Origin of the sequence: Streptococcus sp. 2018WUSS126 (genome assembly GCF_044427425.1) — a bacterium.
In the GTDB taxonomy this organism is placed as follows: Bacteria; Bacillota; Bacilli; order Lactobacillales; family Streptococcaceae; genus Streptococcus; species Streptococcus hashimotonensis.
The window spans coordinates 1-115,343 of sequence record NZ_JAOTGB010000002.1 but is presented as its reverse complement, the minus strand read 5'-3'; the positions used below and the strand labels follow the sequence as shown (position 1 = coordinate 115,343).

The 115,343-nt window shown below is 42.7% G+C and carries 112 protein-coding genes, 2 tRNA genes and 2 pseudogenes (1 of these 116 running past the window's edge); 21 read left to right on the top strand and 95 right to left on the bottom strand.

Annotated elements, in window-relative coordinates:
* From ODU34_RS01685 to dhaS, 3 genes are all read right to left on the bottom strand, one after another.
* Positions 1-57 carry the start of a PolC-type DNA polymerase III gene (locus tag ODU34_RS01685; RefSeq protein WP_105179170.1) on the bottom strand. The gene continues 4,335 nt to the left of window position 1, outside the view, so the window shows 57 of its 4,392 coding nt (coding positions 1-57); its start codon is at positions 55-57; its stop codon lies beyond the left edge, outside the window.
* Between the two features lie 124 nt (positions 58-181).
* A complete protein-coding gene (gene dhaQ / locus ODU34_RS01680) occupies positions 182-1,171 on the bottom strand; it encodes a DhaKLM operon coactivator DhaQ (RefSeq protein ID WP_044758337.1) in 990 nt (329 codons plus the stop codon).
* Positions 1,172-1,181: 10 nt separating this feature from the next.
* Positions 1,182-1,727 (bottom strand): dihydroxyacetone kinase transcriptional activator DhaS, encoded by a 546-nt coding sequence (gene dhaS, locus ODU34_RS01675; protein WP_105179169.1) that lies wholly within the window; start codon positions 1,725-1,727, stop codon positions 1,182-1,184.
* Between the two features lie 145 nt (positions 1,728-1,872).
* On the opposite strand from dhaS, the gene dhaK reads away from it, so the two are divergent.
* Genes dhaK through ODU34_RS01655 form a run of 4 tightly spaced genes read left to right on the top strand, consistent with a single transcriptional unit; the run spans position 1,873 to position 4,539 of the window.
* Positions 1,873-2,862, top strand: coding sequence for a dihydroxyacetone kinase subunit DhaK (gene dhaK, locus ODU34_RS01670; protein WP_205014607.1), 990 nt, complete (start codon positions 1,873-1,875; stop codon positions 2,860-2,862).
* A 10-nt stretch (positions 2,863-2,872) separates the two neighbouring features.
* The gene (gene dhaL / locus ODU34_RS01665) at positions 2,873-3,448 is read left to right on the top strand and encodes a dihydroxyacetone kinase subunit DhaL (protein WP_105179167.1); all 576 of its coding nucleotides are present in this window, start codon (positions 2,873-2,875) and stop codon (positions 3,446-3,448) included.
* Positions 3,445-3,819, top strand: coding sequence for a dihydroxyacetone kinase phosphoryl donor subunit DhaM (gene dhaM / locus ODU34_RS01660; protein ID WP_002938758.1), 375 nt, complete (start codon positions 3,445-3,447; stop codon positions 3,817-3,819). Before dhaL ends, dhaM begins: the two co-directional genes overlap by 4 nt.
* A 9-nt stretch (positions 3,820-3,828) precedes the next feature.
* Positions 3,829-4,539 (top strand): MIP/aquaporin family protein, encoded by a 711-nt coding sequence (locus tag ODU34_RS01655; RefSeq protein WP_105179166.1) that lies wholly within the window; start codon positions 3,829-3,831, stop codon positions 4,537-4,539.
* A gap of 80 nt (positions 4,540-4,619) precedes the next feature.
* On the opposite strand, the gene ODU34_RS01650 is transcribed toward ODU34_RS01655, so the two are convergent.
* The 7 genes from ODU34_RS01650 to ODU34_RS01620 form a co-directional block, all read right to left on the bottom strand.
* Positions 4,620-6,482 (bottom strand): proline--tRNA ligase, encoded by a 1,863-nt coding sequence (locus ODU34_RS01650; RefSeq protein ID WP_105179165.1) that lies wholly within the window; start codon positions 6,480-6,482, stop codon positions 4,620-4,622.
* A gap of 418 nt (positions 6,483-6,900) precedes the next feature.
* Positions 6,901-8,160 (bottom strand): RIP metalloprotease RseP, encoded by a 1,260-nt coding sequence (rseP, locus tag ODU34_RS01645; protein WP_029186785.1) that lies wholly within the window; start codon positions 8,158-8,160, stop codon positions 6,901-6,903.
* A 9-nt stretch (positions 8,161-8,169) separates the two neighbouring features.
* Positions 8,170-8,976 (bottom strand): phosphatidate cytidylyltransferase, encoded by an 807-nt coding sequence (locus ODU34_RS01640; RefSeq protein WP_105179164.1) that lies wholly within the window; start codon positions 8,974-8,976, stop codon positions 8,170-8,172.
* Positions 8,977-8,985: 9 nt separating this feature from the next.
* Positions 8,986-9,741, bottom strand: coding sequence for an isoprenyl transferase (locus ODU34_RS01635; RefSeq protein ID WP_013730586.1), 756 nt, complete (start codon positions 9,739-9,741; stop codon positions 8,986-8,988).
* 113 nt (positions 9,742-9,854) lie between these two features.
* A complete protein-coding gene (gene yajC, locus ODU34_RS01630; protein ID WP_014638693.1) occupies positions 9,855-10,178 on the bottom strand; it encodes a preprotein translocase subunit YajC in 324 nt (107 codons plus the stop codon).
* Positions 10,179-10,315: 137 nt separating this feature from the next.
* Entirely contained in the window at positions 10,316-11,593 is a 1,278-nt protein-coding gene (ltrA, locus tag ODU34_RS01625; protein ID WP_105106194.1) for a group II intron reverse transcriptase/maturase, read from the bottom strand.
* 662 nt (positions 11,594-12,255) lie between these two features.
* Positions 12,256-13,548: an adenylosuccinate synthase gene (locus tag ODU34_RS01620; protein WP_398578331.1), complete on the bottom strand. Its 1,293-nt coding sequence runs from the start codon at positions 13,546-13,548 to the stop codon at positions 12,256-12,258.
* A 363-nt stretch (positions 13,549-13,911) separates the two neighbouring features.
* Here ODU34_RS01620 and gshAB point away from each other — a divergent pair, with 363 nt between their 5' ends.
* The 4 genes from gshAB (at position 13,912) to dusB (ending at position 21,763) form a co-directional block, all read left to right on the top strand.
* Entirely contained in the window at positions 13,912-16,143 is a 2,232-nt protein-coding gene (gene gshAB / locus ODU34_RS01615) for a bifunctional glutamate--cysteine ligase GshA/glutathione synthetase GshB (RefSeq protein WP_398578330.1), read from the top strand.
* 557 nt (positions 16,144-16,700) lie between these two features.
* Positions 16,701-19,820 (top strand): DUF6359 domain-containing protein, encoded by a 3,120-nt coding sequence (locus tag ODU34_RS01610; RefSeq protein ID WP_398578329.1) that lies wholly within the window; start codon positions 16,701-16,703, stop codon positions 19,818-19,820.
* Positions 19,821-19,899: 79 nt separating this feature from the next.
* A complete protein-coding gene (hslO, locus tag ODU34_RS01605; protein WP_105179159.1) occupies positions 19,900-20,766 on the top strand; it encodes an Hsp33 family molecular chaperone HslO in 867 nt (288 codons plus the stop codon).
* Positions 20,759-21,763: a tRNA dihydrouridine synthase DusB gene (gene dusB / locus ODU34_RS01600; protein ID WP_024402097.1), complete on the top strand. Its 1,005-nt coding sequence runs from the start codon at positions 20,759-20,761 to the stop codon at positions 21,761-21,763. The genes hslO and dusB overlap by 8 nt, the downstream gene beginning before the upstream one ends.
* A gap of 103 nt (positions 21,764-21,866) precedes the next feature.
* Here the strand turns inward: dusB and ODU34_RS01595 are convergent, their stop codons facing one another.
* The 3 genes from ODU34_RS01595 to ODU34_RS01585 form a co-directional block, all read right to left on the bottom strand.
* Entirely contained in the window at positions 21,867-22,355 is a 489-nt protein-coding gene (locus tag ODU34_RS01595; protein WP_105179158.1) for an adenylyltransferase/cytidyltransferase family protein, read from the bottom strand.
* Positions 22,356-22,477: 122 nt separating this feature from the next.
* Entirely contained in the window at positions 22,478-24,931 is a 2,454-nt protein-coding gene (locus tag ODU34_RS01590; protein WP_205014608.1) for an ATP-dependent Clp protease ATP-binding subunit, read from the bottom strand.
* Between the two features lie 3 nt (positions 24,932-24,934).
* Positions 24,935-25,393, bottom strand: coding sequence for a CtsR family transcriptional regulator (locus ODU34_RS01585; protein ID WP_136647325.1), 459 nt, complete (start codon positions 25,391-25,393; stop codon positions 24,935-24,937).
* 269 nt (positions 25,394-25,662) lie between these two features.
* On the opposite strand from ODU34_RS01585, the gene ODU34_RS01580 reads away from it, so the two are divergent.
* Entirely contained in the window at positions 25,663-26,001 is a 339-nt protein-coding gene (locus ODU34_RS01580) for a thioredoxin domain-containing protein (protein WP_136647326.1), read from the top strand.
* 247 nt (positions 26,002-26,248) lie between these two features.
* On the opposite strand, the gene ODU34_RS01575 is transcribed toward ODU34_RS01580, so the two are convergent.
* The 7 genes from ODU34_RS01575 to rpsB form a co-directional block, all read right to left on the bottom strand.
* Positions 26,249-26,869 (bottom strand): Spy0128 family protein, encoded by a 621-nt coding sequence (locus tag ODU34_RS01575; RefSeq protein WP_161499143.1) that lies wholly within the window; start codon positions 26,867-26,869, stop codon positions 26,249-26,251.
* Between the two features lie 36 nt (positions 26,870-26,905).
* Positions 26,906-27,613, bottom strand: coding sequence for a class B sortase (srtB, locus tag ODU34_RS01570; RefSeq protein WP_029752678.1), 708 nt, complete (start codon positions 27,611-27,613; stop codon positions 26,906-26,908).
* A gap of 16 nt (positions 27,614-27,629) precedes the next feature.
* Complete coding sequence (locus ODU34_RS01565; RefSeq protein ID WP_205014609.1) at positions 27,630-28,658, bottom strand: QVPTGV class sortase B protein-sorting domain-containing protein; 1,029 nt, start codon at positions 28,656-28,658, stop codon at positions 27,630-27,632.
* Between the two features lie 20 nt (positions 28,659-28,678).
* On the bottom strand, positions 28,679-29,221 hold the full coding sequence (gene lepB / locus ODU34_RS01560; RefSeq protein ID WP_105159766.1) for a signal peptidase I: 543 nt from the start codon (positions 29,219-29,221) through the stop codon (positions 28,679-28,681).
* Between the two features lie 6 nt (positions 29,222-29,227).
* The gene (locus tag ODU34_RS01555) at positions 29,228-30,754 is read right to left on the bottom strand and encodes a Cys-Gln thioester bond-forming surface protein (RefSeq protein ID WP_105159765.1); all 1,527 of its coding nucleotides are present in this window, start codon (positions 30,752-30,754) and stop codon (positions 29,228-29,230) included.
* A 109-nt stretch (positions 30,755-30,863) separates the two neighbouring features.
* Positions 30,864-31,904, bottom strand: coding sequence for a translation elongation factor Ts (tsf, locus tag ODU34_RS01550; RefSeq protein ID WP_002937816.1), 1,041 nt, complete (start codon positions 31,902-31,904; stop codon positions 30,864-30,866).
* Between the two features lie 267 nt (positions 31,905-32,171).
* Complete coding sequence (gene rpsB, locus ODU34_RS01545) at positions 32,172-32,948, bottom strand: 30S ribosomal protein S2 (protein WP_012775356.1); 777 nt, start codon at positions 32,946-32,948, stop codon at positions 32,172-32,174.
* Between the two features lie 290 nt (positions 32,949-33,238).
* Here rpsB and ODU34_RS01540 point away from each other — a divergent pair.
* Positions 33,239-33,309: transfer RNA gene (locus ODU34_RS01540), tRNA-Cys, on the top strand.
* A 42-nt stretch (positions 33,310-33,351) separates the two neighbouring features.
* Here the strand turns inward: ODU34_RS01540 and ODU34_RS01535 are convergent.
* The 5 genes from ODU34_RS01535 to pbp2a all read right to left on the bottom strand — a co-directional run bounded on the left by ODU34_RS01535 (position 33,352) and on the right by pbp2a (position 41,813).
* On the bottom strand, positions 33,352-38,436 hold the full coding sequence (locus ODU34_RS01535) for a S8 family serine peptidase (RefSeq protein ID WP_398578328.1): 5,085 nt from the start codon (positions 38,434-38,436) through the stop codon (positions 33,352-33,354).
* 142 nt (positions 38,437-38,578) lie between these two features.
* Positions 38,579-39,118 carry a transcription termination/antitermination protein NusG gene (gene nusG, locus ODU34_RS01530; protein ID WP_002940254.1) on the bottom strand — a complete coding sequence of 180 codons (540 nt, stop codon included), beginning with the start codon at positions 39,116-39,118 and terminating at the stop codon, positions 38,579-38,581.
* Positions 39,119-39,227: 109 nt separating this feature from the next.
* The gene (gene secE, locus ODU34_RS01525) at positions 39,228-39,404 is read right to left on the bottom strand and encodes a preprotein translocase subunit SecE (protein WP_002940255.1); all 177 of its coding nucleotides are present in this window, start codon (positions 39,402-39,404) and stop codon (positions 39,228-39,230) included.
* Positions 39,405-39,413: 9 nt separating this feature from the next.
* A complete protein-coding gene (gene rpmG, locus ODU34_RS01520; protein WP_002940258.1) occupies positions 39,414-39,566 on the bottom strand; it encodes a 50S ribosomal protein L33 in 153 nt (50 codons plus the stop codon).
* A gap of 33 nt (positions 39,567-39,599) precedes the next feature.
* Positions 39,600-41,813, bottom strand: coding sequence for a penicillin-binding protein PBP2A (pbp2a, locus tag ODU34_RS01515; protein ID WP_136647137.1), 2,214 nt, complete (start codon positions 41,811-41,813; stop codon positions 39,600-39,602).
* A 152-nt stretch (positions 41,814-41,965) separates the two neighbouring features.
* Here pbp2a and ODU34_RS01510 point away from each other — a divergent pair, with 152 nt between their 5' ends.
* Positions 41,966-42,934, top strand: coding sequence for an NAD(P)/FAD-dependent oxidoreductase (locus ODU34_RS01510; protein ID WP_136647136.1), 969 nt, complete (start codon positions 41,966-41,968; stop codon positions 42,932-42,934).
* Position 42,935: 1 nt separating this feature from the next.
* Positions 42,936-43,805 carry an RluA family pseudouridine synthase gene (locus tag ODU34_RS01505; RefSeq protein ID WP_105178683.1) on the top strand — a complete coding sequence of 290 codons (870 nt, stop codon included), beginning with the start codon at positions 42,936-42,938 and terminating at the stop codon, positions 43,803-43,805.
* A 115-nt stretch (positions 43,806-43,920) separates the two neighbouring features.
* On the opposite strand, the gene ODU34_RS01500 is transcribed toward ODU34_RS01505, so the two are convergent.
* The 23 genes from ODU34_RS01500 to rsgA all read right to left on the bottom strand — a co-directional run bounded on the left by ODU34_RS01500 (position 43,921) and on the right by rsgA (position 66,468).
* On the bottom strand, positions 43,921-44,565 hold the full coding sequence (locus ODU34_RS01500) for an Imm59 family immunity protein (RefSeq protein ID WP_105178682.1): 645 nt from the start codon (positions 44,563-44,565) through the stop codon (positions 43,921-43,923).
* Positions 44,565-45,473: a TNT domain-containing protein gene (locus ODU34_RS01495; protein WP_222350771.1), complete on the bottom strand. Its 909-nt coding sequence runs from the start codon at positions 45,471-45,473 to the stop codon at positions 44,565-44,567. The genes ODU34_RS01500 and ODU34_RS01495 overlap by 1 nt, the downstream gene beginning before the upstream one ends.
* Positions 45,474-45,699: 226 nt before the next feature.
* Entirely contained in the window at positions 45,700-45,939 is a 240-nt protein-coding gene (locus ODU34_RS01490) for a DUF6572 domain-containing protein (RefSeq protein WP_105178681.1), read from the bottom strand.
* Between the two features lie 73 nt (positions 45,940-46,012).
* Positions 46,013-46,468, bottom strand: coding sequence for a hypothetical protein (locus tag ODU34_RS01485; RefSeq protein ID WP_105178680.1), 456 nt, complete (start codon positions 46,466-46,468; stop codon positions 46,013-46,015).
* Positions 46,469-46,617: 149 nt separating this feature from the next.
* The gene (locus ODU34_RS01480; protein ID WP_074414265.1) at positions 46,618-47,478 is read right to left on the bottom strand and encodes a hypothetical protein; all 861 of its coding nucleotides are present in this window, start codon (positions 47,476-47,478) and stop codon (positions 46,618-46,620) included.
* 9 nt (positions 47,479-47,487) lie between these two features.
* Positions 47,488-48,801, bottom strand: coding sequence for a hypothetical protein (locus ODU34_RS01475; RefSeq protein WP_105178679.1), 1,314 nt, complete (start codon positions 48,799-48,801; stop codon positions 47,488-47,490).
* A 13-nt stretch (positions 48,802-48,814) separates the two neighbouring features.
* Positions 48,815-49,114: a peptidase gene (locus ODU34_RS01470; RefSeq protein WP_105178678.1), complete on the bottom strand. Its 300-nt coding sequence runs from the start codon at positions 49,112-49,114 to the stop codon at positions 48,815-48,817.
* 10 nt (positions 49,115-49,124) lie between these two features.
* The gene (locus ODU34_RS01465) at positions 49,125-49,406 is read right to left on the bottom strand and encodes a hypothetical protein (protein WP_024400082.1); all 282 of its coding nucleotides are present in this window, start codon (positions 49,404-49,406) and stop codon (positions 49,125-49,127) included.
* Positions 49,407-49,417: 11 nt separating this feature from the next.
* A complete protein-coding gene (locus ODU34_RS01460) occupies positions 49,418-49,801 on the bottom strand; it encodes a hypothetical protein (RefSeq protein ID WP_105178677.1) in 384 nt (127 codons plus the stop codon).
* 8 nt (positions 49,802-49,809) lie between these two features.
* The gene (locus ODU34_RS01455; protein ID WP_024400084.1) at positions 49,810-50,112 is read right to left on the bottom strand and encodes a DUF4176 domain-containing protein; all 303 of its coding nucleotides are present in this window, start codon (positions 50,110-50,112) and stop codon (positions 49,810-49,812) included.
* 10 nt (positions 50,113-50,122) lie between these two features.
* On the bottom strand, positions 50,123-54,544 hold the full coding sequence (essC, locus tag ODU34_RS01450; RefSeq protein WP_205014611.1) for a type VII secretion protein EssC: 4,422 nt from the start codon (positions 54,542-54,544) through the stop codon (positions 50,123-50,125).
* Between the two features lie 3 nt (positions 54,545-54,547).
* Positions 54,548-55,810, bottom strand: coding sequence for a type VII secretion protein EssB (gene essB / locus ODU34_RS01445; RefSeq protein WP_024414605.1), 1,263 nt, complete (start codon positions 55,808-55,810; stop codon positions 54,548-54,550).
* 1 nt (position 55,811) lies between these two features.
* Positions 55,812-56,051: an EsaB/YukD family protein gene (locus ODU34_RS01440; RefSeq protein WP_024413501.1), complete on the bottom strand. Its 240-nt coding sequence runs from the start codon at positions 56,049-56,051 to the stop codon at positions 55,812-55,814.
* 29 nt (positions 56,052-56,080) lie between these two features.
* Positions 56,081-56,545, bottom strand: a complete 465-nt coding sequence (gene essA / locus ODU34_RS01435) for a type VII secretion protein EssA (RefSeq protein WP_013730613.1) — start codon at positions 56,543-56,545, stop codon at positions 56,081-56,083.
* Positions 56,546-59,695: a type VII secretion protein EsaA gene (esaA, locus tag ODU34_RS01430; RefSeq protein WP_205014612.1), complete on the bottom strand. Its 3,150-nt coding sequence runs from the start codon at positions 59,693-59,695 to the stop codon at positions 56,546-56,548.
* Positions 59,696-59,768: 73 nt separating this feature from the next.
* Positions 59,769-60,059 carry a WXG100 family type VII secretion target gene (locus ODU34_RS01425; RefSeq protein ID WP_013730614.1) on the bottom strand — a complete coding sequence of 97 codons (291 nt, stop codon included), beginning with the start codon at positions 60,057-60,059 and terminating at the stop codon, positions 59,769-59,771.
* Between the two features lie 284 nt (positions 60,060-60,343).
* Positions 60,344-61,156 carry a pur operon repressor gene (gene purR, locus ODU34_RS01420; RefSeq protein ID WP_002938438.1) on the bottom strand — a complete coding sequence of 271 codons (813 nt, stop codon included), beginning with the start codon at positions 61,154-61,156 and terminating at the stop codon, positions 60,344-60,346.
* 101 nt (positions 61,157-61,257) lie between these two features.
* Positions 61,258-62,124, bottom strand: coding sequence for an aminoglycoside phosphotransferase family protein (locus ODU34_RS01415; RefSeq protein ID WP_105178674.1), 867 nt, complete (start codon positions 62,122-62,124; stop codon positions 61,258-61,260).
* Positions 62,124-63,065, bottom strand: a complete 942-nt coding sequence (locus ODU34_RS01410) for a 3'-5' exoribonuclease YhaM family protein (RefSeq protein ID WP_024414601.1) — start codon at positions 63,063-63,065, stop codon at positions 62,124-62,126. Before ODU34_RS01410 ends, ODU34_RS01415 begins: the two co-directional genes overlap by 1 nt.
* Positions 63,055-64,293, bottom strand: coding sequence for a DNA recombination protein RmuC (locus ODU34_RS01405; RefSeq protein ID WP_024407307.1), 1,239 nt, complete (start codon positions 64,291-64,293; stop codon positions 63,055-63,057). Before ODU34_RS01405 ends, ODU34_RS01410 begins: the two co-directional genes overlap by 11 nt.
* Positions 64,294-64,926 (bottom strand): thiamine diphosphokinase, encoded by a 633-nt coding sequence (locus ODU34_RS01400; RefSeq protein ID WP_105178673.1) that lies wholly within the window; start codon positions 64,924-64,926, stop codon positions 64,294-64,296.
* Positions 64,919-65,578 (bottom strand): ribulose-phosphate 3-epimerase, encoded by a 660-nt coding sequence (gene rpe / locus ODU34_RS01395; RefSeq protein WP_105178672.1) that lies wholly within the window; start codon positions 65,576-65,578, stop codon positions 64,919-64,921. Before rpe ends, ODU34_RS01400 begins: the two co-directional genes overlap by 8 nt.
* Before the next feature lie 14 nt (positions 65,579-65,592).
* Positions 65,593-66,468, bottom strand: coding sequence for a ribosome small subunit-dependent GTPase A (gene rsgA, locus ODU34_RS01390; RefSeq protein WP_105178671.1), 876 nt, complete (start codon positions 66,466-66,468; stop codon positions 65,593-65,595).
* Between the two features lie 124 nt (positions 66,469-66,592).
* Between rsgA and ODU34_RS01385 the strand changes: the two genes are divergently transcribed.
* Positions 66,593-66,674, top strand: a tRNA-Leu gene (locus ODU34_RS01385).
* 273 nt (positions 66,675-66,947) lie between these two features.
* Here ODU34_RS01385 and ODU34_RS01380 read toward each other — a convergent pair.
* The 6 genes from ODU34_RS01380 to ODU34_RS01355 form a co-directional block, all read right to left on the bottom strand.
* Positions 66,948-68,525: an ATP-binding cassette domain-containing protein gene (locus ODU34_RS01380; protein ID WP_398578327.1), complete on the bottom strand. Its 1,578-nt coding sequence runs from the start codon at positions 68,523-68,525 to the stop codon at positions 66,948-66,950.
* Positions 68,526-68,667: 142 nt separating this feature from the next.
* A complete protein-coding gene (locus ODU34_RS01375) occupies positions 68,668-71,112 on the bottom strand; it encodes an LTA synthase family protein (RefSeq protein WP_105178669.1) in 2,445 nt (814 codons plus the stop codon).
* Positions 71,113-71,124: 12 nt separating this feature from the next.
* The gene (locus ODU34_RS01370; RefSeq protein WP_105178668.1) at positions 71,125-72,855 is read right to left on the bottom strand and encodes a hypothetical protein; all 1,731 of its coding nucleotides are present in this window, start codon (positions 72,853-72,855) and stop codon (positions 71,125-71,127) included.
* A 362-nt stretch (positions 72,856-73,217) separates the two neighbouring features.
* Entirely contained in the window at positions 73,218-74,090 is an 873-nt protein-coding gene (gene rsmA / locus ODU34_RS01365; protein ID WP_105178667.1) for a 16S rRNA (adenine(1518)-N(6)/adenine(1519)-N(6))-dimethyltransferase RsmA, read from the bottom strand.
* A gap of 114 nt (positions 74,091-74,204) precedes the next feature.
* Positions 74,205-74,462 (bottom strand): Txe/YoeB family addiction module toxin, encoded by a 258-nt coding sequence (locus tag ODU34_RS01360; protein ID WP_027974104.1) that lies wholly within the window; start codon positions 74,460-74,462, stop codon positions 74,205-74,207.
* Between the two features lies 1 nt (position 74,463).
* Entirely contained in the window at positions 74,464-74,724 is a 261-nt protein-coding gene (locus ODU34_RS01355) for a type II toxin-antitoxin system Phd/YefM family antitoxin (RefSeq protein ID WP_044763722.1), read from the bottom strand.
* Positions 74,725-74,970: 246 nt separating this feature from the next.
* Here ODU34_RS01355 and ODU34_RS01350 point away from each other — a divergent pair, with 246 nt between their 5' ends.
* Positions 74,971-75,054 carry a putative holin-like toxin gene (locus tag ODU34_RS01350; RefSeq protein WP_222350770.1) on the top strand — a complete coding sequence of 28 codons (84 nt, stop codon included), beginning with the start codon at positions 74,971-74,973 and terminating at the stop codon, positions 75,052-75,054.
* Between the two features lie 184 nt (positions 75,055-75,238).
* Here ODU34_RS01350 and ODU34_RS01345 read toward each other — a convergent pair whose 3' ends face one another.
* The 13 genes from ODU34_RS01345 to ODU34_RS01285 all read right to left on the bottom strand — a co-directional run bounded on the left by ODU34_RS01345 (position 75,239) and on the right by ODU34_RS01285 (position 85,149).
* A complete protein-coding gene (locus ODU34_RS01345) occupies positions 75,239-75,694 on the bottom strand; it encodes an 8-oxo-dGTP diphosphatase (protein WP_105178666.1) in 456 nt (151 codons plus the stop codon).
* Positions 75,695-75,713: 19 nt separating this feature from the next.
* A complete protein-coding gene (locus ODU34_RS01340; protein WP_136647131.1) occupies positions 75,714-76,232 on the bottom strand; it encodes a DUF3916 domain-containing protein in 519 nt (172 codons plus the stop codon).
* A complete protein-coding gene (rnmV, locus tag ODU34_RS01335) occupies positions 76,229-76,810 on the bottom strand; it encodes a ribonuclease M5 (protein ID WP_105178755.1) in 582 nt (193 codons plus the stop codon). The genes ODU34_RS01340 and rnmV overlap by 4 nt, the downstream gene beginning before the upstream one ends.
* Positions 76,794-77,576: a TatD family hydrolase gene (locus ODU34_RS01330; protein WP_105178756.1), complete on the bottom strand. Its 783-nt coding sequence runs from the start codon at positions 77,574-77,576 to the stop codon at positions 76,794-76,796. The genes rnmV and ODU34_RS01330 overlap by 17 nt, the downstream gene beginning before the upstream one ends.
* Before the next feature lie 106 nt (positions 77,577-77,682).
* Entirely contained in the window at positions 77,683-77,820 is a 138-nt protein-coding gene (gene rpmH / locus ODU34_RS01325) for a 50S ribosomal protein L34 (RefSeq protein WP_002939016.1), read from the bottom strand.
* A gap of 167 nt (positions 77,821-77,987) precedes the next feature.
* Positions 77,988-78,983: an RNA-binding cell elongation regulator Jag/EloR gene (jag, locus tag ODU34_RS01320; RefSeq protein ID WP_013730624.1), complete on the bottom strand. Its 996-nt coding sequence runs from the start codon at positions 78,981-78,983 to the stop codon at positions 77,988-77,990.
* Positions 78,984-79,002: 19 nt separating this feature from the next.
* The gene (locus ODU34_RS01315; RefSeq protein ID WP_105095027.1) at positions 79,003-79,815 is read right to left on the bottom strand and encodes a YidC/Oxa1 family membrane protein insertase; all 813 of its coding nucleotides are present in this window, start codon (positions 79,813-79,815) and stop codon (positions 79,003-79,005) included.
* Positions 79,799-80,158: a ribonuclease P protein component gene (rnpA, locus tag ODU34_RS01310; RefSeq protein WP_004194560.1), complete on the bottom strand. Its 360-nt coding sequence runs from the start codon at positions 80,156-80,158 to the stop codon at positions 79,799-79,801. Before rnpA ends, ODU34_RS01315 begins: the two co-directional genes overlap by 17 nt.
* Positions 80,159-80,228: 70 nt before the next feature.
* Positions 80,229-81,623 carry an argininosuccinate lyase gene (argH, locus tag ODU34_RS01305; RefSeq protein WP_105178757.1) on the bottom strand — a complete coding sequence of 465 codons (1,395 nt, stop codon included), beginning with the start codon at positions 81,621-81,623 and terminating at the stop codon, positions 80,229-80,231.
* 13 nt (positions 81,624-81,636) lie between these two features.
* Positions 81,637-82,830, bottom strand: coding sequence for an argininosuccinate synthase (locus ODU34_RS01300; RefSeq protein ID WP_105178758.1), 1,194 nt, complete (start codon positions 82,828-82,830; stop codon positions 81,637-81,639).
* A 192-nt stretch (positions 82,831-83,022) separates the two neighbouring features.
* Positions 83,023-83,571 carry a hypothetical protein gene (locus ODU34_RS01295; RefSeq protein ID WP_044669548.1) on the bottom strand — a complete coding sequence of 183 codons (549 nt, stop codon included), beginning with the start codon at positions 83,569-83,571 and terminating at the stop codon, positions 83,023-83,025.
* Positions 83,572-83,643: 72 nt separating this feature from the next.
* Complete coding sequence (locus ODU34_RS01290; protein ID WP_044678061.1) at positions 83,644-84,168, bottom strand: transcription repressor NadR; 525 nt, start codon at positions 84,166-84,168, stop codon at positions 83,644-83,646.
* 105 nt (positions 84,169-84,273) lie between these two features.
* The gene (locus tag ODU34_RS01285; RefSeq protein ID WP_105178759.1) at positions 84,274-85,149 is read right to left on the bottom strand and encodes a VOC family protein; all 876 of its coding nucleotides are present in this window, start codon (positions 85,147-85,149) and stop codon (positions 84,274-84,276) included.
* A gap of 120 nt (positions 85,150-85,269) precedes the next feature.
* Here ODU34_RS01285 and ODU34_RS01280 point away from each other — a divergent pair, with 120 nt between their 5' ends.
* Positions 85,270-85,812 carry an NUDIX domain-containing protein gene (locus ODU34_RS01280; protein ID WP_105178760.1) on the top strand — a complete coding sequence of 181 codons (543 nt, stop codon included), beginning with the start codon at positions 85,270-85,272 and terminating at the stop codon, positions 85,810-85,812.
* Here the strand turns inward: ODU34_RS01280 and ODU34_RS01275 are convergent.
* Entirely contained in the window at positions 85,759-86,049 is a 291-nt protein-coding gene (locus ODU34_RS01275) for a hypothetical protein (protein ID WP_136647129.1), read from the bottom strand. The genes ODU34_RS01280 and ODU34_RS01275 overlap by 54 nt on opposite strands.
* Positions 86,050-86,109: 60 nt before the next feature.
* Here ODU34_RS01275 and ODU34_RS01270 point away from each other — a divergent pair, with 60 nt between their 5' ends.
* Positions 86,110-86,463 (top strand): MerR family transcriptional regulator, encoded by a 354-nt coding sequence (locus ODU34_RS01270; RefSeq protein ID WP_105178761.1) that lies wholly within the window; start codon positions 86,110-86,112, stop codon positions 86,461-86,463.
* A gap of 57 nt (positions 86,464-86,520) precedes the next feature.
* On the opposite strand, the gene gltX is transcribed toward ODU34_RS01270, so the two are convergent.
* From gltX to ODU34_RS01180, 18 genes and pseudogenes are all read right to left on the bottom strand, one after another.
* Entirely contained in the window at positions 86,521-87,975 is a 1,455-nt protein-coding gene (gene gltX, locus ODU34_RS01265) for a glutamate--tRNA ligase (protein ID WP_105139661.1), read from the bottom strand.
* 376 nt (positions 87,976-88,351) lie between these two features.
* Positions 88,352-88,708 (bottom strand): hypothetical protein, encoded by a 357-nt coding sequence (locus ODU34_RS01260; protein ID WP_398582916.1) that lies wholly within the window; start codon positions 88,706-88,708, stop codon positions 88,352-88,354.
* Positions 88,709-88,795: 87 nt separating this feature from the next.
* Complete coding sequence (locus tag ODU34_RS01255; protein WP_105178763.1) at positions 88,796-89,524, bottom strand: hypothetical protein; 729 nt, start codon at positions 89,522-89,524, stop codon at positions 88,796-88,798.
* Entirely contained in the window at positions 89,517-89,807 is a 291-nt protein-coding gene (locus ODU34_RS01250) for a hypothetical protein (protein ID WP_024411138.1), read from the bottom strand. Before ODU34_RS01250 ends, ODU34_RS01255 begins: the two co-directional genes overlap by 8 nt.
* Entirely contained in the window at positions 89,807-90,217 is a 411-nt protein-coding gene (locus ODU34_RS01245; RefSeq protein WP_105178764.1) for a hypothetical protein, read from the bottom strand. Before ODU34_RS01245 ends, ODU34_RS01250 begins: the two co-directional genes overlap by 1 nt.
* Before the next feature lie 8 nt (positions 90,218-90,225).
* Positions 90,226-91,290, bottom strand: coding sequence for an SPFH domain-containing protein (locus tag ODU34_RS01240; RefSeq protein ID WP_105178765.1), 1,065 nt, complete (start codon positions 91,288-91,290; stop codon positions 90,226-90,228).
* 110 nt (positions 91,291-91,400) lie between these two features.
* Positions 91,401-92,069, bottom strand: a complete 669-nt coding sequence (locus ODU34_RS01235; RefSeq protein ID WP_238145901.1) for an MFS transporter — start codon at positions 92,067-92,069, stop codon at positions 91,401-91,403.
* Positions 92,070-92,072: 3 nt separating this feature from the next.
* Positions 92,073-92,621, bottom strand: coding sequence for a hypothetical protein (locus tag ODU34_RS01230; RefSeq protein WP_398578332.1), 549 nt, complete (start codon positions 92,619-92,621; stop codon positions 92,073-92,075).
* 141 nt (positions 92,622-92,762) lie between these two features.
* The gene (locus ODU34_RS01225) at positions 92,763-93,422 is read right to left on the bottom strand and encodes a LiaF transmembrane domain-containing protein (protein ID WP_105178766.1); all 660 of its coding nucleotides are present in this window, start codon (positions 93,420-93,422) and stop codon (positions 92,763-92,765) included.
* Between the two features lie 4 nt (positions 93,423-93,426).
* Positions 93,427-93,873 (bottom strand): LytTR family DNA-binding domain-containing protein, encoded by a 447-nt coding sequence (locus ODU34_RS01220; RefSeq protein WP_105178767.1) that lies wholly within the window; start codon positions 93,871-93,873, stop codon positions 93,427-93,429.
* 176 nt (positions 93,874-94,049) lie between these two features.
* Positions 94,050-94,808 carry a TIGR00266 family protein gene (locus tag ODU34_RS01215; RefSeq protein ID WP_013730631.1) on the bottom strand — a complete coding sequence of 253 codons (759 nt, stop codon included), beginning with the start codon at positions 94,806-94,808 and terminating at the stop codon, positions 94,050-94,052.
* Positions 94,809-95,015: 207 nt separating this feature from the next.
* Positions 95,016-95,510, bottom strand: a complete 495-nt coding sequence (locus ODU34_RS01210; protein ID WP_205014615.1) for a carbonic anhydrase — start codon at positions 95,508-95,510, stop codon at positions 95,016-95,018.
* Between the two features lie 122 nt (positions 95,511-95,632).
* Complete coding sequence (gene radA, locus ODU34_RS01205) at positions 95,633-96,994, bottom strand: DNA repair protein RadA (RefSeq protein ID WP_398578326.1); 1,362 nt, start codon at positions 96,992-96,994, stop codon at positions 95,633-95,635.
* Between the two features lies 1 nt (position 96,995).
* A complete protein-coding gene (locus tag ODU34_RS01200) occupies positions 96,996-97,475 on the bottom strand; it encodes a hypothetical protein (protein ID WP_044761680.1) in 480 nt (159 codons plus the stop codon).
* Positions 97,476-97,477: 2 nt separating this feature from the next.
* Complete coding sequence (locus ODU34_RS01195) at positions 97,478-97,921, bottom strand: dUTP diphosphatase (RefSeq protein WP_105178770.1); 444 nt, start codon at positions 97,919-97,921, stop codon at positions 97,478-97,480.
* Positions 97,922-97,939: 18 nt separating this feature from the next.
* Positions 97,940-98,371 (bottom strand): annotated as a pseudogene (gene rhuM, locus ODU34_RS01190) (RhuM family protein); the annotation flags it as partial.
* Positions 98,372-98,534: 163 nt separating this feature from the next.
* Positions 98,535-99,089, bottom strand: a pseudogene (locus tag ODU34_RS01185) (virulence RhuM family protein); the annotation flags it as partial.
* 282 nt (positions 99,090-99,371) lie between these two features.
* A complete protein-coding gene (locus ODU34_RS01180) occupies positions 99,372-100,241 on the bottom strand; it encodes a helix-turn-helix domain-containing protein (RefSeq protein ID WP_238145903.1) in 870 nt (289 codons plus the stop codon).
* Positions 100,242-100,577: 336 nt separating this feature from the next.
* Here ODU34_RS01180 and ODU34_RS01175 point away from each other — a divergent pair, with 336 nt between their 5' ends.
* The 3 genes from ODU34_RS01175 to ODU34_RS01165 all read left to right on the top strand — a co-directional run bounded on the left by ODU34_RS01175 (position 100,578) and on the right by ODU34_RS01165 (position 103,802).
* Entirely contained in the window at positions 100,578-100,862 is a 285-nt protein-coding gene (locus ODU34_RS01175; protein ID WP_024384175.1) for a lactococcin 972 family bacteriocin, read from the top strand.
* Positions 100,863-101,067: 205 nt separating this feature from the next.
* Positions 101,068-103,176, top strand: a complete 2,109-nt coding sequence (locus ODU34_RS01170; RefSeq protein ID WP_014638746.1) for an amino acid ABC transporter permease — start codon at positions 101,068-101,070, stop codon at positions 103,174-103,176.
* On the top strand, positions 103,173-103,802 hold the full coding sequence (locus ODU34_RS01165; RefSeq protein WP_105178772.1) for an ABC transporter ATP-binding protein: 630 nt from the start codon (positions 103,173-103,175) through the stop codon (positions 103,800-103,802). The genes ODU34_RS01170 and ODU34_RS01165 overlap by 4 nt, the downstream gene beginning before the upstream one ends.
* Before the next feature lie 215 nt (positions 103,803-104,017).
* Here the strand turns inward: ODU34_RS01165 and ODU34_RS01160 are convergent, their stop codons facing one another.
* Genes ODU34_RS01160 through ODU34_RS01150 form a run of 3 tightly spaced genes read right to left on the bottom strand, consistent with a single transcriptional unit; the run spans position 104,018 to position 107,951 of the window.
* A complete protein-coding gene (locus ODU34_RS01160) occupies positions 104,018-105,802 on the bottom strand; it encodes an ABC transporter ATP-binding protein (protein WP_105178773.1) in 1,785 nt (594 codons plus the stop codon).
* Positions 105,803-107,509, bottom strand: coding sequence for an ABC transporter ATP-binding protein (locus ODU34_RS01155; protein ID WP_105178774.1), 1,707 nt, complete (start codon positions 107,507-107,509; stop codon positions 105,803-105,805).
* A complete protein-coding gene (locus ODU34_RS01150) occupies positions 107,502-107,951 on the bottom strand; it encodes a MarR family winged helix-turn-helix transcriptional regulator (RefSeq protein WP_029752443.1) in 450 nt (149 codons plus the stop codon). Before ODU34_RS01150 ends, ODU34_RS01155 begins: the two co-directional genes overlap by 8 nt.
* Positions 107,952-108,172: 221 nt before the next feature.
* Between ODU34_RS01150 and ODU34_RS01145 the strand changes: the two genes are divergently transcribed.
* A complete protein-coding gene (locus tag ODU34_RS01145) occupies positions 108,173-109,189 on the top strand; it encodes an NAD(P)H-dependent glycerol-3-phosphate dehydrogenase (protein ID WP_014638751.1) in 1,017 nt (338 codons plus the stop codon).
* A 45-nt stretch (positions 109,190-109,234) separates the two neighbouring features.
* Complete coding sequence (gene galU, locus ODU34_RS01140; RefSeq protein WP_105178775.1) at positions 109,235-110,134, top strand: UTP--glucose-1-phosphate uridylyltransferase GalU; 900 nt, start codon at positions 109,235-109,237, stop codon at positions 110,132-110,134.
* 19 nt (positions 110,135-110,153) lie between these two features.
* On the opposite strand, the gene ODU34_RS01135 is transcribed toward galU, so the two are convergent.
* The 6 genes from ODU34_RS01135 to ODU34_RS01110 all read right to left on the bottom strand — a co-directional run bounded on the left by ODU34_RS01135 (position 110,154) and on the right by ODU34_RS01110 (position 114,974).
* Positions 110,154-110,831 (bottom strand): rhomboid family intramembrane serine protease, encoded by a 678-nt coding sequence (locus ODU34_RS01135; protein ID WP_105178776.1) that lies wholly within the window; start codon positions 110,829-110,831, stop codon positions 110,154-110,156.
* Complete coding sequence (locus tag ODU34_RS01130; protein ID WP_105138836.1) at positions 110,815-111,357, bottom strand: 5-formyltetrahydrofolate cyclo-ligase; 543 nt, start codon at positions 111,355-111,357, stop codon at positions 110,815-110,817. Before ODU34_RS01130 ends, ODU34_RS01135 begins: the two co-directional genes overlap by 17 nt.
* Positions 111,358-111,398: 41 nt before the next feature.
* Positions 111,399-112,526 (bottom strand): N-acetyldiaminopimelate deacetylase, encoded by a 1,128-nt coding sequence (locus tag ODU34_RS01125; protein ID WP_136671654.1) that lies wholly within the window; start codon positions 112,524-112,526, stop codon positions 111,399-111,401.
* 9 nt (positions 112,527-112,535) lie between these two features.
* Positions 112,536-113,234 carry a 2,3,4,5-tetrahydropyridine-2,6-dicarboxylate N-acetyltransferase gene (dapD, locus tag ODU34_RS01120; protein WP_105178778.1) on the bottom strand — a complete coding sequence of 233 codons (699 nt, stop codon included), beginning with the start codon at positions 113,232-113,234 and terminating at the stop codon, positions 112,536-112,538.
* Positions 113,235-113,391: 157 nt separating this feature from the next.
* Complete coding sequence (locus ODU34_RS01115; RefSeq protein WP_105178779.1) at positions 113,392-113,931, bottom strand: hypothetical protein; 540 nt, start codon at positions 113,929-113,931, stop codon at positions 113,392-113,394.
* Positions 113,932-114,245: 314 nt separating this feature from the next.
* Positions 114,246-114,974 (bottom strand): metallophosphoesterase family protein, encoded by a 729-nt coding sequence (locus ODU34_RS01110; RefSeq protein ID WP_105178780.1) that lies wholly within the window; start codon positions 114,972-114,974, stop codon positions 114,246-114,248.
* Positions 114,975-115,343: the final 369 nt, after the last annotated feature.

Here is a 115,343-nt window from a genome sequence, read left to right as displayed (position 1 = left end):
TCGTGCATCAAGAGGCATTTCGATTTGTTGTAGCAAGAGTTGAAACTTATCTGACATACTTATTTCCTTTGTAGTTCGTTAGAAACATTTTACCATAAATGAGGTATTTTTTCCTGAGTCAGGAAGAAAAAACTCTCAGGTTCATTTCCTGAGAGATCTGATTTCTATAGAAATTGGTAGCCTACCAAGCCGCAGCTTCTGTCGGTGCTTCTAAAAAGTCCAGCCATTTTTGATCCTTGACACGACAGAGGGTGACAGAAATTCCTCCCATATCTAGACTAGTCATAAACTTACCTGTTTTTATATAGGAAAGCTTCAGACCTTCTAGTTCTAGAAATTGGCAAATGTCGTTCAAAAAGATTCCTTGCTCAACCTCGGACAGAGATCCAAGATTATTGACCAGGAGGATGTAGTCTTCCCCCTCTTTCCAGCGGAATTTTAATTTTAATTTGTTCACAATTTCGTTGGCTAACTGCTCAGAGGATTCAAAACGAACGGTCCGATAGCCTTCTTCTCCATGGATACCGATGCCGTAAGATATTTGTCCCTCCTCCAAATCAAACAAAGGCAGGGCAGCATTGGGCAAATAGGCCGACTTGGTTGCAAAACCGATGGTCGCAATTTCTGTTGCCAGAGACAGTCCCAGCTGTTCCAATTCATCCAGGCTATAGCCAGTAAGGGCAGCAGCTCCTAATATCTTATGAAGTAGAATGGTCCCTGCAAGCCCCCTATGCCGCATACGGAAATTATTCTTAGTATCGACCGAAATATCGTCATGGGATACGATGTACTTGACTGCAATTCCCTCCTGCCGAGCCAATTTGATGGCTTTTCTAAAAGAGACAAGGTCTGCCTCAAAGTTTTTTACAATCAGAAAAACTCCCTTGCCCTTATCTACTGCACGAATGGCTGCCAAGACTTCTTCAGCAGTTGGTGGAGTAAAAATCTCTCCATAGACTGCTGCAGTCAGCATTCCTTTACCGACGAAGCCAACATGGGCTGGCTCATGACCAGAACCACCGCCAGAAACAATCGGAATCAGTTCTCCATTTTGTCTTCTTTGCAGAACAATCGGAAGCCCCTTCACTTTCTTCACTTTAGGATTGGTTCGACAGAAACCATCCAAATAATCTTCAATAATTGTTGCCTGTCTATTTCTAATAAACACCATATATTAACTCCTACAAAATCAAAAACGACTCGCAAACAAGAGCCACCATTTGCTTCCAATAACTGTGAATCTGACAAGGCGACTGCGTCAGTCCTTCCTTTATCAGTCCAATCCAAGCATTAGCATGATAGAGAATCAAAAAATGCTTATCCTGTTGGGAAATCATTTTACCCTCCTGAAGCTGGTATTCGTTGATAATTTTCTCCATCAAAACCATAAAGTAGCCTTCTAAATAGCTGACAAAATCATTTTGCCCCTTAACCTCAAAGAGTTGTCTATAGAAAGATTGGTTACTCTCGATGTAGTACAAGAGCTCATCCAGAAGCTTGATTCCACTAATATAGGTCAGATTGTCAGTTACCTGCTCCTGCAATTCTGTTTCAAATATCCAGTCCAGTAACTCATACTTGTCTAAAAAATGGTTGTAAAAGGTTTGACGACGAATCCCTGCTTCCTGCATGATGTCGACAACTGAGATTTTATCAAAGGATTTTTGGGATAGCTGTTTTTTAAAAGCCTTTGCAATCCTTTTCTTTGTAATCAACGAGGTTGGCATATGTCACTTCCTTTCGCTTCCTCTTTATTATACCCTATCATGCTTTTCTTTGGAACAAAAGGGACACATTGGACAATCTGTCCCTTCCTTTTTTCTTTCGGACAATGTAAAATGAAAGCGCAAACAAAAACAAAGGAGTTTTCTCATGAAAAAAATTATCAATCAACCCGAACATGTCGTTGATGAAATGTTAAAAGGACTTGTCTTTATGCACCAAGACGTCGTTGATCGTATCGATGGATTTGATGTGATTATCCGCAAGGCTGAAAAAACTGGTAAAGTCGGCATCATCTCAGGAGGTGGCTCTGGTCATGAACCTTCTCATGCAGGCTTTGTTGGCAAGGGCATGTTGTCCGCCGCTGTATGTGGCGCAGTATTTACCTCACCAACCCCAGACCAAATCTTGGAAGCCATCAAGGCTGCTGACGAGGGAGCTGGCGTCTTTATGGTCATCAAAAACTACTCTGGCGACATCATGAACTTTGAGATGGCGCAAGAATTGGCGGAAATGGAGGGCATCGAAGTAGCCAGTGTCGTTGTGGACGATGACATCGCTGTGGAAAATAGCCTCTATACCCAAGGCCGTCGTGGGGTAGCAGGTACCATCCTTGTTCACAAGATTCTCGGTCATGCAGCAGAAACGGGCAAATCCCTAGCAGAAATCAAGGAACTGGCTGACCGTCTCGTCCCACAAATCAAGACTATCGGCTTAGCCCTATCAGGTGCTACTGTACCAGAAGTGGGCAAACCAGGCTTCGTCCTTGAAGAAGATGAATTTGAATACGGTGTCGGTATCCACGGCGAACCTGGCTATAAGAAAGAAAAACTCCAACCATCTGCTAAATTGGCAGAAGAATTAGTTGACAAATTGGCAGAAGGCTTCGATATTCAAGATGGCGAGCACTATGGTGTCCTTATCAACGGTCTCGGCGCTACCCCTCTCATGGAGCAATATGTCTTTGCCAACGACGTTGCTCAATTGCTGGCTAAAAAAGGCGTGGTCGTTGACTACAAGAAAATCGGTAACTACATGACATCGATTGATATGGCTGGACTGTCATTGACCTTAATCAAATTAGAAGACCCAAGCTGGATTGACGCTTTGCAGGCACCTGTTGAAGTGGTAGCTTGGTAGGAGAAAGACTATGGATGCAAAACAAGCACTGCTCTGGATGGAGACATTCAACAAGAAGATTCAAGAAAACAAAGATTATTTGAGTGAGCTTGACTCTCCTATCGGAGATGGAGATCACGGGGGCAACATGGCGCGAGGAATGGCTGCCGTCATGCAGGAGCTATCTGAAAAAGACTATGAGAGTGCCGACCAAGTCTTTAAGGTGGTTGCTATGCAACTTCTCAGCAAGGTTGGCGGTGCTTCCGGCCCTCTCTACGGCTCTGCCTTTATGGGGATTACTAAAGCCAGTCAAGCCGGCTCGGATTTAGCTGATATGCTTCAAGCAGGTTTGGACATGATCCAAAAACGTGGCAAGGCTGAATTGGGCGAGAAAACCATGGTAGACGTTTGGATTCCTGTTATTTCTGCCCTAAGAGAAAGCCAGCTGACAACGGAAATTATCCATAAAGCCGTTCAAGGAACAAAGAATATTGCTGCAACCAAGGGACGCGCGTCCTATGTTGGAGAAAGGTCTATTGGACACATTGATCCAGGCTCTTTCTCATCTGGACTTCTCTTTGAAGCTATGTTGGAGGCAGGACTATGACAAAGGTTGGTATCTTACTCGTATCCCATTCAAAAAATTTGGCCCAGGGAATCATCGACCTAGTATCTGAAGTCGCCAAAGATATTCCCATTACCTACTGTGGCGGATTAGAAGATGGTAGCATCGGTACTAGCTTTGAAATCGTACAAGAGCGAGTTGAAGCAAACCCTGCTGATACCCTCCTTGCCTTTTTTGACCTAGGTAGCGCCCGAATGAACATGGAGCTTGCTGCCGATTTTACAGACAAACAAATTCTTATCCAAACCGTACCAGTTGTCGAAGGTTGCTATACTGCCGCAGCTCTCTTACAGGCTGGAGCTGACTTGGAGACTATTCTTGAACAATTAAAAGAACTGACAATCAATAAATAGGAGGTCATTATGAATCTGATTGGAGAATTACTTGGAACTTTCATACTAGTATTACTTGGAAACGGTGTGGTTGCATCCTGCATCCTCTCTAAAACCAAGGCTGAAAATAGCGGCTGGCTGACCATCGTACTAGGATGGGGCATCGCTGTAACAATTGCCGTCTACGTATCAGGAATTTTTGGACCTGCCCACCTGAATCCAGCTGTCACTATCGCAATGGCATCTATCGGCTCCCTACCATGGGCTCAAGTCCCAGGCTTCCTACTTGCCCAATTTGCTGGAGCAATGTTGGCATCCATCGTCCTCTATCTCCATTTCTATCCACATTGGCAGGAAACAAAAGATAGCGGAACAATCCTTGCTACCTTCTCTACTGGACCAGCTCTTCGTCACACAGCTTCAAACTTGCTCGGCGAGGCTCTTGGCACAGCTGTCTTAGTCATGGGAATCCTTGCAATTGGCCCTAACAATGTCAGCGCTGGCCTCGGCCCAATCATCGTGGGACTTATCGTATTTGCAATCGGCTTCTCACTAGGATCTACAACAGGCTACGCAGTCAATCCTGCTCGTGACCTTGCTCCTCGTATCATGCATGCCATCCTTCCAATTCCTAACAAGGGAGATTCTGACTGGTCTTATAGCTGGATCCCAGTTGCTGGCCCAATTCTTGGAGGAGTCGCAGGAGCTATCCTCTATAACCTCCTACTAAATATGTTATAAAAAAAAATAGGCTTGGGTGACTAGAACCAAGCCTATTTTATCAACAAAGACTTGGCTATCATCAACCAAGTCTTTTTCTGTTATTCATTTTCTTTTGTAAGGATTTGAAGGGTTTCAAGGAGTTGGTCCACATGGACTTCCACAGTATCACCTGTGCCCTTGATCTTCACTTCGACGATGCCATCAGCTGCTTTCTTACCAACTGTCACACGGATTGGCAAGCCAATCAAGTCACTGTCAGAGAACTTAACGCCGACACGCTCGTTACGGTCGTCAGTTAATACTTCATAGCCTGCACCAACCAAACTTGCTTCGATATTCTGAGTCAAGGCCATTGCCGCTTCATCTTTGATATTGACTGGAATCAAATGCACATCAAACGGTGCCAATTCTTTAGGGAAGTTGATTCCCCAAGCGTAACGGTATTCGCCTTTTGGTGTCTTGTTAACAAAGAGGCGAGCGTGTTGCTCAAGAACGGCTGACAAGAGGCGGCTAACACCGATTCCGTAGCATCCCATGATAATCGGCATAGAACGACCATTCTCATCCAAGATGTTGGCATTCATGCTGTCAGAATAGCGTGTACCGAGTTTGAAGATGTGACCAATCTCGATACCACGGGCAAAGTTGAGAACCCCGTGTCCATCTGGAGAAGGTTCGCCTTCCTTGACTTCACGAATATCCACATACTCAGTCACTTGGAAATCACGTCCCGCATTGGCACCTGTGTAGTGGAAACCGTCTTCGTTGGCACCGACAACAGCATTTTTCACATCTTGCACCTTGCGGTCTGCAATAATCTTGATGTTTTCTGGCAAGCCGACTGGTCCAAGGGAACCAAAACCTGCACCGAAGATTTTTTCAGCATCCGTTTGGCCTGCTACATCAAAGAAATCTGCTCCGAGGTGGTTTTTCAATTTGACATCGTTGACCTGGTCATTGCCAACAAGCAGGGCAACAACTGGCTCACCGTCTGCCATAAAGAGCATGGTTTTGATGGTTTGCTCTTCCGCAACATTCAAGAAGGCAGCAACTTCGTCGATGGTTTTGGCATCTGGCGTCGCTACTTTAACCAAGTCTTCTTCGACGACAACTGCTGTACTTGGTTTGTATTCGCTAGTCGCCATTTCTAGGTTGGCAGCGTAGCCTGATTCGCTAGAGTAGGCGATGGTATCTTCACCAGACACAGACCATGCCAAGAGTTCTTCCTTGATCGCTTCAAGAACATCCTCTGGGATTTCCTCAAAAGAAGCAACCGACTTGTCCAAGACAACCCAACGGTCCAGGTCAGTACGGTCTGGAGTAATAGCCATAAACTCCTGGCTATCCTTACCACCCATGGCACCACCGTCACCGATGATAGCTTTGAACTCCAAGCCTGCACGAGTGAAGATTGCCTCGTAAGCCGCCTTGTAGTCATCATAGGTCTGGTCCAAGCTCTCATAACTAGCATGGAAGCTGTAACCGTCTTTCATGATGAACTCACGACCACGGAGAAGACCGTTACGAGGGCGTTTTTCATCACGATACTTAGATTGGATTTGGTAGATGTTGAGCGGCAACTGTTTGTAAGACTGGACCGCATCACGCGCCAAAAGAGTCACGGTTTCTTCGTGGGTTGGACCCAAGATAAAGTCAGAACCTTCGCGGTTTTTGAGCTTGTAAAGGTCGTCGCCATATGTTTCGTAACGACCTGACTCACGCCAAATGTCCGCCGACAAGAGAGCTGGTGCCAAAAATTCAATAGCATCAATCTTATCAAACTCCTCACGCATGATGTTTTTTGCTTTTTCAATCACACGGTTAGCCAATGGCAAGTAGCTGTAAATACCAGCAGAAATCTGACGGACATAACCCGCACGTAACATCAAAGCGTGGCTAATCACCGACGCATCCGAAGGCATCTCCCGCAAAGTAGGGATAATCATTTTAGACTGTTTCATAATTTAAGATACAAAAGCGTCAAGAAAACCGTATAAAAATAGGCAATCAACGCAGTGCCTATCGGCACAAGGCGATTGGTCTTTTTTACTAGGTTTTTAGCTTTTGTTCAATTCCTTTCGTAGTTTACTTGATTAGGAATCACAGAAGTCATTTATCTGAACCCTCGCTGACGCTCGAGTTCAAATATGAAAACTCTCTGTTCCTTTCTTTTTCGTAGTTTTCAGAACATCCTGCGTTTAGCACGCATTCAGTTCCTTTCGTAGTTTACTTGATTAGGAATCACAGAAGTCACTTATCTGACCCCTCGCTGACGCTCGAGTTCAAATATGAAAACTCTCTGTTCCTTTCTTTTTCGTAGTTTTCAGAACATCCTGCATTTAGCACGCATTCAGTTCCTTTCATAAATTTCAAATTATCTTAGAAGAAGACTCTTATAATATCATTCCAAGTGACTACTATCATAAGAACCACCATAACGGCTACACCTGCTAGAGTGATATAAGATTCCGTCTCTGGTTTGAGTGGTTTTCTGCGAATGGCTTCCAGAATATTCATAACAATCTTACCACCATCCAAGGCTGGAATTGGAATCAAATTGAAGATTCCAAGGTTAATGGAGAGCGCAGCCATTAGCCCCAATACAGAAACCAAACCAAATTCAGCCGCTTGAGAACTTACTTTGTAAATAGCAACCGGTCCCCCCAACTGCTTAACATCAAAGTTTGCAATTAGATTCTTCAAAGCTGTTACAACCCTAAGAGCTGTCGCTCCCGCTTCTTGGAAACCACCGACAATTTTATCAACGAAACCAGTTTTCAAAATCGGTGAAATACCAATTCGATAGGCCCCATCTACTTGTTCAGCAGTAACGGAGACATGACGGTTTTTCCCATCATGCTCAACAACCAAATCAAAGCTTGGGGCTGTTGTTGCATCTGTCGCTACTTTGCTAATAATCGTTGCAACTTCTGTGTAGCTGTCTGTCGCGTTCCCATTGACCGAAAGAATCTTGTCCCCTGTGACAACACCTGCAGCCTGCAAAGCACCACCTTCAGTAATACTTACTGCATTGCTTGATGGGTTGGCAACCCCGCCTTGCATGAAGAACAAAATAATAAATACTAGAATCCCTAAAATAAAGTTATTCATGGGACCCGCAAAGTTGGTCATCAACCGACCCCAGACTGTCGCATTTTGATACTGAACATCAAGTGGAGCAATCCGAACTTCTGTTCCATCCTCCTCTACAATCGTGGCATCATGATCAACCTTATAGGTCTTGCTTTCTTCCAAGACCAAGCCTGTGATTTCTAATTTTTCTTCAAAGTCAAAACTGGTTACATTCATTGGCAAACTGAGACTATCCAGTTGCTTACCAGACAAATTAATCCGCGTCACAACACCAGCTTCATTCAAGCTGAGGCTGGCAGGACTACCTGTCTTAATCTCTGTCTTATCTTCACCCCATCCAGCCATTCGAACATAGCCACCTAGAGGAAGGATACGGATGGTGTAAAGTGTCCCGTCCTTACCCGTATGAGCGAAAATTTTGGGACCCATCCCAATCGCAAATTCCCTCACAAGGATACCAGCTTTCTTGGCGAAGTAGAAATGACCAAATTCATGGACAACCACAATCACACCAAATATAAATATAAATGCTAAAATTCCCTTCATAGTACCTCCTTAAAATAATCCAAAGAAGTGCATAATTGGAAAGACAAAAATCATACCGTCAAAACGATCCAGGATACCGCCGTGTCCTGGAATAATTTTTCCAGAATCCTTCACACCAAAATGGCGTTTAATAGCACTTTCTACTAAGTCTCCGAATTGTGAGAATATCGAGAAAATCACAACTAACAACATCATCATGCCAAATGAATAGACCGCCAACAAGGACTTATCGACAATCAAGAAAATGATAGCAACTACCATCGCAGAAAGAATACCGCCTACAAAGCCTTCAACCGTTTTATTCGGTGAAACCTTCGGCAATAATTTTCTCCGACCAATCTGACGACCGATTAAGTAGGCACCAATGTCTGTTGCCCAGACTAAACAGAGGGCAAAGAAGACTTTATTGAGCCCATCCATACGAGCCAGTATCAAACTATGAAAGCCGATACCAACATAGAAACTTGATGCAATTGGAAAGACCACATCAGAATAGTTGTAATGACCGATATTAAAAACCGTCGAACCAAGCAGTAAAAATACTACAATGGCGTAGGCTGTGTAATTTCCATCCGTCGGTAAAAATGTCAGATAATTCTGGAGTGGAAGAGCCAAGACTAAACTGGCCAACATAGCTAGGACACCCTCGATAGAATTTGGTGCTAGGCGATGCATTTTAATCAATTCAGCTGTAGCAATGATGGCTAACAGGCCTACAAAAAATTGAAATGCCATCCCACCAGCCAACAAAAAGGGAATGAAAATAGCTAGAGCAATGCCGCCAAATATCACTCGTTTCTGTAAATCGTTTGTCATACCTTCTCCTTATACACCGCCAAAACGTCTGTGGCGACGGTTGTATTCTTTAATCGCCAATTTAAGTGCTTCTCCATCAAAATCAGGCCAAGCAATATCTGTAAAGTACAGCTCGCTGTAGGCTGTTTGCCACGGCAGGAAGTTGCTAAGACGAAGTTCACCACTTGTACGGATAACTAGATCGGGATCGCGTAACGTTGGTGATAAGGTTCCTGTATAAAGGTAATCCGCTATTAATTTCTCATCAATATCACCAGGATTGAACTTGGCATCCAAGACATCTTGCGCAATAGCCTTGACTGCGCGAGTCACCTCATCACGACCGCCATAGTTCAGAGCGAAATTGAGAATCAAACCAGTGTTACTCTTTGTCTTTTGTTCAGCTTTATAAAGCGCATTGAGAGTCGGAACAGGAAGTTTGGAATGGTCACCAATCATCTGAATTTTGACATTATTGGCATGGAGTTCAGGAACATACTTATCATAAAACTCCACAGGTAAATTCATGATAAACTTCACTTCTTTTTCCGGTCGAGACCAGTTTTCTGTAGAAAAGGCATAGACAGTCAACACCTTTACTCCCAAATCAGAAGCAGTCTTGGTAACCTTTTGAAGTGCATCCATACCAGCCTTATGCCCCATAATACGTGGCTGCATCCGCTTTTTCGCCCAACGGCCATTGCCATCCATAATCACAGCGATATGCTTAGGGACTTCAATTGCTGTTTCAATGCTTTCTTTCTTTTTAAAATTAAATTTAAACATGGTATTTTCCTTATTGTATAATCGTTTCATTATACCATATTTTTACCTAGGATAGCAAAAATCAGGCAGGGCTAAAACAAGAGAAAACCAAGGTTTCCCTCGGTTTTTCATCCTTATTCTTCAATTGCAGATTCTGGAGTTGCTTCTGTCGTTTCAACTGCCACTTCTTCAACAACTGCAGATGTAGTACCTGAACTTGCTACACGATTACGAATAGCACCACGTTCAAATGTCAAATAAACACCATCAACATCGAGAACAACCTTTTTATCATCGATTTCATCGACAATACCAAATAGCCCACCAATGGTCACAATTTCATCACCTTTTTTGATTTGATTTAGCGCTTCTTGACGTTGTTTTTGTTGTTTACGTTGCGAATAGAACATAAAACCAATCATGGCAACCATGACAAGCGGCAAAAATAAACCTTCCATTTGTTTACCTCTTTTATTGTTTGATAAGCATGATTATATCAAATTCTGGACAAGAAAGCAAAGTTCGACCAAATCGAGTAGGGACTAATTTCTAGTCCCTCTCACACCACCGTGCGTGCCGTTCGGCACACGGCGGTTCAACTAACTTTTAACGCATGTCGTTTCAGATAATAATCTAAGCAAGAAACCAGTCCACGTTTAGCGAGGACTGGTTTTGATATGGCACGTTTCAGTACTGACTTCTGAGCCACTAATTGATAATGGTCCCCCCATCCAGATACTTTATCCGCTATCCACTTCGGTACTCCAAGTTTGAGAAGCCCCCATAGTCGCCTAGATTTCTTCTTCCATTGTTTCCAGATAATAACTCTTAGTCGAGTTCTCAGATGTTCATCAATGCTTTCCATGACTGATTTCATGTTCGTCATAGAAAAGTAGTTTATCCATCCTCGAATAACCCAGTTTAGTTGCTCAATTCGGCTGTCTAAGTCAATACTCCACTTACGGGCTGTTAGTTTCTTGAGTTTTCTCTTGAAACTCTGCACGCTATCTTGGTGCGGACGGGTTTTCCAGCCCTCAGATGATTTCCAAAAACCAAATCCTAGATACTTCAGTTTGCTCGGTCTTACAATCTTTGTCTTAGTCATGTTTACTTTCAAACCTAATCGTTTTTCAATGTAACGACTAATTGAATGCATCACACGTTTAGCCGCTGCCTCACTACCAACTGTGATGACACAGTCATCTGCGTAGCGGACAAAGCGAAGTCCTCGTCTGTCCAACTCTTTGTCTAGCTCATTAAGCATGATATTGGACAGGAGCGGTGATAGGTTGCCTCCCTGTGGCGTTCCAACTAGTGTTTTATGCCGTTGTCCGTTGATGACTATACCTGAGTGAAGGTACTTACGAATTAAGGATTCTGTATCTCCATCTTGGATAATGTTATGAACGAGCGACATCAATCTATCTTGGGGAACTGTATCAAAGAACTTCTCGAGGTCTATATCTACTATCCACTCATAACCGTCATTAAGGTATTCTAATAACTGAATAACGGCTTTTTCGCATGACCGATTGGGTCTGAATCCGTAACTCTTCTCAGAGAAATAGGGTTCACAGATGGGACTAATGACTTGGACAATAGCTTGTTGTATCATTCTATCCATGACCGTTGGGATACCTAACTGACGGACTCCACCGTTAGGTTTGGGAATTTCAACTCGTAAGACTGGCTGTGGTTTGTACTTTCTCTGCTTTATGCGTTCTTTAGTTGAACGCCAGTGTTTACGGAGATAGTCATCTATTTCTTCAATAGTTACGCCGTCAATTCCAGCAGAACCTTTATTAGCTCTAACTTGATTGTAAGCGTCCAACATATTTGAACGAGATAGGATATTATCTAGTAACTGTGACATGTGTGTATTCCTTTCTTGTTTCGGTGTCTGTAGGATATCTTATATTGGCGAACTTTCTTCTAGTCAATACGTGACCGCATCCAATTCTATCAGACCATTCTTTACAGACACAAGCGAAGTAGGTATACTTCGATTAGTTGTTCAGCCCTTCGCTCCGTTTCTATTACAGAAACTTCATCACTACTATGGCTTCAGCTGACTTCTTGCCGTTCGTTATTACTAGGTTATTACCTCGACAAGACCTCACGGGATAAGTTGTACATCTTTCCTCGTTTAGACAAGATATGAGGACGTAAAAGGTCTAAGTGAAAATAGGAATTCTGACGAAGAGTCCAGTGACTCTAGGAGGAATTATCTTTTTCACACTGACCTTAGTCCGAATTCAATTACACTCGTGATTTACGCATATAGGTTACGACTACCTTTTTGGATTTTAGAGTTTTGTGCCCCCTCATCCTCTATATACGCCTTCGTATCAAGTTTCTGTTCGTAGTGCCACGATTTCGCTATCCCTTCCTCTCCCCGCTACCTCACGATAGTCAGGCTTGGGAGTCGCTATTGGGTTCACCGGTAGCGGGTGCCCACGGAGGACTTTCACCTCAGATGTACGACATGCCCGTCGTACACAGAAAAAGACCGAACTTTCGTTCAGTCTTCGCACACTATTTTGCGCTCCATACACTCTCAAGGATGTTGGTCTGTTCACGACCAGGACCTACTGAGAAGGTTGAGATACGAACGCCGACCAATTCGCTGATACGACGAACATAGTTGCGAGCTGCTTCTGGCAATTCATCCAGGCTACGCACACCTGTGATGTCTTCTGACCAACCTGGCATTTCTTCGTAGATTGGTTTGCAACGTTTGAGTTGTTCTAAGCTTGCAGGGTAGTAGTCAATACGCTCACCATCCAAGTCATAAGCCACACAGATTTTCAACGTTTCAAGACCTGACAAGACGTCAATCGAGTTAAGAGATAAGTTGGTAATACCTGACACACGACGGCTATGGCGCATCACCACTGAGTCAAACCAACCGACACGGCGTGGACGTCCAGTTGTCGTACCGTATTCCTTACCGATTTCGCGGATACGGTCTCCGATTTCATCGTGCAATTCAGTTGGGAATGGTCCGTCACCAACACGGCTAGTATAGGCCTTACATACACCAACAACCTTGTCAATCTTGCTTGGGCCGACACCGCTACCGATGGTCACACCACCAGCAACTGGGTTTGAAGAAGTAACGAATGGATAGGTACCTTGGTCAATATCCAACATAACCCCTTGCGCACCTTCAAACAAGACACGTTTACCTTGATCAAGAGCATCGTTCAAGATAACAGAGGTATCTGTTACATACTTTTTGATTTCTTGACCGTAAGCGTAGTATTCTTCAAAGATTTCATCAAACTCAATCGGAGTTGACTCATACATTTTCTCAAACAAACGGTTTTTCTCAGCCAAGTTTGTTTTCAAACGCTCGGCAAAAATCTCCTTGTCCAAGAGGTCTGCAATACGGATACCAACACGGGCTGCCTTGTCCATGTAAGCAGGACCGATACCCTTGTTGGTTGTACCAATCTTGTTCTCACCTTTAGACTCTTCTTGCAACTGGTCCAATTTGATGTGGTAAGGCAAGATGACATGTGCGCGGTCTGAAATCCTCAAATTATCTGTTGTTACACCTGAATCATGGAGATAGTTGATTTCCTTCACCAAAGATTTTGGATTGACAACCACACCATTACCGATTACAGAAATCTTTTCTGGGAAGAAGATTCCTGACGGAATCAAGTGCAATTTATACTTAGTGCCATCGATAACGATAGTGTGTCCAGCGTTATCACCACCTTGATAACGTGCGATTACTTCAGCATTAGCAGACAAGAAGTCTGTAATTTTACCCTTACCTTCGTCGCCCCACTGGGTTCCTACAACAACTACTGATGTCATATTCACTCTTTCTCTGAACTGGCTAACCAGCCCAGCCTTTCTTCTACTTCTGGCAGGAATCTCACCTGCAAGTTTCGTTTTACACACTATTCTATCAAAAAACGAACATTTTTTCAAGAAATTCCAATAATTTCATATATAGCGAATGTTTTTATTTTTTAAAAAGCATATTTCAAAAAAATCCGATTAAACACACGAGATAGACATGTGTAAATATGCTTTTAACAGAGAAATCCGAAGTCTTTGTTTGCTTTCCGTGATTTTCAGTACATTTTTCACGAAAAACGTAGCAGAAATTTGTATTTGCCCTCCAATCTAGATAAAATTGGAATAAGACTTTGACAGAAATATAAAGGACTTAGTATGTTACAAAAATTATTACCAAACAACCCCATTCTTCAGGCTACTTTTGGAATTGAGCGCGAATCACTTCGCATCAATTCAAACCACAGAGTTGCACAAACTCCCCATCCTCATAAACTGGGTTCTCGTAGCTTCCACCCCTATATCCAGACAGACTACAGCGAGCCACAGTTAGAGTTGATTACACCAATCGCTCAGTCGACTAAGGAAGCTCGTCGCCTACTGGGAGCCATTACAGATGTTGCCGCACGTTCTATGGATAAGCAAGAATACCTCTGGCCCCTATCCATGCCACCTATGATTTCAGAAGAGGAAATCCAAATTGCCCAACTGGAGAGCGACTATGAGTACCAATATCGTGTCGGTCTGGGGGAACGCTATGGCAAGCTCGTCCAGTCTATGTCTGGCATCCATTATAATTTTGAATTAGGAAAAGACCTAACCCAACAACTTTTTGAATTAAGCGAGGAAACAGACTTTATCGCATTCAAAAATACCCTCTACCTCAAATTAGCACAAAACTTCCTCAACTATCGTTGGCTCTTAACCTACCTATATGGGGCAAGTAGCCTAGCCGAAAAAGGATTCCTAACTACGGAAGTCGGTTGCGTCCGTTCCATTCGTAATTCCAAGTACGGCTATGTCAACTCCGATGATGTTCATATTTCCTTTTCTTCTCTCGAACAGTACGTGGATGACATCGAACAAGCTGTCCAGTCTGGTCAACTGTCTGCTGAGAAGGAATTTTACTCTTCCGTCCGCCTCCGTGGTGCCAAGACTAGCCGTGACTACCTCAGCAAGGGGATTTCTTATTTAGAATTCCGTTCCTTTGACCTTAACCCCTATGACCCGCTTGCTATTAGTCAGGAAACCCTTGATACAGTCCACCTCTTTATCTTAGCTCTTCTTTGGCTAGACCAACTGACAGATGTTGATAACACCCTAGCAAAAGCAGATAAACTTAACAATCTCATCGCCCTTAGCCACCCCCACTCACCTCTACCTAACGATGCCGATGCCACGCCAATCTTGACGGCCATGAAAGCCATAGTTGCCCACTTTGGGCTGGATAACTACTATGGCCAGCTCATTGCACATGTGGAGGCCGCTCTTCAAGACCCACATCTGACCCTTTCCGGAAAAATAGCAGAGCAGGTTGAAGATGGGTCTCTAGAAAAGTTTGGTCAGCAGCAAGGACAAGTCTTTCATGACTATGCTTGGACAGCCCCTTACGCCCTCAAGGGCTATGAAAACATGGAACTCTCCACCCAGATGATTCTCTTCGACGCCATTCAGCTGGGCTTGAACGTGGAGATTTTGGATAAAGAAGACCAATTTCTCAAACTCTGGCATGGTGACCATGTCGAGTACATCAAAAACGGCAACATGACCTCCAAGGACAACTACGTCATCCCTCTCGCCATGGCCAACAAGGTCGTGACCAAGAAAATCTTGGACCAGGCTGGTTTTCCAGTGCCTGCGGGAGCGGAATTTGCAAACAAGACAGATGCCCTGCGGTACTACGGACAGGTAGCCAGCTCTGCTATTGTTGTCAAACCAAAGTCCACCAACTTCGGTCTTGGCATCTCTATCTTCCAAGAACCAGCCAGCCTTACGGACTATGAAAAGGCCCTGGACATCGCCTTTTCAGAAGACAGCCATGTACTAGTGGAGGAGTTCGTGGAGGGAACCGAGTACCGCTTCTTCATCTTGGACGGCAAGTGCGAGGCTGTCCTGCTCCGCATCGCAGCCAATGTCGTGGGGGACGGTAGCTCAACCATCCGTGAATTGGTGGACCAAAAAAACCAAGATCCACTGCGTGGGCGTGACCACCGTTCACCGCTGGAAATCATCAACTTGGGCGACATCGAACTGCTTATGTTGGAGCAGCAGGGCTACACACCCGATACAGTTTTGCCAGAGGGCGTTCAAGCCTTTCTGCGTGGCAATTCCAATATCTCAACAGGTGGCGACTCCATCGATATGACCGACCAGATGGACGAGTCCTATAAGCAACTGGCCGCTGATATGGCGACTGCCATGGGAGCTTGGGTCTGTGGTGTGGACTTGATTATCCCCGACCGCACCAAACCAGCCAGCAAGGACGAGCCTAACTGCACCTGCATCGAACTCAACTTCAACCCTGCCATGTACCTGCACACCTACACCTACGCAGGACCTGGACAGAGCATTACACCGAAGATTTTGAAAAAATTGTTTCCAGAGCTATAGTTTTCCATTTTCCTTACTTTGTTAGTACTTACTTCAAAGATTCGTGGAGCTTTTGAAGGCTGGAGATAGGGCAAAGCACATTCGCCTCAATAGCTGCAGGTTGCTAGAACATTCTAGGTTGGAAATAAGACTTGCCTCTCTATAAAGTACGGCAAAGTGAGTTCAAACAAACCAGTGGATTGTTTGAAGCGGGAAATCCAGAAACGGACTTCCTCTTGCGCCGAAGTAAAAAAAGTCAACTAAAGGACTATATATCTGCTTTGCCCCTTTCTTCCTTCACAAAACCTCCCAACTAATGTTAAACAAAATGAATATGGCACCAAGATAATCATTTATATCTCGGTGCTTTTTTATGAACCAATTCCCTGTATTCAATCCAATTGTTCGTTATTTGTTTTGTTTTCCAATGTATTTTTACTATTTCATTTGAATTTTTAAAAATATCCGTATTATATCCAGAAAAAGTATTCCAAACGACTCATTTTTTGTTAAACTATATGTATATAACAACCGCAGACGTTTTGATAACGTCCATATATAACAAAAAGGAGTTTTATATGAAGATTAGAAACCGTTCTCTCTTCTATACCGTAGGTTCTGTAGCGGTAACAGCCGGACTCTTGTTTAGTCTTGCTACTTCGCCCATACCATCTGTGCACGCTACTGAAGTGGCGATAGAGAATTATCCGTCACTTGCAATAACCAAGTCGGAAGTCACGATACAAGGCTATCTTATTGCACCACTTAATAGTAGCGGAACTGCTTTTGACGCTACTAACAAAACAAATCTAGCCCTTGGTGCAAGCATGGATACTGCGGCTGCCGACACTATCCCTATTCAACTAAAAGAACCTCTTCGTAGCCAATTCAACCTCGTTGATCATCCCGAACTAGTCGGAAAATTGGTTCGCATCACAGGAACTAGCGATACATACATGAAGCGAGCTGGGATCAAACCAGCTACAGCGATTGAAATCGTAGATTCATCTTCTACTAATGTTCAGCCACCAACAAGTGAAAATACAGCTACCAAACCAAGTGACCTTGTTTCTACACCGATTGCTACTGTTCGTTCTGGTGCACAAGGAACAGAGTACACAGTCTCTGGTAAAATTATTAGCCTAGTAAACGGTTGGGGAGGAAATGGTTTTTACCTCCAAGGCTCTGACGGTGCTGGTATCTATATCTACCCTGGGGCTGCCTTGGGCTATCAGCCTGGTGATACCATTCAATTAACAGGAACATTGGGTGAGTATAAAGGCGAACTCCAACTAACTACAGTTAGCAACCACAAGGCTATCTCTGAGAATTTCAACACTCCTATTACAGAAACAAACATTGCTCAGTTAACGACGCAAGCACAGGCAACACTAGTTTCTCTAAAAAACTTGACTGTCGGAGATATTCAAAGCGATAGCTATCAAAATTCTACCTTTACCGTAACTGACTCTGAAGGACAAACTGTGGATGTGCGTTTAGACAGTCGAACAGGCATCAAAACGGCGGATCTTTTGAACCGTATCAACAAGGGAGATAAGATTAATCTAACCGCTATTTTATCCACCTATAACGGAAAAATACAATTAAAACCATTTGACCTCTCTCATTTTGAAGTCATTGAAAAGGCAACGACGGAAGCAGGACCAGGAAAGACCGAAGCTGTAACAGTCGGTCGCATTCAAGGTGCAAGTCACCAATCACCTCTGGTGAATCAATCTGTTATGCTTAAAAATGTCGTAGTAACCTACGTTACCTCTGCCAATAACTTCTACGTGCAAGATGTCACACCAGATGGAGACGTCAAAACATCTGACGGTATTAACATCTTTACTAACAAATTAAAAACAAATGTCAAAGTAGGAGATCTTGTCACTATCGCAGGACGAGTAGAAGAATACCTCGGAAAAGGTTATACAGAACGTGGGGAAACAGACTTAACCATCACACAAATTCGAGCTACTGAAGTAACTGTGGATGGGACTGCACCTGTACCATCTCCTATAGTCCTTGGTCTTGATCGAACCATCCCAGCCGATATTATTGACAACGACGGTTTGGCTCAATTTGATCCAGAACAAGATGCACTCGATTTCTGGGAATCCGTTGAAGGCATGGTGGTTGCCGTTGATGATGCAAAAATCCTCGGCCCACTAAAAAACAAGGAAATCTATGTCACTCCTGCCACTAGTCAACTTCCTTTAAACAATGTTGGAGGCATCAACCTTCGCCCTGAAGGGAATAATACCAATATCATTCCACTACTTTTGAAAAATGGAAAACAGATCGTCAAATCAGGAGACTATTTTACCGGTCGTATTGCTGGACCAGTTACCTACTCTTACACCAATTATAAGGTCTATGTAGATGATAGCACCCTTCCAACCTTGCACGAAGGAGCTACAAAACCAGAAACAACAACCATTATCCCAAATGATGACAAGCTGACTATCGCTTCTTATAACATTGAAAACTTCTCTGCTGATAGTAAGTCAACATCAGACGCTAAAGTCCAACGCATTGCCAAATCCTTTGTTTCAGACCTACATTCTCCAGATATTATCGGATTGATTGAAGTGCAGGACAACAACGGTGCTACAAACGACGGTACAACTGATGCTAGTAAGAGTGCTGAACGCCTAATTGCAGCCATTCAAGCAGCCGGCGGACCAACCTATACCTATGTGGATATTGCTCCTGAAAACAACAAAGACGGCGGACAAGAGGGAGGCAATATTCGCGTCGGCTTCCTCTACAACTCAAAACGTGTCAGCCTATCTGACAAACCAATCGGTACCGCAACACAGGCAGTAGCTTGGGAAAACGGCGAACTCAATCTCAGCCTGGGCCGAATCGACCCAACCAACAGCGCTTGGGCAGCTGTCCGCAAAACACTTGCAGCTGAATTCGTCTTCAAAGGCGAGAAAGTCGTTGTCCTTGCTAACCATCTCAACTCAAAACGCGGTGACAATGGTCTCTACGGAAAAATCCAACCCGTCAGCTTCAAGTCCGAAGAAAAACGCCACATACTAGCACAAATTATCGCTGACTTTACAAAAGCAGGCTTAACTCAAAATCCAAATGCTAATATCGTTATGCTAGGCGACTTCAATGACTATGAATTTACTAAAACCATAGAAATTTTAGAAACAGGAGGAATGGCTAACCTCGTTAGTCGTCACGATGCATCCGATCGCTTCTCTTACTTCTATAATGGAAACAATCAGTCTCTTGACAATATGCTGGTATCAACTAACTTGTTGGAGCGCTATGCCTTTGATATGGTCCATGTCAATTCGGCCTTTATGGAAGAACATGGCAGAGCTTCTGACCACGATCCGCTATTGGTACAACTGGATGTGACAAAGGCACAAGAACCAACTCAACCAGAACCAAGCGACAAGCAGACAGATGACTCAGGAACAGTCAATAATAGTGATGACAATGGTACGACCAACAATAACAAGCCAACAAATCTTTCAACTTCTAATCAAACATCTGTAAATACTGATGACCGTTCTGGCACTACAGACAAGGGACAAACAACCGTGACCCCTACTGCCAAAAACAATCAAAAGAAAATCCTTCCAAAGACAGGAGGAGAAACAAGCTTTGTACTTATCACAATCGGTCTCGTAATCTTGAGTGCCTGCCTTGTTAAAAAACAAAAAGAATCCTAATCATTTTTTGAGCTTGAAAGCATGACTTTCAGGCTCATTTTTCTACTGCTCCACCTCCACTTGTGCTATAATTAAAGTTATGGATAAAATTATTAAAACACTATCAAAAAGCGGGCATTTCCGTGCCTTTGTGCTAGATAGCACAGAAACCGTGAAAACAGCCCAAGAAAAACACGACACCATGGCGTCATCCACCGTTGCTCTGGGTCGCACCCTCATTGCCAATCAAATTTTGGCTGCCAATGAAAAAGGCGATACAAAAATCACCCTGAAAATCTTGGCCAGCGGTGCTGTTGGGGCTATCATCTCCGTTGCCAATACCAAAGGTCAGGTCAAGGGCTACATTCAAAATCCAGACTTGGATTACAAACGGACAGCGACTGGCGAAGTCATCGTTGGACCTCTTATAGGCAATGGCCAATTCCTAGTCATCACAGACTACGGAACAGGTCACCCCTACAATTCCATGACACCCTTGATTTCTGGTGAGATTGGTGAAGATTTTGCCTACTTCCTGACAGACAGCCAGCAGACACCTTCAGCAGTGGGATTGAACGTGTTATTAGACGAAGAAGACAAGGTCAAGGTAGCTGGCGGATTCTTGTTGCAAGTTTTACCAGGTGCAACCGAGGCTGAAATTGCCCGTTTCGAGAAACGCATCCAAGAAATGCCTGCCATTTCAAGCTTGCTGGCTTCTGAAAACCATATAGAAGCTCTGCTATCCGCCATTTATGGCGACGACGACTTCAAACGCCTATCCGAAGAAGAAATCGGCTTTGTCTGCGACTGCTCTAAAGACCGCTTCCTCGATGCTCTAGCCAGCCTGCCAAAAACGGATCTGCAAGAGATGAAAGACGAGGACAAGGGCGTGGACATCACCTGTCAATTCTGCCAGACCCATTACCACTTTGACGAAAACGATTTGGAGGAACTCATCAATGGCTAATCTCAATACCCCTTTCATGATTGGTGATGTGGAAATCCCCAATCGCTGCGTGCTGGCCCCAATGGCTGGCGTGACCAACTCGGCCTTCCGCACCATTGCCAAGGAAATGGGCGCAGGCCTGGTCGTTATGGAAATGATTTCTGAAAAAGGCCTTCTCTACAACAACGAGAAGACCCTCCATATGCTCCATATCGATGACAACGAATACCCTATGTCTATCCAGCTTTTCGGCGGCGATGCCGAAGGACTAAAAAGGGCTGCCGACTTCATCCAAACCAACACCAAAGCTAATATCGTGGATATTAACATGGGCTGCCCTGTCAACAAGGTCGTTAAAAACGAAGCTGGTGCCAAGTGGCTCAAGGACCCCGACAAGATTTACCATATCATCAAGGAAGTGACCTCAGTCCTCGATATTCCCTTGACTGTTAAAATGCGGACGGGTTGGAACAATACCGACCTAGCGGTCGAAAATGCCCTGGCCGCAGAAAGTGCTGGTGTGTCTGCCCTAGCCATGCACGGACGGACCCGCGAGCAGATGTACACAGGAACCGTTGACCTGGAAACCCTCACCAAGGTAGCCAGCAGCCTGACCAAGATTCCTTTCATCGCAAACGGCGACATCCGCACTGTCCAAGATGCCCGCCAACGAATCGAGGAAGTCGGAGCTGATGCCGTCATGGTCGGACGGACTGCTATGGGAAATCCTTACATCTTCAACCAAATCAACCACTATCTTGAAACAGGAGAAGTCCTGCCCGACCTCTCCTTCGATGACAAACTCAATGTCGCCTTCGACCACCTGACCCGATTGACCAATCTCAAAGGCGAATCCATTGCCGTACGTGAATTCCGTGGTCTTGCCCCTCACTACCTCCGTGGTTCAGCAGGTGCTGCCAAAATCCGTGGTGCCGTTGCCCGAGCAGAGACTATCGAGCAGGTCCAAGAACTCTTTGACCAAGCTAGAGAAGCCTATCAAGAACGGATTGCTAAGTAAGAAAATCTGAGAAGTTTGATACTTGCCAATCATTAAACATATACAAAAACGCATAAAGCCAGGGTTATAACCTGATTTTATGCGTTTTTTCTGTATGATAGCATTATTCATGCTCAGCAAAGAAGCCAACAAAGGCAGGGGCAATGTAGTCTCGATACTGCTCTGGATGTTCACGAATGAGAGTCGCTGAAATACCAAATTTTCTAGGACTATAATGAGCTTGATAGCCTCGATTTTGCAGTTCCTGAGCGTATTCTTCCTCAGACACATAGAAGACTGGCGTTTGATGTTCAGACAAATCCAATAAACCAAGCAAGCGGTCTAACCAAAGGTCCCAACCATCTGGATAGGGAGGCAAGTCCGTTTCATCCAGGGCACAAACTTCGACAAAATCATCACCCTCAAACTGCCCTTGAGCAAATTGAATTCGTTTGGTCAAATCTAAACCAATCAAATCCCCACGGTCCTTGTCATATCCTGACACCACAATACAAACCTGACCACAGGCCAACTTTGCTCGCTCGATCAAATCCAAATGTCCCTTGTGCATGGGAGCAAAGGTTCCGAAAACAACAGCTATGGTTTGATTCATAGATTTCCTTTCTACTTGCTAAAGAAAGAGGCGAGCAAGCTCACCTCTTCAACTATCTCATCCGTTTTTCAAAACGGAAGAACAATTCTGCATCTGGAAAGGATAGCAACAACAAGCACTCCTTATCCCTTTACCACATCAAACTTGAGCTCTTCGCCCTTGACCCCAACCTTCAAGGTCGAACCAGTAGCCAAGTCACCACGGAGCAACATTTCTGCTAACGGATCTTCCAATTTGGTTTGTAAGAGTCTACGAAGAGGACGAGCCCCCATTTCTGGGTCGTAACCTTGTTTAGCCAATAACTTAAAGGCTGATGGTTGAAGTTTAAGGGTAATTCCTTTCTCAGCTGTTACAGCCAACAAAGGTTTAATCATGACCTTGACAACATCCTGCATATGAGTTTCCGTTAGGCTATGGAAGACAACTTTCTCGTCAATACGGTTGATAAATTCTGGACGATAGGCTTTTTTCAATTCCTCAAAAATGCGTTTCTCCACTTCCTTGTGGTCCTTAGATAAATCAAGGGCACCAAAACCAACTGTCTTATCATCACGAAGGGCTGTTGCTCCAAGGTTTGATGTCATGATAATAATGGTATTTGAGAAATCAACCTTACGTCCCTTACTGTCTGTCAGAACACCATCATCCAAGACCTGCAAAAGAACATTGAAAATATCTGGATGAGCCTTTTCAACCTCATCAAAAAGAAGAACAGAATAAGGTTTGTTACGAACTTTTTCTGTCAATTCGCCACCTTCCTCATAGCCCACATAGCCCGGAGGGGCACCGTTTAAACGGCTGGCTGCGAATTTCTCCATGTATTCAGACATATCAAAACGGATAAGAGCAGATTCGTCATCAAAGAGAACTTCTGCCAAGGCCTTAGCAAGCTCTGTCTTACCAACACCAGTTGGTCCCAAGAACATAAAGGAACCAATCGGTCTGCGACCTGTACGAATCCCTGACTGATTACGGCGAATAGCTCTGCTAACTGCAGAAATAGCTTCTTCCTGCCCAATCACACGCTTGTGCAATTCTGCTTCCAGATTCAGATACTTCTTAGTATCTGATTGGCTAAGCTTGGCTACTGGGATACCTGATAAGCGGCTAAGTGTTTCTAAAACATCTTCTTCTGTTACTTCAAGGTCATAGTTTTGACTAGCCTCGGCATCTTCTTTCGTTTTAATCAAAAGCTTGCTGACAGTCTTATATTTTTTATCCATCAAGGCCTTATCAATACTCGTCAGTCCTGTTTCCTCAGCCTGCCCTTTCACTCGATTTTGTACCGTTGCACTGGCTTCATCCATCAAATCAATGGCAGAATCTGGCAGGTTTTTACTAGTCAAATACCGCTTAGCGTAGGTCACAGCAGTCTCTACAGCCGTATTTCCAATACGGACCCTGTGGTATTTCTCAAAAGTACCTTTTAAACCAGTCAAAATGGCAATGCTATCTTCCACTGTCGGCTCTTCAATGGTCACTTTGGCAAAACGACGAACCAGGGCTGCGTCTTTCTCAATATGCTTTTGGTACTCTGTCTGAGTCGTCGCTCCGACTGTACGGAGGGTGCCACGAGCAAGAGCTGGTTTGAGGATATTGGCTGCATCCAAGGTCGAATCAATCCCCGAGCCAGAACCCATAATGGTATGCAACTCATCAATGAAGAGGATGACCTGACCATCTTCCTCGATGTCGTTGATAATATTATTCATCCGCTCTTCGAAATCACCACGGAAACGAGTTCCAGCGATAACGTTCATCAAGTCAAGTTCCAAAACCCGCATCTTAGCCAAGCTGACAGGGACATCACCTGCAGCAACACGTTGAGCAAGACCCAAAGCAAGCGCAGTTTTTCCGACACCTGCATCACCAACTAGAACTGGGTTGTTCTTGGTTTTACGTGATAGAATTTGGATCATCCGTGCAATCTCAGCGTCTCGACCGATGACAGGTTCAATCTTCCCTTCACGAGCCAAAGCTGTCAAATCACGAGTGTAGTCTTCTAATCCACCACTTTGAGGTGCTGGGGGCATTCCCATCATCTGTCCCATATTAGTAGGTTTGGCTTTGCCACCCTTCATCACACTGCGGATAGCTTTAAGGTCCTCTTTGGTAAATCCCGCACGTGCCTCCAAGTTTTTACGCAAGTCCAAGAAACGAAACTTATCATCTGAGTCTTCAAAACAAAAACCTACCTTGTCCAAAATCTGACTAGCTGTTGACCGCTTGTCCAACAACATAGCCATAAACAAATGCTCCGTTCCCAGCTCCTTAGCCTTGACGACTTCTGCAATTTTCTTGGCAAAACTAGCCGTTTCATCCAAACGTTTAGAAGATGGTAAAATACGAAAACTATCCAACTCTTCACGATAGACCTTGTCGGTCACAACAAAAGTTGCATGTTCATAGTCAGAAATTGAAATAGGATATTCTGCCAAAACAGCGCCGGCGACTGTATCATGGTTGATAACGAAAGACAAGAGAACATGCCATGTTTCCAAGTATTCACAAGCATAACGTTGTGCGACCAACTGGGCATCTTCAAAAACACTTTGTAAACCAGTTGAAATTTTCATAAATTAATCCTCTTTCCTATCTAAACGTCGTAGTATTTGACGCATCATGCGTGCTCGAATAGCACTTGCATCTTTCCCTAATATTTCATCAGTTCCTGTGGACAAAAAGAGATTGCCTTCTCGTTCTGTCATCAATCCTTCATCAAAAAGGAGCTGTAAAATATCCGCATAAACCGTCGCAGACAACTGCTCACCCATATTGTTTAACAAATCATGGACCAATTCGTGCTTATCCGAAAAGGTAATCCGCCCAATTCGGATATAACCACCACCACCACGCTTACTCTCAACAATATAGCCACGGCTGGCTGTAAAACGGGTTTTAATGACGTAGTTAATCTGACTTGGCACCACTTCAAACCGACTGGCCAATTCACTTCGACGCAACTCAGCTACACTGACTTGGTCCAAGATGGCTTTGATATGCTCTTCTATATAATCCGATGTATTCTTCATCGCCATAGTATCGCCTCTTTCTTTGACTATCTTTGACCATTATACCTTAAAATGACGAATTTTGAAAGCAAAAGCCTAGCAACTAGCATAGCAGAATTTTGAAATCTGCTCTGCTTTATCCTATAATAAAAGAAAAAATAGAAAGGACTAGGGGCTCCGTATTTGGTTGAACTGAGTACGGGCTACGGACTAGGTCAAAAAGATAAACGAGAACTAGTCGTCGTTCTGTTTCCTAGTTTGTCTGTGTCCGCTTAAGGCCCTTTATATCTTATACCATGAACTTTCAAGATTACATTCAAGACTTTACAAGTGTGACTGTGGAGCAGGCACAGAACCTTCTAGCTGCAAAAGAGGGGGCTGTTCTCTTCATCGGACGAGCAACCTGCCCTTACTGCAACCGCTTTGCGCCAAAACTCCACAAGGTCGCCCAAGACAAGCAAGTGACCGTCCACTTCCTCGACTCCAGCCAAGTCAGCCCTGAACTCCAGGCCCTCCGCGACCACTACCGAGTTCCTACCGTACCAGGCCTCCTCGTCGCAAAAGCAAACGGCGTCCAAGTCCGCTGCGATTCCAGCATGACGGAAAAAGAAATTGTGGCTTTTATTGAGGACTAATACATAACAGACAAAAAAGCACCGACCACAAGACCGGTGCTTTTTAAGGAGATTATGAAAAATATTTAGGATTGATACTAGTGTAACCTAACCAAATATATCCGACATCCGCCCTAAGACCGATTTTACAAAAAAGAAAAAGTCATTAGAAGTACAATTCTAACGACTTTATTTTGGTTTGAAGCATCGACCAAAAAGCCAAAACTTTTACCATCTTTATTACAACTTGATTACATCACAATATAACTTAAAATGCTCTCTTATATACTATTAAACCAATAGATAAAACAATAAGCATTACACCCAATAAGAAAATCTCTTTAGTAGTTTTTTCTCCTGTTTGAGGCAAAACTTTTGTGTTGTTAGCAACTTTTTTGTTGTCAGCAACTTTATTTTCTTCAGAGGTATAAATAGTTTTAAAGAGAAGTTCAGTTTTCTTATCTTGATTCATTTCTGAAGCAACTATTGATGTACGTAATTGAGCTGTCACTTCATCCACTGAAACAAGAACAGTAACTCGATATTTTGTCTGGTCAAAAATATAACCTTCTAAACCATTATCTTCCTGAGAAAGTATATATGTGTACTTACCAGGTGTTGTATAGGTTAAATTTGAAAAACGTCCCTTTTCTTCTCCGTCAACTGTTACTTTTGTCCCTTCTTTAGGTAGGGGAAAGCTAGGATCTTCTGGAGTCAAAATAAAAGTAAACTTTCCATTAGGGAGGGGTTTTCCATTCTGAGTCACTAACTGGTTTTTGAAAACAATTTCAGTAACAACGGATTGTTCAGCAGAAACTGCATTGACCACATGATTTGTTCCTAAAACCACCCCTAAAAAAACAAGTAACAGAGTGAATATTTTCTTCATATATAGCTCCATTATTCTATACTAATATCAAATGCTTTAAATTATCCCTAAAACCAATATTCTACCATCTGTTTCTGTATCTTCACAAGTCGACAACGCAACTAATCTATTTTGTTTCGTCATCTTTAAATCTCGATATTGAACTGATTTCGTTTTTATATGAGCTAGTAAATTCTCAAACCTCTGTTCATCAATTCCAGTCGGATTAAACATCATTTCATCAAAAGCATCTGTCTTCACACATGCAAAAAATGATATTGTTTTAGAAGAACCATCTGGGAGAAAAAGTGTCGCAGTTTTATGATCTTTAAAATAATCTGCGTTACAAAACTTTGGCAATTCCCCAAACATGACATCTCCTGCCATATGGTGGGCATAGATAATGGAATAAACATCATTAAAGCTAGATTGATTACGATGATCAAGGAAAACACTGCCAGAGAGGGAATATTCTCCCTCTACTGATTTATTAATATAGTCTAAGTTTGTTTTTCCTTGAACAAGAGGATAATCAATATTTGTTCCCTTTACTTCTAACCATCCTATTACTTCAGAATTTAAGTGTAGAAGCTTTTCAAAATCAATTTCATTCTCTTTATAACTTTGGTAATTAGCTGCGCTTGCATTATGATATAGAAAATAATTACTATACAAACCTAACAAAGCGAGTCCCAAAATTAGAAAACAGAACAGTAACAAACATCTATCAATTATCCAGTTTAACCACTTAATTAAGGCATACATATAACATTAGCATTGATTAAGCTTTTTTATTTTTAACAAAGTATAGAACTCCACCGATACCAACTAGTGTCATAACAGCATATGGAGCAATTGCCATCGCAACACCTGTCGGTGTATTAATGTTTTTATTATTTGTTACAACGATTGCATCTGAGGTAGCATCTGAAGTTTGTTCATCAAATGCATATGCTTCCTGTTTGTCAACACCATCGTTCGTATCTTTATCAATTGTCGCTGTCTTCTGATAATCTTCTGAGCCAATTTCTTCTACTTTGTAGGTAACTCCAATTGGTAACTTAGCAATATCTAGTCTTTCACCGTCTTTTAGTTTAAAGGTGTTTTCCCCAATTGAGAACTGCTTACTATCAACAAGATCGCCTTTCTTGTTGATTTTAGCTTCAATTGATCCTGATTTATAAAGTTCGTTAGCTGTTAAAGTAAGTTTAAATTCAAATTCCTTATTCTTATCACCAGCATTACCAGTCACTTTTTTTGTCACAGTTAACGCTGTTGTTTTCAAGGCGTTATCAAACTTAATTGGTTCCTTAGCGCTATTATTTTCTTGATGTGACACAATATATTTCGGTTTGATTGTACCAGCTTCATCCAAGGCATAAACATCAACTACATATTTCTTAGTAGAGTACGTTACACCTGGAGTATCTCCAGAAGTTTCTGTCACTAAATAGCGATACACCCCTGGTCTTGGATATACAACTTTTGAAAAATCAAAATCTGTAGTTTTATCTTTATTTGCCATAGTATCAGTATTAGAGTATGAAATAATTTTCTGTGTTTCCATACCCTCTACAATACCTGAATATACCGTTAAACCATCTTTTGTTTCAGTTGAACCAGCTACATTCTGTGAAGTGATGGAAAAAGTAAAATCTGTAGCTGGTGACAAAACACCCTCTGTCAACTCAAATGACTTAGTCACCTGTAATGACGAACCATTCACTACTGGAGTCTCCTCCGCCTTAACTGTTCCTGTAGCAAGCATCATCAATGCCAAACCTGATACTAAAAAACTATACTTCTTCATTTTATATTCTCCTTCTATTTTTAAATATCTCTCACTCTGATGAGTGTAGTCACAACTCCTTTTATTTTGTTTATAGGAATTGCTCCAATAAATCGACTATCCGTTTGTTCTTTTCTAAAATCATACAGAACAAAGTAGCTTCCCGCAGGAATTTCATAGGGATAGCTAACACCACTTGAATGGGCTGAAGTTTGATAGGGAAGCTCTTCTTCGCGAATATGACCATTCACCATCAATTCTCCCTTATCTGTAATATCAACAATATCACCTGACTGTGCGACTACACGTCCTACACGTTCGTAATCTTCTTCTTGATAAACAACAACATCATTAATTTTTATATTGTCATAAATTCTTGAATATATCGCCAAATCACCAACTTTTAAATTTGGAAACATGTGAATATTTTTTACAAAAATCACGCCTACGACAAAGTTTAGAAAAATGTATCCTATCCCTGCTATTACAACACACTTAGTAATAAATTTTTTCAATCCTTGTCTACCTTCTCGCGACTGATTTTTATCATCTTTTTGAATAGGATTATTCCTTCTTTTACCCATACGTTTTTATTTTCTTTTAAAGCTGACAAATACGGTCGATACAATGGCTACCACAGCCAGACTAAACATCATCTGATATATATTGGTATTATCAGAAATTCCTGTCGGTACAACAATTTCTTTATTATTTTCAAACATCACAGCAACATCTGTGGAAACAGCGTTCCTTGTAATCTCCTTTGTTCCAACAAGTTGTTCTGAATCAACACTGATCGTTGTTTTATAATCATCAGATGCAAATTCCCTTATAGTATATGTGTAATTTGTTGGAATGTTTAAAATCTCCGCAGTATCATTATCACTCAATGGGAAGGTGACTCGACCATTTTCCAATGATTTTTCTGCATCCCCTTCACTTCCTTTTATTTTGACTTTAAATTCTCCTGATAATGGTTTACCGTCTGCATCTTTCAACTCTACTTCAAAATAGAAGTCTTTTGACTTATCCGAAGCTGTCCCTGTAACCTTTTTAGAAATTTGCAACTTGTGCGTCGTAGGTACAACAACTCCTTTTTTGTCTTCCATTCGAATCACATCAACCAATGCATCTGGATGATACTGCGTACCGATGAGTGACTGATAGCCGTTATTACTTGGAACAAAAAAATCTAAATCCGGCAATCCATCTGCGCTCTCACCATTTTGGGCATACTCAATCAACTCTTTTGTTACTTTCAATGTAGCATCATTCATATCACCAAATCCATGAGTATCTTCGCTCTTCCATTTGTCTACATCTGCACTGTCTGTAAAATGATAGATTGCTAACTGAGTCGCTGCACGGAATTGTGTTTCTGTCAGGCCTTGAGGAAGATTATCGTTTGTTCCTTTGTATCCTCTGTTAATAACTTTTTTTATCCACGTTAAAAATACATTAGAATCATTAGTTCTTGGAGAAACTGCATATTTTAATAAATCATTCCCTTTAATATGCGTGAACTTAACTTCACTAAATGTTGATACATCAGGTGTTATAGTATCCCCATTATCATAAGAATCCGGAGGCGAATGCAAATCTGCATTAAAACAGTAAACAACCTGAGACGTTCCGTTCGCATTTTTTGCATAATAAAATTTTGCATAATTTTTTGTATCTAAATTATCTACAAATTCATAGTCATTATACGCAATTGCCGAAAAAGGAGTCCCATTCTCTTTATAAGGATTATCAACAAATTGACCATTTTTCTGAACTTGAACTTTACCGCTCTGTACTTTAAAAGTTATAGGTTCTGCTATTCCATAACCTTGAGGCGGACTCACCTCAGTCAGTACATAAGTACCGTCCGGTAAATTTACTTGTTCTCCGGAACCGTTACTCATGAAAGTTTTTTCTTGGAAACCGCTGCCTTCTGTTTGAGTTAATTTTAAAGTTGCCCCCTCTAACAGTTTAGAGTAATCGCCTTCCGCATACTTTCGGATAATAACCTGAGTTCCTACTTCTTCTGCCATCACCTTATTTTGCTTCCAACCAAATACAGAACAAAACAAAATGAACACAAAGAGTAGACTAAATTTATGAATATTTTTCATATATCCTCCGTGTTTTTTTATAACGCTAATGCTTCCTTCCTCTAGCACTATTTATTTGGAGCTATAGGAAGGAAGTACTAGTTTAAAATCTTATTCAAACAATTGGAGGTTATTTACCAAGAGCTGCTGCCATTGTAGCTGCAACTTCTGCTTCAAAGTCGTTTGAAGCTTTCTCGATACCTTCACCCACTTCGAAACGAGCAAATTCTACAACTGAAGCGTTCACTGAGTTCAAGTAAGCTTCAACTGTTTTGCTGTCGTCCATGATGTAAACTTGTGCAAGAAGTGTGTAAGCTTGGTCAACTTGAGTGTTGTCAAGCAAGAAGCGATCCATTTTACCTGGGATGATTTTGTCCCAGATTTTTTCTGGTTTGCCTTCTGCTGCCAATTCCGCTTTGATAGCTTCTTCAGCTGCTGCAATCACTTCGTCAGTCAATTGAGCTTTTGAACCGTATTTCAACAATGGTAATGCTGGTTTGTCAACCATTGCACGGCTTTCGTTGTCTTGTTCGATTTTGTGGTTGATTTGTGCCAACTCATCTTTAACGAATTGCTCATCCAATTCAGTGTAAGAAAGAACAGTTGGTTTCATCGCAGCGATGTGCATTGAGATTTGTTTTGCAAGAGTTTCATCGCCACCTTCAACAACTGAGATAACACCGATACGGCCGCCGTTGTGTTGGTATGCACCAAATGCTTGAGCATCTGTTTTTTCAACCAAAGCAAAGCGACGGAATGAGATTTTCTCACCGATTGTTGCAGTTGCGTTTACGTATGCTTCTTCAAGGGTTTCACCTGAAGGCATAGCCAATTTAAGAGCTGCTTCGTTGTCAGCTGGTTTGCCTTCTGCAATTACTTTAGCAGTAGTGTTTACCAATTCAACGAATTGAGCGTTTTTCGCAACGAAGTCTGTTTCAGCGTTCACTTCAACAACTGCTGCTACGTTACCATCAACGTAAACACCTGTCAAACCTTCAGCTGCTACACGGTCAGCTTTCTTAGCTGCCTTGGCCATACCTTTTTCGCGAAGCAATTCAATCGCTTTTTCGATATCACCTTCAGTTTCAACCAATGCTTTTTTCGCGTCCATAACGCCTGCACCTGATTTTTCACGCAATTCTTTAACGAGAGCTGCTGTAATTTCTGCCATGTCTATTCTCCTTGTTTGTATTTATAAAATAGAGGAGCGGGCTCAGCCCTGCCCCTCTAGGATTGTTTTTGTGTTTGATAAATAATGTAGAATGTACTCGGACTAAAAAGCTAGAATTTAGATAAATCTAACGCTTTTCTAAACGCCTTTGTTACTTATTCAATTGTACTCAGGCTAAAATCTTAGTGAAAAAGATAAACTTCCTTGTATGCAAGCATACTGCGTCAGTTTCCTATTTTCATACAGATTTCTAAACGCCTTCGTTACTTATTTTCCTTCTACAACTTCAACCAATTCTTCGATTGATTCTGTAGATGCTGGCTCAGCTGCCAATTCAGCTTCAACTGCTGCTACGCTGTCTTCACCTTGGTTGCCTTCGATGATAGCGTCAGCCATTTTAGCTGTGATCAATTTAACAGCACGGATAGCGTCATCGTTAGCTGGGATAATTACATCAATATCATCTGGATCTGTGTTTGTGTCAACCATCGCTACAACTGGGATACCCAATTTCTTAGCTTCTTTAACAGCGATTTGCTCTTTATGTGGGTCAACAACGAACATTACATCCGGAATGCGTGGCATGTCAGCGATACCGCCCAAGAATTTTTCAAGACGTGCACGTTGTTTGTTCAACAATGCTACTTCTTTCTTAGGAAGCACTTCGAAAGTTCCATCTTCTTCCATGCGGTTGATTTCTTTCAAACGAGCGATACGTTTTTGGATTGTACCCCAGTTTGTAAGAGTTCCACCCAACCAACGGTGGTTGATGAAGTATTGACCAGCGCGGATAGCTTCGTCCTTAACAGCTTCAGCAGCTTGTTTTTTAGTACCTACGAACAAGATAACTGCGTCGTTTGCTGCAGCGTCACGGATAAATTCGTAAGCTTGGTCAGCCAATTTTACAGTTTGTTGCAAGTCGATAACGTGGATACCGTTACGCTCTGTGAAGATGTATTTAGCCATCTTAGGATTCCAGCGACGAGTTTGGTGACCGAAGTGTACACCAGCCTCAAGAAGTTGTTTCATTGAAATTACTGCCATGAGTATTTCTCCTTTTGTTTTTTCTCCTCTCCCGAACTTCGACTTGCAGCCTAACCTTTCGGCAACAAGACCACAATTGGTCCGAGATGAGTATTTGTTGCACAGCAACTTCATCAGTATATCAGAATACCTGCCTATTTTCAAGTAAAACAACCGAGAAATTCATAAAAATCTGCCATCCCAAAATTCTCAAAGTAAGTTCTAGTCTACCGTAAAATCTGGAAATTGGGCTGATTCGAAAATTTCCACTTGACCATTTCCAGGATTTAAGATACAATATTCTTTGTTATGGCGGTATAGCCAAGTGGTAAGGCACGGCTCTGCAAAAGCTTGATCGTCGGTTCAAATCCGTCTACCGCCTTTTAATATTCTAAAAAACCTAGGAATCTCCCTAGGTTTTTTGCTATTCTTTTCGCTTCAGATTTCCGAGGGCCATAGCTCCACCAAATAGACCTAACAAGGCACTTATAAAGACACTTCCAAGGCTATCCCCAGTTTGAGGCAATTTCCCACTAGTATCCGCCGCTAGTGCACCTGTCTCTCCTCTTCCGCTTCTTTCAAAGAATGCTCTGTGAGGTACGGACACTTCTATTCTCTCATCAGAAATTCCTAATGCCTCCTCATGTTTTGTAAGTCTCCCCAAATGCTCCACACCATCTTCTCTTGTATCGCCAGTTAACAGCGCGATTTCAGTGGATTCTGTTTGCGGAGCAAGTGAATCCTCTTCTTTTGGCATTGGTACCTGCACTTCTGATTTCGGAATAGGAATGCTAGGGGTTTGATCCTTGTCTGATTGCTCCACATGAAGGTCTTTTTCAGGAACCTGCTCAGATACCTCCTTGTCATTTAACCGTACCTTATATTTCTTCACAACAGCATTTCCAAAACTGTCACTCAAATCAAGTTTGACTGTATCCCCGTCTTTCAGACTATGTAACTCATAGCGAAAGGCTTTTTCATTATTTCCATACTGCCTCCAGAAGCCTCCTCGAGCTACAAAATCTTCGTTGATCTTCAAGGACCAATAAATTCCATTATCCTTGGCGCTTCCGGTGAGTATCAAGTGCCCATCGGCATCTGCCAGGAGGACTCCTGCATACTGATTTTCCTCGTCTTCATCTTCTTCACTATCCACTACCTGTCTTTCCAATGGCAGCACCTCATTTTCCAGCTGTAAAACAGGATTTTCTGTATCAACCAACATCTGATATTTCTTCGTGTAAGTCAACTCATCTGCCTCATTGTACACACTTATATCCACAACATTTCCCTCTTCAATCAGGGTAACTGGATAAGTCAGCTTACTACCCTCAAAATAGCGTTTTTCGCCACCATTGATGCGCACAGAATGAGCTTGATCCGTTTCTGCTTCTATTTCAAATGTAAATAGATAAGTTCCATCTTCTTGCTTTTTGAAGTCGACCAACCCGCTATCTAGCTCACGATCAAGACTTTCTTTATTGAAACGAATCGGGTCAATCAACCAGTTATTGACAGTAATCGGAACTTCTGTTTCCTCCTCCTCATCCAGACTCTCTGGACTTGTATTGATACGAAGGTCCTTTAATTTATTGCCCTTCTCATCTACCGCAGTTAACATGATGGCTCTAGGAAAATCAGATTTAAAGAAGTCTTGCTCAAAACTGCCGTCTTCTTTTACATCTATGATTTTCAGCTCTCCCTTACCAATGTCTAGATTGGAATAGTAAAGTTTGATGTCCTTAGGAAGACTAACATTATCACTCACTTTCCCCTTCAATGTAAAGCGTCCGTTTTTACCAATATGGATAACCTCTTCAGCCTCTTCATCTTTTTCAATATCAATATCAAGATCAATCGTCGGCTTTTCATTATCTACCAAATAATTCAAGGTTTTAGTGTAAATAAGCTTGCCATCCTTATCTTTCAAGATTAATTCAAAACTATGGCGTCCATCTGATTGCTCTGGAATCTGGAGAGATAGTTGACCATTCTCAAGAGAGTAATTCACAGCCTGAGCATCCAAGTTAGCCTGCACATCGGAAACTTGCGTTGAGACGTTCGCTTTAATTTCTACAGTTTTCTTACTGCGAATTGCCGTCAAATCTTCCAAATTTTTAAACTGGATTACAGGCACCACTAAGTCTTTTTCAACAGCAACCACATTGCCCGCTATATCCATCACTTCAACACGGAGATGATTTTTAGCATCGAGTGGCAGTTCCACTTCTTTGAGATGGTAATGTAGCTGACCTGCATCATCTACAACCTTTTCAACAAGAAGATCCTCTCCATTTAGATTCGCTCGAACCTCCCAAACTTTATTATTATCCTTGGCTGTGACGACCAGCTCTCTATGGCTGGTTAGACGATTGGTATCGATCGCGACAATTTCTGGCTTTTGATTATCAATTTTGACTGGCAGATAGGTATACTGATAGGCACCATTTTCTTTATTTTTTACCCGCAATCTAAAGAAATATTGTCCTTCCGGTACTGGTACATTTTCATCCTTGCTTGCATCGTACACTTTCCCATCCCAACGGTGTAATTCTATCGGAGTACGAAGCTTGGAATACTCCGAAAGACTTTCAAAATAATCTACATAGCGAACACGAGACAGCATAGTTCCTGTATCAATCCGCCTCAAAACAGGAGCATCTTCTGTAGCTTCTTTTACAATATCCAAATCATAGTTGGTAATATCCCTCAGTAGCGCAAATCGAACAAAGGCATTCCCAATCTGACTATCCGAATGCTGGTTTTGAATTGCGATATTATCTGGATTTAGAGGCGATTGATTATCTTGAATCTTTTCACGCCCAAGTTCAATATAGCGCCCAGACTTATTGTGTTTATAACTAGATAAAACCGAGGTCAGTTTCAATTTAGAACTGGTTTCCCAAGCCGGTGCATCAACAATCCTTTCTTTTGACCAGTCCCCAACAAAGCCAAAATAAGGAATGCTGATGTCAGACTGCCCTTCCGTCAATGATTTGAAGTAAATATACCCTTCTGCAAACTGGTCTTTCGCTTCTCCTGCATCCAATCTCAGACGAATAGTTTTCTTCTCTTTCGGACCCAGTTGAATGGATTGCTCAGAAAGATGAATACTCGAACCCCTGATTTCTGCCGCATGAATCTCTTTAACTACTTTTCCAGAACGTCCTATTCTATCAACAGGAACATCTTGACTAGTCAATACTTTCCCAGCTGAAATAGCAAAGCTTCTTTGTTGGTTTCCCAGATTTTCCAAGGTTACCTCAAATTCTGTCTCACGCCCTATTTCTTTTAATTCCACCCCTCCTTTTAGACGGTGGTGAAGAATCACATCTGTTTCAAAGGCTCTATCAATCTGCAACAGACCAGCGCCTTGTTGTCTCGGAGAATTTTCCAAAACATGCCCAGATGAATCTAGAACATCAACCAAAGGGGTAGCAGTATTCATCAAAATGATTCTCAGCAAATCCATCCTAGTCATGCCTTCTGGTGGTGTCATTTGGCGAATCCGTGGCAATAAAAGTGCACTGGCACCCGCCACAATTGGCGAAGCCATCGAAGTCCCTGACATGGAGCCATAACGATTGTCATTCAAGGTTGCATAAACATCCTCTCCTGGTGCCACAATCTCTGGCTTCAATTCTAAGTTGACCGTAGGCCCCCAACTAGAAAAGCCTGATACAGTCGGTACTTCAATCAACTTCTTCATTCCAATTGTAGGCCTGAGGACCAAACCAGTGTTGCCTTGCGATTGGTTGGCAACTTCCAATAATCGCCTTCCATCTTCTCCACTAAGACTGATGCCCCAGATAGAGGAATAAGAAAGCAAAGTCTTATCATCTACCAATAACTGATGGGTCCTATAATAATCCTTGTTCCATCCCTGATCAGTATTTATCACAATAATTCCAGCAACATCCTTGAATTTCAAATTACGAACAGCATCTTTCAAGTCAAACTTATCTTTTTTGATAACCGCGACTTTACCAGCCAAATCAAGCCCCTGCACTTCTTCCCAATGACCATTTCCAGCATCTACAAATTCATATTTTCCCTCTGTAAGCGTTGTATAGCCAATAGGATAGTAGCCAAAAGACTGCCCATTCAGCATAAATTCGCGTTGAACAAGATGGGTATTTCTCGCCGATCCAACCGCGATAACTGCAGGAGTCGCTGCTACGCCAACTGTTGTTGCTGTATCCACAGCTCCCAAGGCATTATTTGTATGCAAGTCAAAAGATGTGTCTGAGGAAGAAGCTCCAGCATTACCAATAGCTGCTGTAATGATAATCCCCTTTTCTGCTGCCCTCTTAGCAATCGTGTAGTAAGCGTTCCCTGGCAGCCCACTATCATAATAACCAACGCTCAAGCTGATGACATCTGCCCCGTGTTTGATAGCATCTTCAATGGCAGCATAGGCAGCATCCTCCGTCTCAGCTTTATAATTTTTAGGGTCATTTGAAAAAATCTTGTAGACTAGCAGTTGTGCGTTAGGAGCAATCCCATCAACTCCCTTTTTAGACGCAACTTCTTCGTCTGTTGCATTTCCAGCCAGAGTTCCTGCTATGTGCATACCATGTGGTTCGTGGGTATCATCGTAAAGATTATCGTTACCAGATACATAATTATAGCCATGGGGAACTTTCAGTGTGTATGTTCCTGTCGTAGATGGAGTAATGTCCTTGATTTTAGGAATGACACCATCATCCAACCTCATGTCTTTGTGCTTAATATCCAAACCGGAGTCAATGACTGCAATCACCATTCCGCGACCATCTGTCTGATATTTAGAACTTGCTTTTAAGGCACCAACCAGCTGTTTAGCAGTATGAAGAGTCGGTCGGATACGGCGACTCTCTTCTAAAGAGGTTAATTCGGTAATTGCCTTCACATCAGACAAACTTTCTTTCCCTACCTCTACAGATGCTCCCGTTAAAACCTCCTTATACTCATGAACAATTTTAACGCCATCAATTTTCTTTAATTTATCCAATACAAGATTTCGGTTCTCTTCGGAAAATTGTAAAATATAGCGCCCTGTTGTCACCTCTTCTGGCTCAAGCTGTGATTCCTGCGGGATTGTTTGAGGAGCACTAGCTTCTTTTACGCTAATGTCTTCTTTTTCCCTTGACTCTTCTGTTGTCTTACCAGCTGTAGTTTTTATCTCGGTCGCAACTCGATCTGTGAGAAGACCTGATTCTTCACCCGCCTCTGTATCTACAACTTCTTCGACTGCTCCCTCTTCAGCAACTGGTTCATCCACCTGCTCCGTTTTAGCTGGCTCATCTGATAATGGTCCATCTTCTTTTTTCTCTGCCACAGAATCTTGCTTGCTGTCCATATCCGTTGCGACCGCAACCGTAGACTCCAATCCTTCTCCACTAGTATCTGCTTGAACCATCGGAATACCTGTGATAAAAAATCCTATTGATACCGATGCCACACCGACACTTAACTTCTTGATGCTAAAGCGTTGTTTATTCTCAATTTGAGACCACTTCTGTTTCATAAAACCTCCGTTTTTTAATATTGATTAATTTATAAGTTAGGTATACCTAATTCTATAAAATTTTTAAATCTTTGGCAAGTTTTTTTTGAGTTAGCCTCAAAAACAAGAAAAAGCACAGGTTTCCCTGCGCTTTAACAACTTATTACAACTCAGCAATCTGGCTCAAGTTAACCTCTGCAATGGTATCATTACCAAACATAGAGATAACCATTTTGACCTTGTTGTTATCAATTTCTGTAATTTTACCTGTGTAGTCTGTGAAGGCACCATCGATGATACGAACAGTATCGCCAACTTTGACATCAATATCAAATTCTTGAACGGTTTGTCCCATAGACACCAAGATTTGACGGATTTCTTCTTCCAAAAGTGGAGTTGGTTTTGAACGGTTACCGTGTGAACCCACGAAACCTGTAACGTTTGGCGTGTTACGAACCACAAACCAAGCTTCATCGGTCATAACCATTTCAACCAAAACATAACCAGGGAAACGGTTTTCTTCCACTTCCTTGACCTCACCGTTCTTTTCAACCTGAACAGTCTGAGTTGGAATTTCTACACGGAGGATGTTTTCCAACATGTTATAAGTGTGGGCACGTTGGAGCAAGTTTTCCTTCACTTTATTTTCATATCCTGAGTAGGTCTGCAAAACAAACCAGCCTTTATCAAAACTATCGTACATTGTTACTTCCTTTCTTTGGAAACACGGAATTTTTAGACGCTAAAAAAAGCCCGAAGGCTTTCGCTTTTCCTTATTATATCACTTCCATTTTACAAATGGCAAGTATTTTCTAGAAAAGATTGATCAAGCTCATGATTCCTCGTGACAAAATCAAGTCAAAGAGGTAAACCACCGCTACGAAAAAGGCAGTATATTCCACTACAGACACGAAATCCGTCCAGCTCTGCTTACGAGTTGGCCAAGACGTATCTTTTAAAATGCGGATAATGTCTTTGATAAATTTCATGCGTAACTCCTATCTGGTTTCCTTGTGAACAGTGTATTGTCCACAGTGTTTACAAAATTTATTTACTTCTAACCGTGTTGGCTTGGGATTGCTCGAAAGGCTGATTGAATAGTTTCGAGAACCACAAACAGTACAGGCTAGGCTTGCTTTTTTTAGTGCCATAAAGCCCTCCATCCTTTTCATTCTACCATGTTTTTATGGATTTGACAACTCTCCAAACCAAGACGTAATGTTATCCCACAAGGTTTTTGCTCGTTCTGGCAACTTGGCATCGATTAGATTTTGTTTAGTTTGCTCAATCAAGTTTTTCGCCTGATCTGAAATTTCTTGTACCTGTTCTTGACCAAGGCTTGATTCAGTTTGCGTAGCTTCATCTGGAGCTACTTCTACAATACCATTTTGTGCATAGGCGTTTTCTACTTCGAACTTAGTTCCTGCAGTATATGGCAAGATTGAATTGGCCACAGTCTGGAAGACCGACGGAGCCTTCCAGTAGCTACTGCTATCTATATAATGATTTTCATCTGTCTGCTCAAAACCAACCCACTGACTGATGACCAAATCAGGTGTGTAGGCAATATGCCACTGGTCATTGACGAGGTTGACATCAAAACTCGTTTCGGTTGTTCCTGTTTTCCCAGCGATAGGATAATTGGCCGCATCTGCTGTCACTCCCGTACCATTGGTATAGGTTCCAAGCATCATTGCTGTCATCTTATCTGCGACAGAACGGTCAATCACCTTGGTACTTGTTTCTCGATGCTCTGCTAAAACCTTTCCACTAGCCGTTTCAATACGAGTGATGAGGTGGGCATCCTTCATCACACCCTTATTCGCAAAAGCAGCGTAGGCCTGGGCCATTTGCAGAGGATTAGTCTCCACTCCAGAACCAATTGAAACACCCAAAACTTTCTCGACATTTTCCATATCAAGCCCAAACTTTTGTCCATACTCGAAGGCTTTGTCAATCCCCAAGGTGTTCACTATATAAGCTACTGGTAAATTGTAAGAGAGAGCCAAAGCTTGATACATTGGAATGGTATCAGAAGTCGAATAATCATAGTTATGCAAGGTGTAATCACCGTAGGTTTCTGTATGGTTATCCAGAGCCATATCAATCGACCAGCCCGCGGCTACTGCTGGAGCATAGGCAACAAGAGGCTTGATCGTTGAACCAGGACTGCGCTTGGCTTGTGTCGCAAAGTTGAAAGTCCGAAAGACCGCATCCTCTGAACTGTTAACTCGGCCAACCAAGGCGCGAACTCCACCAGTCGTCGGATCAAGAGCTACGCTGGCAGCCTGAGCATGGGTACCATCAAAACTTGATGTCGGGAACATGGTCTCATCATTAAAAATCACCTGCATGCTGGCTTGAGAATTTTGATCCATCTCCGTGTAAATCCTATAGCCGTTATTAATAATGTCTGATTCTTTCAGTCCGTATCGCTCAATCGCCTCCGCAATCACAGCATCAAAATAGGATGGATAGGAATAATTGCTTTGTTTCCCTGTATAGGTATCTGAAAGCTGACTGGCTAGGTCTACTTGGAAACCTGCATCTGCAGTCGCTTGATCAATATAACCAGCATTGACCATATTTTGCAGGACTGTATCCCGACGATTAACTGCATTTTCTAGAGAATAATAAGGATTATAAATCTCAGGTCCCTTGAGCATACCTGCAATGACGGCCGCTTGCTCAAGAGTAAGATCGCTGGCTGGAATACCGAAGTACTTTTGGCTTGCATCTTCCACTCCCCAAACACCATTCCCAAAATAGGCGTTATTGAGATACATAGTCAAAATTTCTTGCTTGCTGTACTTTTTATTGATTTCCAGAGCCAAAAAGAATTCTCGAGCCTTTCGACTGATGGTCTGATCCTGAGTTAGAAAGGCATTTTTTGCCAATTGCTGCGTAATGGTCGAGCCACCACCTGATTTCCCAAGGGTCAAGACCGCTAAAATGGTCCGCTGGTAATTAATACCTGAATTTTCGTAGAAGCTCCGATCTTCTGTAGCGATGACAGCATTCTCTAAATTATCGGAGACAGCATCCAGCTCTACATAGGTCCCCTTCTGACCTGACAATGTCCCAGCTTCCGCACCATCTTTATCGTAAATAATCGTTGTAGCTTTTAGCGCCTGCTGTAAATCACCAACATTAGCTGTCTTTGCAAGGAAAAATAGATAGCCACCTACTGTAAGAACTGTCAGGACCATTAAAATGATTAAAATTTTAGTCAGTTGGTAACGGCGCCAAAATTTACGAATCGGCTCCGGAATACGTGATTTTTTCTTTGGTTTATCAACAGAGCCACGATTTCCCCTGCGGCGACGGCTAGGTCGGTCTTCATGATCAATTTGGAAATCTTCTGGAACTTCAATCGGCTGATGTTGCAAATCGTCCATACTTTACCTCTTTCTAGTGAATTTTGTACCATTATACACCATTTCGTAAAAACTAGCAGAAAAAAGCCTGCGATAACTTGTGACAACAGACAGGGAATTTTTTCCAAAAATATGATAAAATAGGGTCATTCTGAACAAAGAAGAGGATTCCCATGACACAGATTTATGACATTACCATCATCGGTGGCGGACCAGTCGGTCTCTTCGCCGCCTTCTACGCCCACCTCCGTCAAGCTAAGGTCAAAATCATTGACTCCCTTCCCCAACTGGGTGGCCAGCCTGCCATTCTCTATCCCGAGAAGGCTATTTTAGACATTCCCGCCTTTCCAAGCCTGACAGGACAGGAGTTGACCGACAACCTCCTCGCTCAACTGGCTCCATTTGACACTACAATCTGCCTCAATGAAACCCTGATTGCTATTGAGCCAGGAGAGGCCATTTCCCTGACGACTAACAAAGGTAGCCACCAGACCAAGACCCTGATTATCGCTATGGGTGGCGGTGCCTTCAAGCCACGTCCACTGGAGATTGACGGTGCTGACAGCTTTGACAACGTCCACTACCACGTATCCAATATCCAGCAGTATGCCGACAAGGACATCGTCGTCTTGGGTGGCGGTGACTCTGCGGTCGATTGGTCCCTGGCCTTTGAAAAAATCGCCAAGACCACTCACATCGTCCACCGTCGCGACAACTTCCGAGCCCTTGAGCACAGCGTGGAGGAGCTCAAGCAGTCCAGCGTCAGCATCCACACACCTTTTGTTCCTAAAGGGCTTTCTGGGGAAAATAGCAGAGCTTCTGAGATTCATTTTGACAAGGTTAAGAGCGAGGACAAGCTCAGCCTGTCTTTCGATCACCTCTTTGTCAACTACGGTTTCAAATCATCTGTCGGCACGCTGAAAGAATGGGGATTGGAACTCAATCGCCACCGCATCGTGGTCAACAGCAAGCAAGAAACCTCTGTTCCTGGTATCTATGCTATCGGTGACTGTTGCTTCTACGAGGGCAAGGTTGACCTGATTGCGACTGGACTGGGCGAAGCCCCAACCGCAGTCAACAATGCCATGAACTACCTCAATCCAAATGAAAAAGTGCAACCCAAGCACTCGACTAGCCTATAAGATGAAAGTTGATATTCGCATTCCCCAAGCCTTTCCGCAGCTGACTGTCAAGGAAGTCTTGGAAGATTATTTTCTCATTCCTAGAAAAATCCGTCACTTCCTCCGCACCAAGAAACACGTCCATGTCAACGGTGAGCTGATTAACTGGCAGAGTCCGATTGCCGCAGGTGACCTGCTCGAATTGACCTTTGACCAGGAAGATTATCCTGAAAAAAGCATTCCTCTAGGACAGGCGGACTTGATTGAGGAACTCTACCAAGATGAGCATTTGATTATCGTCAACAAGCCTGAAGGTATGAAAACCCACGGCAATGAGCCGACGGAAATCGCCCTGCTCAACCATGTATCTGCCTATGTGGGTCAGACCTGCTATGTGGTCCACAGACTCGATATGGAAACCAGCGGAGCCATTCTCTTTGCTAAAAATCCCTTTATCCTGCCCATTCTCAATCGGCTTTTGGAGGACAAGGTCATCTATCGTGACTACCTGGCCCTCTGCCAAGGGGAGCTAAGAAAGACAGACTGGACTATCACTGATAAAATCGGACGGGACCGACACGACCGCAGAAAGCGGGTGGTCGACAACCGCAAGGGACAGGCCGCTTTGACCCAGGTCCATCTCTTGAAGAGCCTTGGCAAAAACAGTCTCGTTTCCTGTCGCCTTCAGACAGGGCGGACCCATCAGATTCGGGTGCATTTGGCTCATCATGGCCATGCTCTGATTGGCGACCCACTCTATAGTCGAATCGCAGCACCTCGCCTCATGCTCCACGCCCAAAAACTCAGCTTAACACACCCGCTTACCCTTGAAGAAATAAGCGTGGAAGCACGGTCGGAGAGTTTTGAGAAAGTCTTGAAAAACATGAAATAAATAGCTGTACCCTTAGAGTTCTATATCCCTATTTCACTGGACTAATCCAGTGATTTTTTTATGCTTCCACTAACCAAAAAATCCAGACAAGGTGACCCTGTCTGGAATTAAAACTCTACTCTGGCACAACAACCTTCAAACGAATATCAGTCGGCTGTAATACTTTTTGAACTTGCACAAGGAAAGCAAGACCATTGTTTGACGGAGCATACTGAAAAGTCAGGTTGATAACTTTTTCTGTAAAGTCATCCCCATATCCTTCCGCATATTGCTTGCTTTCAATAAAGTGGATGTAGTTGTTAAGCTTTTCTTGGAGTTTGAGTAAGTGGTCTTGTTCGGTGTCAGGAAGCCATTCGTTCCCATCTGCTAGTAATAATTCAAGATGACCATCTACAATACCGAGAGAGTCGATGGTTGCTGTATCCAAGGAAATGGCTTTACTTACACTCCATAATGGAGAATAGTATTCGGGCGTATCTCCCTGTTCTACACTGAATTTGTTGAACGACACTGTTAAATCAAGCAGGCGTACAAACTTATTTTTTGCTTCTTCAAAATCATTAAATTCATATTTTCCTCTAACGGATGCACGATCCATTGTCGCATAAACTTGATACACCTGTTGGTCTTCATCAAAATCAATGCGAACTTGCCACTCGTCTAGACTTTTGTCTCCTAAGATAGAATAGCGTAAGGTTTGATAATTACGACGTTCAATTTCTTCTTGAAGCAGTTGTCTTTGTTGCAATAAAACTGACATTAGTTAGTCACCTCCCTTAAAAAAACTAGCTTTTCATAAATAGAAACACTCGTACCCAGCTTAATCTGCTTTCCGCCACCCGCTCCGAATACCTCTGCAATTTCTCCGATTTGTGGGTTGTAAATATCCTCCGCGGAAAATTTATACCGTTCCATTTTCCCAAGCAAGTCGGCCTGTTCAGCCGGTGTCAATTTACTGAACGCCTCTTCATAATTTGCCTTATTTATATCCATAACAACTTCATATGTATGCTTCTGCTGATAACTTTCTGGATAAGGCAAACCTCTGGATGTATAGGGATAGGATTGCCCGTCAATAACTGGACTAATAAACGTTTCGCCTGACTCACCATATCGGTCCACCAACATTCCTGTTGTTAGATTTGCATCACTTGTAATTGGAACACCTGAAGAATCTACGACAAAGCCATGTGTCCCTTCAGGTGGCCAATTAATGGTTCCGTCTGGTTTCAAATAATCCAGCGACCTAACAGGAACGGGGTTCCCGTTAAAGTCTGTTGATTTAGACAGATAGGCGTTTTCCCCATTTTCTAAGGTGATTACCTCAAATTTATTGCCGTTCCCATCTAAGCTATAGTTTGAAGTCTTCTGCGACACGACATCAATCCGTGTGCCCTTAGGTATCTCAACACCTCCGACAAAGTCGCCCTTGCCTGCTCCGACAATGGTGCCGCCGTACTTGGACAGATCCTCCAAAAGATTCTGACGACTCAGCTTCAAACCATTCTGGGCAGTTGTGTATTCTTGGATACGGATGTTACCCGCCTCATCAAAGCCAATCGCATCCACTCGGATTTTCTGCTCCACACCATCAACCGTCATCTTGATCGTGATGTTGTTCTCGACCTTGCTGGCGATTTTACCAAACTCAACCGTTTGTAAGTCCACAAAGTCCTGACCCTGACGAGCGTTGAACTGAATTTGTGGTAATAGCAGAGCTACTCAACTTGTGTCAAAATGGATGTGAGAGATAACAACTCCAACCTCATTCCCACTCCTAGGTTCCGCTTTGGACCAAGCCTAGCCAAACAGTTTATGCACAAATGAAGAATATTTCTACCCTTCCATTATACCAAAAAGTCCAGACAAGTTGACCCTGTCTGGACTTAAAACACTATTCTGGCACAACAACCTTCAAACGAATATCTGTCGGCTGTAGTACTTTTTGAACTTGCACAAGGAAAGCAAGACCGTTATCTGATGGGGCATACTGGAAAGTAAGATTGATAACTTTTTCTGTAAAGTCATCCCCGTAACTTTCCTGACTATCAATCCTATCAACGACCTTCTGACAATGCTCAATGTAGGATTGGAGACCAGATAGGCTACGTTGAGTATGAAGATTATGACTCATAATAGTATTCCTTACTCGTTTATACTTTGCAAGCTTTTCACGACTATTGGTAATACAACTAAGCAAATACTCATCACTCATTACTGTTGCCCTCCAATTTTTGCTCGATAATAGACTTCTGTTCCAGACTTGGTAAGGTATCATCGGGAAGGATGGTCTCAACCCGAGTTGCGTAGGCAGAGGCAAAACCGAAAACAACCACAATAATCGCAACCGAATAAACTAGAAAAACCCTTTTTAGAAAGGCACTAGAAACTGAGTAGCCCTCTGTCGAATACTGCTTCAGCTCAGGTTGTTTTTTCTCTAAGATATTTTTGGGTAAAAAATAGGGTCTAAAAGCTGTCATGGCCACAGATAAAAACACTGTAATCCCTATAGAATTGTACATTTGTGTTCTTGCACCAATCGCTGTAATATAAAGCATACTTGAAAACAAGACCAGCCCAAAAACAATAAACAGAATCAAGGATATCTGAGCATCCTTCTTCAGTTGTAAAAACTCTTCTACTGTCATTTTTTCTTTTTGCATCCTAACTCTCCTATTCTATTTCTTTGGTAATTTTCAACTTGACCCTGTCTGGGTTTACAAGTTGCATCAAAAAAATTATGCAACTTGGAATTTTGGAATCCATTACTTAGCCATAAACCAAAAGTAAATTGAGACGACCTAAACAAAACCTACTTTCCCAAACTTTCCTTATATCGCTTGGACTTTTTACCATACCAGTCTTCTACGGAATAACCAGATAGTTGACGGTAATCTTCGGAATATTTCTCCAAGTAATATCCCTCTATACAACTAGTAGCAATAGCTACAGAGAAATAAAACGGGAGGATAGGAAAAAAAACACTGAATGTCATCGCCAGGGAGCGTAAAAAATCATTATGGTAAATGTCTTCTCCACTTGAACTTTGAAAGCTATTTTTAAATACAAAACGACTAACAAGGAGAAGAACAACTAAACCACCACCATATCTTTTTGAAAAAGCAACAAATTTTTCCAGGAATTTATACAAGATGTTATTTGATGGTTGTCCTTGATACAATGCTCCTTCTGTTTTCTTTATAAACGAAATAAGACGTTCTGATACCACTATACTAAAAATACCGACATTGACGATAATTGACAGAACTGAACCCCATAGAATCGCAAATCCTACAGCACATATCAGCCAAAGTTGTAAAATAAAACAACTCATCACCCAAAACATATACCTATTAAAAATATAGTAGGATAGAACTCTATACTCCTTGACTTTTCTCAATTCCATCAGATAACATAATAAAAACAGCAAACTTAGTACTAATGGGATTCGAAATAATAGTTCAGCTTTTAAAAATAACAATACTCCAGATTCCTTATCAATATAGCTTCCAATTAAACTGAGTAGTCCGATGAAAAGAACCATCGTAAAAAAACCTAAAATTTTCTTCTTATATCCATGTTGATTAACATCATCCATAGAAGTTTTGATGTATTTATCTGTTACAAGATTCATACTCTCTTCTACAGAGGCATTCCATATTGTTTTTTTCATGTTTTCTCCTTAACCAAACCAAGATAATTCAGGGACTTGGAAGTTAGAAATGATTGATTGAGCCTTACTTCCTAACTCACTAACATTGTGCGTGTACTTGGCCAAATTGTTCACAACCGAATTCCCAATATCGCTAACAACTTTATCAACATCTTTTTTTATGTTTTTCCCGATTTCTCTTGTATTATCAATTAAGTCATAGACGCCATCCTTGATTTTATCTACTCCATCAGGATAAATAAATTGTAGCGTCTGACTAATTGCTCCAAATGTCAATCCAGCTACCGCACCCCATGGGCCGAACTTTGCTCCAATCAATGCTCCATCAATCGGTCCAATACTTGCGATACCATCAATAATTCCTCCCGCAACAGCTTTCCCGACATCCTTATGAGCCTTATCCGTAGAGTCAAAGTAAGAACTGAAACCTGAAATTGTACCGTTAGCTACTGGCATCAACCAAGGACTAGATATGACTTTTCCTAGACCTGAATCAGCAACTTTTCCCAAAATCTGAGCTGGTTTAGAGCCTGCAATTTTTGTAATCCATTCGGAAATATTTCCAGCTTTGTTTACCCAAGTCATGACAGTATTAAAAACTTGTCCACTTCTCTCACTTGTTCTGACTAAGGCATTTATTATATCGTCTTGCTTATCTACTGGTAGTTTGCTGAGTACATTGGTTATTGCACCATTCGAAGTGACAAACTCTGAAAACGCCTTCGGAATATCCTCCATGTCATCAAGTTTAGTCATCACTTTCCAAAAGAAGTCATCAACATTACTGTCTTTCGCAATTGTAGCTAAAAACTTTTCATTGCCCAACAACTTACTCAACGCTTCAGCTGGATTTACTTTAGCCAGTTGCAGTATACGTTCCACAACATCTGCTTCTTCCACCATTCCTACGTATGTTTGTATTAATAGAATTGTTTCTTTTTGTGAAACTTCTTTATTTATTCTAGAAATAGCTTGATTGACTTGAACCGAACTTGCTCCATTGCCAATATTTTTAAAAATTTGGCTATAGTCCTTATCTAATTGAACAACACGATCCAATGGATTCCCACTACCTTCCAATGACATCTTATTCAATCGTTCAATGTGCTCATTAAGAATTTGAAGCTCTTGTTTGGCTTTTAAATAGGCTGAAATTCCTTCAACAGCGTTCTGGTCTCGGCTGTCTAAACTTCCAATATTACTTGAAACTAATCGAATAAAATTATCTTCTACATCATCTCGCAACTCTTCAACTTTATCTCTGAAAGAGCGTGACTTACTATAGTATTCTTCTACTGGAATTTTAAAAGTTCCTAAACTCATCTACCATCTCCTCCTATGGACTTACGCTCACTGAGGCTGCTTGTCTATCGGCGTTTTTCAATTCGTCCTCTACTGTCTGTGCATTTCCTATAACAGTTGACCAATTTGAATTTTCTTGCGAAAGCTTATTCATCAAATTTGAAATTGAAATCTCAAGATTAGTTGCTGCCTCTCCTTTCAGCTCGTTTTCCACCTCATTTTTTACTTTTTCTAGTTCCGCCATAAGATTCTCAAAGTTTGATTGTATTCTATTCAATTCAGACCTTAGAATCTCATGTTGGTTCGGGTCATAGCTAATTTTTCCTAGTCCCATATTCCCCCTCCTATTCAAAAGAAACAGAAGCTTCTGCAGATGTTATTTCCTCTGTAAAAGAGCTTAGTTGCCCACTCAGAGTCATACATTCAGCTACTAAAGCCATCTGACGATCTATATCACTCTCAACTACATTGAGAAGTGAAGCATAGGCAGACCCTTGTAAGCTACTTTTTATTGCTCCTATCTGGACTTTAGAATTAACAACCCCCTCCCGATAGGTGCTTATTTTAGCTTGAAGCCCTCTCAAAACTTCAGCAATTGCAATGCTGTTAATCTTTATTTCCGACACTCTGAGACCTCCTAAACTCTTGATAAGAGCGCTCTTTTAACACTCTTATCAATTGAAAGATTTTTAATTGTTCGATATTTCTTTATTCGATTCTCAACTGGATCTTCATCATATGTTATATACAAATATAGGGAGTTAGCTTGTAATTCTGAATCAAACTGCGCTTGAACTCTAGCAATGATAGCATCGATTTTTGATAGAAATTCCGCTTTCCGTTTCGAAATTTTCTGAGAATCTTTTTTTACTGTATCGATATAGTTTTCAAATTTTGATTGTGCATTACCAGTCCAATCAGGTACAGCTACAGAAAGACCCGAGACCCTATCACGAGTACTTCCTGAGGATACAGCGCTTTTAAAATATCGTAAAGCTCTTATTCTCTCTTTGTAGTCCATATTAGCACCTATTTGATTTCTTTTTTACGAACTGTTAGCTTTGTTTCCCACTCTGAATATACTTCTAGGAATCTCTTTTCGTCTTCATCCGACAACCCTTTGAAAACAACCCTATCAATATTTTCTACATTGAAAAATAAAGTATTATTAGGATTAATACCCGTTGGAAAAATACAGCCCATGTAGTCAGTAAAAACTTCTTCATTGGTCTCTGAATCATTAAAAATAATTCCTCTACCGACCACCATAATTTTTTCTGTTCCGCCCTCTAAATAGACAACCGAACCAAGTGGAAGCAATTCTCTTGACATAATTTTTCTCCTATTCTTTATTACTTAATATTTTTACCTTAGTATATTTTTCTTTATTGTAGAGATACATTTCATCAGTATTCAAACGCTCTTCCCTCGAAACTTCCTTATGAGGAACTACTGATTGATCATATAATCTCATAGCAATGAGCGCAAACGAAATATCCTCTTTTATTGTTTTTACAATTGCATCAGTTTTAAAAAGTTGCGCTTTTGTAGCTGCTATCACAAAATGTAATCCGTGTTTGGGGCCCTCTAGGTAAAGTTGCTTAAACTCTTCAGCTTTTGACGCAAATTTTTCTAAGAAAACTCCTAAATCAGGAATTATAATAAATGTTTCAGTATCTTTAGGATTAGATTTTCTATTGCGTAGTTCAGTAAACATTTGTTCAAACAGTTGATGGCTTAAGCCACTATTGATATAAACATCTGATAAATCTCTCAAATAGTCAAATTCATCACTAGTATCCACAACAAGTACATGGCCCTTTGGATAAAGACGGTTGGAAACGACTGAGAAATGATAGATGACAGATTCAAGCGCAGAACCCTGCTCCGACAATACAAGAATATTATTTACTTTTTCAACTTCAATGCTCACAGCCTCCACCGTTTCCAGATCCAGTCCAAGTGGAATCTGACCAGAGGCGATGGCTTTCTGAACACTAGCACGACTGAGGAAGTCCTCTCGGGTCAGCTCCTCTGGCACCATTGGGATAGCTTCTGGAACCTGACCCGTCCAAGCAGCCTTCTGACGACTCACTTCCTCACGCATCTGATCCACCAGCTCTATGTCGTGGTCCACACGAAGGGGAAGTGCCAACTGGAGGCTATAAACCTCCTCTCCCTTATAGAGGGCCCGTCCCTTAATATCCTCTATATCCGCAAGACCAGTAGACCCGACAACACTGCGGACTTCTGTCTTATCGTGTTGCTTCAAAGTCAACTGGTGCTTGAAGTTAGAGTAGAAGGTCGCACGAAGGTTAGCCTGACGACTAGCCGTCACCACAAGGTGAAGACCAATGGCCTGACCCTCACGAGAAATGCGGGTCAAGAGTTTGAGTAATTCTGCCTCAAAACTCTCATCCTTCATAGACTCAAAGCTATCCAAGGCAATGACAATACGTGGCTCCACCTGTCCTGTCAACTGACGGTACATGGACAAGGTACCCACACGATGTTCCGTAAGCAATTTCTTGCGACGGTTGATTTCCTTCTCCAAAAGACGGATAAACTTACCGATCTTCTCTCCCTGATCCAAGAGGAAGACATCCGCCACATGTGGTAAATCTCCCATTGGAACCAGACCACTCGTCCCAAAGTCCATCAGATAGATATGGAGTTCAGATGGGCTATAGTGACGAGCTAGATCCAAGACCGTAGTCTGTAAGAAGGTAGTCTTACCGGTCGCTGGAGCCCCATACATAAGCAAATGACCATCCTGAGATAGGTTGATAGACAGCGGTTCTTGGGCCTGCTGGCTCGGTTTATCCAAGAGACCTAGAAGAACCTCTAACTCCTCATTGACTCCCGACCAAGTCAGCTCATCCTCACCTCGTAAATCTTCCACAAACAAACGTGAAGGTAGCGGAGGCAACCATGGTTGCGGCAGGGCCTGGATGGACAGGCGCTCTGTCAAGGCTTTCAGCTTACTTACGATGGCTTGAAGCTCACTCGGAACCTCCTTGATGGACTCAGCCTGATCCAGACCTGACAGGTCTTCGTTGAGAATCTCATATTGACCAATGTCATTGATGGCATAGATGGTATGATCCTCAATCCCCTGCTCATCCTTATCTGGCTGGTAATCAGCCCCAGACCAGGCAGACTGAAAGAGTTCATACACTTCATTGTTTCCGACTTGGAGGTAGCCACGACCCACCTGGGTAATCTCAGCCGCATCTGGCGTCTTAAGCATCTCCATGGAGTCACTCCGATCTGCCACCTTGAGCGCCAGCTTGAAGCGAGAGTTGGACCAGATCTGGTCATCCACCACACCAGATGGCTTCTGAGTGGCTAAGATCAGGTGAATACCCAAACTCCGACCGATACGAGCGGTTGAGACCAGCTCCTTCATAAAGTCAGGTTGGTTGGTCTTGAGCTCCGCAAACTCATCGGAGATCAAGAAGAGATGGGGCATCGGCTCACTCACCTCACCCAGCTTGTACTTCTTCTGGTATTGATTGATATGGTTGACATCATGGGTCGCAAAGAGACGTTGACGGCGCTTCAGCTCCGCATTGATGGACACCAAGGCACGCATGGACTGGGCACCATCCAAGTTGGTGATGGTCCCAAGTAAGTGAGGCAGGTCCTTGAAGAGGTTGGCCATGCCCCCACCCTTGTAGTCGATGAGGAGAAAGGCCACATCATGCGGATGGAAATTGACTGCAAGGCTTAAGATATAAGACTGGATGACCTCTGACTTACCAGAACCCGTGGTACCTGCCACCAATCCGTGCGGACCATGGGCTTTTTCATGTAAGTTCAGATAGACAATATCCTCCTTGCCACGAAGACCCAGTGGCACCGCCAAACTCTTATAAGGCGCATGCTTTTCCCAACGACTGACAACACCCAAGTCCTCAAAGGTCTCAGCCCCATACATCTCCATAAAGGTCACCGTTTCAGGGATAGAAGACTTGAGGTTCTGTAGGTGGTTAAGCGGAGCTAAACGGCGCACCAAGGTCTCCTTGTCGTAGCCAACTGGGAAGTGGTCCAAGGCAAAGTCAATCTCACGCAACTGACCTTCCTCCATGACCAGCTGACCAGTGTTTCGATCCTTGATGTTAATGATGGTCTTGATATTCTCAGACAGAGAAGACAGCACATCCTGCACAAAGACCAGGCTACAGCCCAGCTCCGTCGGATCCTCTGTGAAGAACTCCATGATGACATGGTCCAAAATCAACTTCTCATCCGTCACCAAGACCACATAGTGAGGGCTGAAGAGGGTTGACTCACGATTGGACTTGTCTTCCTTTTGAGCCCTGCGCAGTTTCAAAATCTGATTGAGCGAGTTGAGCACCTGATCATGGGTCCTCTGGTTATAGACGAAGCCACGCACATTCATGTCCTGCAAGGTCGCATGAGGCAAGAACCGCATCCAATCCCACTGCTCCTTCTCCTCCTCTGGCATGATGGTAATAAACTGCACATCATGATAGGAATGGAAAAGTGCTATTTGGTTGACCATGAGTTGGAGCTGCTCAATCACCAAGGCCCGCGGACCAATATAGCCGACAGGACCATGGGACAGATTGGCCACAATGGGCATATCTGAAATGGTCTTGTTTTGTTCATAGAGTTGAAAACCCTCCAACTCCAAGGGATCCCGCTTGCCCGACCGTTCCGTCTGAGCATAGGACAGGTCATAAGACACCGGAACCTCACCCAGACCCAAGCGATAGTACAAGAAATCAAAATGAAGAGGCGTCTTCTCATAGATCCGATGGTGGTAGCTATCTGCCAGATCCACCAAGGTCTCAATAGCAGGATAATGGTAGAGCTGACCATCTTTCTGCGACTTGGTCAGACCAGCCAACTCCTTGGCCTTATCAGCCAGATAGTCATGATAGAGCCCCTCTCGGTCTCTCAGCTCTTTCTGGTAATCCTTTCTCCCCTTTATATAGCCAGCAACGGACATCCCCAATGTCACAATCGACATGGCGATGGTCGCAAGCACGTAGAGACCACGAGGTTGGAAAATCATGATAACCAATGTAATCCCCACCATCATAAGAGGAGGCAAGATTAATTTCAACAAACTGTCAGACGGTTTTGAAGGTGCATTCGAAGGCGCATTGATAGCCACCCTGTCTTCTGAACTCCGATAGATAATCCGTGGAGAGCGATGGTAGTCTGGATAATCCTCATAAAAAGCATAGCGCGATGCAGACTTACGAGCCAACTCATCACTAGCCTCTACAGGACCCGCAACCAGGACCTCATCTGCATAAAATTTGAAGAAAGTATCCTCAAAAGCAAGCTCATCTCCAAGAGCCAGCTCCATTTCCCCTTTCTCCATCAAAAGGTTATTGATATAGATGGAGCCCGCCAAACGATAAAGCATCCATGACTGGTCACTGCGTTTGAGCAAGACATGGCAACTTGACCCTGCAAGGACAAAACTATTTCCCGCATGCTGGCCGATCGTTAATTCCTGCTTATCAAGAGGGTCTAGGATCACCTGCTCCGACGGAAGAAGATAGACCACGCCCCCCGCCAAAGACATACCAGATACAAGCTTTCCTTCCACTCCATCATAGTCATAGCAAACTTGTGCTTCATCTAACCAAATCGTCAAAGGAGCATCCAGTGAGGAGACAAAAACCTGCGCCTTTTCTGTGCCTTGAAAAAGAATCTTTTTCCCAGCAGACACATCCGCCACATAGCGAAAACCATCTTTATAAAAAACTACTGTCTCTGCCATAGCTTACTCCCCACTCGAGCTCGATGGACTCGTTGATGATGACTCTGTAGAAGAGGTTGAACTAGACGTCGAACTTGTACCTGTTTTCACCTGTGACCCATCTTCATTCAAAATCGTAGTTCGGGTATCCCAATACTTTTGATACTCCGCTTTCAATTCATCCAAGGTTGTTTCCCGCTCTTCCCCCGACAAAGTCGTATTTTCACGAACCTGTTCCATTTGCTGGTAAAGAGCATACAAAATCAAATCCGAATCATCCAAACGCTTGGCCAAATCCAAAGCTTCTTGGCTATTACCACGACCAATTTCAATCCAGTAGTCCAAATATTGCTCATCTGATTTGAGCGTCACATTATTTAAGATAACAGAACGTTGTTCATTACTCAAATCAAACCCTTGGATGTAGGCATAGGCAAGAGTGTATTTTTGAGTGTAGGGAAGATTAGAAACCTCTACCCGCTCCAACTCACTAATCACCCCAGGATAGTCCACCTTGATGAAGGCCGTATCCGCATCCAGCATTTTTTCCTTGAAAGGATTGTGCATGAAAACTAGATAAATCAGCGGCAAGACCAATAATCCTGCCAGGGCAGAAAGCCAGATGGTCGCATAGCGATAGAGACGGTGCTTGGAGCGAGAAACCCTTGTCAAAGTCGCCTTCTCCTCCTCCAACTTATCCTGAAAATAGCCCTGCAAAAGTCCTTCCAAACTATCCATATCCTCTGCCTTGCGAATGGTATCTAAGAACTCCGGTACAGGAACCACATCCAGCGCACCATTGTAAAGGTCCATAAAATCATGCTCTGTAAATAAGGCAAGGATATAAGATTTTAATTGCTTCAACAAATCCGTAACATCCAAGGTCTGAGGCACCATCTTCTCCGGGATAGCCCGATAGGCTAGTTTGACCCGACCATCCTTAGTAATAAAGACAGATGACGGATGCACGAAAAAGGTGATTGGCAATTTCAAAGCCTGCTTCAATTCTAAAACATTGAGAGAAAGTCGTAGTTTTTCAGAGACCTCTTTCTCCTTCATGTCCTCAAAGGTTTGCCCAAATGCATCCAGATGATAGGTGAAATGAACAGTATCTTCATCCACCGTCATTTCCTGTTGTAAAAATTGAGGGTGGTGCAAATCCAACAAGAGCAGGTCAGTTAGCTCTTGCGTTGCCACATCAGACCGTTTTACATCAAGGTGCCACTCTTTATCACCCTTTAAAAAGACAAATTCCTGTCCACCAAAGACAAATGTTTCTTCTTTCACCCTAAACCTCCAAAACCTCTACAATATCTCCCGTTGTCACAGGATAATCGGCTAATACTTTCCCTTCGTCCAAAACAAACCCCTTATTAACAACATGGAGTTGGTATTTTTTTCTAGCATTCTCTTTTTCGAAGATGCTATCCAACTCCTTGATTAATCTCCTAACCTCAATGTGAGTCGGAATCCGTAAGTCCCTGATTCGTCCTCCATCATGTAAGGTAACATTGATATGCGTCTCCATCTCATCTCCTCCAATAGACCACTAGAAGATTATTCCTGGCCTACTTCATCCTTACCCATCAAATAGGTTGCTAAACTTGCAAGCAATAGAATGCCAACTACAATAGAAGCAAAAAACAGGCCAGAGAGAAGCCCTGCTGGAGCTCCCTCTGTCCCACTATCTACCTTGGTTGTCATCACCTTATGGGTCCGAGTATCAAACAAGGTCCCCACTTGCAAAATATCCGTGCTTGGTTTCTCACCAGTTTGGAATAGGCTATTTAGCTGATGCTCTAATAAGACTTGATCAGCTTCTTTTTTGGCAGTCAATTCTGCTTGATCTGGTGCCAAAAACAAAGATTGGACCAGTAAATCCTGACTACCTATTTTCTTTTCTTTTTCTACTTCAATGCGTGAACTATCAATTTGAAGACTATTGTCTCCAAGTTCGGACGCTTCTATCCCAACCGGAAGAAAGAGAACCAGGCAACTAAGAACAAGTGCTATCTTTTTCATTTAATCCTCTTTTTTATTTAGGAATTTTTCCACATCAACAAAAGCATTCAAAGCCGCAAAACCAAGCCCCAATACGAGCGCCGTAGCAATCACTGTCAGACTGGCAGCTTCGCCATCAAAGTAACCAGACAAACTATTTTCTAAAACAGAAAGAGGGTTGATGGCTTTCAGTGTTGCAGGCAGGCCTGTCAAACTAGCAGTTGTACCAATGGCATTGGATAGGTAAATAAAGCTGATAACCATGAAGAAGCTAATCCCCATACCAAGTCCTTTGGCATTTTTTATCAATAGATACTGACCTTGTACTAGTAATAAGCTAAACAAGGTAATCATCAGCACCCAAGTCGGGATCAACTCGCTATCAATCTGCAACTGTTGACTTGATACAACCCCGATCAATCCACCGACCAGAAGTGATAGAATGCTGAGCACAGTCACCGTTACTAAATCTGTATCCTCTAGACGGCTCACTTTAAACTTATCTTTCACAGCCTTAATCACACGATGAGTACCAAAAACATAAGCTGCAAACAGGGCCACCATCTCCAAGAGTAAAATCCAGGTGAAAGGTCTGTAGGTGTTGACTGTTGCTTTTACAGATGAAGACGATTCTGTCAATGGTGCGGACAAGAAATCCAAAATCACTTCATTTGGCACGCCATTGTCATAGGTATTGCTTAAGACAGAAGTAAAGGTTTTTACAAAGTCGCCATTTTCAGCCAATTCTGATTCAAACCTCTCCATCAGGGCAGTTGCCTCAGAAGATAGATTCTCTCCGCTTTCTTGAGCAGCCTGTACATCATTAGTAAATGTAGTGAAGACGGTATTGACATTAGTCGCCTCCTCAACGTTCTGTTCCGAAAGGGATTTTACCTCACCTGTAATAGAAAGGGAAGCGTCCAATTCAGTAGCGAGCGCCGCAAGTTCTGTATCATGCGTTCCTTGAAGAGCAGTTTGTTGCTCTTGACCATCTGCAATAGACTGAACTCGTGCCTTGACATCCTCCAAAAATGCCAGCTGATTCGCTATCTGTTGAGCCAAATCACTATTTGTCGTGCTGATATATTGGAGTTGATCTTTTAATTCTTGTTTGCGTCCTTCTAACTCAGCCAATCTTTCCTTCAAAGCTTGATCTTGTGCACGCGCTTCAGAATAGGATTGTAAATTAGCTGTAATGGAGCTCGTGACTAAAGAGGTCAACAGGGATTTCGCGTCTTGGTTGAAGAAACTATCCGTCAAACTGCTACGTTCACCAGTTACAGTATTAACAGGATAATATTGTTCTAATAAACGATTAGCTTGATTATACTTGGAAATGATTTCACTAACTTTTGCAGCATAGGCAACCTCTGCTTTACGATAAGCTTCCTGTTCTTTTAAGAAGTTTTCCCAATCAAATCCTGCTGTTGTGACTTCCAGATTATTAACACTTACTTTGACACTCCCCTTCGCCATCTCAGTTGTCGTGACAGGTGTACCAGTGGACGGTGACGTAGTCGATGCAGTATTCTCTTCCGATGAGCTCGAACCCGTCGTTGACGAAGTTGAAGTTGAATCCGTTACTACCGTTGTTGAAACCGTGGTCGTCTGACTCTTTTCATATTGGAGAGTGACGGTTACTGTATTATCCTTTTGCAAGGCAACAACTTCACTAGGATTGGTGTAGCTGTTGCCATTCAATTCCCAAGATACCAAATCAAACCCGCTAGGAATTTCTAAGGAAAGAGTAGCACGAGTTGTTGGAGTAGGAATTTTAAAATCTGCAGCAGCTTGAAGATGCGGTTCTAACTCTTTAGCAAGAGCCTGTAATTCTTTCAAATCATTAGAAGCTACAAAGTGTTCACCAAAATGCGCTTGCGCAAATGCTGCGTCAAATTGAATCTGACTCGCTGCCTTTGGATCCAATTTGTTTAAATCAGCAGTCAGATCTGCAGGAGTCAAGCTTGGTAAACCTGCCAATTGATTCAAAATCAACTGGTCTAAGCTCGTTTGATAGGATGCTAGAGAAACCGGCAACTCTGTACTCTTACCCAAAACCGCTCCAATGTGGATTGTTTTCAGACTATCACCATAGTAAGTGGTTAAATGTGTTTCAGCAAAGTCAGAAATCGCAGCCTCATGCTCTGCTAATTTCGTACTCGCAGCTTCAATTGCTACCTGTAAATCGGCAATGGCTTGATCCAATTTTTCAACCAAACCAACATAGCCACTAGCTTCACCCGTCTCGTCTATCGCTGCTGCCCCCAACTGCCCCGAGAGCACCTCTTGGGTCGTTTTAATCGTTGCAAACAACTGATCCGTTTCAGCACTGAGTACAGAGCTATTCATTGCTAAAAGCGAAGCTGAAAATTCTTCCTGTGATAGTTTTCCCTGATTTCGTTGTTCAATCAAGGTAGCTAAATTATCTTTTAGTCCCGTCTGAGCAGTATTTAGGCTATCATATGCCGTCACATTGCCAGAAAGCGCTTCTTTCAAAAGATTATTAGCTGCCAATGTTGAATCAGCCGTCGAAGTCAAATTCGGAAAAAGTGTCTTAAAATCAACAGCTGTTTGATAGAGATTGTTCCTAAAAACAGCAATATTGCTCACCTTTGTATCTGACAAGGTCTGAACATTTCGTTGTGCCTGATAAAGATTCCCGAGAATGCTGGCCATATACATATCAATCAGCTGACTCTGTAGGTCTGCAATAATTCCTTTTGCCACCTTAACAGCTTCATTCTCTACCTGCAAATTACCATTTGCATTAATCTTATATGTGATTGTCGCTTTATCAACATTGGTATTGTTGATATCCAAGATTTTTGTTGAAAAATCGCTTGGGATGGTCACCAACAATTGGTAATGACCTTCTTTTAGGCCCTTGTCAGCCGTACCACGACTGACTGTTGACCAGTTATGGGCAGTATTTTTTTCTATATTTTTTGCATAACTAGCACCAAGATTATATTCCGTACCATTTAGGGTTACAGTATTATCTTCATTGACCAAGGCAACATCCAGCTTAATATTTTGTCGCCCTGCTTCTTGCTCTTTCTTGGAAATACTCGTGTTGTTCTGAACGGCAATATTTAATCCAATGATAGATAGAAGCAAAAGTAAGACCAGCAAAGCATTTCTCCCATACTTCAAAATGCGCTGTTTATCCATTTTTCATATCTCCTTCATTTCGATAAAAAATAGGAAGGCTGGCGCCTTCCTAGCATTTGAACTTCGTCAACCCTTAGCCATTGATTTGCGCTGCAATGTCTGCATCTGTTTGCTCGATAATGTCAGCAACTTTATTCAATTGGGCATTGATATCTCGAAGCAACTCAGAAAATTCAACAATTTTTGGCTTAAGCGCTTCAAATTGAGCATCAAAACTGTCAAAAGCTGTACCTTCCCAGTTTTCACGAATAACAGATTGCTCATTTGACAAAGATGATAAAATAGCATCAATGTTATCTGAACCTTCTGTATAGCGAATCGCAGAAGTACGGAGCTCATCTGGGGTTAATTTAATACGTGACATATCTTTCTCCTTTTGTCTTATAATTACTAATCCATTATATAATAAAAAAGCCAAAAATACAACCATATATGCAACTTTATTTATAGAAAAATAATCATTTAGCCGGGGCAAAACATAATTGTAAAAATTTTATACTATTTTGACTACAGAGCAAAAAAAGATTGAAGGAAGATGTCCGAAACAAACCTTCCTCCAATCTGAGCTGAAAATTCAGCTTTTTCTTTATGCACGAATAATCTAAATAGGGACCACCTTACATCTCTTTAAGTGCAGGTTGGTAAATGTTATTCAAAAATATTTCCCAACTCTACATCAACTCGGTTTTCCTTGACATTGATGTCGGTCACAGCGAGCAAAGATTTGTAGTTAGCTACGCTACGGTCCCCTTTTTGGTTTTCCGCAAAGACAGCCACACCTACCAAGGTTGAGTCAAACTCAGACAAAAGGCTAATCATACCATTGATGGTGCCACCATTTTTCAAGAAGTCATCGACGATCAAGACACGGCTCCCTGCCTTCAAACTACGCTTAGACAGGAACATCTTTTCGATACGGTCGCTAGATCCTGACACATAGTTGACAGAAACGGTTGAACCTTCTGTGATTTTCAAATCACGACGCACAATAACAAACGGTACATTAAGGACATTGGCAACAGCATTGGCCAAAGGGACACCCTTAGTCGCAACTGTCATGACCGCATCAATCTTTTCATCTTTGAAAGCATCTGCAATGATACGACCGACATTTTTCAAAATATGCGGTGTAGACAGCAAGTCAGATGAATAGATATAACCGCCTGGCAAGATACGATTACTTTCGGCCATCTGGTCACGAAGGGCCTGTGCAATTTCGACAGACTCTGCCTTAGAGATCGATGGAGTAAAAACAACTCCTCCACTGGCACCAGTAATGGTTTCAATATGCCCGATAGAGCTTTCCTCAAAAGCCTTTTTAATGATGGCAATATCCTCTGAAATCGAAGACTTTGCCGACTCATACTTTTCCGCAAAGGTATTCAAACTGGTTAATTCATAAGGGTGGTTGATGAGGTAATTGGAAATGACAACCATACGCTCACTTCTTCTTAATTTCATAAAATCATCCTCTTTCACTTTTTTCTATTATATCACAATAAACTACAAAAAGCGAACTTTTTTGATTAAAAAGTCCGTCTTTTTCGTATTTTGTTTATCGCTTACATATACCACTTTGGAAAATGATGATTAAAATATTCATACCATTCAGAAATCTTCTGCGCTTGCAACTTCATCAATGGAATTTGTTCGGAATCTACTTGTTCTGCCCAAGAAAGAGCGCCTAGACTGTTTACTGTTACATAAAGAGCCATGAGTCTCCAAAATTCCTCTGGAATAGCTCCGTCAAAATAGGCATCTACCTGACCACGCGCAAAGGCTGGAGACAAATCTGCCGTGAAAATCAAACGGTTGAATTCTTCCCAGGGATCTCCTATATCGTAGCGATCAAAGTCTAAGATTTTTAGTTTTCCATCTCTTCCCAGTAGAAAATTCCCTGTATGAAAATCTCCATGATGGTAGGCAATCGGTCTCCCTTCAAGCAAGTGACGATTGGCCTGGACAAAGTCTATCATAGCTTGACCATTTGGATAGGAATGACTAGTTGCTTGGTAAGCCTTGATTTTACTGTCAATCTTAGCCTGATAAAAACTGTTCCAGTCCCGTTGACTTTGGTCAATCGGTAGGGCATGCAAGGTTCGCAAAAACTGTCCAGCCTGACAGCCCAAATCATACAAGACAGAATCAGACAGATCGGAAGCCACTTCATTCATGTCCTGACCTTCCACCCATTCATAGAGGGTGTAGACTGACAAGTCATCCGCCCAAAAACTTAGTGGCTCTGCCACAGGCAAACCTTGATCAAACAGTTTTTCAACTAACTGAAACTCTAATCGCTTAGCCTCATAGGCTGGTCGCTCTGCTATTCTCAACAGACCAAAGCGACCATCTTCTAGCTGGACCTTGTACTTTTGGTCCGTGGACCAGCCTTTGGTGAGGGGCTGTCGAGACACTATCCTAACTGCCATCAGTCGATATTGGGCTTATAGAAGGCTCGGTTATCCATGGCAAAGATGCGGTTGGTCATCTCACCTGGGCCGACCTTGTCCAAGGCCGATAGCATCATCATCATTTCCGCGTCGATATTGTCAATCATGTGGAGGATTTCCGCCTCCATAATCTGCGGACGGACTGGGCTACCATACTCCAAGAGACCGTGGTGGCTGAGGATAACGTGGCGCAGAACAGTCACTTCTTCCAGACTATCATCAATGCCCAATTCCACCAAAACCTTGGTAATCTCTTCATCAATTAGGGAAATGTGTCCAATCAAATTGCCACGGACAGTGTAGCCTGTGTTATCAGGGCCTGTCAGTTCGATAACCTTGGCCAAGTCATGCAGCATGATTCCTGCAAAGAGCAGGCTCTTGTTGAGCTGAGGATAGATGTCACCAATTTTATCTGCCAAGCGGACCATGGTCGCTGTATGGAAGGACAAACCTGAATAGAAGGCATGGTGATTGGTCTTGGCCGCTGGATAGGAATAAAATTCCTTGTCGTACTTGCTGTAAAGAGCACGGACAATCCTCTGCCAAGTGGCATTTTCGATGCGGAAAATCATCTGGCTCAAATAGTCCTTGGTATCCTTGACATCCACAGGTGGTTTTTCCTTGAAATCGGCAGGGTCGTTGGGTTCACCAGCTTTTGGCAAACGGAGAACCAATTGATTGACTTGGGGTGTATTATTGTAAACTTCGCGGCGTCCCTGCATGTGAACAACTGTCCCAGCAGTAAAATCCTTTATTTTCCCTGGTTGGGCGTCCCAGACCTTGCCTTCAATCTCACCAGTATCATCCTGGAAGGTCAGAGCTAGGTAGTCTTTGCCAGCCCGTGTTTGACGGACTTCTGCGGTCTTGATGAGATAGAATCCTTCGAAGAATTCATCTTTTTTCATTTGGTTAATTTTCATTATCTTCCTCATCTAATGGGGACAGGCCAAGCAGTCCCTTGGTTTGGTCATCTTCGTACAGATCAATGGTACGAAGACTACGCTCGATAGCGTTGGTGCGAGTGGTTAGGAGTTTGTCAATATTGCTGCTGGCCTGATTGAGTTGCTTTTGGGCTTTGACCAAGAGGTCAGAAAACTTGCCAAATTCCAGCTTGACATTGCCCAAGACCTTGGAAATATCATCGGCCGACCGTTGAATATTGAGGGTTTTAAAGCCGACGGAGAGAGAATTGAGCAGGGCAGAAAGAGTGGTCGGTCCTGCTACCACGATATTTTCCTGACGGCGTAGGTCATCAAAGAAAATGGGATTGCGGACCACTTCTGAATACAGCCCTTCGGTTGGCAAGAACAACACGCCAAAGTTGGTGGTTTCAGGCGGATTGAGGTACTTGCTCTGAATGTCCTTGGCAAAACGTTTAATAGCGGCCAAGAGATTTTTCCGATGGAGGTCAATCTGGTCCTTGTCCCCACTTTCGTAGGCATCTTCCAAGCGGTAGTAATCCGCCAGCGGAAACTTGGAATCGATTGGCAAGTAGATATAATCGCCTTCAGTCCGTCCTGGTAGCTTGACCGCATACTCCACGCGCTCACTAGAGCCTGAAACCGTGGCAAACTCTCGCTCATATTGGCTAGGTGTCAAAATATCCTCGATAATCTGTCCCAGCTGCAATTCACCCATGATACCACGGGTTTTGGTCCCAGACAGCACCTTGTTAAGACTGCCCACATCACGCGCTACCGTCTGCATTTCACCCAGGCCACGATTGACCGATTCCAACTGCTTGGACACCGTTTCAAAGGAGGCTTGTAGGCGGGTTTGCAGGGTTTTCTCCAGCTTTTCCTCGACCGTCTGCCGCATTTCTTCCAGGCGTTTTTCATTGGACTCCTGAATGGCCTGTAAACGGCGGTCGGTGGCATCTCGCGTTTCCAAGTGGCTCTTATTCAGCTCTTGACGGATGTCGGTTAGCTGTTGGTAAAGCTCCGTGCGGAGTCTTTCCACTTCCTGATGAATGGCTTGCTGCTGTTTGAGGGTTGCATTTTCTAGTTGATAGCTGAGCTGATCAGACAAGTTGTCTGCTGTGTCTTCTGCCTGATCTTGCAAAAGCAGGGCCAAGCTCTGCCATTTTCCATAAAGAAAAACCAAGGCGAGCAAGACCAGTATCAGCAAAATAAGTAATACAATATCCATCTAATTCTTATCCTTACTGTAGATAAGGACCACGTAGCCCTTATCCAGTTGAATGTCTATGTCTCTATCTATAAATTCGTTAGAGGAATAACATTTTTTGAAAAAATAATTGCTGGCATCCAGCGGGTACTTGGCATGACGAATGGTCAGGCGGCTCTGGTCCGACGGCATAAAGGAAATGTACTTCATACCAGCAATCGGTGACAAACGGTGCTGACCTGCAGGTCGAAAACGGACGATGTTCTGACTGTCCACCAATTCAATCTGCTCCATATAAATTGCCAAGTCCGGCTCTGCAGCCAGAAAGAGATTAGCCATCATGTGGTCCATGCGGCCTCCCAAGGCACCGTATATGCGAACCTGGGCCTGCGGATATGCCTTGAAGATTTCCTTTAAGGCAAGCTCCAAATCTGTATCATCTTTTTCAGCAGGAGCTTGCAGAAACCGCTCTGCTTGACCCTTTATCCGCCCCAACTCTTCAGGTGTCACCGAGTCAAAATCACCGATGGCCCAGTCAAGAGGCAAGGAATGGTCCAGAAGACGAAGAGAGCCTGCATCTACCCCCACATAGAGGTCGGCAGGCTCAGGAAGGCAGTCAAAGGAACCGCCTGCAATGACAGCAATCTTAATCATGGAGGGCCGCTCTCAATTTGGCAACGTTGGCATCCAAGTCTCCTTTGAAGAGATAGGAACCAGCCACAAAGACATTGGCACCCGCATTTTTGGCTGAATGAATGGTCTTATCGTCAATCCCGCCGTCCACTTCGATGTCAAAGGTCAAGCCCTTGGCTTCACGAAGTTTGACCAAGGCCTCAATCTTCTCAGCCACTTCTGGAATGTAGGCTTGTCCACCAAAACCTGGGTTGACCGTCATAAGCAGAACCTGATCCACCAAGTTGAGCACAGGCTCAATGGTTACAAGTGGTGTACCTGGATTGATGACCACCCCCACCTTCATACCAGCGGCACGGATTTTCTGCAAGGTCCCATGCAGGTGAACCGTTGCTTCTGCATGAATGGTTACAATATCTGCACCCGCACGGGCAAAGGTCTCAATATGATTTTCAGGATTGGACACCATGAAATGGCAATCGAAAACCAGCTTGCTATGAGGACGCATAGCCGCAACCACATCCGCCCCAAAGCTGATATTTGGCACGAAATGACCGTCCATGACATCAATGTGCACATACTCCACACCTGTCTTTTCTAGACGCTTGAGCTCTTTTTCAAAATTTGCATAATCTGCCGCCAAAATAGACGGTGCAATCTTATAATGTGACATACAGAACCAACTTTCTATTTGAATTTCTTACTTACCTTGGTATAGGTTTCGCGCTGATTTTGGATTTCGCTGAGGAATTGAAGATAATTGTCAAAGCGACTTTGGGAAATGGCCGAGCTGGCAACAGCTTCTTTGACCGCACAATCCGGCTCATGGGTGTGGGTACAGGTCCTAAATTTGCAGTTCTGGCTGCTTTCCGCAATTTCTGGGAAACAATCTGTCAGAGCCTCAGCCTCCTTGACTTCATAGTCTAGGGATGAGAAACCTGGCGTATCCGCAATTTTCCCACCGAAGACATTGTAGAAGCTGACCGCACGAGTGGTATGACGACCACGCCCCAGACTATCTGAAATCGCCCCTGTTTCCAAGGCTAATTCTGGTGCAATGCGATTGAGAAGAGTCGATTTGCCAACCCCTGTCTGCCCCATAAAGACCGTCACCTTATCCTGCAATAATGGCGTCAATTCCTCCAAACTATAGACAAACGGATAGCCAATTTTCTCATAGATAGCCTTGAAGGCATCCATCTCCGTCCGCTCTTCTACCAAGTCCATCTTAGAGATATAGATAATGGGATCCATGTCCTTCTGTTCCAAAAGCACTAGGAAACGATCTAGTAGATTGGCATTAAAATCAGGTTCCTTAGCCGACATGATAACCACCGCCTGATCGATATTGACGATAGGAGGTCGAACCAAGCTATTTTTTCGCTCATGAATCTTTAAAATATAGCCTTCTGAGTTTTCCTCCGCAGAAAAGTCCACAAAATCACCTACATAGGGCGTTTGTCCTTTCTTACGAAAATTTCCTCTGGCTCTGGTTTGATAAATCTGTCCATCTGCCTCGACATAGTAAAAACCAGCCAAGGCCTTGATAATTCTTCCTTGCAATGAAGACTCCTTTGTGTGTACTTGTCCCTATTATACCAAATTTCCTAGGAAAAAACCGCAAACGGTTTCGATTTTACATTTTACTCTAGTCATTTCAATGTAAAAATAGTATAATAAAAAGCAAGCGGAGGTGGTGGAACGGCAGACACGCATGCTTCAGGCGCATGTGCCCATCGGGTGTGAGGGTTCAAATCCCTTCCTCCGCATTATTTATAAAGGATAACCCCAAGTCAAAGTTGATGACTTGGGGTCATTTTTATATCTTCTCATTCATACTCAATGAAAATCAAAAATAGACTAGCTCCAAAGGTTTGGGGAACCTTTGGAAGTTGGAGATAGAGCGAACGTAGTTCGTTTCTACTTACGCAGATAGAACCCTGTTACTATTTTGTTTCAAGGTAACAGGCTGAAAAGCTCCACTGGAGCCTTTCACTCATCAAATCAAGTCAACAACGTCTGATTTTGATTTTCGAAGAGTATTAATTGCTCTCCCCAATCCGTACCACCCCATCATAACGAGAAAGGACATCATCGGACACACGGTGGGAAATATGAATGAGCGTCTTATCTGTTAGTGAGGTAAGGTAGGCTTCAATTACTGTATAGGTTTCCTGATCCAAGGCAGACAGACTTTCATCCAGCAACAAGATGTCCTTATCTTGCAGCAAGGAACGAATCAAGAGCAGGCGTTGCTTTTGTCCGCCAGACAGTCCGCTATTATCACTAATTTCCTCGCTCAAAGAAGCATAACTTGGGAAACGACTGTCAAGGTTCATGGTTTTAATGAGGGACATCACCCTATCTTCTGAAACCTCCCGTCCCATGATCAAGTTGTAAAGAACCGTATCATGGAAAAGGGATCCCTCTTGTGGCAGATAAGCAATCTTATCTTGAATGGCTTGGTAGGACAAGTCTGAAAGAGAGGTTTTATCAAAGTAAATATCCCCTGCTTGCAGTTGGCTATTCTTGGTCAAAATAAGAGCCAAGGAAGATTTGCCAGAACCACTTTCCCCAAGAATTAAATACTTCTTGCCACGTTCAAACGCTACTGTCAGGTCTTCAAAGACCTGCTTCTCACCGATGGTATAACTAGCCTTAACCAGTTGCATGCTCTGGAAAGCTGAAGCCAGTTCCTGTCCCTTCATTTCTTGCCCCAAAGTAGATAGCTCAAACTCTTGCTTCAATTCCTTAACGGCATGCCTGTCCAAAAAGGCTGCCGCAATGCTATTAATGGGATCCACCAACTGCTCTGAAATGGTCAGAATAGCTGTCAAGCCACTGATGGTCAAGGCGCCAGAGAAGACCTGAAAACCACCGATAAAGATAATCGAAAGAGTGGTCAGATAAAAGACGAAACCGACTAAGAGCCGCATGGTTACTGTCGTTCGAGTGGCTTGATCGACCTTGTCATTTACTGCTTGATAGCAATCGTTCAGTCCATCCAAAACCTGCTGTCTTTGGCGGCTATTTTTCACTTGCAAATAACTCAGAAAGACATCTGAAACCCTTGTATTATAGACCTGCTGACTGTCCGAAATCGCCTCCTGATTGAGCCTTCTCCGCTTTTTAAACAAATAGGGAATCACAACCGGCAAGAATGAAATCAGAATCAAGAAAATAGCGGTCAGACCATCCAAACTAAGAAGGGCCAAACTGGCAATGCCAAAGGTACAAGCACCTTGAAAAATCGTAAAGAAAGCGTCGTAATAGTCTTCTTTCACCGTCTCCAAATCATTATTGAGCTGTGAAATATAGGCTCCCGCCCCCTGCTCAACAAACTGCCTAAAAGGCAAATCAAAAATTTTCCCAATAAAGGTCGCTTGTAATTGGAAACCTACTTGATTGAGATAGCTGACATTGGCAATCTGGCGAATGTATTCAAAGACCAACATGACAAGGACAGTTAGCCCCATCAGCACAAAATAAGAAACAAAGGCCTGTCTATCTCCAGCCGCAATAGCATCAATAATATAGCGATATTGGTACAGAAAGCCAACATTGAGCAGGGCTACTGCAAAAATACAAGATAAGGTTAGCCAAAAATTCCTCTTTTTCATTTCTCCTCCACCATTGAATAGATTTTTAAGTAAAACAATAAAAAATCTGTATTAAACAAAGTTATTATACCACAACTCGCCATGTTTGTGTCCTTTTTCACATAAAGAAGAAACCAAGCCAGCTATCTGACTTGGTCTATTTTTATTCTGTCGTTTCAGTCGCTACTTTGAAAAAATCTTTGTATTTCAAAAGGTAGCCTTTTCCTGTGGATAGGTCATATTGGACCAGTTTGAGTTCTTCTGCAACTTTCGCATCCCGCTCAGCCTGTCCTACTCGGTCCTTATGAAGCACTTCTGTCAGGAGGGCATAGTAAGGACTGACCTTGTTATTGGTCGTCTCCAGCATAAGAGCATTCATGTCGCTAGAATTAACCAAATCATAATGGTAGTCTTCCGTTTCAAAATTACTCCACACGAAATAATCTGTCTTGTACTGCGCGCTTGGGTCCGTCACGAAAGCAGACTCTGGATACAAACCTGGTAGGTGGTCCCCGTAAAAAACAACTGTCACTTTCTTATCCAAGGTCTTAAGCTGGTCTAGGAAATCCCTTGTTGCCTGATCCGTAAAGGATAGGAGACGAACATAGCTGGTCAAGTTTTCATTTTCCTCAGCCGTGAAGCCCTCACCCGATGCTGTTATACCTGCAGGCTCTAGAGAATTCCACTGAACATGGTTCTGCATGGTAATAGCCGACACAAAGCTGGTATCGGCAGAACGTACTTGATCCAAAATCAAGTCATAGGTCTTCTTGTCGCTGACAAAATTCCCCTGATAATCCTCAGCCGTCACAGCAAGAGGATACTTGGCGCTATTGAGAGTGTAAAATTGCTCAATCCCCAGTTGCTTATAGATAGAATTTCGGTTGTAACTGGTATCGTAGTAAGGATGGATGGCGATACGATTATCTGCCGGATAGAGGTCACTGATACTTGGCAACTTCTTCATATTAGGCGCCACATCCAGATAGACTGAAGAAATGGATGAGCTGTAATTGTAGAAGGGCAGACCACTGTAGACCTGAAACTCGATATTAGCCGTACCACCACCATAGTGGTCACTCTTCATCAAGCCACTGGTAGTCTGGCTCATGATGTACTCAATATTTGGAAGGACATTTTGACTAAGGCTCACACCTGGAATCCGACGCGGATCAGCCAAACTCTCACTAAGAATGTAGATTACCGTCTGGTCAGTCAATTGACCTGTCCGTTCCGCATTGATTTCCTCAGCCAAGGCGGTGTACTTCTTCACAATGGCCTTCATGGTCTTCTCAGAGTAATTTTCAGGCATTTCCATACTGGTCTTGCTGAGCTGTTGCAACCAGAGGAAGGATAGGGTGCGATAGCGCGCCACAAAAGCATATCCCTTCCAGTCCACGTTACGCCAGTTATTAACCTGAGAAAGAATAGGAATCCAACCAACAATCTTATGATCTTTTTCATTGCGAATCGCCCAGCTCATTCCCAAAATTAGGGATACGATGACTGAAATTCCTGCCAGTCGTTTCCAGACAGTAGCGACAATCTGCCCTCGAAAATACTTCTTGTGAATACGTCGGTAGATAAACACAAGGAGGACTATAAAGACGAGCGATACCAAAATAACACGTAGACTGATGAAGCTGAGAATCATCCCCATATTGCCAATCCATTTGAAGTCATTGGGCGTCATTGGCTCCGAACGGTAGCGGAATTTGAGAAAATTGGCCGTAACCAAAATGACGTTTAGACTAGCAATCACGGCAACAGATAAGATTTGACGGTTGATAACTAGGCTAATGATGACATTGAGGAAAAAGAGGCAGGCAATCTGGAAGACAATAGCCCCTGGAAAGAGGTGGCGTGTGAAATAAGAACCCGTTCCCCCAGCCATAGAAGCCTGATAACCAATATGCGACAAGATAGCCAGTGCCAAACTGATAAAGAGCATGCTGTGGACATTGGTCCGATTTGCCTTAAACTCTACAAATGCCTTATGAAGATAGCGAAGAAAAATGTAGGTCCCTATAAAATGAATAGGTGCAAACAAGGGTGTCTGGCTGAAAAACTCTATGTAAGAACCTTTCTCAACCAAACTTTCATAATGGCTATCTTTCCAATAAGAAACCGCTAATGGACTGAGAGCAAGCAAGCTGGTCAACAAGAGATAGATATCTGGCTCCAGATAGTTAGCTGACCAAATACTCAATTTTTCTCGAATTTTTGTCTTCTTCCGCCACAAAAATGCCAACAATACTGGAAGAAGCAACATCAATAGAAGTTCAAACTGAAAGAGATTATTACGGAAAATATTCCAGGGTTGATACTTCTTGGCATTGAGCCGATAGACCAGGTTGACAAGATATAGAAAACCTAGAAAATAGCCGACATACTTGGCAAAGGTTTTGGTCTTTACAAATTTCTCATATTTATCAAGCAAGGCCAATACATAAAAGGTAAAAATAGAATAGGCAAGCAGGGGCAGAGGAATAAACCAGAGTGGAAAAGATACATCACTCAGTAAAAGGGCTCGCCCCATAGCCAGCAAGACGGTCATTACCATGACCAGAATAAATTGCTTGGTTGCCTTGAGTTTGATTTGTTTCATAGCATTTCTCTCTTAGGAAATATTTGATTTTCGGTAGATAAAGGTATAATAAATCGACCAAAGTATCCAGCCAGTCAAACTGATAAAGATAACTGGCAATAACCACCATTGTTGCTTATAGGAGAGGATAAGGGTGTTCTTCCCTTTTTGGCTGGTAACCGTTGGCACACCAATAGTGGAAAGATAATAATCCATCTTCCCTAACCTCTTTCCATTCAATGTCAATTCACTATCTCGGTAAATAACAATCGGTATTTGGATTTCCTCTGATTGATTTGCCGACCAACTTATTTTTAAGCTATCCCCAAAAACTTGCTTATTAAATTGCTGGTTAGGTAAAATAATCTGGTCACGGTAACGATCATAACGAGATTTAGCCTCATTTACCGCACGAACATTCTCTTCTTTTTCAGATAACACCGGCACATAGTCGGGAGTTGATTTCTGAGCCAGTTGAACAAACTCACCTAAATTTTTTGAATGCAAGGATGCACGTAATTCTTCCGTTGTTCCGTATAGAGTAGTATGAAGCATATCTTGTAAGAATTCTGCTTTGTTGTACTGGTCATTGACTGCTTGATTATATTGATCCCAAGTAAAACCAACACCAATTATGGTAGATAAGATTGTCATCCCCAAAAACAACTTTTTACGCACTTCGTAATCTGTTAATTGAAGACCAACAATCGTCAGAAGTAAAGTATTAGCATACAAAAAGAATCTAAAGGGAAATTGGATTAAATCCACTAATCCAATACCTTTACCAGCAAATAGTTGCCACGGAAAAAGATTTGTTGAAAAAATAAAAAATACCAAAAAAGTTAATGTCAGCCCCCTCAATATCACCGATTGCTTCTTCCATTTTTTCAGCATAAAATAAAGAGAGGTTGCAAAAATGATTGGTAGAGAGGATGGAAAGTATAAGAAATAAGCCTTAGACCAGGTAACTGTTGACTGAATAAACTTTTTGTTTATAAATGGTGCTGCTAATTCATTTGTTGCATTTACATATAATAAGGGTAACCAGATATTTACAGTTAAAATCAGAAAAACTCCAACCGAAAACAGTACATCTTTCATTACGTTCCATTTGTCTTGCGATTTTAACCAACCAATTGAAAAAAGAATTGCATAGGCTAAGATGAGAAACAGAGCCGACAGCATGTGTATCTGCAACATTAACCCTACAGCTCCTGCCATCAGAAAAATAGGAACTTTACCAGTTTTTAGGAATCGAACTGCTGGAATCAAGCAAAGCGGAAATAAGGCCACTCCCCAACTTGAAAATCCTTGAGCTACCCACCAGTATTGAACAGAGTAGGTAGTCACGAAAAACATGGATAAACCAACAGATAGAGAATAGCGTACTTTCACTTCTCGCATTAGAAAATAAAGCGAAGTGGCACTCAAAACTCCTAAAAGAAGATTAGACAGTAGTTGATATCGATACCAAGTTCCGGCCAACAACAGCAAGGCTCCTTGCAAATAGGCTAGATATGGACCATATAGAGCATTGACAATCCTTCCAGATTGCTGATAGCCATGCAAGCTCATTATATAAGAAAAATCTCCTGACTTAATTTGCATAGCTGTATCATAAAAACGATTATAATGAAAAACAATATCGTCTCCTGTCACCACTGCTTTTGTCAAAATCTGTGGCAATAGAAGGGTGAGCGAAAAAAGAAAAAATACAGTTACTGCAACAATATCTGGATGCTTTTTCAGTAATTTTTTTAACATAAGATACCTTCATAAAAAAAGAGGGAAACCCTCTCTTGTTTTTGTAAGAACCTGTACTCAGAAGTGAAGTGATTATAAATAAGAGATAGTTTTTCGCTAATCAAGGCAGTTTTATTGAGAGAATACTGACTGTACTTTGAAAAAACTAACGATGAGTAGCTTAAAAACTATCCTTAAGTAGAAGTGCCAAACTGTGAATACGGGTTCTTACTATTCTGCTCATTTGCAGACAATAATTCCTTAAAATTTATCAACTCCCAGTATAACAAGCTTTCCCCCCACTGTCAACGAACAAGATAGATTGAAAATGGTTTTAGGTAAAATAAAGATTGATTGCAGATTCCTCTACAATCAATAGTTGCTTATAAACCAACTTCCTGGAGGCTGTCAGACAAACGCGCGAAGTCAGCCATGGAAAGTGCTTCTCCACGGACACTAGCTTCCAGCTCTGCCATGCCAAGTGCCTGCGTCAGCTTGTCCTTGACTTCTTCGGACTTGCCGAAATGGTTGGTCAGGTTGTTCCACAGGGTCTTGCGGCGGTGCACAAAGCTGGCCTTGGACACTCGGAAGAAGAAATCTTCGTCCTTGACGCTCACAAGGGGTTGCTCGCGGCGGACCATTTTGAGAATGGCGGAGTCCACGTTTGGTGCAGGCACAAAGACGGTGCGAGGCACGATGAAGGCCACCTTGGCAGTCATGTAGTACTGGACCGCAATGGACAGGCTACCGTAAGCTTTGGTGTTTGGCTCGGCAGAAATGCGGTCGGCAACCTCCCGCTGCATCATGACCACGAACTCGCTGAAGGGAATCTTGCTCTCAATCAGGTGCATGAGGATAGGGGTAGTGATGTAGTAAGGCAGATTGGCCACGACCTTGATGGGCAGGTCAGGATTTTTGAAATTCTGAATCTGGGTCTGCAGGTCGCTCTTCAAGATGTCTTGGTTGACCACAGTCACATTGTCAAAGCGGCCCAAGGTGTCCGCCAAAATCGGAATCAGGCGGTCGTCAATCTCAAAGGCCATGACCTCAGCAGCATTCTCCGCTAAAAACTCGGTCAAGGCCCCGATGCCAGGTCCAATCTCGATGACATTGACATTCTGGTCAATATCTGCCGTGTCCACAATCTTCTGTAAAATATTGGTATCGGTCAAAAAGTTCTGACCGAAGGATTTCTTAAAGGTAAACCCGTGGCGTTCAAGGACGGCACGAGTAACGTTTTTGTCTGCGATTCTCATGTGTGTTCTTTCTTGTTTTTTATTTCTAGGTAAGCTTCAGATAGACAGCGAGGCAACAAAATCAATTTTAGTCAGTTTGATTATCTGCATCTTTTCTCTCAGTTTCTTCTACTCTCACCCATAATGGTCCTTTAGCGACAAGATATACAACTGGTCTGCTTCTACCATATAAATCAACCGATTCTCCGCATCAATCCTTCTTGACCAAGCACCTTGATAATCATACTTCAAAGGTTCTGGTTTGGCAATGCCTTCAAAAGGATGTCGCTGCATATCCTTGATAATTTTATTGATTCTCTTTAGTGTTTTCTTATCCTGACCTTGCCAGTAGAGATAGTCTTCCCAGGCATCCTCTGTAAAATGGATTCCCATGCTAGTCGGCCTCTATCAGGTTTCGTTCTTGGGTTTGCCCTGCTTTGACTTGAGCCATACCACGCAAAACTTTTTGAGACAGATAGGTGTTCCGAGCAACAGTGAGGGTTTCTTGTAAACTATCCCACTCGCTCTTTGAGAGTACAACAATATCTTCTTCTGGATTTTTATTAACCACGACCAAAGGCTCAAACTCATCATTGACCTTTTTCATGTAGTCCTTTAAGTGATTTCGAAAATGGGAATATACAATAGCTTCCATAAGCAATACCTCTCATCATTTCTAGGCTTACTATAGCATAGAAAAAAAGAGTTGTCAAACTTATTGTACAACTCTTTAGCGATTCTTATGTGTGTTTCTCATTTTTTGCCTTTTATTTTAAAAAAGCGGAACAAAATGCTTGTTGTTTTCCGAATTAATCTAGTGTAGGGAAGTTCCGAAGGCGGGACGGAAATCTGATTCAGGAGGTGAGGCCATGGCACAACTCCTTAGAAAAGGTGACCGTCGATGTCAGTTTACGAAGCGATTGAGCTAATGATACACTTTGGCATTCTTTTACTGGCTATTTTAACATTTCAACGAAAAAAATAAACAGTAAAACCGCACTTCCAACTTTGACCGGTCTGTAAGTAGCGGTTTTTCTGTTATCTACAAATCCGTCCCGTCTTTAAAACGGTCCTATTGGTCCTCAAGTGAAAACTTGAGGACCTTTCTATCTATATTCTAGGATTTTTAAGTAAAATTGTCAAGTCTATCGGCAGTTTGCTTCTACATCCTACTTGTTATCAATCTTCCACTCGCCACCTTCAAACCAGTAAAAGTTCTCTGTTAATTGTGGCTGTTCAAAGATTTCCAGCATGGATTCAAAACCGTCTGCCAACAGAACATTCTTCAAATCCTCATGGTCAATCCAGAAGACCTCGCCCTCATCTGAAGATTGAATAGAGCCTGAAAAATGACTGGTTTTGTAGCAAAATACTAGATAGCGATAGTGGTCAGTAGGGTCCGTCCAGTTTTGAATACCACAGAGTTCGAGATTGGATACCGTCAAACCTGTTTCTTCTTTGACCTCACGAATGACGGAGGAAATAATTGACTCATTTGGCTCGATATGGCCCCCAGGGAAAGTCACACCAGGCCATTTCTCTGACTTCCTATCCTGGACCAATACCTGCTGACCGTCTGTAATCATACACATATTGGTTAGGATAACTTGTTCTGTCCTACTCATACTCTCTCACTTCAATAATTTATTCGATATACTTTTCACCGATCCAACTAGGAAACTCTCCTAAAAAAATTGCTTCTCCTTGGAGGAACGTTCCATCATCAGCCTGCAATTCATCTGCAACGATGCATTTATCTACCGATGTCAGCCACCGATTTCTTGTATTTATAAGAATAGACTGATCCAGATTTCGATGCCATCTTGGATTCTTAAAAAATCGTTCATAGTAATCTTGGTCATAAAACACAATCAACTGCGAACTCCACAACTCTGGTAGGCACAAAATTGATACGACCTTACAAAAGCGGAGCTCTTCTGGTTTGCCAGCTATAAACCGCTCCGTCAAAATCTCCCACCCCTGACAAAACTGTCTTTTGATTGCTGGTCTAGTTTTCGTTGATTGTATGAATGGGCTACTTGGCACATGGAAATGATCGTATAGAGCATCTTCCGAGCACATCGACCAAGAAATATAACTCATAGCTTTCAATAGATTCTGAAGCTTACGATGTTGACCCCGCTCTTTTTTCAACCGCTTCATTTCTTACTCCCTTCAACGAAAGTCTCCATAGCCTCCTCAACTTCCGCCAGACTTATCCCAAACAGCTCCAGGCGTTTGAGTAGTTGCTTGCCGTTGCAGTAGCCGATGCGGAGCTTTTCTCCCAGATACTCCCTCCGCTTGCGACTGTCTCCGCCCATAAGCAAGCCTAGTCGCATCAGATCTGACTTGGTGATGTCAAAGTTATTTTCATCATCGTAGTAACCACGCACGCCTGCGAGGGCTTTTTCCAAGTCCTCAAAGCTGGCGTGCTCAATGCCCAAGGACCGCCCTTTTGTTTTGGACTGGGGCCTGGCCTCGTCCCGCTGTAAAAAGGCGTGTTTGACCGTGGGAATAGCCTGCATAATCATCTTCCGAATCCGCTCCCCATTGTAGTCTGGGTCAGTAAAGACAATGACGCCACGCAGGTTATGGAGTTTCTCGATGCGTTCCAAGTCATCGTCTGATATGGCAGAGCCTCTGGTTTCGTAGGTATCCACCTCGTAAAATCGTCTTAGGTTTGCGGTATCGTCCTTGCCTTCAACAACGAGGACTTCTTGTATCTTAATTTTCTGTGTCAATTCTGAACAAGCTCCTTGCATTCTCGTAGGTCGCTTTCGCCACTTCTTCGACCGACTGGTTGCGAAGCTGGGCCAGCATATCCACCACATATCTGGTGTAGCCGGTGCGATTTTCCCGACCACGCTTAGGAACTGGGGCCAGGTAGGGCGCATCCGTCTCGACTAGGATTTTTTCTAGGGGCAATGCTTGCGCCGCTTCCTGAAGTTCGACAGCTTTTTTGAAAGTCACCACTCCCGAGAAGGAAATGTGCATGCCTAGGTCCATGAAGGCCTGAGCCTCCTCCAGCATGCCAGAGAAGGAATGCATGATGCCTCCGCGTGGACCGACGCCGACTTCCTTGATGATCTGGTAAGTATCTTCCAAAGCATCGCGAGTATGAACCACAAAGGGCAAATCCAACTGCTTGGCCAACTCCATCTGTCGCTTGAAAACACGAGCCTGGGTTTCCTTATCAGCCGTCATCCAGTAGTAGTCCAGCCCAATCTCCCCCAGGGCAATGACCTTGGGATGTTTGAGTACCTCAAGCAAGTAGCTCTCTACTTCTTCGTCATAGGTGCCAGCCTCTGTCGGATGCCAGCCCAAGGTCAGATAAATTTCAGGGTGCTGGTCAGCAAGCTCCATAGCCTTGTCAATGGTTGCTCGGTCAAAACCGACTACATTGTGGAGGGTGACCCCCATTTCCTTGGCAAAGTCTAATTCTTCTTGGACCCGACCGTCAAACTGCTCTACGTTGAGGTGGGTGTGGGTGTCAAAAATTTGTATCATCGTTCCATCACTTTCTTTCCTACTATTGTAACATATTTCAGAAGATTCTTATGAGAAGAAAAAAACCAGCAGACTCGAGTTTCTGCTGGCTTCTCTTTTCATCTTCTTATGCTACTGTAAGAACTTTACGTCCCTTACGGCGACGAGCAGCTAACACGCGACGGCCGTTTTTAGTTGCCATACGGCTACGGAAACCGTGTTTACGCGCGCGACGGATTTTACTTGGTTGAAAAGTACGTTTCACGATGAATACCTCCTCTTAGATTCTTGTATTCGTTTAGCCGGCTAGTTTTGATCAGTTACTAAACATACCAAACTATTTTATATAAATTCTGTTCGTTTGTCAAGCTATTCTGCCATACTTTTAGGAAAGAATCAGAAAATCATTGAAAAAAGAGGACTAGCCTCTTTTTAATCATGATTCCCTTCAATATCTACAACGACATATCGGTTCGGCTCGCTACCTTCTGAATAGCTCGTCAAACCATCCATTTTAGAGATAATGCGGTGGATAATTTTACGTTCGCTACTTGACATCGGATCTGTATGGTAGGCTTCCTGCTCTGCCAAAACACGTTCTGCCAATTTTTGTGCGTAGCCTTGAAGAACCTCTGCGCGGTGTTCTACATAATCATTCACATTGATTGTAATATAGAAATTACGCTCATAACGGTTGTATAAGAAGTTCTGAGCCAAAAGTTGCAAAGCCTTTAAGACTTTTCCGTGATAACCGATAACACGACCTGGTTCATTGGTATCCACTTGAATATTGATTGTACGGCGATTATGACTTGTATCAATACGCGCCTCAACATCCATATCATCCAGAATTTCTTGTACATAAGCTGTCACTTCTGAAACAACTTGTTCAATATCATACTGGGGCTCAATCTTAATATCTAAATCAGCAAAATTATCTGCTTGATTTTCTGAGACGACTTCTTGATTTACGTCTTCCTTAGCAGATGTTGTTGCATCTGTAGTAGTTAGTAAATCTTCTGAAAGAATTTCAATCCGACCTGTTTCTTCCAAAATCGTTGTCGCTTCTTTTTCATTTTTCAAGATCTGCGCTTTAATATCATCATCAAGCGTTTGACCAGACTTTTCAAATTCTTTCACTGCTGCAACAACTTTTCCTAGGTCAATCGTAGCCTCTGAAACGCTTTTTACTGGTTCATTGAGGTCATTAATTTCACTTGGAACGCCACGAACTGCTTTCTGATTAGCCTTAACAACCGTTGTTTCATTGATGACATCAATATCCACAATCGCTGGCTTTTTACCGAAACCAAGGAAACCTTTTTTCTCACGCGCAACCACAGTAATATGTGCTTTTTTTCGAGGAATATTTAGCTCTACCAAGCCATTCTGGATGGCCTCTTCAACACTTGCTCCTGTAAATTTCATCTTCTCTCTCCTAGTTTTCCTATTTCTTTTTCTGTGCTTTTTTCTGTGCCCGTCGGATTTTTGCCTGACGTTCTTTTTCCGCATCAATTTTCGCTTGACGCTCTGCTATTATTTTAAACGGATTATTGAACACCAAGGTTTGAGCAACCTGATAGGCATTTGACACTGTCCAATACAAAGCCACCCCACTAGCAGCTGCCACAGCAAAGAAAAAGATCATCACGGGCATGACATAGGTCATAATTGTCATAGCCATATTCTTCTCAATTGCTGATTTATTGGTCAACCATGAGCTAAGGAATGTAAACACTGCAGCCAGAATCGGCAAAATAAAGAACGGATCCGGCTCCCCAAGATTTAACCAAAGGAAGTGACCTACTTTCAAGGCTTCAACACGTGTCAGAGCTTGAAAGAGGGCCAAAAGGATTGGCATTTGAATAAAGAGCGGAATCATGGACGCTCTCATGCTGACGCCATTCTCTTTGTAGAGAGCTTGCGTTGCTTCATAAAGCTGCTGGCGACTTTCCATATCCGTTCCTGGATACTCCGCTTGCAACTTTTTCAGCTGAGGTTGAAGCTCCTGCATCTTCCGTGAGGAATTCATCTGTATTTGGAACAAGGGCAACAGAAGGGTTCGAATTAAAATGGTAAAAAGTATAATACCGATTCCAATTTGACCGTTGATAGATAGGAACTGAATAATGCTGGCAAACCAGTAAATTAATCTATCCCACGCATCTGTAGATTGACTGGTCACTGGCCCTGTTCCGCAGGCTGTTAAAACAATTAGAGATACTACCAGTAGACCTGCCCATTTAACTTTCTTTTTCAATCACAACACCTTCCTGGTATAGTTTAGCTAGTTTCAAAACATGGATGAGGTTTTGCTTCATTTCTTGATAGGACAATTCCTCTACACCTTTTCGAGCAATGATAACAAAGTCATCTGCTACCAGTTGATGTTGGCATTCAATTAAGATGTGACGAATCCTGCGCTTAATCTTATTTCGCATGACAGCGTTTCCCAATTTTTTGCTGACAGATAAACCTACTCGGAAATGCTTTTGCTCTTTAGGTAATCGGTAGACAACAAACCTCCGATTGGCGACATTGTTTCCTTTTGTAAAAATGTCATTAAAATCTCGTTCACGCTTGACACGATAGCTTTTTTTCAAACTGCCACTCCATCTTTCAAAATTACTTCTATTATACCACAAAATTCAAAAAAGCCAATAAACATACCGTTTATAGGCTTTTTGCGTTCTGAATTTCCTCTTTGGCACTTTTCAACTGGTCTGCAATCGATTCAAAACCTGTCCCACCAAGGGAATTTCTACGACTGACAGCAACTTTGGAGGACAAGGCATCATAAATATCTGCTTGAATAAGAGGCGAAATAGCTTGATAGGTCTCAAACGATACATCCTGGAGATAGTGTCCTGCCTTGCTACATTCCAAGACCAGTTTTCCAACAATCTCATGCGCTTGGCGGAAGGGCATACCCTTGTTTGCTAGATAGTCTGCCAATTCAGTCGCATTGGAAAAGTCCTTCTCAGTTGATTGAGCCATTCTTTCCTTATGAACTGTCATAGATTGTAGCATACCTACCAAAATATCGATAGATACCAAAATTGTTTCCGCACTATCAAACATTCCCTCTTTGTCTTCCTGCAAATCCTTGTTATAAGTCAACGGTAAGGATTTCATGACTGTCAGTAGGCCAACTAAGTTCCCATAAACTCTACCTGTTTTCCCCCGAATCAGCTCAGCCATATCTGGATTTTTCTTCTGAGGCATGATGGAAGAACCTGTTGAAAAGGTATCCGATAGAGTAACGAATTGGTATTCATGTGAGCACCAATTAATGATTTCCTCACAGAGACGAGACATATGCATCATCAAAATGCTCGCATTTGATAGAAATTCCAGGATAAAATCACGGTCAGACACAGCATCGAGAGAATTACTATAGGGCTTGGCAAATCCCATTAAGTCCGAAGTTAGTTGACGGTCGATTGGAAATGTAGTTCCTGCCAATGCTGCCGCACCAAGTGGAGATATATCTGTATGCTGAATGTTGAATGCAAATCGCTCACTGTCTCGGCTGAACATGTTGTAGTAGGCCAATAAATGCTGGGCAAAGCTGATAGGTTGAGCATGTTGCAGATGGGTATAACCTGGCAGGATGGTTTCCACATGCTCCTGTGCAAGGTCTAGTAAAGTCTGACGTAGGTTGCTCAATTTGTCTACAGCTTGAAAGAGGGTGTCCTTCAGATAAAGGTGCATATCTGTCGCTACTTGATCGTTACGAGAACGAGCTGTGTGGAGTTTGCCTGCAACTGGGCCTATTTTCTCCGTCAATAGACTTTCGATATTCATGTGAATGTCTTCGTTACGAACATCAAACACCAACTTTCCAGCTTCATAGTCTGCCAACAATTCTTCCAGACCAGTTTGAATAGCCTGGGCTTCTTCAAGCTCGATAATCCCTGTGGCTCCAAGCATCTGTACATGAGCCAGTGAACCTTGAATATCATACTTGGCCAGTTTTTGGTCAAAGCGGATGGAAGCTCCGAATTCTTCAACCCATGCCTCAAGACTGGCTTCAAAGCGACCTCCCCATAATTTCTTTGCTTCCATACATTCCTACTTTCTAGTCTTTTTTATGAATTTCCGCATTGACCTTGGTTGGCAAGCCCCAAAGCTTGATAAAGCCGACTGCCGCATCCTGGTCAAAGGTATCTGCACTGGTATAGGTTGCCAAATCTTCATCATAAAGTGAATTTGGAGATTTTCTAGCAACTACTTTGGCTGACCCCTTATACAACTTGACTTTTGCAGTGCCGTTCACAACCGATTGAGTTGCTTGCAAATAAGCTTTTAATGCCTGAGTTGCAGGGTTGAACCACAAACCATTGTAAATCAAGTTAGAGAGTTCATTTGAAACAATCGGTTTGAAATGCGATACTTCCCGTACCAGGGTCAAATCTTCAATTTCCTTGTGGGCTGTCAGAAGGGTAATAGCACCTGGACACTCATAAATTTCACGTGACTTGATTCCGACTAGACGATTTTCCACATGGTCAATCCGACCTACGCCATGCTTACCAGCAATGACATTGAGTTTTTGAATGAGATTGGCTAGACTTAATTCTTCACCATTTACAGCAACGGGAATCCCTGCTTTAAACTCAATATCGACATACTCCGGAGTATCTGGTGCATTTTCTGGAGAAGTAGTGATGCCAAAGGCATCTTCTGGCGCTTCATTCCATGGATTTTCTAATACTCCGCACTCATTGGCACGACCCCAAAGGTTTTGGTCGACTGAGTAAGGACTGTCCAGGTCAGCTGGGACTGGAACACCATTTTCCTTGGCAAATATGATTTCTTCTTCACGCGCCCATTTCCATTCACGAACAGGAGCCACGACTTTCAAGCTTGGATCCAGGGCTGCAATGGCTACCTCAAACCGCACCTGGTCATTGCCCTTACCAGTACAGCCGTGGGCGATAGTGGTTGCTCCTGTCTTATGAGCCATTTCCACCAGCTTTTTAGAAATCAAGGGACGGCTGAGAGCTGATACCAGCGGATATTTTTGCTCATAGTAGGCATGGGCTTGTAGGGCTGGTAGGACATATTCTTGGGCGAATTCTTCTTTTACATCCAATACATGGGACTCAATAGCACCGATTGATAAGGCCTTATCATGAATAAAGTCGAGGTCCTTGCCCTCTCCAACATCCATACAAACCGCAATGACATCATAGTCTTTCTTCAACCAAGCAATTGCAACTGAAGTATCCAGGCCACCTGAATAAGCTAAGATTAATTTTTCTTTTGTCATAAACTTTCTCATTTCTATATATATTAGCAAATAAAACTTAGTGACTATTATAGTGTATATTTATACTTTTTGCAACATATTTATGCAAATTTTCTTAAAAAATGAATAAATATCGTACATTTCCAGAAAAATTTCCAAAAAAAGCTAGAGAATATTCTCCAGCTTCTAAAATATATTCCTCATCATAACTGATTATGGTTGATAAATTTTCCGTTCTTTTAACATTTTCCAGAAATAATAAGCTAAACTAAAATCAAGCAATCCATGAATAGCCGAACCAACACCCACCAAGCCAAGCATCGTTATCCAGTAGGTAGCAGAAGTTTGTTCCCCCGACGTAAGTACCATCACCACAATATATTCTCCTAGACCATGCAGGAGATTAAGCCCAATCCCTAATAGTAAAAAGCGCTTAGAGTCCATAAGAATCGGAAAACGCTTGACCAAGACCGCACCTAAGGTAAGGAAGAACAGATGCGTAAGCGCCCGAAATACAATAACGATTGGAAAACCAGCGAGGAAAAAGCCTAAACTGGAACCTAAAGCAACAAAAATAGCAGTAGCTGGTGAAATAAACATGGCTATAAACAAAGGAATGTGACTAGCAAGTGTATAGGATGCTGGGCCAATAATGATTTTAATCGGCATCATTAAAGGTATTAAAATGGCAAATGCGGTTAAAATTGCACTAATTGATAGCTGCTTAACTGAATTTTTAGATGATAGTGTTAATTGGGACATTAGGCACCTCTCTTTCTATTGGTTTGATTATAAAACAAAACCTTACAGGTGTCAAGACACCTGTAAGGTTTATTAGTTTTCTAGTAAAATACCTGCATGTTTTAAAGCTGCTGAAAGTTCATTATAGGCTTGCACAGATGGGAAAGAGACTGTATGTGTATGAACTCCTTCTGTTAAATTACTCAGTAACACACCTTGGTATTGACCCAAGGCATCCAAAAAATGATCCCTATCTTCTAAACTTGCAATATTCAGCTTGCCTGATAATAAGCCGTAAATGGGATGCTCAATTTCAACATCTAATATTTGAGCTCCACCCTCTAGCAAGATTGTCAATTCTTTTTCTACCTCTTCTGGACCATGTTGACAAGCTATCTTTCGAATGTAGGCTCCTTCAGTAGATGGTAAAGAAGATTGGAGCAAGTACCCTCTCGGAGTTGCCAAGACAGCTTCTCCCTCCGCACGAAGCAAGGCTACATCTCCAACAATTACTTGCCGACTCACTCCAAATTCTTTCGCCAGATAATTAGCTGCAAGGGGATCGAGGCTTTCTCGTAAAAGGGATAGGATTTTCTTACGTCGTTCTGTTGCTTTCATACACATTCCTTTCGTACACTTTTTTCCATTATATCAAAATTCCTGTAAATCAACCTTTCCTCAACCAAAAAACGGAAACTGCAGAGCAGTCTCCGTTATCATCTGCTAGTTTAGCAATGCTTGAATAGCCGCAATGTCCAAACGCTTCATGGTCATCACAGTCGCATTCACAGCCTTGACCTTTTCTGGACTTGCTGTATCGTATGCCTCCATCAAAATACGCGGCACAATTTGCCAGGAAATCCCAAATTGATCCTTGGCCCAGCCACAAATCTCCGCTTCTGGAACTGCCGACACTTTCTCATACCAGCTCTCCGCTTCTTCCTGACTGTCTACATAAACCATGAAGGAGAAGGCTTCGTTGAAAGAGGCCACGCCACCGTAGCCGTGATCCATAGCGATGATTTTTTGATCTCCGATGAACAGCTCCGCATAATTCAACTTGGCAGCCGCCACCGCTGCCTCACCTTCGCCATAGTAAGACAAGCGACCAAGACGAGCTTGAGGCAGCTTATCCTTGTAATAATCTAGCATAGGTTGGGCTAAACCGACCTGGTCCTGCGAGAAGAGTAGGCAGATGTCAAAGCTATAGGGCACATCCAAATCGGGTTCATACGAAAGCTGCCAAGACAGACCAAAGCGGTCTTCCAGCCAGACATAGTAAGGGCTGAAGGGATATTCTGCCAATGGCATAAGCACACGACCACCGTCTGATAGCGCCTCATAAAGACGGCTTACGTCGTCCTTACTAGCTACATTTACCATGAGCGACATAGACTCGTTGAGCTTAAAATACGGCCCTGCACTAATAGCCGCCAGGGTCATGTCCCTCAGTTGGAACTGAACCAAATCCGCATCACCTGATGGCGTATCCGTAATGGTATAGGTCCAGTCAATCTTGCCTCCGAAGAGTTCTACATAGAAAGCTACCGCTTCTTTTGCCTCTGTATCGTACCAGAGATGAGGGATAATGGCTTGCATTGATTTCTCCTTTGAGTTAGTAGCCCCAGTATATCACTTGTCCGTACAAAAACAAAACATGTTGCTTTGCACTTATAGATGTGCTATACTGAATAACTACAAAATTGACAGGAGAATGAAATGGAAACTTGGAACGCCTACACAGCCGACGGTCACTTGACCGACCACACCCTCACACGCGGAGAAGCCATTCCCGATGGTCTCTACCACCTAGTCGTCGAGTGCATCATCCGCCACCGCGACGGCAGCACCCTCTTCATGCAACGCGACAGCACCAAGCCCTCCTACCCTGACTATTATGAAGCAACAGCAGGAGGCTCGGCCTTGTTTGGGGAAATAGCAGAGCAAGCCATTGTACGCGAAGTCCGCGAGGAAACTGGCATTGAGCTGACAGCAACCCAACTCCGCCACCATACACACTTTGTCGCCCATGACGACCAGTGCCTCTTCCACTGCTACTGGGCTGAAACCGACTGGGACAAATCTGCCATCCAACTCCAAGCCGAAGAAACCAGCCACTACATCTGGGTCCCACAGGAAAAACTGAAAAATTTTCTGGAAACAGAGCTAGTCATTCCAAGGCAGAAGGACTATGTGGAGAGGTTGTTTTTAGAACAAGAACAGGGCAAGAGCGAGAATGAAACTCAGTACAACATGAGATAAAAAGTGACTGAGATGATTTTTCCCAAAAAGAATGCGACCACCAAAGACACGCACACCGCAAGCCAAGAATAAACCAAAAATAAATCCCCAAACTGTCCGCCAGCTCAACAAACTGAACAAGACTGGGCAGGCATATAAAGCTAGTAACCACTTGGGCATCTGCTTGCGATAAACCCAAGCAGACAGCGGCAATAACCCCAAATACAGCACAATCAAGCATTTAACAATAATGACCATAAATAACTCCTTTCCCCATCAATGTAACATGAGGGGGTAAGGCACTGTCAAGAGGAAATTATGAAAACAGGACAAGTCATGCAACAATACAGCATCAAACGTGATACGCTTCGCTTCTACATCGAACAAGAACTCTTACAACCTCAGCTGGTTAACGGTAACTACTACTGGAACGAAGAAGAAGTCAACAACCTAGAAAATATCCTAGGACTTCGCCAGTTAGGCCTATCTGTGAAAGCTATTATCCGTATCAAAGAACTTCACGACAGCAAATGCGGAACCCTCGAGCAACTAGAAGAAAACAAACTGGTCATACTGGATGAAATTGCCGACTGTGAAAAACAAATCCTCCTGCTCCAAGAACAGAAGGAAAATCTACTCCAGCAGATTGAGGAAAAATTACAGAATCTATAACAAAATCCCCGCCGTCACGAGACAGCGGGGATTCTTTAATAGTCTTAGATGATGACTTTACAAACTCTTCAACATATTATCAATATGCTGGATAGATTTTTCACGACCGAGTAGGTAAATGGTATTTGGCAACTCTGGTCCGTGCATTTCGCCTGAAACGGCGATACGGATTGGCATGAAGAGGTTTTTGCCCTTGATGCCTGTTTCTTTTTGAACAGCCTTGATTTGTGGGAAGATGTTATCTGGTTGGAAATCTTCGTCCGTCATAGCTTCCAATTTCTCCTTGAAGGCATTGAGGACAGTTGGGACGGTTTCGCCTGCCATAACTTCTTTTTCCTCATCAGTCAATTCTGGGAAATCAGAGAAGAAAAGGTCTGTCAACGGAACGATTTCATCCGCAGATGACATTTGTGGCTTGTAAAGTTCCACCAATTTTTCTGCCTTGTCTGTCAAGCGACCCGCTTCTTCCAAGAATGGCTTAGCAAGGTTGAAAATAGTTTCCAAATCAGCATTTTTGATATACTCATTGCTCATCCAGTCCATTTTCTTCTGGTCAAATGCTGCTGGTGACTTGCTGAGACGATTTTCATCAAAGAGTTGGATAAATTGCTCACGGGAGAAAATTTCCTCTTCACCACCAGGGTTCCAACCCAAGAGACCGATAAAGTTGAAAACAGCTTCAGGCATGTACCCTTTACGACGGTAATCTTCGATGAACTGAAGGGTGTTGGTATCACGTTTAGATAGCTTTTTACCAGTTTCTGAATTGATAATCAAAGTCATGTGACCAAATTCTGGAGCTTCCCAACCAAGTGCTTCATAGACCATGAGTTGCTTCGGTGTATTGGCAATGTGGTCATCTCCGCGGATAACGTGCGAGATTTCCATAAGGTGATCGTCAATCACCACGGCAAAGTTATAGGTTGGGTAACCGTCGCGTTTCTGGATAACCCAGTCACCACCTATATTACCACCTTCGAACTCGATTTCGCCCTTAACCATATCATTCCACTTGTAAATTCCAGCTTCGTTGACAGCCAAGCGAACAGTTGGGACAATGCCAGCCGCCTCACGCTCTGCCATGTAGGCTGCTTTTTCTTCTTCAGACATACCCAGGTATTCGTTGATGTAGCGAGGTGTTTCGCCCGCAGCTTCCTGACGCTCACGCTCCGCCGCCAATTCCTCTTCTGTCACGTAAGACTTGTAGGCCTTACCTTCTGCCAAAAGCTGATTAACATACTTTTGGTAAATATCCAAACGCTCTGATTGACGGTATTGCTCATGAGTTTCTGGACTCTCATCCCAGTCAATACCCAACCAACGCAGGTTTTCAAGCTGAGAACGCTCGCCGTCTTCCACATGGCGTTTGCGGTCTGTGTCTTCGATACGAATAAGGAAAGTACCGCCGTGATGACGGGCAAAAAGATAGTTGAACAATGCTGTACGGGCATTTCCGATATGCAAAAGTCCCGTTGGACTTGGTGCGTAACGCACACGAATTGGTTTAGTCATGTTTCTCTCCTGTAAAATTTTCATACTCAATGAAAATCGAATTCAGACTAGCTTCAACTATTAGGGAGATAGTTGAAGGTTGGAAATAGAGCGAACGAAGTTCGCATCAACTAAGAGGTGGATGAACCCGCTACTTTTTTGTTTTCGGGTAGCAGGCTGACAAGCTCCACTGGAGCTTGTCACTCATCAAGTCAAGTCAACGACGCCTGAATTTGATTTTCGAAGAGTAGCAATCAAGAACATTATAGCATAGATATGCATAAGAAAACAGAAAAATCAGCCTAGAGAGACTGATTTTGAGGTATTTTTCATGCTTTTGAGTTTTGGCTATCATTTAATCGAAAATAAACAATGGATAAACGAGGGCTTTGTACTACTATTCTATACGATAGCTATGTCCACAACTTACACAAGTGATAATGGTATCAAACAAGCCCTCAGCAGGCTTTCCACACGCCGGACAATAGACTCTCTTGGCCTCCAGGCGATAGGTAGTCTTCCTGATAAGTGATTGCCCTTCACTTTCTACAACATCTTCTTTCCGACTTTCATATGCCAAAACCTCTTTCAAACTTCTTCCCTGACGTCCTGTCCGAGGCGGGCGAAGTAAGATATAGAAAGATAGTGTGAAAAAGACAATAAAGGCTACCGTCACAATAATCAAAGCAGTACTTACTAAGGAAGGTACTGAAATTCCAGCCTCCTTTTTTCTTCTAAAAAAATCTAAAATCATCTGCCAGAGAAAAATTGTAGAGCCTAGCCAAATGATAAAAATGATAGGGAATCCAAATTTTGTTATCTCCAATCGATAGCGTCGCATCTAGGGCTCCTTTCTGGCAAGCCAAGCACCACAGTGGCTACACGATTGTCCTTGTCCTAATTCTAAAAAATTTTCTGCACTGCAAGATTCACAAATAACAAGATAGGTCTCTTCTGTAATCTGATAGTGTTCAAAGAGTTCAAAAAGTTCCCTTATCTGTGCTTGTGTTTTAACGCGTTCTTCTAATCGAGATTTTCGATAAGTTAATACACAACTGATTAGTATAATTACAATATAAAGAACTGCCACTCGTATAATCAAAGTTTTGACAATATTTGGCAATGTCATTTGACTACCCTCTGCTGAAACGACTAAGCAAAATAGGATTATCAAGGGTATCATCAGAGACATTGATAGATATTTCAGGTTATCCGTTGAAAAAAATTTGACAATATTTTCTACAACTGTCCGACCGCGTGGTTTAATCAACAATACTACCATTGCACCGATTATATAAACCGGATTGGGAAAACCAATCAAAAGCAAAAAAAGAGCTAATAATGGAAAGCATGCCAACACACCATCTGACGACAGCTTAAAGAGACGCATCGCGAGTAAGGGAATCCCAAATATGACCAAAAAGGTCACAATAAAGTTAAATACTAAAGAAATAGTATCAAGTCGCATATCTTGTGAAAATATTGTTGCGACTATACAATAGATCATCATTCCACTAAAAAGTAACCAACTACGAAATGCATCCCAGATTGATTTTAACGCTTTAAGCATGTGACTGTTCCTTTTTTTCTCTCAAGTAGTCTTTGTAACGTACTTTTCCTTGGTATATCTCATCCAATGCGTTAGCCTTCAGCTTGATGTTCTCTAAAACACCACAACTATAGTAAACAAAGGCTGCTAATGTGAAACCCGAAAAAGAGAATATTATCGTACCAACACTGAATTTAGAATCAAGAATAGTATCAGGAAAAGCATGAATAAGGAGGAGGAGGACCAAAATAGCATTAGCTAGTCCCATGAAGACTAAACTCAAAAAACGAAATAATTGATACATTAGTAGTCTCCTTGTTTTGGGGTAAAGACATCCTCACTATTATCTGCAATAATTTCTCTTCGAACCCTTCGATAGTGACTATCAGTTGCTGTCAAACTACCAATAATAGCTACACCACCAATAACAATAACTTCAACAATCCAAAAAACTCTGACAGAAATATAGTTGGAGATAAAAAGCATAATGCTTTGAAAAATAACCCAGATAACGGTTACGATATTGATGGGCAACCAGTCAGTAAAGTGTCGTTTAACTATTAGTTGCAGAAAAAACAGAAATTCCGATAAAACCAATAACCCCAATGCAATAAAATAAAGACCAATTTCCTTGTGAGGAATCAGAAGTCCCAAGGCCACCGTTGTAAGCATGACCAGCACTCCTGTCACATATATCCAAATATTTTTACTCATATTTCCTCCTAGCGTGACTGTCCACAGTTACTACAAAATTTAGCTCCGTCGGTAAAAGCCGTCCCACATTGACCACAGAATTTCGCTAAACTAACTGTAGGGCTGTTTTCAGAATTTATCGTTTTTTCTGTTTGTATTGGTATCTGAGGCTGTTGAGCAGAATGAGCTCCCTGTCCCAAATTTCCCATAAGTGTTCCAAAATTTGCTCCCATTCCGAGCCCCATGGAAACTCCCATGCCAGCTCCCATAAGATTCCCTGCGGAACCTTCATTTTGTGCCGCTTTTTCTAGAACATCAAATTGGCGCTCTTCTTGATAACTGTATCCCTCAATCTCCCGAGTGCTACGCTCCCCTTTTGCACTAAGAACTTGTTTATGGAATCGAAACCCTTCCTTGTACCCCTCACTATCTTGGTTTACTTTCAAGGCTTCAATATTAAATTCTTGTACAGAAATTCCATATTTAGCAAAACGATTGCTTAAAAGCTCTGATAACCCTTGAGCAATATCATGGCTATGCATTTCAATATCAATTGTAGCAATTCGACTATTCGCAACAACTTGAGAAATACCTGATGTAATCGTCCCGATAGCCGCCTGTCTGAAACGCTTCTGAAATACTTCTGCCGTAATAACATCTGGATGACTCGGCATAAATTCTAAAATAAATGTTTCTAAGTCTATGATTCTTGGTATAAAATTTCCATGTGTTTTTAATTCAACAGGAATTTGACTTTCTGGATCGCGAACTAGTATCGGTGAAGGAGTCCCCCAGCCAATCGGCTGTAAATCATACATGTTAACAAACCATAGGAAAGATGAATCTGGTGACACACCGCCACTAACAAACGACTTGAGTTTTGCTAGTCCCTGAGTATTATTCCCCTCAATTTTATGCTTCCCTTCTTCGTAAGATGCAACAGCTCGTCCATTTGAGAAGAAGACTGCTCGTTGACCTGGATTAACAATTAAGGTTGTTCCCGGCTTCATATTTTTATTAGGGTGCCGCCATGCAAGAATATTTCTGGTATCTTCTCCTTCATACCTCACAACTTCAAAAAGATTTAATGACATAATATCTCCTTTTCCATTAGGAAAGGCTTGGCTGGTAAGTCAAGCCTTGTTATATGTAGTATAACAAGCGATTTGTCAAGTATTTAGCTGCGATAATTCCTTTTTTATTCCTAATTTTGAGGTGTTTTTTGGTTACATGCCAGCCAGTAGAGGACATAGAGGACTAACAAGCCAGTTGCCGTTAGGAAAAGTCCGCTAATCTGATTGACAGTCAATACCAAGACCAGACCTGATACCAGCAGTCGAGTAAAGGCTTGACCTAGCATAAAATAGGTTGACACCGCTCCGCCAATGGTCGCCAACTGCTCCTCTGGCATAGAATTGACAAACTTAGCGTTAAACTTAGGTCCACTAGCTCCAGAGCTAATCCCCATAGTTGTAAGGAAGAAGAAAATAATTGGCAGTTGATGTAGCAACATTCCGACAAAAACGCCAAGAAGAGAGAAAGTGGCGGCCACTTCAAGCGTAACCATGCTGGTCTTTTTGAAAAGGGTAAAGACCAAGGTCGAACCCAAGATATTGCCGACAAAGAAGATCAGAATGGTCAGGGCAAGAGTTGTTTCAACATTGAGGAAAACGAGGCCTGGGTCTTCGCTAATCAGCAGGACCAGAATAGGATAAAGAATCGCTCCGCAGGCGTTGATAATGGGGCTGGTAATCAGGACCAGGCGGAACTCGGGAATCTTGCGAAGCACCACGATGGCTTGCTTGAATGAAGCTAAAATGCTCGGACCTTTGGTTTCTGACTCGGGCTGGCTCGGCTGCTCTGCTATTTTCAAAGGCTACTCCGTCAGGAGTTTGCGAAAGGCTGGCGTCAACAGCTGCATGATGAGGAGGGAGGCTAAAAAGGTGCCGGCGTTGAGAAAGGCCAGGTTTTGGTAGGAGAGGAGGCCGACCAAGAGGGCAGAGAGGGCCTGAGAGGCGATGTTGAAAAGGCTGGTCACGGTTTGGCGAAAAGCCGAGTACTGCTCCCGCTCTTCCTTGGGCGCTACGCGCAATCCCAGAGGTGTATATAGGCCGTTTTCATAGAAGCCAGCGAAGTCTGCAAAGACATTGAAAGTTGCAGCCACCACGACAATCCAGAGGGCTGGCTCAAAGCCCATGCAGAATCCGAGGATGAGGTAGAGAAGGACACGGAAGAGAAGGGTCAGCTTGATAGTGCTGATTTTGTTGACCGTCTTGTCTGCCAGATAGCCTGTGAAGAGGCCCATAAAGCTAGGAAAGATTTCTGAGAAGGTCACAATCGCCAGCGCCAGACGGCTGTTGGGCACCAGTAAAACATAGTTCATCAGGGCCAGATAATAGACCACATCGCCAAAATTGGACAGCATATCCGCCGTCAATACCCATAGGTATGTAGCATTTTTCAAAATCTTTTTCATGATAATCCCTTTCTTTGCTTATTTTTCAGAATATTCAGACTTTTTATCTTGCAGAGGAGCCTGGATAGACTTTCCTCTGTGAATATTCTTTTACATAGAGTAAATATTTAATGTAGAAAATGCCATATCACCCGTTACCAAGAGAACCTTTTCTTTTGGATCAGATGCATAGTTGTTAGTTGTTGACATGGCGCTATCCAACTCTACTACTGCTTGCCAGTCAGCAGGCAGGTAGAGTGTGATATTTGAGAAGGCAGCATCAATATGAAAATCTGCCTGATCACCCAGAATCACTGCCTGATCAAAATAGACCGTACTAGATCCAAAGGCTACATCAACACTATCATGGATAAAATTTTCCTCATGAATGTAACGAGTAGAGGAGCCAAAAGCTGTATCGCGTCCCTTATCGCCAATCACTCCTGTGACAACTCCATGAGCCAGTCTACGCTTCTTCGGCTTAAGCATCAGTTTCAAGCCAAGGCAAAGAAGAACAAGCGATAGAACCATATTCCAAGTCCCAAACTTCACCCAATCGTAAACCGAGTTCACCGCTATAAAAGCCAGACCGAAACAAAAGATACTGGCAAGCCAATCCTGCTTCACCAAACGGTGAAAACCCGTCACAAAGGTTAAAACAAACCAAACAGTTGTCCAAAACGGCATGGCCAGATGTAAGCCTAAGGAATCCCTTAGCAATACCAAGACCGCTAATCCAATCACTAAACAACCTATCATAAAACGTTTCATCTTCCTACCTCATTTCCTGTAACTTTTCTTTTAATAAATGGTAATAATGTCGCGACACGTGAACTTCCTTGTGAGTTTTATAGAAGGAAATCCGACTGGTCCCCGAGAAGGACTTATCTAGCGAATAGACTACCTTGCTATTGACAATGGTTGACTTAGCTACCCGACAAAAGTAGATAGGCAAATACTCCTCAAGTTCATAGAGTTTCATCTTAACCTCATAGGCATCATCGCCTGTATGAGCAAAAATCTTGGTTCCGTCCGTTTCAAAGAAAAGTATGTCACCCAATGAAAGAAAATACTCGCTGCTCCCCTTGTAAAAAACAAGCGAGGGACGACTAGCTTGTTGCAAAGCTTGCTGAATCTGTTCAATCTCTGGTCCCAGCTGACTGGTTCGGATAACAACTTCAAGCTGATCTAAGCTGTCATCAAATTCAATCCTAACTTTCATAGCTCCCTCCTTTTTGATAGCTCTATTATACCAGTTCGACATCCAATTACAAGGGCATTTCAGTAAGTGGCAAAATTAGACAGGTAAGTGGTAGAAATAAACTAAGAAAAGTCCCTTGCATTGCGCGAGGGACCTAATTTTTATTATATGATTTTGAAAATTGCAGAGTTTTTTTCTTAAAAAATCGCATCCAGCAATGATGTGCTTCCACCACCACCGTCACCACCTGCACCGACAATATGATTGCCAATGACCTGAGCAAAGGTCTCAATGTTCAAGCTCTGTACATAGATTTCTCCATAACCTGTAAAGGTATTAACGATTCCTTCACCTGTACCGATAGATTGGAGGAAACCATTTTCCATATGGATATTGTAGTCCAAATCACGACTCCAAGCAACCACATGAGCATTGTCAATGGTGATACTTCCACCATCCAAAGTTAGCTTCTTAATAGAACCAAATGCATTCGCCAAAAGTGTTCCGCGCCCCTCTGTCGTCATCACAAAGAGGCCGCCCTGACCGCCAAAGAAAGCTTTTCCAACACTCTGGCGTTCCATTTTATATTGAGCAGAACCATCAAGGGCAAGGAAGGCACCATCATTTAGTCGATACTGCTCTGCACCAAGTTCCAAGGCAATAACCTGACCTGGCGTTGAAGGCGCAAGTGCAATTTTTCCGTCGTCGCTATTGGAAATGGCTTGCGTGATAAACATAGATTCGCCTGATACCATTGACCGACCGATGGCCCCCATCAATTTACCAAAACCTGAACCACCACGCGCATTGAGCTTAGTATTCAAGGTTACACTCGGCGTATGATAGACCATGCTCCCTTGTTGAATATAAGCTGATTCACCAGCTTCCAAGGCGATTTCCACCAAAGGAAACTGCATATTACTATCGATAGTATATTTCATCCGATTGTCTGACATAGTTGACTCCTATTTTTTACGAAAGGTCCTGTTAACCACAGGATAGCCATAATAAACCAAGAACAAGCTAAAATAAACCAAGTATCATTTATCTCTTTATTTGTTCTGTTGTGATAATACAATTTTATCTCATTCAAAAAAACTTGTCAAGGATTTCTCGGCCATTCAGATAAAATTTACAGGAAAAACCGAATTTCCTGAGCATTCCTATATAACTTCTGTCATACGCCCCGTATCCACATCATAAACCGCACCAAAAATTTCAACGTCGTCAGGTATGAGCGGAGATTGTTTCAAGAGAGCAATGTCCTCCCGCACGCTTTCCTCAACATCGGTAAAAGGTAGGAAGTCCTGACCGCTGACATTAACCTGCAAATCCCGCTTGAGTTGGGCCGCAAAATCCTCATTGGTAAAGGTCTGTGCACCGCAGTCTGTATGGTGGAGTACCACGATTTCCCTTGTGCCGAGCTGCTGCTGGGAAATGACTAGCGAGCGAATCATGTCCTCCGTCACGCGCCCACCCGCATTCCGCAGGATATGAGCATCACCCAGAGCCAAGCCCAAGGCCTGCGCCACGTGAAGCCGTGAGTCCATACAGGTCACGATAGCCACCTTTGTCTTTGGACGAAGAGGCAAATGGTAATCACCATGCAGGTCAACATAGGCCTTGTTGGCCTTCATAAAGTTTTGAAAATAAGACATAGGACCTCCTTGTCTGATGAGAATTTCTGAAATTTTCAGAAATAGGTTAGACCTAGCTTATCACATTCCCGACTATTTGTCGCAAAAAGAGGAGCGACTAGCTGTCACTCCCGAAGATTTCATCAGTTGAATACTTTCTGCAAGACTTCGCCAATGGCGGTCACACCGATAACCGTGATTTCCTTGGGCACCTTGATACCTGTCAGAGAATTTTTGGGGGCATAGACCTTGGTAAAGCCCAATTTAGCGGCTTCGTTAAGCCGTTGTTCAATCCGATTGACGCGGCGGATTTCACCTGTCAGGCCTATCTCGCCTATAAAGCACTCTTGTGGGTTGGTAGGCTTATCCTTGTAACTGGAGGCAAGGGCAACTGCGACCGCTAGGTCAATAGCTGGCTCATCCAGTTTGACACCACCTGCTGATTTGAGGTAGGCATCTTGGTTTTGGAGGAGCAGGCCTGCCCGTTTTTCCAAAACCGCCATAATCAAGCTGGCACGATTGAAATCCAAGCCTGTCGTGGTCCGCTTGGCATTGCCAAACATGGTCGGAGTCACCAGGGCCTGCACTTCGGCAAGGATAGGGCGGGTGCCCTCCATGGTCACGACAATGGCAGAGCCAGTCGCCCCGTCCAGACGCTCTTCCAGAAAGACCTCGCTAGGATTGAGGACTTCGACCAAACCCTGCGACTGCATTTCAAAAATGCCGATTTCGTTGGTGGAGCCAAAGCGGTTTTTGACCGCCCGCAAGATACGGAAGGTGTGCTGCCGCTCGCCCTCAAAATAGAGAACTGTGTCCACCATGTGCTCCAAGGTCCGCGGTCCAGCCAGGGTTCCTTCCTTGGTCATGTGGCCGACGATGAATGTTGCGATGTTGTTGGTCTTGGCAATCTGCATGAGTTCATTGGTCACTTCACGGACCTGACTGACAGAGCCTTGCACGCTGGAGATGTCAGGGCTCATAATTGTCTGGATAGAGTCGATAATCAGGAAATCTGGTTTTATCTTCTCAATCTCGGTCCGAATGCTCTGCATATTGGTCTCCGCATAGAGATAGAACTCGCTGTCGATGTCCCCCAGACGCTCCGCTCGCAACTTAATCTGCTGGGCAGACTCTTCCCCCGACACATAGAGGACGGTGCCAATGGTCGAAAGCTGGGTAGATACCTGTAAGAGCAGGGTGGATTTCCCAATCCCTGGATCGCCTCCGATCAGGACCAGACTGCCTGGCACCACACCACCTCCGAGGACACGGTTGAACTCCTCCATGTTAGTCTTGGTGCGAACCACTTGAATAGAGGAAACTTCATTGAGTTTCATGGGACGGGTCTTCTCACCTGTCAGGCTGACCCGCTCGTTCTTGACTTCGGCGACCTCCACTTCCTCAACAAAGCTAGACCAGGAGCCACAGTTGGGGCAACGGCCCAGATACTTGGGCGAGTGATACTCGCAGGATTGACAGACAAAGGTTGTTTTTTTCTTAGCCACTCTAACTCTCCTTTTTACGTAAAACACTTAAACTACCATCATCAACATGGACGTAGTAGCGACCATCCTCACTGAAACCATAGATGTAAGGTAAATAAGATTTATAAATCAAGCACGGCTCCTGCTCTGCCAATTTCCAAAAAATAGAGCAAATCGGATATGGGCCTGACGGGTCAACATAAGTCTGAATCGCAACTCCCGACTGATTTGTCTGAGGAAGACTACCGCCGTATTGACCAGCGATGCTAACAGGTTTCTCTACCCCTTCACAGAATACCAGTAGCTCTTCCTCATCGTAATCGCCAACAACCTTTGTCACCTGACCGTCTAACAACTCGATTATCGAAATGTATTCACCAGAAACACAGATTAAGCGGTCTTGGTCGGGCAAAAATCCAAGATAAAGAAAACCACCAATACTTCTCTCAAAAATCAGCTCATAACCTTGACAGAATTTTTCTTGAAAATTTATCAGCCCCACTCTTAATCACCCGTCGAGCCAAATCCGCCCGTCCGAACGCCGTCGGCCTGGTCGCCGTCAGCCAAGAGGAAGGGTGCAAAAACAGCCTGTACGATTCGATCGCCTGCTTCCACCACGACAGTTTCCTCTGTGATGTTTCGCATCTGGGCAAAGATATGACCTTCATTAGCTGGATTGCCGTAGTAGTCACCATCGATGACCCCAACCGAGTTAATCAAAACCAGCCCCTTCTTGCGAGGGTTGGACGAACGGTCGTAGAGATAGAGGACTTCGTTGGCCTGCATATAGGCCTTGACACCCGTTGGAACCAGCTTAATCTCACCTGGCTCCAAGCTAACCCTCTCTGCAGCCTTCAGGTCGTAGCCTGCTGCGTGGGCTGTCTCACGTTTTGGCAATAAATTTTCATCAGTAAACTGGCTGACCAGTTCGAATCCACGGATTTTCATATTTTTCCTTTCGAATGCTTATTTTGAGGATAAATCTTCTAGTAATTTTTCAAAATCAGAATTTATCTTTTGGGTTTTATTAAAAATTGCATATTCTGACCGAGCTTTCTCCTTGGCTGACTGCCTTGTAATTTGACCATACCCCTCTAAAAGTTCATAATCTTGAAAGGCTAAAAATCGGTCAATACTATCTGCCAAATCTTGCATGGTCTGAGTTTTTCCTTGCTCAATTTGTCGCTCCAGATAGTCAAAGTAGCCCGAAATACTACGTTCCAGCGAACGAATTTCCTTTTCGTTCAGATAATTTTTAGCCACAAGAGCGTCCGATTGCAAAATACGTCCGTCAGGAGAGTGCTTCCAGGTTACCAACCCCATGTTCGCTTTGGTGTGGTCTGCCTTTTCATAAATAATTTCTGCAGCTGTTTTACCTGTAATCGCATAATGAAATTTAGAACCTGTATTCACAAGTAAAGTGCTTTTAGATAAGAGATCGTTTTTCGCTAATCAAGGCAGTTTTTTGAGGGAATACTGACTGTATTTTGAAAAAAACTAACGATGAGGAGCTGAAAAACTAGCCTTAGATGGAAGTGCTGAACTGTGAATACAGGTTCTTACTTTGCACATGAGCATAGAATTGCTTAGTCATCAAGCTATTAGCGTCATAATCAATCGCAATCTCTGCAAAAATATCTGTGATTTGTAACCAAATTCGTCGTTCACTAGCACGGATAGAACGAACTCGTTCTAAGAGCTCACGGAAATAATCTTTTTCCAACAGGTTTTCGCCTTGCTTCAAACGCTCATCATCCATGGCAAAACCTTTAATCATGTATTCTCGAAGCACAGTTGTTGCCCACTGCCTAAACTTAGTAGCCTTTTGAGAATTGACACGATAACCGACGGAAATGATGGCATCGAGATTGTAATAGCTAGTTAGATAATTTTTACCATCACTTGCAGTTGTTTCCATTTTGGAAATAACTGAATGCTCATCTAGTTCGCCTTCTTCAAAAATATTTTTCAAATGTTTGCTGATAGCTGGCACACCAACATCAAATAGTCTTGCCATTTCCTTTTGACTGGCCCAAATCGTCTCGTCACTGACAATAACACTAGCCTTTTCTTGGTCATTTTCTGCTCGGTAAATTAAAAATTGTAATTCCTTCATATTTGCCTCTTTGGTTATTTAGGGTTCATTCCCTACTACAAATTCATTCGCATTTTTTGTCACAAATGCAAAAAGTGTTGTTAAGGGAAAGGCATACTCGTCATCAAAGCGGGCTGCACGTAGCCACAAGTCTTGGTCAACCTTACGGAGATAGACACTATGTAGGAAGTAAACTCATATCCCAACCATAGGTCTATTATACACTAATTCGGCAAAGCCTGCGATTTTCAGCAAAAAACACCTGACGGACAGGTGTTACTACTATAAACTAGCTCAAGTGATTCAATCCTTTTCCGAGCCAAAAATCTCCCAATACTCCTCAACTTCTTTCTCCAAATGTTCAACCATTTCTAGCAAGTCTGCAGCTCGGAGAATGGCAAGCCCCTTATCTACCATCCCGCTATCCTGCTGAAAGATACCCATGCGAACATTGGCCATGCCTACATAATCAATCCGCATACTTTCCTGAGCCATGGCATAAACTCTCTCCATTACTGAAACACAAAGTTGATACTCCCTATTTTTCAGTAAAACGGTCGATAGATTATAGAGAAAAGCAAACTGGCTAACCTGTACATCTCTGAAGTCCTTATACTTGTCCAAGGAAAGCAAGATTTTATCTACAAAGCCTTTCAAATGAGATACAGGAATGATCGGAAGCACCAACCCCAACTTACGAAAATCCGCTAAATACCAAGTGTCTGACTTCTCCAATTCCTTCCAAAGTGCTTGCCCCAACTGTCTGGTTCGCTCCCCATCTCCTGTTTGATAAATGGATAAGATTAAGCGTAATTGCTGCTCAATTCGTTGAACTCGTATATCTTCTTGCTTCTTCAAATACTGCTCTACTTGATATAAAAAATCATGACAACCTAATTCAGAAAAAAATTGTCCTCTCAGATTTTCAAAGCGATGGATGATAGACGAACGCTCCGAAGGCTGATAGGCATGGCAGATATAGTCAAACTCTGCAAAGGTCATATCCAACTGACGAAGAATATGGGAAAAGTGAGCAATGGTCGGGTATTCTTTGTTGTTTTCAATTTTTGATAGGGTTGTCCGTGACAAAGCCTTCCCACAAACTTCCTGCTGGCTAAGCCCTTTTGATTTGCGAATCTCTTTTAAGACTGTTCCAAAATCCCACCTCATCATAACCTCCTAAAACTGTGAGAGATGTTTACGTTTTCATCAATCACATTTACTACATGATACCATAATAGTAAATAAAAACAAACAAAATGATAGGAGGTCCTCTTATGAAAACTTGGAAAAACTATCTTTTACTTTTAACTTACTCAGCCATCTTACTAACGCCTCAACTTTTAGGGGGTGGATGGAATCTGATTATACCAATTATCAATAAATAAATAAGATACCACCATCTCACCACTCTGGAAAGGAGGAAAAAGACTGGAAACTATATGTTGAGTGGAGGGGGTGGGAAAGCTAATCTTAAAAATAAAAATACACTTAGGAAGGAAAATTATCATGAAAAAGTTTGCTAAATTAGGTTTTGCCTTGGGAATTGCTTGTAGTTTAATGGTATCCACAGTCGCCTTTGCAGATTTTGTCGATGGTGGCGAATGGCATTATGGAGTTGGATGGACAGGAACCTACGGGTATTCCAACTACCATCATCCAACACGTTCTCATACCGCTACTGTAAAAAATGGGCAACATGAAAACCGTCAACGCCAAGGCGCAGGTATTTGGGCAAAAGCATCTATTACCAAAATCCCACCAACTGGCATGGAATATTTCTATGGTTTTTGATATGCACTAAAATTAGTTTTCCACAGACCATGAAATTAAGAGAAAAACGATTACCATGCTCAGAAATGTTTGATAGTAGGGTAATCGGGAACAACTGTTACTCATCAATTGCTAAATGACTGATAGTCAAATTCAAAAAGATAGTTAGTTTCCGACCAGCTCTATTGGTGTGCTGGTCGGAAAACGTTTATAAGGAGGTGTTCAGATGAAAAGGCTAAACCATTTCTGTATGATTCTACTTCTGTGTTGTGTCAGTTTTATCGTTGTAAATCTACACTATACAAAGGAAATCAATCGCATACGTGAATTAGGAACGACTGACTATTCATTTCAATTTTATTTACGCGATAGTGCCGTTCCTTCACAGGATTTACTGCATTTTTTTGAAAAAATTGCTGATAAATACAACGTTTCAATTGTCAAAACAGATAGCAACACCGAGGTAATAAAAGCAGGTGTTTTTTCTCATGAGACATTTCCTTATAAAGATTTTGGAATCCAGCAACTTACTTTTAACGAAGACGGAAGTGGATCTTATACAAATATACAATCCTCCGACAAACTAGGGCATATCCCAACATTTTTGCAGGCCAAGACGATACGGCTCATCACTTTAAAAAACTATTTTCAAGATACATCCCATACACTAAATGGTCAGTATACCGTCACATCAACAAAATCCATAAACGACACTGAAATCGTACAGGAATTAAGTCATTTTTTCAATATTGATTCTTCTACACTATTGACTCCAACCTTTGAAACAGCAGTAGAATTAATAAACAGAGACTTGCTACTAGTAGCACTCATCTGCTGTATCGCATTTTTACTCCTTTCATTAACTTCTGTTTACCAACCAATTTTAGATATCAAACATATCGGCGTTGAAAAAATACTTGGATACAGTAACTTAGAGATTTTCTATCGCTATGTAAAACAAAATATACTAATTATGGGAATCGGTAGTATCATTCTAAATAGTTTACCATTTCTGTTTTTTGACTACATGCCTCAAGGTTTTACAGCTATGATGCTGTTAGCGCATTTTATCCTCCTTCAAGTCTATCTACTCATCAACATTTTAGTCATCACAATTATCCAACGCATTAACGCCGCATCTATCATAAAAGGATTTGTTTCCTTCAAAACAGGATTCTATATCAATAATTTCTTCAAATGCTGTCTCACACTTCTTATCACTATATTGATGATTGGTATCGGAAATAGCATTTATGAGGAACACCAAGAATTGAACTATCAAGAACAATGGGAAAAACAGGGAGATTTCCTAACACTCGAAACCGTAAAATCAGGAAATCAACTCTGGCAAGATAGCCTGTCTGGTTCCGACAAAGCTCATCAATATTATTACTCCTTATATAAGAATTTGACAGAAAATCTTCCAACTTACTATATTCGTTCTAGTATCATAAACCCTGGCAATTTCTCACATCTTAAAGAATTTGAACATTCAACATTGGCTAAAGACATCCCTGTTCTATACGCCAACAAAACCTATCTAGAAAGTATAGGATTTCCGATTCCACATACAAGTAAACAATTGACTGTACTCTTTCCAGCATCAATGAAAGAGAATGAAGAGTCTAACAAAAATCTAGCAAAATTGATTGGTTTTCTGTCACTGAAATATGAAGAACAAGTGGCAAAAACAGTCAGCGAGGTAGATGTTGAATACATTTATTATGACGGCGACTGGACATTCTTCCCATACAATGAAACCTTATCCAACAATTTCACTAATCCAATGATTAGCCTGGTCAATGACAATGATATGTCGTGGGAAGATAAAGCACATCTATCAAATACTGGACTAAGTAGCCCAATTAAAATTGCAAATTCCCCTCAACATCAACAAAAAATCGAACAAATTCTTCAGAAATTGCCTGATGATAGCTATTTCAAATTCTCATCAATAAAATCTATTCAACAAGGACGTGTAGATAGTTTCCGAGACGCTAGTCGTAACTTCGTCACCCTGTTTGCGATTATCTGCTTACTGAGCATTGTTGTTTCCTATTTTATTGTAAAAAGTATGTTTCTTTGGAGAAAATCTCATATCATCACTATGAAATTTTTAGGATGGTCACTTTTTGACCGCTACAAACCTATTCTAATCGGACTAACTCTACTATATTTGCTACCTCTTCCAGTTATTTTGATAGCTGGTAAGTCACTATTTCCTCTTGCACTTTTTTTACTATTTGCCATTGCTGATGGGGGTATTTTCCTATTTACATCACTGCGCATGGAGCAAAAAAATCTTGTACAATACTTGAAAGGAGAGAACCTATGATTCATTTAGAACATATCTTTAAAAAGATTGGTCAAAAACATATCCTACATGATTTTTCCCTCAACATTGAACAAGGTGAACTAGTCGCAATTGTTGGAAAAAGTGGTAGCGGAAAAACAACATTACTAAATATCATTGGCTTGCTTGACGGTGAATACGAAGGAAATTACCTCCTATTTGGTCATTCAAACGTACCTGTAAACACTAGGACATCTCAAAAAATAATTCGGGAACAAATTTCCTATCTATTCCAAAATTTTGCTCTAATTGAGAACGAAAGCGTCGAGTATAATCTCCTGATGGCATTAAAATATACCAGACTATCAAAAAAGGAAAAGGAAGAGTCTATAAAAAATATACTAGAAAAAATCGGGCTAGCAAACACGCTAAAACAAAAAATTTCCGAGCTGTCCGGAGGAGAACAACAGCGAATTGCTATCGCTCGTGCTCTACTCAAACCAAGCAATCTTATCTTGGCAGATGAGCCAACGGGAGCATTAGATCAGGAAAATAGGGACTTAATCCTGCAATTTCTCATAGAAATGAATAATAGTGGAAAAACAGTAATTATCGTCACACACGATCCATATATTGCCGATAAGTGTCAGCGGATTGTTCGTTTATGATTTAGATAGTTTCTACACCCTTTGCGAATAAGTTTTCCGCTAAGAACCTGCATTCACAAGTGACTTCCACACCTAGAAACAAGTCGTCTATGGCCAGACCCGAATACGGTATTGACTCTGCCGAGGTTATCATATTCAAGAACAATTTCTCCAACAGTTAGATACAACAAGAAAAAGGTCTGAAAACCAGCTCATCTGGTTTCAGACCTTTTTCTTTATTCAAACACAAACTGGTTGTGGTAGAGTTCGGCGTAGAAGCCATTAAGCTTGAGAAGCTGGCTGTGGTTGCCTTGCTCGATAACTTTTCCGTCTTTGAGGACGATGATTTCATCCGCATTGAGAATGGTTTTGAGGCGGTGGGCAATGACGAAGCTGGTCCGTCCTGCGATAATGGCCTCCATGGCCTTTTGGATTTTGGCTTCCGTTACGGTATCAACGTTAGACGTTGCTTCGTCCAAAATCAAGACCTGTGGATCTGTCAAGAGCGTACGGGCAATGGAAATCAGCTGTTTCTGACCTGTGGAGAAGACATTCTCATCATCGGTCACAAAGGTTTCATAACCCTCTGGCAAGCTCATGATAAAGTCGTGGATATGGGTGGCACGGGCTGCGGTTTCCACCATTTCTTGCGAAATGCTCTCATCACCAAAGCGGATATTGTCCGCAATAGTGCCAGAGAAGAGGACCGATTCCTGCAAGACAATGCCGACCTTATCCCGCAAACTATCCAAATCATATTCCCGAATATTGCGACCGTCAAAGGTCACGCTACCACCATTGACATCGTAGAAGCGGTTGATCAAGTTCATAATAGTAGTCTTACCAGATCCCGTCGGACCAACGACCGCCACCATTTTGCCCTTAGGAGCTGAAATAGACACCTTGTCCAAGACCTTCTGACCTGGCAGGTAGCCAAAGTCGATGTCCTTGATTTCAACACCTTCTTTTAATTCGGTAAATAGCGGAGCGTTTTGAGGGCGGACTTCCTCAGGCTCATCAAACATTTCCTGAATACGATGAGCTCCTGTGAAAGCCAACTGCAATTCTGCCCAGCTAGATGCAATCTGCATGATTGGCTGGTAATACTGTTGCGAATATTGAACAAAAGTCACGACCAGACCAAGTGCGGCAGCTGTTTCCAGCGAGCTATCATTGAGAACAATGCTGGAACCTGCAAAGATAACAATGGCAGTATTAACCAAGCTCATTCCGTTCATAAATGGAAAGAGAATCCCACCAAACAAACGTCCCTTGAAAGTTGTGCGACGAACTTCTTCATTGAGCTCCAAGAAACCATCAATAGTCTCTTCCTGCACACCCTGTACAATAATCGCTTTTTGTCCTGAAATCTTCTCATCCATGTAGGCATTGAGTTTAGACACGGCAGCCTGTTGCTTGTCAGTATATTTCCGTGACAGGCGAATGATAATCACTAGGGCAATCAAAGCAACTGGCGTGGATGCAATAGTTACCAAAGCCAAGCGAGTATCCTGACGGAACATCATGATAACCATACCGATGTAAAGAGCGATATTGGTCACTACCTGAGTCAAGGACTGGTTAAAAGCATTTTGGATATTATCCAAATCACTGGTAAAACGAGAAAGAATATCCCCATCCTTGTGGCTATCAAAGAAGGCAACTGTCAAGCGTTCCAACTTGCCAAACAAACCTTTTCGCATCCGGTTGGTTGAATGAGCCACGATACGCGTGAAGAGGATGGTATAAATCAAGGTTGATACCACAGTCGCCACATAGGCCAACAAGAGATTGAGCATAACCCCATTAAAGTCCGTCATATCAGGCTTGAAACCTGACTGCCCCATCTGCTCTGCAGCAAAATAAGCCTGACCAATTTTCCCCATCTCTGCAATAGCATTACCCAGGAAAACAGGTGTCTTAACCTGCAAATAGGTCGCCGTCACAATGGCTAGAAAAATCACAGCAAAGGACAGCTTATAGCGTTTAAAATAAAACCAGAAAAAACGTAATGTCTTCATTTATTCTTCCTTCCCTTTCTGTGTTTCGTAAATTTCTCGGTAGACGTCATTTGTCGCTACCAATTCTGCGTGTGTTCCCTGACCAATCAAGCGACCTTCATCAAGAACCAATATCTTATCAGCTTTGACAACAGAAGAAATCTTCTGAGCAACGATGACCGTCGTTGTCCCCTTCAAATCATGGTTGAGGGCTTCTTGGACCAACTTCTCTGATTTGGCATCCAAGGCTGAGGTCGAATCATCTAGCACCAAGACTTTAGGATCACTAATCACCCCACGCGCAATGGACATCCGCTGTTTCTGACCACCTGAGAAGTTATTTCCACGTTCTTCTACTTGGCTCTCATAGGTATCATCCAAGCGGTCGATAAATTCTTTGGCTTGGGCAATACCTGCGGCCCGCTCCAAACGTTCCAAATCTGCACCAGGTGCACCTTGACGCAAATTGTCCGCAATGGTCCCTGAGAAGAGAATAGCTTTTTGCAAAACGATAGACACTGTATCTCTCAAGGTTTCCTGACTGATGTCTTTCAAATCACGACCGCCAATTGACACAGTCCCTTCCTGTGGATCAAACAAACGCGGAATGAGCTGAGCTAGTGTTGATTTACCCGCACCCGTTGCACCGACCACACCGACCATCTGACCAGACTCAATCTCAAAGGAGATATTTTTCAAGGTTGGCTCAGTGTCATGCGGATAGGTAAAGCTGACATTGTCAAAAACAATCCGACCATCCAAGTCCTCTTTTGCACCATCTTTAAAGGACATCGCTGGCTCTGTATCTAAAACCTCACTCAGACGTTTAATGGAAATAGCAGCACGTGAAGCCTGCATCCCCATAAAGCTAGTCATGATAATCGCAAACATGATTTGCATAAGGTAACTCATAAAGGAAGTAAAGCCCCCAACTGCTTCGATATTAGTGTCTAACATCCCTGAAACGAGATAAAGCGACACAAAAATCGCCATGTAGGAGATAAACATCATCAAAGGTTGCAAGATAGAAAAACCATAACCAATAAAGAGGTTAAGATCCAAAAGCTCATTGGATACTTCTTTAAATTTAGCGTATTGATTCTTCTCCTGTACAAAGGACTTAACCACGCGGATCCCACGGAGGTTTTCCTTTGCAATGCTATTCATCCTGTCCATGAGGGACTGGAATTTACCAAAGCGCGGTCCCATCAAGCCCATCACGACTGCCATGATTCCCATGATGATGATGACCATGAGCACGATAATCCACCAAAGTTCTGGCAAAGTGCGCACTGCCATGATAAAGGCACCAACAAAGAGCAGGGGTACCCGCATCAGGATAGTAAAGAGCATCATGACAAGGTTCTGAATTTGGTTGACGTCGTTGGTCATACGAACCACCAAATTCCCTGCATTAAATTCCTCTACATTGGCATAGGAAAAGCTCTGAATTTTCCGAAAGGTCTTCTCACGAATATCCGCAGACACTCCCTGAGAAATCTTAGCTGCCATGATTGTATTGGTCAGACCAGCCAAGAGACCAATTCCCGCAATCAGCAAGAGGAACTTACCGACACGGACAATTTCTTCCTTATCATTGGCCAAGACAGCAGTCAATACATCCTGTAAATAACTAGGTTGCATCAAGGTCGTTGCTACGACAATAGACGTCAACAAGACCGATGCCAAGGCATACCATTTGTAACGTAAAATGGCTTCTTTAAACATGATTCTTCTCCTTATAGTGTTGAATATTTTCTTTTAATTGATCGGCCACCTGTCTGATCAAATCAAATTCTTCCTTTTGAATACCTCGAAAGAGAGAATGGTGCATCTCCTCATGGAAGGATTTTAGGTGACAAATCTTGCTCCGACCTTTCTCTGTCAAGACCAACTGCTTATAGCGTCTGTCAAACTGAGAAGGTAAAACCCGAATAAAGTCATTTTTCTCCATTCGCTTAACTAGATTGCTGGCAACGGATTTGGAAATCTTCAACTCCGCTTCAATGTCTTTGACAAAGGTTTCAACTTCAGACCGTTCTGCTATAAAACGCAGGGCCCATCCCTGTGGTCCAGCTAGGTGTTCCACATCATATTCCTTTGCAATGGTTTCACTGATTTGTTCAATCTGATTTAATAGATTCCGAAAATCTGCAATAGTATGTCCCATGATAGCTCCTTTCTACGAAAATAATTACCATGAGAACTATTATAGTTCTCTTAGGAACTATTGTCAATTATTCCGTTTGCTCTTTTCTGAAAATATTTTGTTGTTTCAGCACCATTACTTACTCGAAAACTATAATATATATACTGTATAACTTATATAAGATTTTATGTATCAATTATGGTATAATATATCTAAATTACACCAACTAGAAAGGATTTTTTATGACCAAACAAACCATTGCCATCTTGGGACCCGGTTCATGGGGCACCGCCCTAGGACAAGTTCTCAACGACAACGGTCATACTGTCCGTATTTGGGGAAATGTCCCCGAACAAATCGACGAAATCAATAAAGAACATACAAATAAGCGCTATTTCAAGGATGTTATCCTAGATGAAAACATCAAAGGATATAAGGATTTGACTGAAGCCTTGGACGGTGTTGACGCGGTTCTTTTCGTTGTGCCAACCAAGGTAACACGCCTAGTTGCCAAGCAAGTCGCACAAGCTCTCAAACACAAGGTAGTTGTCATGCACGCTTCAAAAGGCTTAGAACCTGATAGTCACAAGCGCTTGTCTGAGGTACTGGAAGAAGAAATTCCTGCTGAACTCCGTTCTGAAATCGTCGTGGTTTCAGGGCCAAGTCATGCAGAAGAGACTATCGTCCGTGATTTGACCTTGATTTCTGCAGCTTCAAAAGACTTGGAAACAGCCAGCTACGTCCAAAATCTTTTCAGCAACCACTACTTCCGACTTTATACAAATAATGATGTCATCGGTGTAGAAACAGCAGGTGCCCTTAAAAATATTATTGCTGTCGGCGCTGGCGCTTTACACGGACTTGGTTATGGTGATAATGCCAAGGCAGCTATTATCGCTCGCGGTTTGACAGAAATCACACGTCTAGGCGTTGCTATGGGCGCAAATCCTCTGACTTACAGCGGTCTTTCTGGTGTTGGTGATTTGATTGTTACCGGTACATCTGTCCACTCCCGCAACTGGAGAGCTGGAGATCAGCTCGGTCGCGGTGAAAAACTCGAAGATGTAGAACGCAATATGGGAATGGTGATTGAAGGTATTTCGACAACTAAGGCAGCCTATGAGTTGGCTCAAGAATTAGATGTTTACATGCCTATTACCCAAGCCATCTACAAGGTCATCTACCAAGGTGCAGGTATTGAAGATGCCATCAAAGAAATCATGACGGGTGAATTCCGCCATGAAAATGAATGGCATTGATTCTTATTAAACACAAAAAAATAAAATATAAAGGATTACATACTTATGAAAAAAGTTAGAAAAGCTGTTATCCCAGCTGCAGGTTTGGGAACACGTTTCTTGCCTGCTACTAAGGCTCTTGCCAAGGAAATGTTGCCAATCGTTGACAAGCCAACCCTCCAATTTATCTTCGAAGAAGCGCTTCGTTCAGGCATCGAAGATATATTGGTCGTAACTAACAAATCAAAACGTTCCATTGAAGACCATTTTGATTCGAATTTTGAATTGGAATACAACCTAAAAGAAAAAGGTAAAGATGACCTCTTGAAACTGGTTGATGATGCAACGGCCATCAGACTTCATTTTATCCGCCAAAGCTATCCAAAGGGACTAGGAGATGCAGTCTTACAAGCTAAAGCCTTTGTGGGAAATGAACCTTTCGTTGTCATGCTGGGTGATGACCTCATGGACATTACCGATCCTACAGCCACTCCAATAACCAAGCAATTGATCGAGGACTACGAAGCAACACATGCTTCAACCATTGCTGTTATGCCTGTTCCTCATGAAGAAGTTTCTGCATACGGTGTTATCGCTCCACAAGGTGAAGGTGTCAACGGTCTCTATAGTGTGGAAACCTTTGTGGAAAAACCAAAACCAGAAGATGCTCCTTCTGACCTTGCTATTATCGGACGCTACTTACTCACTCCTGAAATCTTTGAGATCTTAGAAAACCAAAAACCAGGTGCCGGGAACGAGATTCAATTGACAGATGCCATTGATACTCTGAACAAAACGCAACGTGTTTTCGCTCGCGAATTCAAAGGCAACCGTTACGATGTTGGGGATAAGTTCGGTTTCATGAAAACTTCTATCGACTACGCCCTCCAACACCCTCAAGTAAAAGATGATTTGAAACAATACTTAATCGATCTTGGTAAAAAATTAGATACAAAGAAAAACTAGCAATCGCTAGTTTTTTTTATTACATCAAATAGAATACCCCTAGTAGAAAAACAATCAAGCCCAAATATCCAATGAAACTGTAAAAAATCTGTTTTCCTGTAAAGAGATCCTTTTCCACAAGAGGTGGAAGGAAAATCACGACCAAGCATCCTCCAATAGCTCCTCCAATATGTCCTGCCATGCTAATGGTTGGATTAAAAAGTCCCAAGACCAAGTTCAATCCCAAAAGGACCATATAACGTTGACCAAGAACCTGTAGATAAGGGCTGCGACTAAATTTCCTCAACAGTGCCATAGCGGCAAAAAGACCAAACAGCGAGGTTGAGGCACCTGCACCAACTACATCTGGTGTAAAGAAGAGAACAAAAAGATTGCCCATAATACCAGATAATAGATAGAGAAGAAAGAACCTCCGGGACCCAAAAAGCCCTTCTAATTGATACCCTAAACCAAGTAAAGTAATACCATTGAATAGAAAATGCTCCCAACCAATGTGGACAAAAATAGGCGAAACCAAGCGCCACAACTGAGTCGGATCATAACGCACTACTTCCCCGTACATACCACCAAATTCAAAAATCGTATAGGCTGTAGTGGTCTGCCCAAATCGAAATACTTGTATCAAAAGAAAAACAAGAGCCGTGACTGCCAACAAGCCATTGGTCACAGGGTAGCGCTTATCAAAAAAGTTCTTCAAAAATCAACATCTCCTTTACTGGAATATCAAATACATCTGGTTCAAAATCATAGACTTGAAAGTCTGCCAAGGTCGATACCGTCTCCCCCTGATAATCTGCTAGGTAGCGATCATAAAAACCACCTCCATAGCCCACTCGGAAACCCGCTTGATGCCAAGCTAAACCAGGAACATGGATCAACTTAACCACAGACTTATCCACAGGTTGTGAATAAGTACCAGGTTCCCAAACTCCAAACCTAGATTTCACCAAATCATCAGGATTATATTCTACAAAATCCATACGACCTTGTGAATAGGTCTTAGGGATGAAAATCTGCTTGCCATCCTTTTGAGCCTGCTCAATCAGGTAAGAAGTGTCAAACTCATGGGGCATGGAAAGGTAGGTCCCAAGCGACTTTGTGCCTTGATAGGCCTCAGAAGCAAGGAGGCGCTCCGTTAGCTGCTGACTCCATCTTGCTCGCTGGCTACTAGTCAGGGCTTTCAATCTCTGCAAGACCTCTTGCCGAATTTCTTTTTTATCCACAGGAAATCCTTTCCTTTCAGAAAAAGACTGGGAATTCCAGTCTAGTTTGCTTTCGTTTCCAAAAAATCGCTCAACTTATCCACAGCAAAGGGAAGCACTTCCTCTTTGGGGCTGAGACGAGGATTGTGAAGTGGATAAGGCGTATCCACACCCAGCCAGAACATAACACCTGGAACCTTGTTGAGCAGGTAGCCAAAGTCCTCACCCGTCATGGCAGGTGAGCAGTCAATCATCTCCACGCCCTCGACCTGTTCAAAATAAGTCATCAGTTCATCCGCCAGCTGGGGATTGTTCTCCACAGGCAGATAACCGCTAGGATTAAGCTCAATCTCCAAGTCCACTCCAAAGGACAGGGCGATTCCTTCTGCCACTTCCCGCACCCGTTTTTGCACCAAGAGGCTCATGTTCTGAGTCAAGGCCCGAATGGTCCCGTGCAGAAAGGCTGTTTCAGCAATGACATTGTTTGTCGTGCCAGCATGCATGGAACCGAAGGTCACCACTGCTCCCTCGATTGGGTCGACATTTCGACTCACCACTGACTGAACCTGGGTCACAAAGTAGCTGGCTGCCACCAAGGCGTCATTGGCGGTATGGGGAAATGCTGCGTGGCCACCCTTTCCTGTAAACCGTATCTTGACTTCACAGGTCCCAGCAAAGAGGGTCGTACGGTTGGTGGCCATTTGACCGACTTTGAGGTCTGGTCGGACATGAAGCCCATAAAATTCATCTGGTAACCAATCTCCAAAAGCCCCCGCTTCATATAGGAGCATACCACCTGCTAGATTTTCCTCCGCAGGCTGAAACAAGAAGAGAAGATTATTCCTTGGTTGCTGCTCTGCCATTTTCTCCAAAAGCCCCAAGGCAATGGTCATGTGGAAATCATGTCCGCAGGCGTGCATACGGTCTGGGTGGAGGGACTTGAAGTCCAGGCCCGTTTCCTCCACAATAGGCAGGCCGTCAATATCTGCCCGCCAGCCAATGGTCTTTTCAGGAGCAGAACCTGTCAGATAGACCAGGATACCTGTCTTCCATGTACGGACTTGGGCAAAAGAGCAATCTTCCAGCAAGTTCTCAATAGTTTCCATAAGAAAGGCATGTGTCTTGAACTCCTCCATACCCAACTCTGGAATCTGGTGGAGGGCCCGCCGTGTTGCAATTAAATCTAGCATAACTACCTCTTAGAGTGTCCGTAATGCCTCTTCCAAGGCTGTTTTTTGTTGGGTTTGCTCATCGATTTCCTTGATGATGCGGGCTGGTACACCTGCAACCACAACGTTTTCAGGGACGTCTTGGGTCACAATAGCACCGGCTGCGACAACAGAGCCGCTACCGATTTGCACGCCCTCGATAACAACGGCATTGGCACCGACCAAAACATTGTCGCCAACACGCACTGGCTCAGCCGAAGCTGGCTCGATAACACCTGCAAGGACCGCACCTGCACCGATGTGGCTGTTTTTACCAACCGTCGCACGACCACCAAGGATAGCACCCATGTCAATCATGGTACCTGGGCCGATTTCCGCACCGATGTTAATGACCGCACCCATCATGATAACGGCATTATCGCCAATGGTCACTTGATCGCGGATAATGGCACCTGGCTCGATACGGGCATTGATGTTCCGCTTGTCAAGCAATGGCACAGCCGAATTGCGGCCGTCTTGCTCGACCACGTAGTCTACATTTTCAGTCAAGTTTGCCAAAAGTGGCTCGACATCCTTCCAGTCACCGAAGAGGACATTGCCAAGCTTTGTCACTTCAGCAGGAACAGGACCAGCCAATTCACCTTCAAAGGTCACCTTAACAGTCGTTTTTTTCACAGCATTACCAATAAAGGCAATGATTTCTTGTGCAGTCATTTTTTGTGCAGTCATAATATTTTCCAATCTAAAAATAATATTTTTTCTATTATATCAAAATTTTCTGAAAATTTGGGAAGAAATGCAAAAAAATGAAAAAGAGACCCTCAGTTCCCAATGTTATTAAGTTAGCTAACCTAATAACATTGAGCAGGAGCCAAATCTTTCCCTGTTATTCATTTAATAATGTTTGTGCCTGTTCATGCACAGTTGTCATCGTTTGTTTTAGTTGATCACGAACTGTTTTTAAACTATCCAAAACAGTAGCTCGTGCTTCTTCTGGAATCACTGTCGAGTCATCCCCTAATGTCGCAAATTGTGAATCCAGTGCTGATTTTTGTTGTTCAAGCATCGTTACAATTTGCTCACGATATGGTTTTAAAGTAGTCTGTGCTTCTTCTGGTAACTGAACAATTAGCCCATCAAAGTCAGCAACATAAGAGTCCATCAATGAGTTCAATGATGTTTTATATTCTCCGATAGTCTGAATCGCATCAATTTCTGCATCTGCCAGATAAGTCACTGTTGACTCTTTTAAAGTAACAGTCGAGGATTCAGATGTAGACTCTTTAGTAGAGGATTTCGTTGTGGATGTTTGTTCCGTTGAAGAGCTTTTGGACGTTGTTTCTTCCTTACTATTAGAATTAGAGCAAGCCACCAAAGTAGTAACTGTTAGAAGAGCTGAGAAAATCAGCAACCATTTCTTTTTCATTATAAAACTCCTTTTGTTTATTACTACTAGATAATATTATTTTTAAGTATGAAAGTCAAGTATATCTAGAAAACAATTTATCTTTTTAGAATATACAACCAGTAGCCCTCTCAAATGCAGAATCATTATGAGAATCACTAGGTTTTTATAGGGTATTTCATACCGTTCCTGACTAAACACTCGGATAAAGCTTGATAAAATCTGCCGGATTGACTAGAAATTTTATACCGAACAAATTAGCATATTCATCTCCTAAAAATTGTTAATATCCCTAGTATATATTACCATGCAATTTTGTAAATTTTTACAGTAAGCTACTGGGTCGACTCCATACAGCCCACTGCGTAATCTCTAACCAATCCCTGTTGATTCAAGACTAGACCATGCAGAACTCCGCCGTAAACAGCTCCTCCGTCAATCCCCATTTTCCCATCTGAACTGGTCCAGATTTGGCTAATGCGGAGCTTGGTCTGGTAGAGGTTATAAACAGGGGTATGCCCAAAGACAATCATTTTCCCTGTGGTATTTTCAGCCTCATGGAAAGGAGTACGTAACCAAACCTTATCATGATTACTAGTTTTTCGCCAGTCTGGCAAAGCCAAGTCCACACCAGCATGGACAAAAATATAGTGTTCGGTTTCCAGATGATAGGGACAAGATTTGACAAAATCAATCAATTCCTCATATTGTTCCATCACTGCATTAGCATCCACCAGACCATCAACTGGTGCATCTAAAGGACGACCAAGTAGGGAATTAATGGTCGTATCTCCACCATTCCTCCGGTAATGGTCATAGCGGTCAACCGGATCACGCAACCAGGCCAGAAACATCCGTTCATGATTGCCCGTTAAACAAATCGCACCCTTTTCCCGCACCAAGCTCCAGACCAACTCCAAACAAGCTTTTGAATTTTCTCCACGGTCAATTAAATCCCCAAGAAAAATCAGCTGTTGTCGCTCTTCATTCCATTTCTTCAAAATATCGAGTAGAAGTTCAAACTTTCCATGGACATCACCGATTACAAAAAAATCTTTTTTCATAGACTCTATTCTACCACATTTCTAAAGGAAAGAAAAACTGGGAGTGTGATAGAACTCAAGACATAGAAACATACTAAGATTAGTAGTGAGGAAATCTCCGACGGGAGAAAGTACTCACTACTTTTTCTTTATGATAAAGTAGAGGTGTCTTGTTAAGTCGAGAACTCTTTTGACGCTAGACGTCGCATCAAAAACTGGCAAGGCACCTGTTTTAGAAAGAATGTTATCAAAGTATGTGGGACGCCAGACGTCGAGTATTGAAAATGACATCACTAAAACAAGGAATCATTCAAGACAAAGAGGTAATATCATGCGAGTAGTATTTGGGATTGACGTGAGTAAGGTAAGTTCAGAAGTGGCCATTCTAGT

Excerpts from the sequence above, each read along its gene's own strand:
- dusB (WP_024402097.1), top strand. The coding sequence starts at position 20,759 with ATGGCTAATCTCAATACCCCTTTCATGATTGGTGATGTGGAAATCCCC.
- esaA (WP_205014612.1), bottom strand. The coding sequence starts at position 59,695 with ATGGATAAACAGCGCATTTTGAAGTATGGGAGAAATGCTTTGCTGGTC.
- ODU34_RS01380 (WP_398578327.1), bottom strand. The coding sequence starts at position 68,525 with ATGAAAAAGAGGAATTTTTGGCTAACCTTATCTTGTATTTTTGCAGTA.
- ltrA (WP_105106194.1), bottom strand. The coding sequence starts at position 11,593 with ATGTCACAGTTACTAGATAATATCCTATCTCGTTCAAATATGTTGGAC.
- essA (WP_013730613.1), bottom strand. The coding sequence starts at position 56,545 with ATGAAAAAGATAGCACTTGTTCTTAGTTGCCTGGTTCTCTTTCTTCCG.
- ODU34_RS01255 (WP_105178763.1), bottom strand. The coding sequence starts at position 89,524 with ATGCTTAAAGCGTTAAAATCAATCTGGGATGCATTTCGTAGTTGGTTA.
- ODU34_RS01160 (WP_105178773.1), bottom strand. The coding sequence starts at position 105,802 with ATGAAGACATTACGTTTTTTCTGGTTTTATTTTAAACGCTATAAGCTG.
- ODU34_RS01340 (WP_136647131.1), bottom strand. The coding sequence starts at position 76,232 with ATGAAGCGGTTGAAAAAAGAGCGGGGTCAACATCGTAAGCTTCAGAAT.
- rsmA (WP_105178667.1), bottom strand. The coding sequence starts at position 74,090 with ATGAGAATCGCAGACAAAAACGTTACTCGTGCCGTCCTTGAACGCCAC.
- ODU34_RS01475 (WP_105178679.1), bottom strand. The coding sequence starts at position 48,801 with ATGAGTTTAGGAACTTTTAAAATTCCAGTAGAAGAATACTATAGTAAG.
- ODU34_RS01300 (WP_105178758.1), bottom strand. The coding sequence starts at position 82,830 with ATGACAAAAGAAAAATTAATCTTAGCTTATTCAGGTGGCCTGGATACT.
- ODU34_RS01470 (WP_105178678.1), bottom strand. The coding sequence starts at position 49,114 with ATGGGACTAGGAAAAATTAGCTATGACCCGAACCAACATGAGATTCTA.
- rseP (WP_029186785.1), bottom strand. The coding sequence starts at position 8,160 with ATGAAGGGAATTTTAGCATTTATATTTATATTTGGTGTGATTGTGGTT.
- ODU34_RS01455 (WP_024400084.1), bottom strand. The coding sequence starts at position 50,112 with ATGTCAAGAGAATTGCTTCCACTTGGTTCGGTTGTCTATTTAGAGGGC.
- ODU34_RS01405 (WP_024407307.1), bottom strand. The coding sequence starts at position 64,293 with ATGGATATTGTATTACTTATTTTGCTGATACTGGTCTTGCTCGCCTTG.
- ODU34_RS01295 (WP_044669548.1), bottom strand. The coding sequence starts at position 83,571 with ATGTCCCAATTAACACTATCATCTAAAAATTCAGTTAAGCAGCTATCA.
- dhaS (WP_105179169.1), bottom strand. The coding sequence starts at position 1,727 with ATGCCAACCTCGTTGATTACAAAGAAAAGGATTGCAAAGGCTTTTAAA.
- rpe (WP_105178672.1), bottom strand. The coding sequence starts at position 65,578 with ATGTCACATTATAAGATTGCACCGTCTATTTTGGCGGCAGATTATGCA.
- ODU34_RS01555 (WP_105159765.1), bottom strand. The coding sequence starts at position 30,754 with ATGAAAAATATTCATAAATTTAGTCTACTCTTTGTGTTCATTTTGTTT.
- ODU34_RS01490 (WP_105178681.1), bottom strand. The coding sequence starts at position 45,939 with ATGAGTCATAATCTTCATACTCAACGTAGCCTATCTGGTCTCCAATCC.
- ODU34_RS01595 (WP_105179158.1), bottom strand. The coding sequence starts at position 22,355 with ATGAATCAAACCATAGCTGTTGTTTTCGGAACCTTTGCTCCCATGCAC.
- pbp2a (WP_136647137.1), bottom strand. The coding sequence starts at position 41,813 with ATGGACGATTTGCAACATCAGCCGATTGAAGTTCCAGAAGATTTCCAA.
- ODU34_RS01285 (WP_105178759.1), bottom strand. The coding sequence starts at position 85,149 with ATGCAAGCCATTATCCCTCATCTCTGGTACGATACAGAGGCAAAAGAA.
- nusG (WP_002940254.1), bottom strand. The coding sequence starts at position 39,118 with ATGTACGATAGTTTTGATAAAGGCTGGTTTGTTTTGCAGACCTACTCA.
- ODU34_RS01640 (WP_105179164.1), bottom strand. The coding sequence starts at position 8,976 with ATGACAAACGATTTACAGAAACGAGTGATATTTGGCGGCATTGCTCTA.
- ODU34_RS01290 (WP_044678061.1), bottom strand. The coding sequence starts at position 84,168 with ATGAAAGCAACAGAACGACGTAAGAAAATCCTATCCCTTTTACGAGAA.
- ODU34_RS01510 (WP_136647136.1), top strand. The coding sequence starts at position 41,966 with ATGACACAGATTTATGACATTACCATCATCGGTGGCGGACCAGTCGGT.
- ODU34_RS01180 (WP_238145903.1), bottom strand. The coding sequence starts at position 100,241 with ATGATGAGGTGGGATTTTGGAACAGTCTTAAAAGAGATTCGCAAATCA.
- dhaM (WP_002938758.1), top strand. The coding sequence starts at position 3,445 with ATGACAAAGGTTGGTATCTTACTCGTATCCCATTCAAAAAATTTGGCC.
- ODU34_RS01220 (WP_105178767.1), bottom strand. The coding sequence starts at position 93,873 with ATGAAAGTTAGGATTGAATTTGATGACAGCTTAGATCAGCTTGAAGTT.
- ODU34_RS01210 (WP_205014615.1), bottom strand. The coding sequence starts at position 95,510 with ATGTCTTATTTTCAAAACTTTATGAAGGCCAACAAGGCCTATGTTGAC.
- tsf (WP_002937816.1), bottom strand. The coding sequence starts at position 31,904 with ATGGCAGAAATTACAGCAGCTCTCGTTAAAGAATTGCGTGAAAAATCA.
- ODU34_RS01155 (WP_105178774.1), bottom strand. The coding sequence starts at position 107,509 with ATGTTTAAAGAAGCCATTTTACGTTACAAATGGTATGCCTTGGCATCG.
- yajC (WP_014638693.1), bottom strand. The coding sequence starts at position 10,178 with ATGGAAGGTTTATTTTTGCCGCTTGTCATGGTTGCCATGATTGGTTTT.
- gltX (WP_105139661.1), bottom strand. The coding sequence starts at position 87,975 with ATGACTAAACCAATTCGTGTGCGTTACGCACCAAGTCCAACGGGACTT.
- galU (WP_105178775.1), top strand. The coding sequence starts at position 109,235 with ATGAAAAAAGTTAGAAAAGCTGTTATCCCAGCTGCAGGTTTGGGAACA.
- ODU34_RS01440 (WP_024413501.1), bottom strand. The coding sequence starts at position 56,051 with ATGGAGACGCATATCAATGTTACCTTACATGATGGAGGACGAATCAGG.
- ODU34_RS01585 (WP_136647325.1), bottom strand. The coding sequence starts at position 25,393 with ATGGCGATGAAGAATACATCGGATTATATAGAAGAGCATATCAAAGCC.
- essC (WP_205014611.1), bottom strand. The coding sequence starts at position 54,544 with ATGGCAGAGACAGTAGTTTTTTATAAAGATGGTTTTCGCTATGTGGCG.
- ODU34_RS01195 (WP_105178770.1), bottom strand. The coding sequence starts at position 97,921 with ATGAAAATCCGTGGATTCGAACTGGTCAGCCAGTTTACTGATGAAAAT.
- ODU34_RS01345 (WP_105178666.1), bottom strand. The coding sequence starts at position 75,694 with ATGAGTAGGACAGAACAAGTTATCCTAACCAATATGTGTATGATTACA.
- dhaQ (WP_044758337.1), bottom strand. The coding sequence starts at position 1,171 with ATGGTGTTTATTAGAAATAGACAGGCAACAATTATTGAAGATTATTTG.
- ODU34_RS01145 (WP_014638751.1), top strand. The coding sequence starts at position 108,173 with ATGACCAAACAAACCATTGCCATCTTGGGACCCGGTTCATGGGGCACC.
- ODU34_RS01125 (WP_136671654.1), bottom strand. The coding sequence starts at position 112,526 with ATGCTAGATTTAATTGCAACACGGCGGGCCCTCCACCAGATTCCAGAG.
- ODU34_RS01610 (WP_398578329.1), top strand. The coding sequence starts at position 16,701 with ATGAAGATTAGAAACCGTTCTCTCTTCTATACCGTAGGTTCTGTAGCG.
- ODU34_RS01575 (WP_161499143.1), bottom strand. The coding sequence starts at position 26,869 with ATGAAGAAAATATTCACTCTGTTACTTGTTTTTTTAGGGGTGGTTTTA.
- dhaK (WP_205014607.1), top strand. The coding sequence starts at position 1,873 with ATGAAAAAAATTATCAATCAACCCGAACATGTCGTTGATGAAATGTTA.
- hslO (WP_105179159.1), top strand. The coding sequence starts at position 19,900 with ATGGATAAAATTATTAAAACACTATCAAAAAGCGGGCATTTCCGTGCC.
- ODU34_RS01620 (WP_398578331.1), bottom strand. The coding sequence starts at position 13,548 with ATGACATCAGTAGTTGTTGTAGGAACCCAGTGGGGCGACGAAGGTAAG.
- ODU34_RS01410 (WP_024414601.1), bottom strand. The coding sequence starts at position 63,065 with ATGAAAATTAACCAAATGAAAAAAGATGAATTCTTCGAAGGATTCTAT.
- ODU34_RS01360 (WP_027974104.1), bottom strand. The coding sequence starts at position 74,462 with ATGGGAATCCATTTTACAGAGGATGCCTGGGAAGACTATCTCTACTGG.
- ODU34_RS01330 (WP_105178756.1), bottom strand. The coding sequence starts at position 77,576 with ATGATACAAATTTTTGACACCCACACCCACCTCAACGTAGAGCAGTTT.
- purR (WP_002938438.1), bottom strand. The coding sequence starts at position 61,156 with ATGAAATTAAGAAGAAGTGAGCGTATGGTTGTCATTTCCAATTACCTC.
- ODU34_RS01150 (WP_029752443.1), bottom strand. The coding sequence starts at position 107,951 with ATGGGACATACTATTGCAGATTTTCGGAATCTATTAAATCAGATTGAA.
- ODU34_RS01165 (WP_105178772.1), top strand. The coding sequence starts at position 103,173 with ATGATTCATTTAGAACATATCTTTAAAAAGATTGGTCAAAAACATATC.
- ODU34_RS01460 (WP_105178677.1), bottom strand. The coding sequence starts at position 49,801 with ATGGACTACAAAGAGAGAATAAGAGCTTTACGATATTTTAAAAGCGCT.
- ODU34_RS01415 (WP_105178674.1), bottom strand. The coding sequence starts at position 62,124 with ATGGCAGTTAGGATAGTGTCTCGACAGCCCCTCACCAAAGGCTGGTCC.
- ODU34_RS01565 (WP_205014609.1), bottom strand. The coding sequence starts at position 28,658 with ATGAAGAAGTATAGTTTTTTAGTATCAGGTTTGGCATTGATGATGCTT.
- ODU34_RS01580 (WP_136647326.1), top strand. The coding sequence starts at position 25,663 with ATGAACTTTCAAGATTACATTCAAGACTTTACAAGTGTGACTGTGGAG.
- ODU34_RS01110 (WP_105178780.1), bottom strand. The coding sequence starts at position 114,974 with ATGAAAAAAGATTTTTTTGTAATCGGTGATGTCCATGGAAAGTTTGAA.
- ODU34_RS01215 (WP_013730631.1), bottom strand. The coding sequence starts at position 94,808 with ATGTCAGACAATCGGATGAAATATACTATCGATAGTAATATGCAGTTT.
- ODU34_RS01275 (WP_136647129.1), bottom strand. The coding sequence starts at position 86,049 with ATGGTCATTATTGTTAAATGCTTGATTGTGCTGTATTTGGGGTTATTG.
- ODU34_RS01505 (WP_105178683.1), top strand. The coding sequence starts at position 42,936 with ATGAAAGTTGATATTCGCATTCCCCAAGCCTTTCCGCAGCTGACTGTC.
- ODU34_RS01250 (WP_024411138.1), bottom strand. The coding sequence starts at position 89,807 with ATGTATCAATTATTTCGTTTTTTGAGTTTAGTCTTCATGGGACTAGCT.
- secE (WP_002940255.1), bottom strand. The coding sequence starts at position 39,404 with ATGAAATTTATCAAAGACATTATCCGCATTTTAAAAGATACGTCTTGG.
- dapD (WP_105178778.1), bottom strand. The coding sequence starts at position 113,234 with ATGACTGCACAAAAAATGACTGCACAAGAAATCATTGCCTTTATTGGT.
- srtB (WP_029752678.1), bottom strand. The coding sequence starts at position 27,613 with ATGTATGCCTTAATTAAGTGGTTAAACTGGATAATTGATAGATGTTTG.
- ODU34_RS01280 (WP_105178760.1), top strand. The coding sequence starts at position 85,270 with ATGGAAACTTGGAACGCCTACACAGCCGACGGTCACTTGACCGACCAC.
- jag (WP_013730624.1), bottom strand. The coding sequence starts at position 78,983 with ATGAAATTTACAGGAGCAAGTGTTGAAGAGGCCATCCAGAATGGCTTG.
- ODU34_RS01655 (WP_105179166.1), top strand. The coding sequence starts at position 3,829 with ATGAATCTGATTGGAGAATTACTTGGAACTTTCATACTAGTATTACTT.
- ODU34_RS01370 (WP_105178668.1), bottom strand. The coding sequence starts at position 72,855 with ATGTTAAAAAAATTACTGAAAAAGCATCCAGATATTGTTGCAGTAACT.
- ODU34_RS01635 (WP_013730586.1), bottom strand. The coding sequence starts at position 9,741 with ATGTTTAAATTTAATTTTAAAAAGAAAGAAAGCATTGAAACAGCAATT.
- ODU34_RS01400 (WP_105178673.1), bottom strand. The coding sequence starts at position 64,926 with ATGATTAAGATTGCTGTCATTGCAGGCGGTTCCTTTGACTGCCTTCCT.
- ODU34_RS01240 (WP_105178765.1), bottom strand. The coding sequence starts at position 91,290 with ATGTCATTAAATCTTTTTGAAGTTGTGAGGTATGAAGGAGAAGATACC.
- ODU34_RS01485 (WP_105178680.1), bottom strand. The coding sequence starts at position 46,468 with ATGCAAAAAGAAAAAATGACAGTAGAAGAGTTTTTACAACTGAAGAAG.
- ODU34_RS01270 (WP_105178761.1), top strand. The coding sequence starts at position 86,110 with ATGAAAACAGGACAAGTCATGCAACAATACAGCATCAAACGTGATACG.
- lepB (WP_105159766.1), bottom strand. The coding sequence starts at position 29,221 with ATGGGTAAAAGAAGGAATAATCCTATTCAAAAAGATGATAAAAATCAG.
- ODU34_RS01230 (WP_398578332.1), bottom strand. The coding sequence starts at position 92,621 with ATGCTGTCCAATTTTGGCGATGTGGTCTATTATCTGGCCCTGATGAAC.
- ODU34_RS01425 (WP_013730614.1), bottom strand. The coding sequence starts at position 60,059 with ATGTCACGTATTAAATTAACCCCAGATGAGCTCCGTACTTCTGCGATT.
- ODU34_RS01115 (WP_105178779.1), bottom strand. The coding sequence starts at position 113,931 with ATGAAAAAGAAATGGTTGCTGATTTTCTCAGCTCTTCTAACAGTTACT.
- ODU34_RS01480 (WP_074414265.1), bottom strand. The coding sequence starts at position 47,478 with ATGAAAAAAACAATATGGAATGCCTCTGTAGAAGAGAGTATGAATCTT.
- ODU34_RS01245 (WP_105178764.1), bottom strand. The coding sequence starts at position 90,217 with ATGAGTAAAAATATTTGGATATATGTGACAGGAGTGCTGGTCATGCTT.
- ODU34_RS01170 (WP_014638746.1), top strand. The coding sequence starts at position 101,068 with ATGAAAAGGCTAAACCATTTCTGTATGATTCTACTTCTGTGTTGTGTC.
- ODU34_RS01260 (WP_398582916.1), bottom strand. The coding sequence starts at position 88,708 with ATGATTTTAGATTTTTTTAGAAGAAAAAAGGAGGCTGGAATTTCAGTA.
- rpsB (WP_012775356.1), bottom strand. The coding sequence starts at position 32,948 with ATGGCAGTAATTTCAATGAAACAACTTCTTGAGGCTGGTGTACACTTC.
- gshAB (WP_398578330.1), top strand. The coding sequence starts at position 13,912 with ATGTTACAAAAATTATTACCAAACAACCCCATTCTTCAGGCTACTTTT.
- ODU34_RS01175 (WP_024384175.1), top strand. The coding sequence starts at position 100,578 with ATGAAAAAGTTTGCTAAATTAGGTTTTGCCTTGGGAATTGCTTGTAGT.
- argH (WP_105178757.1), bottom strand. The coding sequence starts at position 81,623 with ATGGAAGCAAAGAAATTATGGGGAGGTCGCTTTGAAGCCAGTCTTGAG.
- ODU34_RS01225 (WP_105178766.1), bottom strand. The coding sequence starts at position 93,422 with ATGAAACGTTTTATGATAGGTTGTTTAGTGATTGGATTAGCGGTCTTG.
- dhaL (WP_105179167.1), top strand. The coding sequence starts at position 2,873 with ATGGATGCAAAACAAGCACTGCTCTGGATGGAGACATTCAACAAGAAG.
- ODU34_RS01350 (WP_222350770.1), top strand. The coding sequence starts at position 74,971 with ATGTCAGTTTACGAAGCGATTGAGCTAATGATACACTTTGGCATTCTT.
- ODU34_RS01535 (WP_398578328.1), bottom strand. The coding sequence starts at position 38,436 with ATGAAACAGAAGTGGTCTCAAATTGAGAATAAACAACGCTTTAGCATC.
- ODU34_RS01355 (WP_044763722.1), bottom strand. The coding sequence starts at position 74,724 with ATGGAAGCTATTGTATATTCCCATTTTCGAAATCACTTAAAGGACTAC.
- ODU34_RS01500 (WP_105178682.1), bottom strand. The coding sequence starts at position 44,565 with ATGTCAGTTTTATTGCAACAAAGACAACTGCTTCAAGAAGAAATTGAA.
- rpmG (WP_002940258.1), bottom strand. The coding sequence starts at position 39,566 with ATGGCACTAAAAAAAGCAAGCCTAGCCTGTACTGTTTGTGGTTCTCGA.
- ODU34_RS01650 (WP_105179165.1), bottom strand. The coding sequence starts at position 6,482 with ATGAAACAGTCTAAAATGATTATCCCTACTTTGCGGGAGATGCCTTCG.
- ODU34_RS01590 (WP_205014608.1), bottom strand. The coding sequence starts at position 24,931 with ATGAAAATTTCAACTGGTTTACAAAGTGTTTTTGAAGATGCCCAGTTG.
- ODU34_RS01375 (WP_105178669.1), bottom strand. The coding sequence starts at position 71,112 with ATGAAACAAATCAAACTCAAGGCAACCAAGCAATTTATTCTGGTCATG.